The organism is Pseudorhizobium marinum (assembly GCF_000705355.1).
In the GTDB taxonomy this organism is placed as follows: Bacteria; Pseudomonadota; Alphaproteobacteria; order Rhizobiales; family Rhizobiaceae; genus Neorhizobium; species Neorhizobium pelagicum.
In genome coordinates this window covers 1-110,744 of the sequence record NZ_JMQK01000005.1, presented here as the reverse complement: position 1 = coordinate 110,744, position 110,744 = coordinate 1, and the positions used below count along the sequence as shown (strand labels likewise).

At 62.6% G+C, this 110,744-nt stretch carries 119 protein-coding genes, 3 tRNA genes, 1 pseudogene and 2 riboswitches (1 of these 125 running past the window's edge); of the genes and pseudogenes, 51 read left to right on the top strand and 72 right to left on the bottom strand.

The window, feature by feature from the left end; genetic code table 11:
- The 4 genes from EO99_RS0108070 to EO99_RS0108050 all read left to right on the top strand — a co-directional run.
- On the top strand, window positions 1-382 hold the 3' portion of the coding sequence (locus EO99_RS0108070; protein WP_029618135.1) for a PilZ domain-containing protein. Its footprint begins 224 nt before the window's first position; 382 of the gene's 606 nt are visible here — the last part of the coding sequence; its start codon lies off the left edge, out of view; the stop codon is at window positions 380-382.
- Between the two features lie 541 nt (window positions 383-923).
- Entirely contained in the window at window positions 924-1,529 is a 606-nt protein-coding gene (locus tag EO99_RS0108060) for a transglutaminase-like cysteine peptidase (protein ID WP_051679759.1), read from the top strand.
- 331 nt (window positions 1,530-1,860) lie between these two features.
- Complete coding sequence (locus EO99_RS0108055; RefSeq protein ID WP_081852006.1) at window positions 1,861-3,300, top strand: D-alanyl-D-alanine carboxypeptidase family protein; 1,440 nt, start codon at window positions 1,861-1,863, stop codon at window positions 3,298-3,300.
- A gap of 119 nt (window positions 3,301-3,419) precedes the next feature.
- Window positions 3,420-3,689 (top strand): hypothetical protein, encoded by a 270-nt coding sequence (locus tag EO99_RS0108050; protein ID WP_029618131.1) that lies wholly within the window; start codon window positions 3,420-3,422, stop codon window positions 3,687-3,689.
- A gap of 21 nt (window positions 3,690-3,710) precedes the next feature.
- Here EO99_RS0108050 and EO99_RS0108045 read toward each other — a convergent pair whose 3' ends face one another.
- On the bottom strand, window positions 3,711-4,148 hold the full coding sequence (locus EO99_RS0108045; RefSeq protein WP_029618130.1) for a DUF1489 family protein: 438 nt from the start codon (window positions 4,146-4,148) through the stop codon (window positions 3,711-3,713).
- Window positions 4,149-4,213: 65 nt separating this feature from the next.
- Window positions 4,214-5,614, bottom strand: coding sequence for an L-serine ammonia-lyase (locus tag EO99_RS0108040; protein ID WP_029618129.1), 1,401 nt, complete (start codon window positions 5,612-5,614; stop codon window positions 4,214-4,216).
- A gap of 555 nt (window positions 5,615-6,169) precedes the next feature.
- Between EO99_RS0108040 and EO99_RS0108030 the strand changes: the two genes are divergently transcribed.
- Both EO99_RS0108030 and EO99_RS0108025 read left to right on the top strand, forming a co-directional pair.
- Window positions 6,170-6,868, top strand: coding sequence for a DUF599 domain-containing protein (locus EO99_RS0108030; RefSeq protein WP_029618128.1), 699 nt, complete (start codon window positions 6,170-6,172; stop codon window positions 6,866-6,868).
- Window positions 6,869-6,910: 42 nt separating this feature from the next.
- Complete coding sequence (locus EO99_RS0108025) at window positions 6,911-7,900, top strand: heparan-alpha-glucosaminide N-acetyltransferase (RefSeq protein ID WP_029618127.1); 990 nt, start codon at window positions 6,911-6,913, stop codon at window positions 7,898-7,900.
- A 9-nt stretch (window positions 7,901-7,909) separates the two neighbouring features.
- Here the strand turns inward: EO99_RS0108025 and EO99_RS0108020 are convergent, their stop codons facing one another.
- Together EO99_RS0108020 and mgtE are read right to left on the bottom strand one after the other, a co-directional pair.
- Entirely contained in the window at window positions 7,910-8,302 is a 393-nt protein-coding gene (locus EO99_RS0108020) for a MerR family transcriptional regulator (RefSeq protein ID WP_029618126.1), read from the bottom strand.
- Between the two features lie 60 nt (window positions 8,303-8,362).
- Window positions 8,363-9,778 (bottom strand): magnesium transporter, encoded by a 1,416-nt coding sequence (mgtE, locus tag EO99_RS0108015; protein WP_029618125.1) that lies wholly within the window; start codon window positions 9,776-9,778, stop codon window positions 8,363-8,365.
- Window positions 9,779-9,978: 200 nt separating this feature from the next.
- Between mgtE and EO99_RS25600 the strand changes: the two are divergent.
- From EO99_RS25600 to EO99_RS0107995, 4 genes and pseudogenes are all read left to right on the top strand, one after another.
- A pseudogene (locus tag EO99_RS25600) lies at window positions 9,979-10,473 on the top strand (peptide deformylase).
- 62 nt (window positions 10,474-10,535) lie between these two features.
- Window positions 10,536-11,033, top strand: coding sequence for a BON domain-containing protein (locus EO99_RS0108005; RefSeq protein WP_029618124.1), 498 nt, complete (start codon window positions 10,536-10,538; stop codon window positions 11,031-11,033).
- Window positions 11,034-11,486: 453 nt separating this feature from the next.
- Window positions 11,487-12,887, top strand: coding sequence for a tetratricopeptide repeat protein (locus EO99_RS0108000; RefSeq protein ID WP_029618123.1), 1,401 nt, complete (start codon window positions 11,487-11,489; stop codon window positions 12,885-12,887).
- Window positions 12,888-12,934: 47 nt separating this feature from the next.
- A complete protein-coding gene (locus EO99_RS0107995) occupies window positions 12,935-14,290 on the top strand; it encodes an O-antigen polymerase (protein WP_029618122.1) in 1,356 nt (451 codons plus the stop codon).
- Between the two features lie 29 nt (window positions 14,291-14,319).
- Here the strand turns inward: EO99_RS0107995 and EO99_RS0107990 are convergent.
- A tRNA-Leu gene (locus EO99_RS0107990) sits at window positions 14,320-14,404 on the bottom strand.
- Between the two features lie 213 nt (window positions 14,405-14,617).
- Between EO99_RS0107990 and lipB the strand changes: the two genes are divergently transcribed.
- From lipB to sugE, 6 genes are all read left to right on the top strand, one after another.
- The gene (gene lipB / locus EO99_RS0107985) at window positions 14,618-15,340 is read left to right on the top strand and encodes a lipoyl(octanoyl) transferase LipB (RefSeq protein ID WP_029618121.1); all 723 of its coding nucleotides are present in this window, start codon (window positions 14,618-14,620) and stop codon (window positions 15,338-15,340) included.
- A gap of 223 nt (window positions 15,341-15,563) precedes the next feature.
- Window positions 15,564-16,691 carry an S-(hydroxymethyl)glutathione dehydrogenase/class III alcohol dehydrogenase gene (locus EO99_RS0107980; RefSeq protein WP_029618120.1) on the top strand — a complete coding sequence of 376 codons (1,128 nt, stop codon included), beginning with the start codon at window positions 15,564-15,566 and terminating at the stop codon, window positions 16,689-16,691.
- Entirely contained in the window at window positions 16,691-17,149 is a 459-nt protein-coding gene (locus EO99_RS0107975) for a GNAT family N-acetyltransferase (RefSeq protein WP_029618119.1), read from the top strand. Before EO99_RS0107980 ends, EO99_RS0107975 begins: the two co-directional genes overlap by 1 nt.
- Window positions 17,146-17,610: a YaiI/YqxD family protein gene (locus tag EO99_RS0107970; protein WP_029618118.1), complete on the top strand. Its 465-nt coding sequence runs from the start codon at window positions 17,146-17,148 to the stop codon at window positions 17,608-17,610. Before EO99_RS0107975 ends, EO99_RS0107970 begins: the two co-directional genes overlap by 4 nt.
- Window positions 17,607-18,440, top strand: a complete 834-nt coding sequence (gene fghA / locus EO99_RS0107965; RefSeq protein ID WP_029618117.1) for an S-formylglutathione hydrolase — start codon at window positions 17,607-17,609, stop codon at window positions 18,438-18,440. The genes EO99_RS0107970 and fghA overlap by 4 nt, the downstream gene beginning before the upstream one ends.
- Before the next feature lie 124 nt (window positions 18,441-18,564).
- Complete coding sequence (sugE, locus tag EO99_RS0107960; RefSeq protein WP_029618116.1) at window positions 18,565-18,882, top strand: quaternary ammonium compound efflux SMR transporter SugE; 318 nt, start codon at window positions 18,565-18,567, stop codon at window positions 18,880-18,882.
- Window positions 18,883-18,885: 3 nt separating this feature from the next.
- On the opposite strand, the gene EO99_RS0107955 is transcribed toward sugE, so the two are convergent.
- The 5 genes from EO99_RS0107955 to crcB all read right to left on the bottom strand — a co-directional run bounded on the left by EO99_RS0107955 (window position 18,886) and on the right by crcB (window position 22,282).
- Window positions 18,886-19,347 (bottom strand): hypothetical protein, encoded by a 462-nt coding sequence (locus EO99_RS0107955; protein WP_156034683.1) that lies wholly within the window; start codon window positions 19,345-19,347, stop codon window positions 18,886-18,888.
- An 84-nt stretch (window positions 19,348-19,431) separates the two neighbouring features.
- Entirely contained in the window at window positions 19,432-20,220 is a 789-nt protein-coding gene (locus tag EO99_RS0107950) for an ATP12 family chaperone protein (RefSeq protein WP_029618114.1), read from the bottom strand.
- 8 nt (window positions 20,221-20,228) lie between these two features.
- Window positions 20,229-20,882, bottom strand: coding sequence for an HAD-IA family hydrolase (locus EO99_RS0107945; protein ID WP_029618113.1), 654 nt, complete (start codon window positions 20,880-20,882; stop codon window positions 20,229-20,231).
- Entirely contained in the window at window positions 20,879-21,868 is a 990-nt protein-coding gene (locus EO99_RS0107940) for an RluA family pseudouridine synthase (protein WP_029618112.1), read from the bottom strand. Before EO99_RS0107940 ends, EO99_RS0107945 begins: the two co-directional genes overlap by 4 nt.
- Before the next feature lie 36 nt (window positions 21,869-21,904).
- Window positions 21,905-22,282, bottom strand: coding sequence for a fluoride efflux transporter CrcB (crcB, locus tag EO99_RS0107935; protein ID WP_029618111.1), 378 nt, complete (start codon window positions 22,280-22,282; stop codon window positions 21,905-21,907).
- Between the two features lie 114 nt (window positions 22,283-22,396).
- Here crcB and EO99_RS0107930 point away from each other — a divergent pair, with 114 nt between their 5' ends.
- The gene (locus EO99_RS0107930; protein WP_077067053.1) at window positions 22,397-22,672 is read left to right on the top strand and encodes a hypothetical protein; all 276 of its coding nucleotides are present in this window, start codon (window positions 22,397-22,399) and stop codon (window positions 22,670-22,672) included.
- Window positions 22,673-22,769: 97 nt separating this feature from the next.
- Here the strand turns inward: EO99_RS0107930 and EO99_RS0107925 are convergent, their stop codons facing one another.
- Both EO99_RS0107925 and EO99_RS25595 read right to left on the bottom strand, forming a co-directional pair.
- On the bottom strand, window positions 22,770-23,747 hold the full coding sequence (locus EO99_RS0107925; protein WP_029618109.1) for a copper chaperone PCu(A)C: 978 nt from the start codon (window positions 23,745-23,747) through the stop codon (window positions 22,770-22,772).
- A 69-nt stretch (window positions 23,748-23,816) separates the two neighbouring features.
- Window positions 23,817-24,191 carry a hypothetical protein gene (locus tag EO99_RS25595; protein WP_051679758.1) on the bottom strand — a complete coding sequence of 125 codons (375 nt, stop codon included), beginning with the start codon at window positions 24,189-24,191 and terminating at the stop codon, window positions 23,817-23,819.
- A 166-nt stretch (window positions 24,192-24,357) separates the two neighbouring features.
- A riboswitch (glycine riboswitch) is annotated at window positions 24,358-24,445 on the top strand.
- A riboswitch (glycine riboswitch) is annotated at window positions 24,446-24,532 on the top strand.
- A 68-nt stretch (window positions 24,533-24,600) separates the two neighbouring features.
- Here EO99_RS25595 and gcvT point away from each other — a divergent pair.
- The 8 genes from gcvT to EO99_RS0107880 all read left to right on the top strand — a co-directional run bounded on the left by gcvT (window position 24,601) and on the right by EO99_RS0107880 (window position 31,653).
- Window positions 24,601-25,737, top strand: coding sequence for a glycine cleavage system aminomethyltransferase GcvT (gcvT, locus tag EO99_RS0107915; RefSeq protein WP_029618107.1), 1,137 nt, complete (start codon window positions 24,601-24,603; stop codon window positions 25,735-25,737).
- 19 nt (window positions 25,738-25,756) lie between these two features.
- Entirely contained in the window at window positions 25,757-26,119 is a 363-nt protein-coding gene (gcvH, locus tag EO99_RS0107910; RefSeq protein WP_029618106.1) for a glycine cleavage system protein GcvH, read from the top strand.
- A complete protein-coding gene (gene gcvP / locus EO99_RS0107905) occupies window positions 26,116-28,980 on the top strand; it encodes an aminomethyl-transferring glycine dehydrogenase (protein WP_029618105.1) in 2,865 nt (954 codons plus the stop codon). Before gcvH ends, gcvP begins: the two co-directional genes overlap by 4 nt.
- 303 nt (window positions 28,981-29,283) lie before the next feature.
- Window positions 29,284-29,493: a cold-shock protein gene (locus EO99_RS0107900; RefSeq protein WP_029618104.1), complete on the top strand. Its 210-nt coding sequence runs from the start codon at window positions 29,284-29,286 to the stop codon at window positions 29,491-29,493.
- A gap of 412 nt (window positions 29,494-29,905) precedes the next feature.
- Entirely contained in the window at window positions 29,906-30,154 is a 249-nt protein-coding gene (rpsU, locus tag EO99_RS0107895) for a 30S ribosomal protein S21 (protein ID WP_029618103.1), read from the top strand.
- A 57-nt stretch (window positions 30,155-30,211) separates the two neighbouring features.
- Window positions 30,212-30,412 carry a hypothetical protein gene (locus EO99_RS0107890; protein WP_029618102.1) on the top strand — a complete coding sequence of 67 codons (201 nt, stop codon included), beginning with the start codon at window positions 30,212-30,214 and terminating at the stop codon, window positions 30,410-30,412.
- 155 nt (window positions 30,413-30,567) lie between these two features.
- Entirely contained in the window at window positions 30,568-30,702 is a 135-nt protein-coding gene (locus EO99_RS28420; protein WP_268871294.1) for a hypothetical protein, read from the top strand.
- A gap of 279 nt (window positions 30,703-30,981) precedes the next feature.
- Complete coding sequence (locus EO99_RS0107880; protein WP_081852004.1) at window positions 30,982-31,653, top strand: DUF922 domain-containing Zn-dependent protease; 672 nt, start codon at window positions 30,982-30,984, stop codon at window positions 31,651-31,653.
- A 96-nt stretch (window positions 31,654-31,749) separates the two neighbouring features.
- On the opposite strand, the gene EO99_RS26250 is transcribed toward EO99_RS0107880, so the two are convergent.
- Both EO99_RS26250 and dusA read right to left on the bottom strand, forming a co-directional pair.
- Window positions 31,750-32,523: a PRC-barrel domain-containing protein gene (locus EO99_RS26250; protein WP_051679756.1), complete on the bottom strand. Its 774-nt coding sequence runs from the start codon at window positions 32,521-32,523 to the stop codon at window positions 31,750-31,752.
- A 131-nt stretch (window positions 32,524-32,654) separates the two neighbouring features.
- Window positions 32,655-33,659 carry a tRNA dihydrouridine(20/20a) synthase DusA gene (gene dusA, locus EO99_RS0107870; protein WP_029618099.1) on the bottom strand — a complete coding sequence of 335 codons (1,005 nt, stop codon included), beginning with the start codon at window positions 33,657-33,659 and terminating at the stop codon, window positions 32,655-32,657.
- A 131-nt stretch (window positions 33,660-33,790) separates the two neighbouring features.
- On the opposite strand from dusA, the gene EO99_RS0107865 reads away from it, so the two are divergent.
- Entirely contained in the window at window positions 33,791-34,318 is a 528-nt protein-coding gene (locus EO99_RS0107865; RefSeq protein WP_029618098.1) for a gamma carbonic anhydrase family protein, read from the top strand.
- A 54-nt stretch (window positions 34,319-34,372) separates the two neighbouring features.
- On the opposite strand, the gene EO99_RS0107860 is transcribed toward EO99_RS0107865, so the two are convergent.
- The 11 genes from EO99_RS0107860 to EO99_RS0107810 all read right to left on the bottom strand — a co-directional run bounded on the left by EO99_RS0107860 (window position 34,373) and on the right by EO99_RS0107810 (window position 40,379).
- Complete coding sequence (locus tag EO99_RS0107860) at window positions 34,373-34,660, bottom strand: hypothetical protein (protein ID WP_029618097.1); 288 nt, start codon at window positions 34,658-34,660, stop codon at window positions 34,373-34,375.
- 70 nt (window positions 34,661-34,730) lie between these two features.
- Window positions 34,731-35,774: a fatty acid desaturase gene (locus EO99_RS0107855; RefSeq protein WP_029618096.1), complete on the bottom strand. Its 1,044-nt coding sequence runs from the start codon at window positions 35,772-35,774 to the stop codon at window positions 34,731-34,733.
- A gap of 87 nt (window positions 35,775-35,861) precedes the next feature.
- The gene (locus tag EO99_RS0107850; RefSeq protein WP_029618095.1) at window positions 35,862-36,242 is read right to left on the bottom strand and encodes a DUF6481 family protein; all 381 of its coding nucleotides are present in this window, start codon (window positions 36,240-36,242) and stop codon (window positions 35,862-35,864) included.
- Window positions 36,243-36,424: 182 nt separating this feature from the next.
- Window positions 36,425-36,634 (bottom strand): cold-shock protein, encoded by a 210-nt coding sequence (locus tag EO99_RS0107845; protein ID WP_029618094.1) that lies wholly within the window; start codon window positions 36,632-36,634, stop codon window positions 36,425-36,427.
- 276 nt (window positions 36,635-36,910) lie between these two features.
- Window positions 36,911-37,156: a hypothetical protein gene (locus EO99_RS0107840; RefSeq protein WP_029618093.1), complete on the bottom strand. Its 246-nt coding sequence runs from the start codon at window positions 37,154-37,156 to the stop codon at window positions 36,911-36,913.
- The gene (locus EO99_RS0107835; RefSeq protein ID WP_029618092.1) at window positions 37,143-37,358 is read right to left on the bottom strand and encodes a hypothetical protein; all 216 of its coding nucleotides are present in this window, start codon (window positions 37,356-37,358) and stop codon (window positions 37,143-37,145) included. The genes EO99_RS0107840 and EO99_RS0107835 overlap by 14 nt, the downstream gene beginning before the upstream one ends.
- A gap of 249 nt (window positions 37,359-37,607) precedes the next feature.
- Window positions 37,608-37,745, bottom strand: coding sequence for a hypothetical protein (locus EO99_RS27985; protein ID WP_173425140.1), 138 nt, complete (start codon window positions 37,743-37,745; stop codon window positions 37,608-37,610).
- Between the two features lie 114 nt (window positions 37,746-37,859).
- Window positions 37,860-38,087, bottom strand: a complete 228-nt coding sequence (locus EO99_RS0107825; protein WP_029618091.1) for a hypothetical protein — start codon at window positions 38,085-38,087, stop codon at window positions 37,860-37,862.
- Between the two features lie 162 nt (window positions 38,088-38,249).
- Entirely contained in the window at window positions 38,250-38,657 is a 408-nt protein-coding gene (locus EO99_RS0107820; protein ID WP_029618090.1) for a Fur family transcriptional regulator, read from the bottom strand.
- Window positions 38,654-39,481 (bottom strand): zinc ABC transporter permease subunit ZnuB, encoded by an 828-nt coding sequence (gene znuB / locus EO99_RS0107815; protein WP_029618089.1) that lies wholly within the window; start codon window positions 39,479-39,481, stop codon window positions 38,654-38,656. Before znuB ends, EO99_RS0107820 begins: the two co-directional genes overlap by 4 nt.
- Window positions 39,474-40,379, bottom strand: a complete 906-nt coding sequence (locus tag EO99_RS0107810; RefSeq protein WP_029618088.1) for an ATP-binding cassette domain-containing protein — start codon at window positions 40,377-40,379, stop codon at window positions 39,474-39,476. Before EO99_RS0107810 ends, znuB begins: the two co-directional genes overlap by 8 nt.
- Window positions 40,380-40,486: 107 nt before the next feature.
- Here EO99_RS0107810 and znuA point away from each other — a divergent pair, with 107 nt between their 5' ends.
- A complete protein-coding gene (gene znuA / locus EO99_RS0107805; protein ID WP_029618087.1) occupies window positions 40,487-41,476 on the top strand; it encodes a zinc ABC transporter substrate-binding protein ZnuA in 990 nt (329 codons plus the stop codon).
- Between the two features lie 60 nt (window positions 41,477-41,536).
- On the opposite strand, the gene EO99_RS0107800 is transcribed toward znuA, so the two are convergent.
- From EO99_RS0107800 to EO99_RS0107755, 10 genes are all read right to left on the bottom strand, one after another.
- Window positions 41,537-41,866, bottom strand: a complete 330-nt coding sequence (locus EO99_RS0107800; RefSeq protein ID WP_029618086.1) for an RcnB family protein — start codon at window positions 41,864-41,866, stop codon at window positions 41,537-41,539.
- A 122-nt stretch (window positions 41,867-41,988) separates the two neighbouring features.
- On the bottom strand, window positions 41,989-43,605 hold the full coding sequence (locus EO99_RS0107795) for a glycoside hydrolase family 43 protein (RefSeq protein ID WP_029618085.1): 1,617 nt from the start codon (window positions 43,603-43,605) through the stop codon (window positions 41,989-41,991).
- Window positions 43,606-43,794: 189 nt separating this feature from the next.
- On the bottom strand, window positions 43,795-44,838 hold the full coding sequence (mgrA, locus tag EO99_RS0107790) for an L-glyceraldehyde 3-phosphate reductase (protein WP_029618084.1): 1,044 nt from the start codon (window positions 44,836-44,838) through the stop codon (window positions 43,795-43,797).
- Between the two features lie 64 nt (window positions 44,839-44,902).
- Window positions 44,903-46,036 carry a Gfo/Idh/MocA family protein gene (locus EO99_RS0107785; RefSeq protein WP_029618083.1) on the bottom strand — a complete coding sequence of 378 codons (1,134 nt, stop codon included), beginning with the start codon at window positions 46,034-46,036 and terminating at the stop codon, window positions 44,903-44,905.
- Between the two features lie 21 nt (window positions 46,037-46,057).
- Window positions 46,058-46,822 (bottom strand): sugar phosphate isomerase/epimerase family protein, encoded by a 765-nt coding sequence (locus EO99_RS0107780; RefSeq protein WP_029618082.1) that lies wholly within the window; start codon window positions 46,820-46,822, stop codon window positions 46,058-46,060.
- A gap of 37 nt (window positions 46,823-46,859) precedes the next feature.
- On the bottom strand, window positions 46,860-49,298 hold the full coding sequence (locus tag EO99_RS0107775; RefSeq protein WP_029618081.1) for a beta-mannosidase: 2,439 nt from the start codon (window positions 49,296-49,298) through the stop codon (window positions 46,860-46,862).
- An 8-nt stretch (window positions 49,299-49,306) separates the two neighbouring features.
- Entirely contained in the window at window positions 49,307-50,395 is a 1,089-nt protein-coding gene (locus tag EO99_RS0107770; protein WP_029618080.1) for an ABC transporter ATP-binding protein, read from the bottom strand.
- 3 nt (window positions 50,396-50,398) lie between these two features.
- Window positions 50,399-51,340, bottom strand: a complete 942-nt coding sequence (locus EO99_RS0107765) for a carbohydrate ABC transporter permease (RefSeq protein WP_029618079.1) — start codon at window positions 51,338-51,340, stop codon at window positions 50,399-50,401.
- Window positions 51,333-52,235: a carbohydrate ABC transporter permease gene (locus EO99_RS0107760; protein ID WP_029618078.1), complete on the bottom strand. Its 903-nt coding sequence runs from the start codon at window positions 52,233-52,235 to the stop codon at window positions 51,333-51,335. Before EO99_RS0107760 ends, EO99_RS0107765 begins: the two co-directional genes overlap by 8 nt.
- A gap of 137 nt (window positions 52,236-52,372) precedes the next feature.
- On the bottom strand, window positions 52,373-53,608 hold the full coding sequence (locus EO99_RS0107755) for an ABC transporter substrate-binding protein (RefSeq protein ID WP_029618077.1): 1,236 nt from the start codon (window positions 53,606-53,608) through the stop codon (window positions 52,373-52,375).
- A gap of 409 nt (window positions 53,609-54,017) precedes the next feature.
- Here EO99_RS0107755 and EO99_RS0107750 point away from each other — a divergent pair, with 409 nt between their 5' ends.
- Entirely contained in the window at window positions 54,018-55,070 is a 1,053-nt protein-coding gene (locus tag EO99_RS0107750; RefSeq protein WP_029618076.1) for a LacI family transcriptional regulator, read from the top strand.
- 69 nt (window positions 55,071-55,139) lie between these two features.
- Here the strand turns inward: EO99_RS0107750 and gndA are convergent, their stop codons facing one another.
- The 5 genes from gndA to ccoG form a co-directional block, all read right to left on the bottom strand.
- Window positions 55,140-56,570, bottom strand: a complete 1,431-nt coding sequence (gene gndA, locus EO99_RS0107745; RefSeq protein ID WP_029618075.1) for an NADP-dependent phosphogluconate dehydrogenase — start codon at window positions 56,568-56,570, stop codon at window positions 55,140-55,142.
- 88 nt (window positions 56,571-56,658) lie between these two features.
- Complete coding sequence (gene ccoS / locus EO99_RS26605) at window positions 56,659-56,814, bottom strand: cbb3-type cytochrome oxidase assembly protein CcoS (RefSeq protein ID WP_077067052.1); 156 nt, start codon at window positions 56,812-56,814, stop codon at window positions 56,659-56,661.
- Window positions 56,811-59,105 (bottom strand): cation-translocating P-type ATPase, encoded by a 2,295-nt coding sequence (locus EO99_RS0107735; protein ID WP_029618074.1) that lies wholly within the window; start codon window positions 59,103-59,105, stop codon window positions 56,811-56,813. Before EO99_RS0107735 ends, ccoS begins: the two co-directional genes overlap by 4 nt.
- Complete coding sequence (locus EO99_RS0107730; protein ID WP_051679755.1) at window positions 59,102-59,596, bottom strand: FixH family protein; 495 nt, start codon at window positions 59,594-59,596, stop codon at window positions 59,102-59,104. The genes EO99_RS0107735 and EO99_RS0107730 overlap by 4 nt, the downstream gene beginning before the upstream one ends.
- Window positions 59,593-61,173: a cytochrome c oxidase accessory protein CcoG gene (ccoG, locus tag EO99_RS0107725; protein ID WP_029618072.1), complete on the bottom strand. Its 1,581-nt coding sequence runs from the start codon at window positions 61,171-61,173 to the stop codon at window positions 59,593-59,595. The genes EO99_RS0107730 and ccoG overlap by 4 nt, the downstream gene beginning before the upstream one ends.
- 215 nt (window positions 61,174-61,388) lie before the next feature.
- Here ccoG and EO99_RS0107720 point away from each other — a divergent pair, with 215 nt between their 5' ends.
- Window positions 61,389-62,807 carry an alanine/glycine:cation symporter family protein gene (locus EO99_RS0107720; RefSeq protein ID WP_029618071.1) on the top strand — a complete coding sequence of 473 codons (1,419 nt, stop codon included), beginning with the start codon at window positions 61,389-61,391 and terminating at the stop codon, window positions 62,805-62,807.
- Window positions 62,808-62,868: 61 nt separating this feature from the next.
- Here EO99_RS0107720 and ccoP read toward each other — a convergent pair whose 3' ends face one another.
- From ccoP to ccoN, 4 genes are read right to left on the bottom strand one after another with little or no spacing between them, the layout of a single operon-like run.
- Window positions 62,869-63,732 (bottom strand): cytochrome-c oxidase, cbb3-type subunit III, encoded by an 864-nt coding sequence (ccoP, locus tag EO99_RS0107715; protein WP_029618070.1) that lies wholly within the window; start codon window positions 63,730-63,732, stop codon window positions 62,869-62,871.
- A gap of 3 nt (window positions 63,733-63,735) precedes the next feature.
- Complete coding sequence (locus EO99_RS0107710; RefSeq protein WP_029618069.1) at window positions 63,736-63,888, bottom strand: CcoQ/FixQ family Cbb3-type cytochrome c oxidase assembly chaperone; 153 nt, start codon at window positions 63,886-63,888, stop codon at window positions 63,736-63,738.
- Window positions 63,889-63,898: 10 nt separating this feature from the next.
- A complete protein-coding gene (ccoO, locus tag EO99_RS0107705; RefSeq protein ID WP_029618068.1) occupies window positions 63,899-64,630 on the bottom strand; it encodes a cytochrome-c oxidase, cbb3-type subunit II in 732 nt (243 codons plus the stop codon).
- Between the two features lie 11 nt (window positions 64,631-64,641).
- Window positions 64,642-66,267, bottom strand: coding sequence for a cytochrome-c oxidase, cbb3-type subunit I (gene ccoN, locus EO99_RS0107700; RefSeq protein ID WP_029618067.1), 1,626 nt, complete (start codon window positions 66,265-66,267; stop codon window positions 64,642-64,644).
- Window positions 66,268-66,531: 264 nt separating this feature from the next.
- Between ccoN and EO99_RS0107695 the strand changes: the two genes are divergently transcribed.
- The gene (locus EO99_RS0107695; RefSeq protein ID WP_037111386.1) at window positions 66,532-66,960 is read left to right on the top strand and encodes a hemerythrin domain-containing protein; all 429 of its coding nucleotides are present in this window, start codon (window positions 66,532-66,534) and stop codon (window positions 66,958-66,960) included.
- A gap of 4 nt (window positions 66,961-66,964) precedes the next feature.
- Here EO99_RS0107695 and EO99_RS0107690 read toward each other — a convergent pair whose 3' ends face one another.
- The 8 genes from EO99_RS0107690 to hemN all read right to left on the bottom strand — a co-directional run bounded on the left by EO99_RS0107690 (window position 66,965) and on the right by hemN (window position 74,595).
- Window positions 66,965-67,678, bottom strand: a complete 714-nt coding sequence (locus EO99_RS0107690; RefSeq protein ID WP_029618065.1) for a PAS domain-containing protein — start codon at window positions 67,676-67,678, stop codon at window positions 66,965-66,967.
- Window positions 67,679-67,816: 138 nt separating this feature from the next.
- A complete protein-coding gene (locus EO99_RS0107685; RefSeq protein ID WP_029618064.1) occupies window positions 67,817-68,752 on the bottom strand; it encodes a lipid A biosynthesis lauroyl acyltransferase in 936 nt (311 codons plus the stop codon).
- Between the two features lie 4 nt (window positions 68,753-68,756).
- Window positions 68,757-69,785: a zinc-binding dehydrogenase gene (locus EO99_RS0107680; protein ID WP_029618063.1), complete on the bottom strand. Its 1,029-nt coding sequence runs from the start codon at window positions 69,783-69,785 to the stop codon at window positions 68,757-68,759.
- A 57-nt stretch (window positions 69,786-69,842) separates the two neighbouring features.
- Window positions 69,843-71,129, bottom strand: coding sequence for a beta-ketoacyl-ACP synthase (locus tag EO99_RS0107675; protein WP_029618062.1), 1,287 nt, complete (start codon window positions 71,127-71,129; stop codon window positions 69,843-69,845).
- Between the two features lie 10 nt (window positions 71,130-71,139).
- The gene (locus EO99_RS0107670) at window positions 71,140-72,345 is read right to left on the bottom strand and encodes a beta-ketoacyl-ACP synthase (protein WP_029618061.1); all 1,206 of its coding nucleotides are present in this window, start codon (window positions 72,343-72,345) and stop codon (window positions 71,140-71,142) included.
- 21 nt (window positions 72,346-72,366) lie between these two features.
- Complete coding sequence (locus EO99_RS0107665) at window positions 72,367-72,840, bottom strand: 3-hydroxyacyl-ACP dehydratase FabZ family protein (protein ID WP_029618060.1); 474 nt, start codon at window positions 72,838-72,840, stop codon at window positions 72,367-72,369.
- Between the two features lie 21 nt (window positions 72,841-72,861).
- Window positions 72,862-73,140: an acyl carrier protein gene (locus EO99_RS0107660; RefSeq protein ID WP_029618059.1), complete on the bottom strand. Its 279-nt coding sequence runs from the start codon at window positions 73,138-73,140 to the stop codon at window positions 72,862-72,864.
- 105 nt (window positions 73,141-73,245) lie between these two features.
- Window positions 73,246-74,595, bottom strand: coding sequence for an oxygen-independent coproporphyrinogen III oxidase (hemN, locus tag EO99_RS0107655; protein WP_029618058.1), 1,350 nt, complete (start codon window positions 74,593-74,595; stop codon window positions 73,246-73,248).
- A gap of 128 nt (window positions 74,596-74,723) precedes the next feature.
- On the opposite strand from hemN, the gene EO99_RS0107650 reads away from it, so the two are divergent.
- Window positions 74,724-75,449, top strand: coding sequence for a Crp/Fnr family transcriptional regulator (locus EO99_RS0107650; RefSeq protein WP_029618057.1), 726 nt, complete (start codon window positions 74,724-74,726; stop codon window positions 75,447-75,449).
- A gap of 12 nt (window positions 75,450-75,461) precedes the next feature.
- Here EO99_RS0107650 and EO99_RS0107645 read toward each other — a convergent pair whose 3' ends face one another.
- Window positions 75,462-76,421: a nucleoside hydrolase gene (locus EO99_RS0107645; RefSeq protein ID WP_029618056.1), complete on the bottom strand. Its 960-nt coding sequence runs from the start codon at window positions 76,419-76,421 to the stop codon at window positions 75,462-75,464.
- Between the two features lie 170 nt (window positions 76,422-76,591).
- Between EO99_RS0107645 and EO99_RS0107640 the strand changes: the two genes are divergently transcribed.
- Complete coding sequence (locus tag EO99_RS0107640) at window positions 76,592-77,377, top strand: TSUP family transporter (protein WP_029618055.1); 786 nt, start codon at window positions 76,592-76,594, stop codon at window positions 77,375-77,377.
- Window positions 77,378-77,400: 23 nt separating this feature from the next.
- On the opposite strand, the gene cobU is transcribed toward EO99_RS0107640, so the two are convergent.
- Window positions 77,401-77,922, bottom strand: coding sequence for a bifunctional adenosylcobinamide kinase/adenosylcobinamide-phosphate guanylyltransferase (cobU, locus tag EO99_RS0107635; protein WP_029618054.1), 522 nt, complete (start codon window positions 77,920-77,922; stop codon window positions 77,401-77,403).
- A gap of 509 nt (window positions 77,923-78,431) precedes the next feature.
- Here cobU and EO99_RS0107630 point away from each other — a divergent pair.
- The 4 genes from EO99_RS0107630 (at window position 78,432) to EO99_RS0107615 (ending at window position 82,051) form a co-directional block, all read left to right on the top strand.
- On the top strand, window positions 78,432-79,427 hold the full coding sequence (locus EO99_RS0107630) for a glycine betaine ABC transporter substrate-binding protein (protein WP_029618053.1): 996 nt from the start codon (window positions 78,432-78,434) through the stop codon (window positions 79,425-79,427).
- A 144-nt stretch (window positions 79,428-79,571) separates the two neighbouring features.
- Window positions 79,572-80,624 carry a quaternary amine ABC transporter ATP-binding protein gene (locus EO99_RS0107625; protein ID WP_029618052.1) on the top strand — a complete coding sequence of 351 codons (1,053 nt, stop codon included), beginning with the start codon at window positions 79,572-79,574 and terminating at the stop codon, window positions 80,622-80,624.
- Window positions 80,625-80,683: 59 nt separating this feature from the next.
- Window positions 80,684-81,697 carry a betaine--homocysteine S-methyltransferase gene (gene bmt / locus EO99_RS0107620; protein WP_029618051.1) on the top strand — a complete coding sequence of 338 codons (1,014 nt, stop codon included), beginning with the start codon at window positions 80,684-80,686 and terminating at the stop codon, window positions 81,695-81,697.
- A 3-nt stretch (window positions 81,698-81,700) separates the two neighbouring features.
- Entirely contained in the window at window positions 81,701-82,051 is a 351-nt protein-coding gene (locus EO99_RS0107615; protein WP_029618050.1) for a hypothetical protein, read from the top strand.
- Window positions 82,052-82,171: 120 nt separating this feature from the next.
- Here the strand turns inward: EO99_RS0107615 and EO99_RS0107610 are convergent, their stop codons facing one another.
- Window positions 82,172-83,743, bottom strand: coding sequence for a trimethylamine methyltransferase family protein (locus EO99_RS0107610; protein ID WP_029618049.1), 1,572 nt, complete (start codon window positions 83,741-83,743; stop codon window positions 82,172-82,174).
- Between the two features lie 248 nt (window positions 83,744-83,991).
- Between EO99_RS0107610 and EO99_RS0107605 the strand changes: the two genes are divergently transcribed.
- A complete protein-coding gene (locus tag EO99_RS0107605) occupies window positions 83,992-84,690 on the top strand; it encodes a corrinoid protein (RefSeq protein WP_029618048.1) in 699 nt (232 codons plus the stop codon).
- 38 nt (window positions 84,691-84,728) lie between these two features.
- On the opposite strand, the gene EO99_RS0107600 is transcribed toward EO99_RS0107605, so the two are convergent.
- Window positions 84,729-84,890: an entericidin domain-containing protein gene (locus EO99_RS0107600; protein ID WP_029618047.1), complete on the bottom strand. Its 162-nt coding sequence runs from the start codon at window positions 84,888-84,890 to the stop codon at window positions 84,729-84,731.
- 14 nt (window positions 84,891-84,904) lie between these two features.
- On the opposite strand from EO99_RS0107600, the gene EO99_RS0107595 reads away from it, so the two are divergent.
- From EO99_RS0107595 to EO99_RS0107565, 7 genes are all read left to right on the top strand, one after another.
- On the top strand, window positions 84,905-85,546 hold the full coding sequence (locus EO99_RS0107595) for a DUF1638 domain-containing protein (RefSeq protein ID WP_029618046.1): 642 nt from the start codon (window positions 84,905-84,907) through the stop codon (window positions 85,544-85,546).
- A gap of 115 nt (window positions 85,547-85,661) precedes the next feature.
- Window positions 85,662-85,964 (top strand): virulence factor, encoded by a 303-nt coding sequence (locus EO99_RS0107590; protein ID WP_029618045.1) that lies wholly within the window; start codon window positions 85,662-85,664, stop codon window positions 85,962-85,964.
- Window positions 85,957-86,586 carry a methylenetetrahydrofolate reductase C-terminal domain-containing protein gene (locus EO99_RS0107585; RefSeq protein ID WP_051679754.1) on the top strand — a complete coding sequence of 210 codons (630 nt, stop codon included), beginning with the start codon at window positions 85,957-85,959 and terminating at the stop codon, window positions 86,584-86,586. Before EO99_RS0107590 ends, EO99_RS0107585 begins: the two co-directional genes overlap by 8 nt.
- Window positions 86,583-87,674, top strand: a complete 1,092-nt coding sequence (locus tag EO99_RS0107580; protein WP_029618043.1) for a methylenetetrahydrofolate reductase — start codon at window positions 86,583-86,585, stop codon at window positions 87,672-87,674. Before EO99_RS0107585 ends, EO99_RS0107580 begins: the two co-directional genes overlap by 4 nt.
- A gap of 70 nt (window positions 87,675-87,744) precedes the next feature.
- The gene (locus tag EO99_RS0107575) at window positions 87,745-88,707 is read left to right on the top strand and encodes a methyltetrahydrofolate cobalamin methyltransferase (RefSeq protein ID WP_029618042.1); all 963 of its coding nucleotides are present in this window, start codon (window positions 87,745-87,747) and stop codon (window positions 88,705-88,707) included.
- A 2-nt stretch (window positions 88,708-88,709) separates the two neighbouring features.
- Window positions 88,710-89,348 (top strand): hypothetical protein, encoded by a 639-nt coding sequence (locus EO99_RS27340; protein ID WP_051679753.1) that lies wholly within the window; start codon window positions 88,710-88,712, stop codon window positions 89,346-89,348.
- Window positions 89,349-89,354: 6 nt separating this feature from the next.
- Window positions 89,355-91,391: an ASKHA domain-containing protein gene (locus tag EO99_RS0107565; RefSeq protein WP_029618040.1), complete on the top strand. Its 2,037-nt coding sequence runs from the start codon at window positions 89,355-89,357 to the stop codon at window positions 91,389-91,391.
- A gap of 12 nt (window positions 91,392-91,403) precedes the next feature.
- On the opposite strand, the gene EO99_RS0107560 is transcribed toward EO99_RS0107565, so the two are convergent.
- A complete protein-coding gene (locus EO99_RS0107560) occupies window positions 91,404-92,342 on the bottom strand; it encodes a LysR substrate-binding domain-containing protein (RefSeq protein ID WP_029618039.1) in 939 nt (312 codons plus the stop codon).
- 151 nt (window positions 92,343-92,493) lie between these two features.
- Here EO99_RS0107560 and EO99_RS0107555 point away from each other — a divergent pair, with 151 nt between their 5' ends.
- Complete coding sequence (locus EO99_RS0107555; protein ID WP_029618038.1) at window positions 92,494-92,817, top strand: DUF1127 domain-containing protein; 324 nt, start codon at window positions 92,494-92,496, stop codon at window positions 92,815-92,817.
- Between the two features lie 106 nt (window positions 92,818-92,923).
- On the top strand, window positions 92,924-93,943 hold the full coding sequence (locus EO99_RS0107550) for a GlxA family transcriptional regulator (RefSeq protein WP_029618037.1): 1,020 nt from the start codon (window positions 92,924-92,926) through the stop codon (window positions 93,941-93,943).
- Between the two features lie 43 nt (window positions 93,944-93,986).
- Here the strand turns inward: EO99_RS0107550 and EO99_RS0107545 are convergent, their stop codons facing one another.
- From EO99_RS0107545 to EO99_RS0107535, 3 genes are all read right to left on the bottom strand, one after another.
- Window positions 93,987-94,823 (bottom strand): response regulator, encoded by an 837-nt coding sequence (locus tag EO99_RS0107545; protein ID WP_029618036.1) that lies wholly within the window; start codon window positions 94,821-94,823, stop codon window positions 93,987-93,989.
- A 145-nt stretch (window positions 94,824-94,968) separates the two neighbouring features.
- Entirely contained in the window at window positions 94,969-97,482 is a 2,514-nt protein-coding gene (locus EO99_RS0107540; RefSeq protein ID WP_029618035.1) for a GcvT family protein, read from the bottom strand.
- 142 nt (window positions 97,483-97,624) lie between these two features.
- Entirely contained in the window at window positions 97,625-100,087 is a 2,463-nt protein-coding gene (locus tag EO99_RS0107535) for a mechanosensitive ion channel family protein (RefSeq protein WP_051679752.1), read from the bottom strand.
- A 149-nt stretch (window positions 100,088-100,236) separates the two neighbouring features.
- On the opposite strand from EO99_RS0107535, the gene EO99_RS0107530 reads away from it, so the two are divergent.
- Window positions 100,237-100,488 (top strand): GlsB/YeaQ/YmgE family stress response membrane protein, encoded by a 252-nt coding sequence (locus EO99_RS0107530; protein ID WP_029618033.1) that lies wholly within the window; start codon window positions 100,237-100,239, stop codon window positions 100,486-100,488.
- An 18-nt stretch (window positions 100,489-100,506) separates the two neighbouring features.
- Here the strand turns inward: EO99_RS0107530 and EO99_RS0107525 are convergent, their stop codons facing one another.
- The 3 genes from EO99_RS0107525 to EO99_RS0107515 form a co-directional block, all read right to left on the bottom strand.
- Window positions 100,507-101,055 (bottom strand): DUF924 family protein, encoded by a 549-nt coding sequence (locus EO99_RS0107525; protein ID WP_029618032.1) that lies wholly within the window; start codon window positions 101,053-101,055, stop codon window positions 100,507-100,509.
- A 12-nt stretch (window positions 101,056-101,067) separates the two neighbouring features.
- A complete protein-coding gene (locus EO99_RS0107520; RefSeq protein WP_029618031.1) occupies window positions 101,068-101,559 on the bottom strand; it encodes a heme-degrading domain-containing protein in 492 nt (163 codons plus the stop codon).
- Between the two features lie 83 nt (window positions 101,560-101,642).
- Window positions 101,643-102,011, bottom strand: coding sequence for a response regulator (locus tag EO99_RS0107515; protein ID WP_029618030.1), 369 nt, complete (start codon window positions 102,009-102,011; stop codon window positions 101,643-101,645).
- A gap of 369 nt (window positions 102,012-102,380) precedes the next feature.
- On the opposite strand from EO99_RS0107515, the gene EO99_RS0107510 reads away from it, so the two are divergent.
- Window positions 102,381-102,863: a cupin domain-containing protein gene (locus EO99_RS0107510; protein WP_029618029.1), complete on the top strand. Its 483-nt coding sequence runs from the start codon at window positions 102,381-102,383 to the stop codon at window positions 102,861-102,863.
- A gap of 46 nt (window positions 102,864-102,909) precedes the next feature.
- Here EO99_RS0107510 and EO99_RS0107505 read toward each other — a convergent pair whose 3' ends face one another.
- From EO99_RS0107505 to EO99_RS0107490, 4 genes are all read right to left on the bottom strand, one after another.
- Window positions 102,910-103,572 (bottom strand): HAD-IA family hydrolase, encoded by a 663-nt coding sequence (locus EO99_RS0107505; RefSeq protein ID WP_029618028.1) that lies wholly within the window; start codon window positions 103,570-103,572, stop codon window positions 102,910-102,912.
- Window positions 103,573-103,654: 82 nt separating this feature from the next.
- A complete protein-coding gene (locus tag EO99_RS0107500; RefSeq protein ID WP_210165074.1) occupies window positions 103,655-104,572 on the bottom strand; it encodes a methylenetetrahydrofolate reductase in 918 nt (305 codons plus the stop codon).
- Between the two features lie 96 nt (window positions 104,573-104,668).
- Window positions 104,669-106,081, bottom strand: coding sequence for a vanillate/3-O-methylgallate O-demethylase (gene ligM, locus EO99_RS0107495; protein WP_029618026.1), 1,413 nt, complete (start codon window positions 106,079-106,081; stop codon window positions 104,669-104,671).
- A gap of 136 nt (window positions 106,082-106,217) precedes the next feature.
- Complete coding sequence (locus EO99_RS0107490) at window positions 106,218-106,967, bottom strand: GntR family transcriptional regulator (protein ID WP_051679780.1); 750 nt, start codon at window positions 106,965-106,967, stop codon at window positions 106,218-106,220.
- Window positions 106,968-107,160: 193 nt separating this feature from the next.
- Here EO99_RS0107490 and EO99_RS0107480 point away from each other — a divergent pair, with 193 nt between their 5' ends.
- The gene (locus EO99_RS0107480; protein WP_156034677.1) at window positions 107,161-107,493 is read left to right on the top strand and encodes a hypothetical protein; all 333 of its coding nucleotides are present in this window, start codon (window positions 107,161-107,163) and stop codon (window positions 107,491-107,493) included.
- A 202-nt stretch (window positions 107,494-107,695) separates the two neighbouring features.
- Here the strand turns inward: EO99_RS0107480 and EO99_RS0107470 are convergent.
- From EO99_RS0107470 to EO99_RS0107450, 5 genes are all read right to left on the bottom strand, one after another.
- Window positions 107,696-107,772 (bottom strand) — tRNA-Arg (locus EO99_RS0107470).
- Window positions 107,773-107,797: 25 nt separating this feature from the next.
- The gene (locus EO99_RS0107465) at window positions 107,798-108,103 is read right to left on the bottom strand and encodes an ETC complex I subunit (protein ID WP_029618023.1); all 306 of its coding nucleotides are present in this window, start codon (window positions 108,101-108,103) and stop codon (window positions 107,798-107,800) included.
- Window positions 108,104-108,154: 51 nt separating this feature from the next.
- Window positions 108,155-108,231 (bottom strand) — tRNA-Pro (locus tag EO99_RS0107460).
- Window positions 108,232-108,313: 82 nt separating this feature from the next.
- Window positions 108,314-108,778, bottom strand: coding sequence for a DUF192 domain-containing protein (locus EO99_RS0107455; RefSeq protein ID WP_235776783.1), 465 nt, complete (start codon window positions 108,776-108,778; stop codon window positions 108,314-108,316).
- Between the two features lie 14 nt (window positions 108,779-108,792).
- Window positions 108,793-109,371 carry a cold-shock protein gene (locus tag EO99_RS0107450; protein WP_029618021.1) on the bottom strand — a complete coding sequence of 193 codons (579 nt, stop codon included), beginning with the start codon at window positions 109,369-109,371 and terminating at the stop codon, window positions 108,793-108,795.
- A gap of 186 nt (window positions 109,372-109,557) precedes the next feature.
- Between EO99_RS0107450 and EO99_RS0107445 the strand changes: the two genes are divergently transcribed.
- Together EO99_RS0107445 and EO99_RS0107440 are read left to right on the top strand one after the other, a co-directional pair.
- Window positions 109,558-109,998: a VOC family protein gene (locus EO99_RS0107445; protein ID WP_029618020.1), complete on the top strand. Its 441-nt coding sequence runs from the start codon at window positions 109,558-109,560 to the stop codon at window positions 109,996-109,998.
- An 86-nt stretch (window positions 109,999-110,084) separates the two neighbouring features.
- On the top strand, window positions 110,085-110,600 hold the full coding sequence (locus EO99_RS0107440) for a hypothetical protein (RefSeq protein ID WP_029618019.1): 516 nt from the start codon (window positions 110,085-110,087) through the stop codon (window positions 110,598-110,600).
- Window positions 110,601-110,744 lie beyond the last annotated feature (144 nt).

The window sequence follows — 110,744 nt, the reverse complement described above, 5'->3', positions numbered from 1 at the left end:
GGGCAAGGTCACAGCCGTTGGCAAGACCGGGTTCTCGATGGTCATCAACGCGTCCGAGCGCAAGCGAGAGAAACTCGCCGCGCAGCTGACCTGGTTTGCCAACAAGCACGAGCTCGGACTGCCGGAGGATCGCCGGCATGACCGCCTGACGCCGCGTCAGATCCAGACGGAGATCATCCTTGACGATGGTCGCCGCTACGCCTGCCGTCTGATGGACCTTTCGCTCTCCGGCGCCGCAGTCGATATCGACGTGCGCCCGCCACTGGGCACGCCGGTCAGGCTCGGCAATATGCATGGCAAGGTGGTGCGTCATTTCATGGAAGGCGTCGCCGTCGAATTCAACACGGTGCAATCGCGCGATACGCTGCGCGAGTTCCTGTAGCTTTCCTCTCAGTCTTGACGACAGAAGCGGCCGACGGCCGCTTTTTTTTGTGCGTTCGGCCCGGATCGAAGCGGTCCCCGCAGCCACGTCGGCGCATTTCGCGACAGTCGAACGAAAAAAAGATGTTCGATTTCGGGATTTTTTTCGGCCGCCATTACCTCCGTAATGGGTCTATCGGGGGCAAAAAGCCGCTCCTCAGGCTCACGAAATCGCTCAAATCATCCACCCTCGCCCACCTCAGTCGGTCGACCGCAATGGCGACGGCTACCTTCATCTGTGCCTGGGCGTTAACCGGACCGCACCGACACGCCCTGAAATCCCGGGATGACGTGCTGGCCTTGCGTCTGCTGTGTTACCGCGTTTGACCGTACTCAATTCAAACTAGATCGGCATTTGCCTCAAACTTTATCAGAATTCGACGCAAATTTGATTCGTATTCCAATCAAGTTTGATTCAATTAAGACATTGATTTTACGACGCATTTTCGCGCCCAATCAAACGCTTGATGTCATCTTGGCTTCCACAAAGGGGAGACAAGAAAATGACTCAGCGCCAGGCCCTCAGCGTCGCCATCGCATCCGCCTTCTTCATGCTGTTTGCTGCGTATTCATCTTCGGCCATGCCGGGCATGCAGGTGATAGGCAAAGCCAATCCGCCGATCGGCCACTACGAATTCTGCCGGATCTACACCAGCGAGTGCCAGCCGGCCTCCCATGATGCAGGCCCAATGACGCTGACCGAAGACCGCTGGCGCGCGCTGCTGGACGTCAACTACACGGTCAACACGTCGATCATGCCGCTGACGGACCAGGAGATCTACGGCGTGGAAGAGCGCTGGGCCTATCCCCGCACCGTCGGCGACTGCGAAGACTTCGTGCTCCTGAAGCGCAAGATGCTGATCTCCCAGGGCTTCGACGCCTCAGACCTGCTGATCACGGTGGTCCTGCAGCCGAACGGCGAAGGCCATGCGGTGCTCACCGTCCGCACCGACCACGGCGACTTCGTGCTCGACAACATGCGCAACAAGGTCCTTCCCTGGTCGGAAACGGAATATACCTTCCTCAAGCGCCAGGCGGCCGACAATCCCGGCCAGTGGGTCAAGCTCCAGGACGGGCGCGCCACCGCCGTCGGCAGCGTCGGCCAGTAAGCCAACCCACCAGATCCGTGTCGTCCTGAAACGCCGGCCAGCTCCCCCTGGCCGGCGCACTGCGTTTGGGACCCATGCCGGAGCCAGGTCGTCATCCTGTCCGATAGCGAGACAGATCGATCCTGCTTTTTAGAACCAGATCATATTGATGCCGCGATTATTTCCTTTGTGGCAATCGATTGGTGGACGCTACTTCGGCACCGAAATCCGCAGTCGTTCAAATGCGATTCATTTCGGAAGCTCGTCGTACATCATAAACCTCTTGGTAACGCTGTTGCCCTAACTTGAGGGGTAACGGCGTGGCGGGGGCGCGTCCGGAAGGTGTTCAGTTGTGCAAGCGATGAGTGCGGTAGTGTCGAAAGCAAATCTCTCTATCTTCCTCCCCAAGCCGGATGACAGGCGTACGGGCCTTCTCCTGGGATTTTTCCTGACATGCTTGGCGGTGTTGAGTCTGGCTGCGTCGCCCGCTCATGCGGCGCCGAAATATGCGGGGATTGTCGTCGACGCCAACACGGGCAAGGTGCTGTATGGAGATGATCCAGACGGCCTGCGTTATCCGGCGTCGCTGACCAAGATGATGACCCTGTACATGACGTTCGAGGCTCTTGAGTCCGGTCGGATTCGCCTGGACTCCAAGGTTCCCATCTCCGCCAATGCAGCCAAGGAGCCGCCATCGAAGCTCGGCGTACGTGCCGGCGGTTCGGTCACGGTCGATCAGGCCATCAAGGCGCTGGTCACCCGCTCGGCCAACGATATTGCAACTGCGCTTGGCGAGTTCGTGGGCGGTTCGGAATCCCGTTTCGCTCAGCTGATGACCAACAAGGCCCGGGCGCTCGGCATGACGCGCACCACCTACCGCAACGCCCACGGCCTGCCGAACACCGCGCAGATGACCACGGCACGCGACCAGGCTCGCCTCGGCATGGCACTGCGTCAGCATTTTCCGCAGTACTACGGCTATTTCTCCACACGCAGCTTCAAGTTCGGCAAGCAGACCATCGGCAACCACAACCGCCTGCTGGGCTCCGTGGATGGCGTGGACGGCATCAAGACCGGCTATATTCGTGCGGCAGGCTTCAATCTTGTCACCTCGATGCAAAAGGACGGCCGTTCCATCGTCGGCGTAGTCATCGGCGGGCGCAGCGGCGCAAGCCGCGATGCACAGATGCGCAAGCTGGTAGCGGAATACTTCCCCAAGGCCTCCCGCGGCGGCAAGGGGGCACTGATTGCCCAGGCGCCGTCCGCTCCGGTGGGCGACGCACTGGCTGCAGCTGGCCGGTTGGCTGCCCTGGACCTTCCCACGAGCGGCCCCCTGCCGCAGGTCCGCTATGAGGAACAGCAGGTCGCCGCAGCCTATGCCCCGTCGCAGAAGCGGTCAGGCGAAGCGTTGAAGGCACTCGCCGACGTCGCTGTTCCGATCCCTGCTCCTGAGTACGTGCCTGCCGAACAGGGCGATGCAGGCAGCGATGAGGTGGACGCCGTCACCACGGCCTCCACGACCGCAAATATCCCGGCGGCAACCGTCTCGGGCTGGGTCATCCAGGTTGGCGTATCGCCGAACCAGGCACTGGCAAGCGAACTCCTGCAGAAGGCGCAGGACAAGGGCGGAAAGGTACTTCGTACCGCCAAGCCTTTCACGGTCGCAGTCAACGCCAACGGCGAGCAGCTCTACCGCGCCCGGTTCGGCGGCTTCGAAAGCCAGAAGACGGCGGTCAACACCTGCAACGCTCTCAAGAAGCAGGGCGTCAACTGCTGGGCGTCCCAGCAGTAGGAATTCACCCAGGCCGTATGCCTGGACAGCAAATGGTGTGGCGTCCTCGTAGGGCGCCGCATCGGGGGACGAGTAAGGTCCCGTATCACCTCGATTGTACTGCGTTTACGAGGCCAAAAATGACTGTTTATGAAAACATCGCGAACACGCCGTTCGCGTCCGGTGTCAGACGTCCAGCAAAAGGCGTTGCACTGCATCCCATCCACGAAGCTGCCATGCGGCTGGCCGGAGCCGGGATCTCCAAGTCCCGCGGCCGCACCCGCGACCTGGTGGCGCTGTTGCTCAGCCACGGTGCCCGCGCCTGGCGGCAGTCGCAGCCCAGCGCCCAGATCCACATTCATGTCAGATCCCAGGCAGGCCATCTGCCGGTGCGGCTGAAGATCAGCTGAGAACAGCAATGTCTGGGGCGCCTATAGCAGCCCCAGGTCCGCGAGCTCTCGGCGCAAATCCTCGGGCATCGCGGCGACACTTTCGCCCATGCCGATGAGGTCACGAGGCACTTCTTCCGCCTTGTAGTACCGCCACCCCTGGAAGGGCCGCTTCGGTTGCGGAGCGGTCTCGATGATTTCAGGCCCGAGCACGAGCTCGCACCGGGAAATACCGTCGCCCCCCGTCACCGAACGGACGTCGAGCAGCATCTGCCGGGCAAGCACCTGCCCCTTGATCACCCAATAGAGCGATCCGCCGTCGAGAAGCTCCTCGATCCGCTTCGGCATCATCCGGGTCGTATGCACCGAGTGTGGCTCCAGGCCGGCGGCAATCGCCGTCAGCGCGCGCTCGCCGACCCAGTCCCGGAGATCCTCCAGCGAATCCGCGCCGACGCAGAGTTTGATCATGTGAAGAGCCATGCCGCGTTTGAGCGCTAACCGCCATTCAGGTCAAGAGGTCTGATGCCGCACCGGTCCCGTCGAGCTCAGCATTCCACCACATTCACCGCAAGACCGCCGGTTGAGGTCTCCTTGTACTTCTCGCTCATGTCGTTGCCGGTCTGGCGCATGGTCTCGATGCAGGCGTCGAGCGGCACGAAATGCGTTCCGTCGCCCTTCAAGGCGAGAGAGGCAGCGGTAACGGCCTTCACGGCCCCCAGTGCGTTCCGTTCTATGCAGGGCACCTGGACGAGCCCGCCCACGGGGTCGCAGGTCATCCCGAGATGATGCTCGAGAGCGATCTCGGCGGCATTCTCGATCTGCTCGGGGGAGCCGCCCATGACGGCCGCAAGCCCGGCGGCGGCCATCGCTGCGGCAGACCCCACCTCCCCCTGACAGCCGACCTCCGCCCCGGAGATCGAGGCATTGTGCTTGATGATGCCGCCGATGGCGGCCGCGGTCAGCAGGAAGGTGCGCACATCTTCGGGCGTCGCATCCTCGTGAAAATGCAGAAAGTAGCGTACGGTCGCCGGAATGACGCCAGCCGCGCCATTGGTCGGCGCTGTCACCACCCGTCCGCCGGCAGCGTTCTCCTCGTTGACGGCCATGGCGTAGACGCTCAGCCAGTCATTGGCGAGCAGCGGATTGAGACGGTTGCTCCGCCATTCCTCGTTCAGCTTCTCGTGGATCGCCTTCGCCCGTCGGCGCACATTGAGGCCGCCCGGCATGATCCCGTCGACGCGCAGGCCGCGCTCGATGCAGCCGTTCATCGCGTCCCAGATGCCGTCGAGTGCGGCATCCAAATCCGCGGGCGACATTTGCGTCTCTTCGTTTGCACGCTTCATCTGTGCGATTGTAAGGCCGGAACTGTGCGCCATGTCGAGCATCTGACGTGCCGTTGCGAACGGATAGGGGATGCGTGGTCCGCTCGCTTTGTTCGCCGATGTGCGCATCTCCGCAAGCTCGGTATCGGTGACGACAAAGCCGCCACCGATCGAATAGAAAATCCGCTTGAGAAGCAGCCGCCCATTTGCGTCAAAGGCGGAGAACATCATGCCGTTGGCATGCCCGGGCAGCGGCTGGCGCTTGTCGTAGACAAGATCATCCTTCGGCTGAAACAGATAGGGCGGGTGTCCGGCAGCGGCGACCTGCCCGCTCCTTTCCACCTCGGCGATGATGGCCTCCATCCGGTCGGGATCGGTGGTGTGGGGCTCCTCGCCCGTCAGGCCCAGGATCACCGCCCTGCCGGTACCGTGACCGATGCCGGTATAGGCCAGCGATCCGTGCAGGCTCACCTTCAGGGCTGCAACGCGTGCGCCTGCCGGCCTCGGCCACTCGTCGGACAGGATCAGGTCCAGGAAGCGCTTCGCCGCCGACATGGGTCCCATGGTATGGGAACTCGACGGGCCGACGCCGATCTTGAACACGTCAAGGACGGAAAGAAACATGGAGCGAGCCTCCTGGAAGCGACCGTTCGAGGCTATGCCGGAGCCTCGCGCCGGCATGGCGGCAGTCCGACATCGAGTGTGGTCGGGGCGACATCGGGGTCTTCAAACAGAAACAGCGCGGTTCAATTCCGCGCTGTTTCTCAAAATCGATCTAGTTGCGTGAAAGAATCAGATGGTGCCGAAGAGATAGGCCAGTGCCAAAATCCCGGCAAATCCTGCAAGCGCCTTGAAGGTCACAGCCCAGCAGGACTTCTGAATGGTTTCTTCCATGATGACTCCGAATGAATTGGATCGTGCGGTCCCATTAAAGGCGACCATGGTGAATGATATATTAAATTCGGTTGGATCTCGCAATTGCAAAACGTGGCCGAAGCAAGGCGATACCACAGGACAGCCATTCACTCCGTGCATGGCATCCCCAGGAGGCGGTGCGTATAGGCCTATTCCTTCCGGAGGACCAGCCCCCATTCCGCCATAGCTGTTAATTTCCACCCTCTTGCTGCTTCACGGGTTGAGGCGCATATCCCTAATCCCAAACGAACACCGGGGAATCGAATGACGGCAGCGGACTACATTGCTCTTGGTCTCTTTGTCCTCCTCTGGGCGGGCTACTCCTGGATCTCAGCCGGGGGCGGAGCCCGGTTCTTCCCGCGCGCCAGCCTCAACAGGTCCATGGCCGAGCGGCGGAAGCAGTGGATCTACAACTCGCTCGAACGCGACCTGAAGATGATCGACACGCAGATCATGGCGGGGCTGCAGAACGGCACCGCCTTCTTCGCCTCGACCTCCATTTTCGCGATCGGCGGCTGTTTCGCCCTTTTGGGTGCGACGGATCAGGTGGACGCGATGTTTCGGGATCTGCCCTTCGTCGCCTACGGCGGCCGCACCGTCTTCGAGCTGAAGGTCATGGGCCTGACGATGCTGTTCGGCTATTCCTTCTTCAAGTTCGGCTGGTCCTACCGGCTTTTCAACTACTGCACGATTCTGTTCGGCGGCTTGCCGATGGTAGATCGCGCTCGGTCGGACATGGTTGCTGCACGCCGGTCGGCCGATCAGGTGGTGAAGATGAACACGATCGCCGCCAAACACTTCAACGACGGCCTGCGGACGATTTTTTTATCGATCGGCTATCTCGGTTGGTTTGTCGGGCCCTATATGTTCATGCTGGCGACGGTGGTCGTGATCTTTGTCCTGACGCGGCGTCAGTTCTTTTCCGAAGCCCGCAAGGCAATCATGGACACCGGCGCGCCCTGACTGCCGTAGCACCATGCCGACACCGCATTTGAAAGGTCTCTCTTGACCCTCGCCGAAAGCCAGAAGCCCTCGCCTGCCGTCCCGCGCATCCTGATGATCGACACCCTGCGCGGTGTGGCCCTGCTGGCGATGGCGTCCTACCACTTCACCTGGGATCTCGAATTCTTCGGCTACCTCGATCCGGGGACAGCCACGCAGGGCCTGTGGAAGGTCTATGCGCGATTGATCGCCAGTTCCTTCCTCTTCCTGGCCGGCATCAGTCTCGTGCTGGCGCATTACCCGAACATCCGCTGGCGCTCGTTCTGGAAGCGGTTTGCCATCGTGGCCGGGGCCGCGGCGGCAATCAGCATCGCGACGCTGATCGCGCTGCCCAACGAGTGGATCTTCTTCGGCATCCTGCACGGCATTGCCGTCGCAAGCCTCGTCGGCCTCGCCTTCGTGCGCCTTCCACCGCTCGTCTCCGGCGGCGCTGCGGCATTGATCGTCGCTCTGATGGTGATCGATGGGTATGTCGCGCCCGGAAGCCTGCGCTCGGCAGTCTTCGATCCGAAATATCTGGCATGGCTCGGGTTTGCCCAGACGCCACCGCGGTCCAACGACTTCGTGCCGCTCTTTCCTTGGCTGGCCGCCCTCCTGGCCGGCGTCTTCGTCGCCCGCCTTGCGATCCGGCGCCAGTGGCTGGCGGCCCTAAGCCGGGTCCAGGCACGGCCAAACCTGCTGACGCGCGCCGGACGGCACAGCCTGTTGATCTATATCCTCCACCAGCCGGCGCTTATCGCGATCGTCTACCTCCTGTCGATCACGGTCCCGCCGCCACAGGCAGACCCGCGCGAGAGCTACATGCGCGCCTGCGAGAGCGGCTGCGTCGGGAGCGGCAACGGTGAGGCGCTCTGCCGGAGCTTCTGCAGCTGCACCGCAGACGGACTCCAGGCACAGTCGCTGATCACGCCGATGCAGGAGGGGAGCATCAATCCGCAAACGGATGAAAGGGTTATAGCCCTGGCGCAGGAATGCTCGATGCTGAACCAGTAGCGACGCCGGTCAGGTGCTGACGCCGATCTCCGCCAGCCGCGTCAGGCAGGCCTCTTCGGCATTGTCGAGTTCCTCGAGGGTCTCTTCAATGTCCTTGCGCTTCTGGCGCAGCTCGTTGCGCTTCTCGTCGATGCGGTTCATCATCAGCTTCAGCTGCCCGAGTTCACCCGGGGGTTCCTTGTAAACCTTGATGATTTCGCGAATTTCGGCGATCGTGAAGCCGATGCGCCGGCCACGCAGGATCTCCTGCAGGAGACGGCGGTCGGCAGAGCGGAACAGCCGGGTGCGACCGCGTCGCTCGGGCTGGATAAGGCCCTCGTCCTCATAGAAACGCAGCGTGCGGGTCGAGACACCGAATTCCCGCGTCAGCTCCGTTATCGTATAATATTTGTTCACGGCCATTCCCTGTACTGGCCGGTCAGAATAATTGACTTTTACGTAACAGTCAATTTTGACGCACCCTCACCGCAGGAGCCACCAGGTCGCCAGACCCAGGAAGCTGAAGAAACCCGCGATATCGGTGATGGCGGTGACGAAGACCGCGGAAGACACGGCCGGGTCCGCACCCGTCCGGTCCAGCACCATGGGAATGGCGATCCCTGCCACGGCGGCGGCAAACATGTTGATGATCATGGCGGCGGAGATGACGAAGCCGAGATTTGCGTCCTCGAACCAGAAGCCGGAAACCACGCCCACCACGATGCCGAAGAACAAACCGTTGATCAGGCCGACGCCCGCCTCGCGCCGGATGACGCGCCAGGCGTTGTGGATATCGAGGTTGCGGGTGGCAAGCGCGCGCACCGTCACCGTCATCGTCTGGGATCCGGCATTGCCGCCCATGCCGGCGACGATCGGCATCAGCACGGCAAGCGCCACGATCTCCTGGATGGTTCCTTCGAAAAGGCCGATCACCGAGGCGGCCATGAAGGCGGTGACGAGGTTCACCATCAGCCAGGGCACGCGCGAACGAGAGGTGTCTATGAGCGAATCGGACAGTTCCTCGTCACCGACGCCGACGAGGCGCATGAAATCCTCTTCCGCCTCTTCCTGGATCACGTCGACCACGTCGTCGATCGTCAGCACGCCGACGAGGCGGCCGTTGTCGTCGACAACGGCGGCAGACAGAAGGTCGTACTGCTCGAAGATCTGCGCGGCGTCTTCCTGGTCCATTTCAGCCGGGATCGGATAGTTCGTCTCGCGCATGATGCTCTCGATCCGGACCAGGCGCTTGGTGCGCAGGATACGGTCCAGATCGACGATGCCGAGCAGCTTGAAGGTGGGATCGATGACGAAGATCTGGGTGAAGCTCTCGGGAAGCTCCTCCTCCTCGCGCATGTAGTCGATCGTCTGCCCGATCGTCCAGAACGGCGGCACCGCGACAAACTCCGTCTGCATGCGCCGACCGGCCGACTGCTCCGGGTAGTCGAGCGCCCGACGAAGCCGCACCCGCTCCGTGAAGGGCAGCTGCGCCAGGATTTCCTCCTGGTCTTCCTTGTTGAGGTCCTCAAGGATGTAGACCGCATCGTCGGAATCAAGCTCGCCGATCGCCGCAGCAATCTGCGCATTCGGCATCTGCTCGACGATCTCGAGGCGGATCGCCTCGTCGACCTCGGTGAGCGCCGTCAGGTCGAAGTCGGCGCCAAGCAGCCTGATCAGCGCCATGCGCTGGTCGGGCTGGATGGCTTCCAGAAGATGGCCGAGTTCCGATTCGTGCAGGCGCACGACATGCTGGCGCAGGAAAAGCACGTCCCTGTCGGCGATCGCCGCGCCGACGAGCGCCAGGAAATCGGCCCGCACCGATCCGTTTTCGGCATAGATGTCGTGGGTGGCGTCGTCGTTGCGGTTGCGAGCGCGGTCTTCGTTGTCGATGTCACTCATCTGCCGCCCCCGCCTGATCCGCACAGGCCTGAGAATGGCCGCCGGAACCGTAATGTCAACAACCGGATAGAGGTGCGCCAGCTGCCCGCACCGGCTCCTGCTAGACGAAATGCCGGTGCCGGTCCAGCACCTGTGCCGCAGATGGTTGAGGGCCGAGCGATGCCGGCGTATGAAACCCGCAAAGTGCAGCAGAGGCAGCCATGGCCATACGTCTCATCCTCCGATATCCCGATGCTCGCCTGTCTCAGCCGGCAGAGCCGGTAACGTCCTTCGACCCCGCCCTCCGGCAACTCGCAGACGACCTGCTGCAGGCGATGCGGGCCGCGCCGGGCGTCGGCATCACCGCTCCGCATATCGGCGTGCCGCAAAGGCTCGTGGTGCTGGAGCTGCCGGAAGAAAAGCCGCGGACCTATGTAAACCCGCAGATCCTGTCCGCGTCGCAGCAGACCGCCCGCCACACGGAAGGGAGCGTCTCTATGCCGGGGGCAACGGAAGAGGTGGAGCGACCCGCAACCATCCGCCTCCGCTACCAGGATATCGACGGCGCCGTCCACGAATAGGATGTCGGCGGCTTCCATGCCGTCTGCATGCAGCACGAGATCGACCAGCTGGACGGCATCTTCTGGCTGAAGCGCCTGTCGCGGCTGAAACGAGAGAGGCTGATCCGCCGCTGGCAGAAGCAGTCAGCCGGCTGATCGTCTCGAACCATTCCTCCCGCCGGACGTTAGGAAACCGAAACGTCCGAAAGGAGACCCCGATGACGACCAAGAAAATCCCCGGCGACACGACCCGCGAGGAAGACTACCGCGACTACGACACCCGCAATATCGATGACGGCTGGCCTTACGCCGACGCGGCCGGTGCCGCCGCCAAGCCCGTGGGCAATGCCGCCTATGGCGATCCGAACGCCAATTTCGACCGCGAGCGCAACCGCGGCTATCACGTCGACAATGTCGACAAGGAAGGCTTCGAGGAGCGCACGCCCGACAGCGTCCTGCCCGGCACGGACGGATTTGTCGCATCGGACGACATCGAGGAACGCGTGACGGAAGCGCTGGACAATCTGGGCGACGTGCCGATGGACAGCATCGACGTCCATGTGCAGGACGGAACGGTGACGATCGAGGGCATCGTCGACGACGCCGACCTTTCGCACCGCATCACCGCAACCGCCCGCCAGACCAAGGGCGTCCGCCAGGTGATCAACAACCTCCGGCTCGCTGGTGTCGATACCCATATTCCGACGGACGATTGAGGCAACGCGCTCCGCTGCGAGCGGCAGCTACTCACAGCGGAGCAGTGAACATAAGCCGCATTCCTGGGGACTCTACCTTTATCAAAGAAGTCGCCAGACGCGATTCTGCCTGCAAGCATCTGCGTGTTCCTCATAGTCTCCTGCAACATGCCATTGAGCAGGAACGCCCTCCGATAACGGCACCTCTTGGTTCAAAGCGCGCGCCTTGTCTGATCGAGCACCGATGCTCGCCAAGCCAGGAGCGCTTTTTCTTGGCGCTGCACTTTTCAAAAGGAATAACGAAATTGGGGAGATAATCTCTTGAAAACTGGGTGACGATATTACAGGATGGACTCCTAATACTTTAGGGACGGCTTATTGCCTCGAAAAAAATCGAGCAAATTGAGGGATACAAGCCGATTGTAGAGCTAATCTACAGCGATGTACGCATTAGATGCCATTAGGAGGCCAATAATGAAACTGACATTCCTTGTAGCGTCACTCATTCTCGCCACCCCCCTATCAGCTGTCGCTCAGAGCGCTGCCGGTCAACAAGTCCCATCCATGCCGATGGCTGAAATCAAGGCGATCATAGCTGAACAACAGACAGCGAGATCGTCCGAGGCTATATCCTCTCTGGAAGCCCTTGCAGAACAAGGAAACGCCGAGGCGCTTATGCTTCTCGGCGATATTTTCGCCAATGGCACGCTAGCTCAAGTAGATGGCGCCAAAGCAGTGGATTTTTATCAGCGGAGCATTGACGCCGGGGCCAAATTCGCACGGTACAAGCTCGCGGAAATCTATCGGCTGGGGGACATAATTCCGGAAGACGAGTCCAAGGCGGCAGAGCTTTATCAGGTATCTGCCGACGAGGGACTTGCTCCAGCTAAGGTCAGGCTTGGCCTAGCCTACATCCATGGAGAGGGTGTCGATGCGGATGTCGACCGGGGTGTCGCCATGTTGCAGGAAGCCGCCGAAGCTGGTGACCAGATGGCGATGAACACGCTCGGAAACCTTTATTCTTCGGCTGAAGGCCCTGTTCAGGCCGACAACCCACAAGCTCTGCAATATTTCGAACGCAGTGCCGATGCAGGAAATGCATTTGCGATGCTGAAGCTTGGCAGTGTTTATCTGTCAGGGACGTTAGACGATTCCGATCCCGAGAAGGCAATGATATATCTGCAACGTGCATCTGAAGCTGGCGTTCAGCAGGCGGATGTCATGATTGCAAACGGGCATATAGAAGGCCGCTTTGGTTCGGCCTCGAATCCTTCCGAGGGAATTGGCAAACTGGAGGAACTGGCTGAGCAAGGCAGTTCGGAAGCACGAGCGTCCCTCGCGGACGTCTACTACTTCGGCAGGAGCACGATCAAAGACCCTACGAAAGCGGTCGATATCCTCCAGGTTGCAGCAAATGAGGGCGATGTTCTCGCTGCTCAACGACTAATCTACTTCTACAGGGACGCTCCGGCAAAAGGAGTGGCCAAGGACGTAGGCAAAGCCAAAGAAATCTTTGAGCGAGTAGCCGCGGAGATGCCTCCTTCCGTTGCTGCGCGCGAACGGGTCCTTTTGGCAGCAGCATCTGCATCGGGAAGGCAGTCGCTGTCTGCAGTCACTGATCTACTCAATGAAGTTCCAGAAAGCGATCAGAGTGTGGTAATTGCTGCCCTTCGGTTTACAAACCCGAACGCGTTTGTCTATGTCGCTCAGAGTCGGCTACAGGAGCGTGGGGCTTACTCTGGACCACTGAACGGTCTCCTTACATCGTCCACCATTCGCGCAATCAACACAATTTGCGTAAGTGATTGCCGCTTGGGGCCGCTTAATCCCGAATCTGTTCGAAACATCTCCAGGGCACTAGCGGAGCGGCCATAGCAGTGCCACCGTCGGCTCTAACCGTCCACTCTTGATAGGCGTTGTCGATGGAGAGCATCTGGCTGCTGTTTGCAGTGAACCTTGTAATATGCGCATGGGGAATCCGGGTCTCCTCATCTTTGTCGATGGGTGTGCTTGCCAAGAGCGCCTTGAATCCGGTGCTTATCCTATGGATTTTCCACCTATGCTGTAATGTCCTTTATGCGGCCTACGGAAATGAGCATTACGTCTACCATCCGCGCGCGACATTTTATGCCCCAGCCGGGGATCGGCTCTATTCTTATGTGATTTTCACTCTTTTTTCTTTTGCACTTGCGCTCGGGAACACAGTTGCCGCAAGAGCCTCTAGCCCGCTCGGTCCAAGCCCGTACCCTCAAGACCGGGGGCTGCCGGCCCTGCCTCTTTTCTTGGCCAGCTTATCGATCTCGGGCTTCGTGGTTTTGTACCTCATAGTTGTCTTCAACGTCAGGAGCACCTCTGACTTGCAAGCGCTGACTGCGGATCGGTTCGTCGCCTACAGGGAGTCATCGCTAGTCATCTACTTGTTTATGCTCCCGTTTCTGGTGTTTTCGGCCTATTGCTCAAAGTCCAAATTTAGGCTGGGCTTTTTTCTTTGTTTCGCGCTTACATTCCTCGCGGCAATGGCGTCTGGAAATCGCATCAACATACTTTCGTTGTTTTTTGCACTTGGAGCAGCGTTGACACTTCGAGGATGGCGCTTTCCTCGGCGCATCTGGCTCGCTTTCCCGATGCTCGGTCTCGCCTCAGCCTACTCACTCTACTATCTGCGTGGGTTCAAAGCCTATTCCTCCGTAGATGAACAGGTGCAGCGAAGCGGTGGCTGGGTTGATCTCCTCGTAAATCCATTTGAATTTCACTATCATCTTTCCCTGACTTCCATTGTCACAATGGGCTTGGATGATAAGATCGACCGTATTCCGGGCGAAGCCTTTTGGGCAGCATTGTTTCTGCCTGTACCAAGGTCGATCATGCCTTTTAAGGGGCTATCTCCGAGCGCACCATATTCCGAAATCATCAACCCCGACGTTTGGTTCAGATTCGCAAGTCAGACCACGCTCGGCGTCTTTGGCGATGTTTACCTGGAATTTGGCCTCGTTGCAGGCAGCTTGGTAGTCTTCTTGCTTGGTTGGTTGTGGTACCGGATGTCTACCCCAGACCCTCGTCGAGCGATCGAAGTTCAGGCGATGGTTACAACGGCCATGCTCGCTCTAACGATTCTCTTCGTCAGGGCCGGCATTACTCAAATGGCACAAATTTTCTGGTCGTGGCTCGCCCTGAGGCTGATGTTCGCGCTGATCGGCGGGCTTTATTCGAAGCCCCCTGCGGCAATGAGGCCGAATAATTTGTCATCGGCCACAAGGCTCCGAAGCAGACAATCCTGAACAAAAAAACCCGCCGAAGCGGGTTTCTTTGGTGCGGTCGAGAAGACTCGAACTTCCACGGGTTGCCCCACAGCGACCTCAACGCTGCGCGTCTACCAATTCCGCCACGACCGCATCGTGGTAGAGCCGGACGGGTCCGGCGGGGCAGCATTTAGCAAAAGGAATTGGCCGGCACAAGAGCGCCGTGACAGATTTTTGAAGGATAACAATCCGCTCGCGGACATCCCATATGAAAGCCTTGTTCCGGCTGCCATCCCGCCCAGAGGATCGCTTCCTGTATTGCCCGCAACCGGGGGATTTGCCAAAAGGCCGGAGAAGGAGTTTTCCATGCTGGCGCGCACCGATCTCGACCATCTCATGCACCCCCTGCCCGGCTCGCCGCCGGTACGCTGGAGAATCACCGAAGGTCTCGTGCCCTACGAGGCGGCGGTCGCGGCCATGGAGGCAGAGGTGGCGGCCATCGCCGATGGTCGCGCCGACGAACTCGTGTGGTTGCTGGAGCATCCGCCACTCTATACCGCCGGCACCAGCGCCGATGCCGGCGACCTGATCGAGCCGGATCGCTTTCCCGTCTTTGCGACCGGCCGCGGCGGCGAATACACCTATCACGGCCCCGGCCAGCGGGTTGCCTATGTGATGCTCGACCTGAAGCGCCGCCGCCAGGACGTGCGCGCCTATGTCGCCGCGCTCGAGGAACTCATCATCCAGACGCTCGCCTCCATGAATGTCCGCGGCGAACGTCGGGAGGACCGCGTCGGTGTCTGGGTCCGCCGTCCGGACAAGCCGGCCCTCCCGGACGGAACCCCTGCGGAGGACAAGATTGCAGCCCTCGGCATCCGCCTGCGCCGCTGGGTGAGCTTCCATGGCCTGTCGCTGAACGTCGATCCCGACCTCACCCATTTCTCCGGGATCGTCCCCTGTGGAATCAGTGCCTACGGAGTCACGAGCCTCGTCGATCTCGGCCTGCCGGTGATGATGTCGGATGTCGACATGCGCCTGCGCGATGCCTTCGAAGCGGTTTTCGGACCGACCGTGGCAGACGCGCACTGAAGGCCCAGCTTTCTTCCCACAGTGATACTGTCGCGCTGATTGATCGCATTTGGTCAGCACCCGCTGTCGCCTTCAGACCTTATCAACAAGTCAAAAGCCGCGGGGCCTGATCGCCACGCTGCAACCGATCGTGATCCCCGGCGCCAACATGGCAGCGCTTGTCGCTTGAGCCTTGTTTGCCGGCGTGCGAAGGTCGCGCGGATTCGCATTGAGGAGAGATATCATGGATGTCCGCGCCGCCGTTGCCGTTCAGGCTGGCAAGCCGCTTGAAGTTATGACCGTGCAGCTGGAAGGCCCGCGCGCAGGTGAAGTTCTGATTGAAGTCAAGGCGACAGGTATCTGTCATACCGACGATTTCACCCTGTCAGGCGCCGACCCGGAAGGCCTGTTCCCCGCCATTCTCGGCCATGAGGGCGCGGGCATCGTGGTCGATGTCGGCCCGGGCGTGACCTCGGTGAAGAAGGGCGATCACGTGATCCCGCTCTACACGCCGGAATGCCGCGAATGCTATTCCTGCCTCAGCCGCAAGACCAATCTCTGCACCGCGATCCGCTCGACCCAGGGCCAGGGCCTTATGCCGGACGGCACCTCGCGCTTCTCGATCGGCAAGGACAAGATCCACCACTACATGGGCTGCTCGACCTTCGCCAACTTCACGGTCCTGCCCGAGATCGCCGTGGCCAAGGTCAACCCGGACGCGCCCTTCGACAAGATCTGCTACATCGGCTGCGGCGTGACCACCGGCATCGGCGCGGTCATCAACACCGCCCAGGTCGAAATCGGCTCGACCGCGATCGTCTTCGGCCTCGGCGGCATCGGCCTCAACGTCCTGCAGGGTCTGCGTCTCGCCGGCGCCGACATGATCATCGGCGTCGACATCAACAATGACCGCAAGGAGTGGGGCGAGAAATTCGGCATGACGCATTTCGTCAATCCGAAGGAGGTCGGCGACGACATCGTGCCCTATCTCGTCAACATGACGAAGCGCAACGGCGACCTGATCGGCGGCGCCGACTACACCTTCGACTGCACCGGCAACACCAAGGTGATGCGCCAGGCGCTCGAAGCCTCCCATCGGGGCTGGGGCAAGTCGGTCATCATCGGGGTGGCGGGTGCCGGCCAGGAGATCTCCACGCGTCCCTTCCAGCTGGTGACCGGCCGCAACTGGATGGGCACCGCCTTCGGCGGCGCGCGCGGCCGCACCGATGTGCCGAAGATCGTCGACTGGTACATGGAGGGCAAGATCCAGATCGATCCAATGATCACCCACACCATGCCGCTTGAGGACATCAACAAGGGCTTCGACCTGATGCACAAGGGCGAAAGCATCCGCGGCGTCGTGGTCTACTGATGCCTGCCAAACCCTACGAGGTCGATCTGCGGAGGATGGAGGCATTCTCCGCAGTCGACCTCTACGCGATGCTGAAACTGCGCGTCGACGTCTTCGTGGTGGAGCAGGAATGCCCCTATCCGGAGCTCGACGGCAATGACGCCGACTGCCTGCATCTGCGGCTGATCGCGGATGGCGAACTGATCGCCTGCGCCCGCCTCTGGCGGCCGACGCCGGAGCACCATCCGCGCATCGGTCGCGTGGCGGTATCGCCCGGCCACCGCGGCAAGCGGCTGGGCGAGGCCCTGATGCGCGAGGCGATCGAGGCATGTGAGAAGCTTTATCCGGGCGAACCGATCGCGATTTCTGCGCAGAGCCATCTGCAGGCATTCTACGGCACGCTCGGCTTTTCCGTAACCTCCGCCGAATACGTCGAAGACGGCATCCCGCATGTGGACATGGAGAGACCGGCCTCGTGATCTATGTCGATGCAGACGCCTGCCCGGTCAAGCCGGAGGTCCTGAAGGTCGCGGAGCGACATGGGGTGGAGGTGACGCTTGTCGCCAATTCCGGCCTGCGCCCCTCGCGCGATCCGATGGTCCACAACGTCATCGTGTCGGGCGCCTTCGATGCGGCCGACGACTGGATCGCCGAGCGCGCCGGACCCGGTGACATCGTCATCACCGCCGATGTGCCGCTGGCCGGTCGCTGCGTCCGCGCAGGCGCCCTCGTCACCGGCCCGACCGGCCGCGTCTTCGACGAAGCCAACATCGGCATGGCGACCGCCATGCGCGATCTCGGCCAGCACCTGCGTGAAACCGGCGAAAGCAAGGGTTATAACGCTGCCTTCAGCCCGCGCGACCGATCCAAATTTCTTGAGGTGCTCGATCGCCTCTGCCGCCGCGCCAAAAGCATGACACCACCCGGAGACACGCCATGAAAGTCCTTTCCCAGAACACCGCCTTCGGCGGCATGCAGGGGGTCTTCTCCCACGACTCCGATGCCTGCCAGGGCGAGATGACCTTTGCGGTCTACGTGCCGCCGAAGGCGACGCAGGAGCCCTGCCCGGTCCTCTGGTATCTCTCGGGCCTCACCTGCACCCATGCCAACGTCATGGAGAAGGGCGAGTACCGGCGCATGGCCGCCGAACTCGGACTGATCATCGTCTGCCCGGACACAAGCCCGCGCGGCAACGATGTTCCCGATGAGCTCACCAACTGGAAGATGGGCAAGGGCGCCAGCTTCTACCTTGATGCGACGGAAAAGCCCTGGGCCGAGCACTACCAGATGTACACCTACATCACGGAGGAGCTGCCGAATTTCATCGCCCAGCATTTCCGCGTCGACATGGATCGCCAGGGCATCTTCGGCCACTCCATGGGCGGCCATGGCGCCATGACCATCGCGCTGAAGAACCCGGAGCGATTCCGGAGCTGCTCGGCCTTTGCCCCGATCGTGCAGCCGTCGACGGCCGACTGGTCGGCTCCGGCGCTGGAGAAATATCTCGGCGCAGATCGTTCTTCCTGGCGCCCCTACGATGCCTGCGCCCTCGTGGAAGACGGTGCCCGCTTTCCCGAGTTCCTGATCGACCAGGGCAAGGCCGACAGCTTCCTCGAGGACGGCCTGCGCCCATGGCTCTTCGAAGAGGCCATCAAGGGCACCGGCATCGGCCTGACGCTCCGGATGCACGAGCGCTACGACCACTCCTATTATTTCATCTCGACCTTCATGGACGACCACCTGAAATGGCATGCGGAGCGGCTGGCATAGGCAGATTCGGCAAACCTTGCCTTCCCGCCGACCGGCACCATATCGACCTTGGCAGACGGCTGCCGCCGGGTTTCCCGGTCACGATCGCGGGGACGGCCTCGCTCCCTTCACACGGAGTAAGACATTGGCCTGGATCCTTCTGACCCTCGCGGGACTGTTCGAAATCGGCTGGGCGATCGGATTGAAATATACCGAGGGCTTCACCCGTCCGATGCCCACCGTCCTCACCCTTGTTGCCATGCTGATATCCGTGGTGCTTCTGGGGCTTGCGATCCGCACGCTGCCGGTCGGCACCGCCTATGCCGTCTGGACCGGCATTGGCACCGTCGGCACCGTCATCCTCGGCATGGTCCTGTTTGCGGAACCGGCAACGGCGCTCCGTCTCGGCTGCATTGCCATGATCGTCGCCGGCATCATCGGGTTGAAGGTCGCGGCCGGCTGATCTCTAGCGGCCGGAAGACAGCGCCGTCGCCAGTGTCGATCTGCGCTCGCCCGAAAGCTGGAATTCCGACGCAACCCGTTCGGCGATGCGCTCCGCCAGCAGGAGATCGATACCACCGGCGTTCAGCGAATAGACGGTCACGCTGAAGCTACCCTCGGCGATCACCTCGCCATCGGCCACGGAAACCGCCTTCACCGAGACGGCAGCCTCGCGCTTTCTGCCCAGAATCACCGGAAACTTCATGAGGCGATGGATCCGGACGGTAAGGATCGTCCGCGGCAGGACCCGCTGGCGGACGGTGGAGATGATCGCCTCGTTCACCAGCCGGTCTGTTTCGGCGACAAGCAGCGGCGGGATGTCCGACTTTGCCGCAACGAATGCACCGCGCACATCATACAGCAGCGACTCCGGGTCGCGCGCCGCCGTCTCCAGCCGGAACGCCATCAGAAGCGGCAGAACTGCCATCAGCAAACAGAGGGAAAAGAGGCGACGCATCGGGGTGTCAGGAAGGATTTCCCGGATGATGCGGCCTACAGAGTTAGCGAAGACTTAAACTGCCGGCCGAAGGCTGAGGAACGCTGCCGCCGACGCCTGAAGCTCATCCTGCCGCTTTGCCCGGCGCTGTTGCGCTTCGGTATCGACGCCCCAGTGCTCGTCCGTCCAGTCCTCGTCGAGATGGGCAAGCGACCAGGCTTCGTCGGCCGAGAGGCGGTCTTCTGCGAAAGCCAGCGCCAGGATCGCGGAACCGGTCAGCGTCGTCACCGTGTGGAGACAGGCAAGCTCGATCGGCGTATCGTATTTGCGCAGTGTCACGGCGAAGGCGGCGATCGCCTCGCGCGGCTGGTCCTGCGGCATGATGCCTTCAATGAGAATGAAACGGGCGCCAAGGTCATTGGCCGCCCAGTCGATCAGCGGGTCCCAGCGCTCCGACTGGCGTGCCACGAGCTCTTCCGGGCCATCGGCCCGGTAACAGAGGAGATCGCTCGACGAAAAACGCAGGATGTCCTCGAAGACCGCCTGCGGATCGATCGCCACCCCGTCAATAGCGGTATTGACGAGCTTCGTCACCGGCATGGTCCCCGGATCGATATGCTCCACCTGGCCATCCCATTCGGCGCGCATCAGCTCCGCCAGGGCAGCAGTGGGCGCCACCAGCGGGCTCTTCGCCGGCGTCCGCACCGGGCGCCCGTCGAGGTGAATGGCGTAGCCGTCGTCCCCCTGGTCGACCGAGACATTCGTATAGAACCGCTTCGGCAGCGGGCGCTTCATCTGGATCTGGGCCCGGCGGGTGGGATCGGGGTGGCTCAAGCCTTCCGGAAGTTCGAACAGTTCACGCATGGAATACCTCAGCCGATGTGGACAAGCAGTTCGCTCGGATGGTCAACGATGGCGTCGGCTCCCGCGTTCCAAAGGTCATCTACCGAGGCATAGCCCCAGGAGACGCCGATGGCTGTCGCGCCGGCCGCCTTTGCCATCTGCATATCGTAGATGGCATCACCGATCACAAGGGTGACGCCTGCAACGAGACCCGTCTCGTCACAGCACTCTGTCACCATGGCTGGGTGTGGCTTGGAGGGGCACTCGTCCGCCGTCCTGGACACGACGAAGTGCTTGTCGAAGCCGTGGATCTCCATCAGGTGGTTCAGCCCCCGCCTCGACTTGCCGGTGACGGCACCGATCCGCAGGTCGTCGCGAGGTCCGATCGTGTCGATCAGCTGGCGGATGCCATCGAACAGCGGCTCATGGAAATCGAGATCCTTGCGCACGACCGAAAACAGCGACTTGTAGTAGGCCATCATCTCGACCTCTTCGTCACCGGCATGCGGCCGTCCGAGCATCCGCGCGATGGCGATGTCGAGCGTCAGCCCGATGATCGCCTTGGTCTGCACAAGCGTCGGCTCCGGCTTCTCGAAGTGCAGGAAGGTTCGCCGCATGGTCTCGTGGATGAGGCTGGCACTGTCGACAAGCGTGCCGTCGCAGTCGAAGAGGACGAGCTTCATTCGTCGTCTCTCCGCCCGTTCTCCATGTCGAGACCCAGCAGGTTCCAGCTCTGCACCATGTGCGGTGGCAAAGGCGCCGTCACCCGCAACCGCCCGCCGCCAGGATGCGGAACGTCGATGTGGCGGGCGTGCAGGTGCAGTCGCTTCTGGATGCCGCCCGGGAACGGCCAGTTGATGTCGTCGTCTTCATACTTCGGATCGCCGATGATCGGGTGGCCTATGTGCAGCGCATGCACGCGCAGCTGGTGCGTGCGGCCGGTATAGGGTTCCATCTCCAGCCAGGCCATTGTCTGGGCCGCGGTCTCGAGAACCCGATAGAAGGTCACGGCATGATCGGCGCCGTCTTCGCCGTGTTTGGCGATCCGCATCCGGTCACCGTCCGGTGTCGCTTCCTTCACCAGCCAGGTCGAAATCTTGTCCTCGTGCTTGCGCGGCACGCCCTTGACCAGCGCCCAGTAGGTTTTCTTGGTGTCGCGCTCGCGGAACGCCGCGGTCAGCTTCTGGGCGGCCCCTCGGGTGCGGGCAATCACCAGCACGCCGGAGGTGTCGCGGTCGAGCCGGTGCACGAGCCGAGGCTTCTCGCCCTTCGGGCTTATCCAGGCATCGAGCATCTGGTCGATGTGGCGTGTAACGCCCGAACCGCCCTGCACGGCAAGGCCGGATGGCTTGTTGAGCACAATCACCTTGTCGTCCTCATGCAGCACCATGCGCTGCAGAAGCTCGTAGTCGCTGGAATGCTTGAGATCCTTGCCGGCAATCGGGCCGGCCTTCTTGGCATCGACGTCGAGCGGCGGTATGCGCACCGTCTGTCCCGGCTGAACGCGGGCATCCGATTTCACCCGGCCGCCATCGACACGCACCTGGCCGGACCGCAGCAGCTTCTGGAGCGACCCGAATGCGAGGCCGGGATAATGAACCTTGAACCAGCGGTCGAGGCGCATGCCCGCTTCGTCCGCCTCAACGCGGATGTGCTCGATGCCTGCCATGATGTTCTTTCTTCTTCTATCGCTTTTTCAGGCTGTTTAGAACATCGCCCGGCCAAGCGCCAGCCCGCCCATCACCGCTACGAGCGACACGGCGACGCTTGCGACCACATAGGCGACCGCCGTGGTCACAGCTCCTCGTTCAAAGAGGAACAAAGCATCCAGCGAAAAGGCTGAGAAGGTGGTGAAGCCGCCGAGAAAGCCGGTGACCAGCAGGAGCCGCATTTCCGCCGGTGCATTCAGCCGGCGCGCGATGAACTCGGCGAGGAAGCCGATCGCGAACGAGCCGACGATATTGACGATCAGCGTCCCCCAGGGGAAGGCCGGACCGAATTGCCGGAGGCTCCAGTGGCCGACGAGATAGCGGAGAACTGAACCGGAGGCGCCGCCGAGCGCGACGAGGAACAAGTTGGACATGAAGACGACCCAGACCACAGAAAAATGACAGGTGGTTAAAATGCTGACGACTTCCTTAACAGGGAACCAAGCTGCCCTGCACTAGGTTTTAAGCTGGAGTAGTGGATTTAAACGATGACCTTGGTTCTTTCAGTTTCAGCCAACACGGCTGCCTACGCGTCGGACGCAATGAAGCCGGCCCGGCGACTGTCATTGAAGGATCAGGTGGAAGACATCCGCCTTTCCGCCGACCGGAATGCTTTGCGTGCAGAGACAGGCGATCCAACCATCGAACAATTGATTCCAGCCGCCGCTGTCGGTCTCGACCTTCTGTCGCCGGAGCAGCAGCCTCAGCAACAGCACACGACGCTGGCGCAGGCGCAGGCTGCCTACCGCGATCTCGACGACTGATCTCTCCGCCGTTTCAGCAAACCTGCGCCTCATCGACAGCGGATGGAGACAGCCCGCAGCAAAGGCTGCGAGCGTCTTGGTCGAATGCACAATGGCTTTAGTTGTGCGAATGGCCGCCAGGCGCTGCCGATGTCACCGGCAGGGTGAGTTCGATGTCGCCAGCCTTTTCGAACGTCAGGGTCACCGGCACCGCATCGCCTTCCGCAAAGGGGGTTTTGACCTGCATGAACATCATGTGCAGTCCCCCGGCCCTCAGCTCCACCGTTTCGCCGGCTGGCACCGGAATGCCGTCGTCGATCTTGCGCATCTTCATCACCTCGCCCTGCATTGCCATCTCGTGGAGCTCCACCGCCCCGGCGGCCGGTGAAGAGGCGGACACCAAGCGGTCATCCTCGTCGCCAGTGTTCTTGATGGTGACGAAGCCGCCGCCGACAGGCTGGCCCGGCAGCATGGCCCGGGCATAGGCTCCCTCCAGCTCGAGGTCGCCGGCCCCGGAAGGTCCAGCAACCGCAGCTTGATCATGGCCGCCGTGCATGGCTTCATGACCGGTAGCCTCCTGCGCAACGACCGTGACGGTCGGTGCCGGGCTTTCCAGCTTATGCGGATCGGTGCCAGGCGCGGCAACCTCGGTCCAGGCAACACGCGCATCGCTGCCGCACAGCTGCGTTGAGGGGAAGGCAAGGACCGTGCCGCCGTCAATACCGGAAATTTTGCCGCGCACGACGAAGGTGTCGTAGTATTCGTCCGCCAGATCGCCGCCCTTCCAGCGGATTTCCACCGGTCCGCTGGTCACAGTGGTCCCGTGGTTGTCGTAGGAGTTCTGGTACTCGCCCTGAATGATCTCAAGGTCCCAGCCTGGCTTTGGCTGCGGCTTGGCGAAGACGAAGCCTTCCGGCAGTTCGATGCGAACCTCGTTGGTCGCCTTGCCGTCGCAGCCATGCGGCACCTGCAGCGATATGACGGCATAGCTCTCGGCGTTGACGCTGGATTCGGTGAAGGTGGCATGGGCCTGCGCGCTGCCTGCAGCCGCGGCACCAAGAGCGGCGGACATGAGAAGTGTCTTGATCGTGGTCATGATGATGGTCCCCATCCGGCTGCGGCCTCTGCCTGCACCGGGAGCAATTACTGAACGAGTGACGGTCGATCAGATTGCGGAGGGTGGCCCCCGGGAGGTCGCGCGCGACAGTGCGGTGAAGTCGAAATTCAGCGAGGCAATGCGAAGCGGGTTGTCCAGGAATGCCGGATCGAGCGGAAGATCTATGCCACCGGCCGGTGCCGGCAGGACCATCGAGGAGGCCAGCCGGCAGACCTCGCAGGCGGGAAGCTTGCCATGGTCCTGTTCGTCATGTTCGGCGGCGCAGATATCCGCAAAGCTGCCGTCCGGCAGCCGGTATTCTTCACCGTAGGCCTCCAACGGCGCTGCGGCCTGAACGGGCGTGTGACCGAACCCGAGGGACAGGAACAGCACGGCGCAGAAGACGCGCAGGATGTTCGTCAATGTCCAGTTGCTCGTGATCATGTCGGGTTCCGAAACTCTCCGCTTGCGATACCTCACGGGGTGGCAAAGCGCAATTCGCGCCGGCTGCTTCCTTGCGCCGCAGCAGGCCGCAAGATCAAGCGACAAGAATCTTGCTGGCAGCGACATTTGACGCTTGCCAAGCAGCCGGCCTCACGGATAATGGGCGCCACGTACGTTGGGAGAAGCCGCTTTGGTGCGGTGCCGAAGGAGCAACCGCCCCGGAAACTCTCAGGCAAAAGGACCAGCGCACGGCCTAACAGGACTCTGGAGAGAGGCCCCGTCGTGAGACAGGGCACGCCGAAGGGATAACAATCTCAGGCGACAAGGACAGAGGGGGCTCATGAACCGGGCGCATTCGCGCCTATGATTGAGCGACCGCGCCATGCGCATACCCTGGAGGCCATTGTTCTTGGATACCACCCCTGCCCTGAAAAAGACCCCGTTGCACGCCCTGCACCTGTCACTCGGTGCGAAGATGGTCCCCTTCGCCGGCTATGACATGCCGGTGCAATATCCGGCAGGCGTGATGAAGGAGCACCTGCAGACGCGCACCGCTGCCGGTCTCTTCGACGTCTCCCACATGGGTCAGGTCATCGTGAAGGCCGTTTCCGGCACCTATGCCGACGCTGCCATGGCGCTGGAACGGCTGGTGCCCGTCGACATCCTGGGGCTCAAGGAGGGCCGCCAGCGCTACGGCTTCTTTACCGACGACAATGGCAACATCCTCGACGACCTGATGATCGCCAATCGCGGCGACCATCTGCTCGTCGTCGTCAATGCCGCGTGCAAGGAGGCGGATGTCGCACATATGCAGGCGCATCTTGCCGGCTGCTCGGTCACGCTCCTGACCGACCGGGCGCTGCTCGCGCTGCAGGGCCCCAAGGCCGAGACGGTACTCGCGTCGCTTGCTCCAGATGTCTCGAGCATGAAGTTCATGGATATCCGCGAGGTCAGCCTCGTCGGTTCCCCCTGCATCGTCTCCCGCTCCGGCTATTCCGGCGAGGACGGGTTCGAGATCTCCGTTCCCGCTGACAAGGCAGAGGAACTGGCCCAGGCTCTTCTCTCCCAACCCGACTGCGAGGCGATAGGCCTTGGCGCGCGCGATTCGCTGCGTCTCGAAGCGGGCCTCTGCCTCTATGGCAATGACATCGACACGACCACCTCGCCGATCGAGGCATCTCTCGAATGGGCGATCCAGAAGGTCCGCCGTTCGGGCGGCGAACGCGAGGGCGGCTTCCCCGGCGCAGAGCGCGTCCTTGCGGAGCTGACGGGTGGGACCTCGCGCCGTCGCGTCGGCCTGCGACCGGAGGGCAAGGCGCCCGTGCGCGCCCATGCCAAGCTCTATGCGGATGCCGAAGGACGCGACGAGATCGGCGAAGTGACGTCCGGAACATTCGGCCCGACAGCAGAGGGGCCGGTCGCGATGGGCTACCTTCCCACGGCGCAGTCGGAACCCGGCACCCAGGTCTTTGCGGAGGTTCGTGGCAAGTATCTGCCGGTCGCCGTCACCGCCCTGCCCTTCATCACCCCTACCTACAAACGCTAAAAATCCTCCGGAGAGAACCATGTTGAAATTCACCGCCGAACACGAATGGCTGAAGCTTGAAGGTGATGTCGCCACCGTCGGCATCACGACGCATGCCGCAGAGCAGCTTGGCGATCTCGTCTTCGTCGAACTGCCGGACGTCGGCACCGAGCTCACCAAGGACGGCAATGCCGCCACGGTGGAGTCCGTCAAGGCCGCCTCCGACGTCTATGCGCCGCTCGACGGAGAAGTCACCGAGATCAACCAGGCCATCGTCGACGATCCATCCGTCGTCAACTCGGACCCGCAGGGCGCCGGCTGGTTCTTCAAGCTGAAGCTGAAGAACACCTCCGATCTCGACGCACTGATGGATGAAGCCGCCTACAAGGATCTCATCGGATGAGCGACAGCACCGACTTCCATTTCACCGATTACCAGCCCTACGACTTCGCCAACCGCCGCCATATCGGCCCGTCGCCTGCCGAGATGACCGAGATGCTGAAGGTCATCGGCTATCCGACGCTCGACGCGCTGATCGACGCCACCGTGCCGTCCTCGATCCGCCAGACGGAACCGCTTGCCTGGGGCGCCGCCCTGTCCGAGCGCGAGGCGCTCGACAAGCTGCGCGAGACGGCCAACAGGAATCAGGTGCTGACCACGCTGATCGGCCAGGGCTATTACGGCACCATCACGCCGCCGGTGATCCAGCGCAACATTCTCGAAAACCCCGCCTGGTACACGGCCTATACGCCCTACCAGCCGGAAATCTCCCAAGGTCGCCTGGAAGCCCTGCTCAACTTCCAGACGATGATCTGTGATCTGACCGGCCTTGATGTCGCCAACGCCTCGCTGCTCGACGAGGCGACCGCGGCTGCCGAAGCCATGGCGCTCTGCCAGCGCCAGGCGAAGTCCAAGGCGACCGCCTTCTTCGTCGACGCCGCCTGCCACCCGCAGACGATCGCGCTGATCGAGACCCGTGCAGCGCCGCTCGGCTGGACCGTGATCATCGGCGACCCCTTCACCGATCTCGATCCTGTGGATGTCTTCGGCGCCATCTTCCAGTACCCGGGCACCCACGGCCACGTCCGTGACTTCACCGGTCTCATCGCCCGCCTGCACCAGACCGGCGCGGTCGCTGCCGTTGCAGCCGACCCGCTGGCGCTGACGCTCCTGAAGTCGCCGGGCGAAATGGGCGCCGATATTGCCATCGGTTCCTCGCAGCGTTTCGGCGTCCCGGTCGGCTACGGCGGCCCGCACGCCGCCTATATGGCCGTCAAGGATGCGCACAAGCGCGCCATGCCCGGCCGTCTCGTCGGCGTCTCCGTGGATGCCCGCGGCAACCGCGCCTATCGGCTGTCACTGCAGACCCGCGAACAGCATATTCGCCGCGAGAAGGCGACCTCCAACATCTGCACCGCCCAGGTGCTGCTGGCGGTCATGGCCTCCATGTACGGCGTCTTCCACGGGCCGGAAGGCTTGAAGGCAATCGCCCAGCAGGTCCACAAGAAGGCGGTGCTGATGGCCAAGGGGCTGGAGAAGCTCGGCTACGCCGTCGAGCCCGAGGCCTTCTTCGACACCTTCACCGTCGAGGTCGGCCACATGCAGGCCCTGATCCTGAGGGCAGCCGTGGCGGAGGGCGTCAACCTGCGCAAGGTGGGCGAGACGAAGATCGGCATGTCACTCGACGAGCGGACGCGGCCGGCGACGCTGGAAGCGGTCTGGCGCGCCTTCGGCGGCAACTTCAAGGCCGGCGATTTTTCCGCCGACTACCGCCTGCCGGGCGAACTCCTGCGCAAGTCGGAGTACATGACCCACCCGATCTTCCACATGAACCGCGCCGAAAGCGAGATGACCCGCTACATCCGCCGTCTCTCGGACCGCGATCTGGCGCTCGACCGGGCGATGATCCCGCTCGGCTCCTGCACGATGAAGCTCAATGCGACAGCGGAAATGCTGCCGATTACCTGGCCGGAGTTTTCCGACATCCATCCCTTCGTGCCCGCCGACCAGGCCCTCGGCTACAAGGAGATGATCGACGATCTGTCGGCAAAGCTCTGCCAGATCACCGGTTACGACGCTTTCTCCATGCAGCCGAATTCAGGAGCCCAGGGTGAATACGCCGGGCTCCTGACCATCCGCAACTACCACATCGCCCGCGGCGACACCCACCGCGACGTCTGCCTGATCCCCACCTCCGCGCATGGCACCAATCCTGCCTCCGCGCAGATGGTCGGCATGAAGGTGGTACCGGTCAAGGCAAAGGAAAACGGCGACGTCGACCTCGACGATTTCCGGGCCAAGGCCGAACAGCATGCCGACAGTCTGGCGGCCTGCATGATTACCTACCCGTCGACGCACGGCGTCTTCGAGGAGACCGTCAGCGAGATCTGCGCGATCACCCACAAGCATGGCGGTCAGGTCTATCTCGACGGGGCCAACATGAACGCCATGGTCGGCCTGTCCCGGCCCGGTGACATCGGCTCCGACGTCAGCCATCTCAACCTGCACAAGACCTTCTGCATTCCGCATGGTGGCGGTGGGCCTGGCATGGGTCCGATCGGCGTGAAGGCGCATCTGGCGCCGCATCTTCCGGGTCACCCGCAGTGGGATGGCCGGGAGGGTGCCGTTTCGGCAGCCCCGTTCGGCTCTCCGTCCATCCTGCCGATCTCCTGGTCCTACTGCCTGATGATGGGTGGCGAGGGACTGACGCAGGCGACGAAGGTCGCTATCCTCAACGCCAACTACATCGCGGCCCGTCTGAAGGGTGCATTCGACGTGCTCTACAAGTCGGAAGCGGGACGCGTGGCGCATGAGTGCATCATCGACACCCGCCCGCTCAACGCATCGGCCGGCGTTACCGTCGACGATGTCGCCAAGCGGTTGATCGACTGCGGCTTCCATGCGCCGACCATGAGCTGGCCGGTGGCCGGCACGCTGATGATCGAGCCGACCGAATCGGAGACCAAGGCGGAGATCGACCGTTTCTGCGATGCCATGCTGACCATCCGCGAGGAGGCCCGCGCCATCGAGGACGGACGCATGGACCGGGACAACAACCCGCTCAAGAACGCGCCGCACACGGTGGAGGATCTCGTTGGCGACTGGGATCGGCCCTATTCGCGCGAACAGGCCTGCTTCCCGCCCGGCTCCTTCCGGGTCGACAAGTACTGGTCGCCGGTCAACCGTATCGACAACGTCTACGGCGACCGCAACCTCGTCTGCACCTGCCCGCCGATGGAGGACTATGCCGAAGCGGCGGAGTGAGTTCGACAGATGACCGGGGGTGCCGCCTGCCAGGGCGGCGTCTCCGGTGTCCATCGTTCAACGCCGCAGAAAGTCAGGCTTGCGCGATCCGGGGTGGAGATGATAGGGCAAGAGCCTGCGCATAAGGGCGTTTTTATTTCCTGACGGCACTTGTCTTGTAGAGTTTTGGCGCTATGTTAACGCTATCGAACTTTGCTAGCGACTTTTGTAGCCCCTAAACGGCCGTTTCAGATTTCCTCGTCATCGTCGATTTTCAGATCGGTCTCTAAGACCGGGCCCATCCGCGATAGTAAGGATATCGTTATGAACACAGGTACCGTTAAGTGGTTCAACAGCACCAAGGGCTTTGGTTTTATCCAGCCCGACAATGGCAGCCAGGACGTTTTCGTCCATGTTTCGGCCGTTGAGCGCGCCGGCATGCGTGGCCTGACCGAAGGTCAGAAGATCAGCTACGACATCGTCCAGGACAAGCGCTCGGGCAAGAGCTCTGCAGACAACCTGCAGGCCGCTTAAGGTTTTCATTGCCACGCGCAACCACGGATGTACTGGCGCGTCGAGGTAATGATAATGGAGGTCGGGAGCAGTCCCGACCTTTTGTTTTTGCGCACGGGGAAGACCGGCATGCCATCGCCGTTGATCCTTCGGCGACAATGGTTTGAAAAGCGGCACCGCCCATAAGGCGGAGCATCCGCATCTTTCCATTGACTCGGTCTTGCCGGAAGCGCAGAGCCTAGCACAATACACGCGTCCGCTTCGAAGACGGAAGTCTCGGGTGGCGCATCATCGAAGCCGAGATTGATTGTCGGTTTCATCCGAGCTGAAGGGGCAAGGAAGACCCGCTTCCCCTTCAGCGACATTCTCCTGGGTCGATCCAAAGGCGATTTGGATCAAGAAGTGACGGCCGATGGCCGGAAAGGAGCTATTTTTGCAGGTACTCGTCAGAGACAATAATGTTGATCAGGCACTGCGCGTCTTGAAGAAGAAGATGCAGCGTGAAGGTCTGTTCCGCGAAATTCGGGCACGCACTGCCTATGAAAAGCCTTCTGAGAAGCGGGCTCGCGAAAAGGCGGAAGGCATCCGCCGGCAGCGCAAGCTGGCGCGCAAGCAGATGCAGCGCGAAGGCCTGCTGCCCATGCCAAAGAAGAAGATCGTTGCCGGTCGTCCCGCCCGCTGACGCTATCACGACGCGGCCCTAGCGGCCGCGTTCACCGTTCATGCAGAGGAGCATGCCATGACCGCGACCAAGGACGAATTCTTCAAACCGGCAAAGATGTCCGCCCAGGCGAAGGCTGAGCAGACCAACTCTGTCGTCCGGGACATTCTCGATGCCGAGACAACCGAGCGCGAGAAGAAGACGGAAAAGCTGAAGGCGCTGCGTCTTGCCCAACCGGCTCCGTCCGAGACTCCAAAAAAGCGCGGCCGCAAAAGCTGAGGTCGCACGACCACACCAAGGGTGACTGAAGACCCTTTCGGTGCATTTATTTACCCTGAATTGTCCGTCTTCCTTCCCCGGCCCGTCATCTTTCCATTGACAGCGCAGTCCGAGGAGCTATTCGCAAAGACTGCATCGACGACAGGAGAGCGACCATGGAACATCAAGATCAGAACGCGTTCTGGGACAAATTCTTCGATACGGACTCGCAGTCTGGCACCGGCCGGTTCGTTGCGATCGTCGCCGTGTTCGTTGTGCTTGGTGGCGGCATATCCTGGCTGCTATCCTGACGCCTGCAGCCGCGCCGCAAGGCTGACTGCGCTGCCCAGCATCGCAAGAAGCGCCGAACTCCGTCTTTGCCAGCGTTGCAAGCCAGATCCGTTTCCGATCTTCCGGGACACCATGTCCTCGCCGTTCGCGTCTGTGGTGAACTGGCAAATGATCGAGATCCGACACCTGTCGCTCGAAATCGCTTTCGAGGTCATCGCATCGTTATGGCTCTGTCTGAAATGGGTACGTCGGCTCTGGCGACCCCTTCCCCTGCGAGCCGCTCCATCCTAGGGTTTGCCATGGATCACACCCTCCCCAACCTGCAGCCCCGTCGTCAAGCCTCAGTTCTGCTCGCAGCACCCTTGCTGGCAGCCCTTGTCGCGGCGCCTGCTTCCGCAACGGAGAGCAGCTTTCCACCTGCGCCCTTGCCGCCCGCATCCGTCTGGCAGCCGGTCGAGGAAGTCCGGGCCTATGCCGTCAGCGGCAGCACCGGAATAGACCTCTACCGCTCGATCGGCGAACGCGGCCCGGCCGCCGGGGTCGGTCAGGCCGTGGCCGTCACGACCTTCAAGCTCACCTGGACCCGAGATTATCGCCCGCAACCGGACGGTGCCTGTGTTCTCGCCGTCGCCAAGCCAAAGCTCATCATCACGTATACCTTGCCCAGGGCGCCGAAGAACCTGACCAGCGCAATCGCTGAAAGCTGGCAGCGGTTCATCGATGGGGTGGAGAAGCACGAGCGGGTTCATGGAACACAGATCATCGACATGGTCCGGGGCATCGAGACCTTCAGTCGGGGATTGAGAGAAGAGAACGATCCCAAGTGCACGAAGGTCCGCCAGACGCTGCAGGCACGCCTGAAGCAGTTCTCCGACGAGCGCGTGGCGCAGAGCCGGGCCTTTGACCAGGTTGAACTGACGGAGGGCGGCGGCGTCCACCGGTTGATCCTGGCACTGGTGAACGGCCCCTGAATTCCAGAAGTTCATCGCAGGACACTGGACGCAAAAAGGCCCCCGCAGAAAACTGCGGGGGCCGAAGTCGAGACATTACCGATGCGGAAGTCTTTATTATTCCTGCATCTCGCCGCGAACCCCTTCAAACGCAGGGGCGTCTTCGAGCTGCTGGCGAGTAACATTCAGAACGATACGGTCCGGAAGACCATCATCGCCGATCTGGATGGTTTCACCACCGGTGTTGGCGGCCATCTGGGCGTCATCGCCGGTTGCCGGCATGCCGGTACCCGTGGTCGTGTTGCCAGTGGCGGCGGTGTCGTTGGTCATGGCTGTACCGGTGCCGGTGGCAGCCGTACCAGCGACTGGTGGGGTCGCGGTGGTATCCGTCGAAGCGGTCGTTTCGGCCGATACGTCATCGTTCATCGTCGAGGCGGCCTGGTCTGCTTCCGCCTGGGTTGCACCCGGGCCGAGCTCGAGGGCCGTCATGTCGACCGCGACATCCTTTTCGCCGATGCCGAGGAAGCCGCCGACGCCGATGATCACGGCATTGACAGAACCGTCCTGGCTGACGAGCACGTCGTTGATCTCACCGATGCTTTCACCGTCGGTGCCGTAGACTGCCTTGCCTTCGAAATCGCTGACGCGCCATGCGCCGCTTTCCGGAACGGTCACGAACGGACCTTCGGTCATGCTGGACGCGTCTGCAGTCTGACCCATCGGCGCAGCATTCATGCCGCCGGTGGCATCGTTCTGGTTCGTCATCGAACCTTCCTGCGCGGCACCAGGTGCGGCGGGAGCAATGGTCGTAGCGCCGTCGTTCGTCTGTGCATAGGCACCCAGCGGGAAGGCCGCGGAGAGAAGAAGGATGGAAAGCATACGCTTGGTCATGTTAGGCTCCTTTGCCGTGAATAGGACAATGGAAGAACAATTTCCGCGGCGGATGGTTCCCTAATCGATCCGGTCGAATTCGACCTGCAGTTTCTTCTCCGCCCTCAGCCGGCCTGACGCTGCTCTGCCGCCTAGTGCTTCGGCCCGGCTGCAATGTCGACCGCCGCGAAGGCTGCGTCGATGACCTCGACCCCTGCGCCTGGCTTTGTCGACTCCGTCGACAGGATCTGCCGATACCGCCGTGCGCCGGCAAATCCCTGGAATAGGCCGACCATGTGGCGGGTGATATGGTTCAGCCGTCCACCCGATGCCATGACACCCTCTGCATAGGATTTCATCGCGTCACGGATCGCCAGCCAGTCTGTCTCCCGGTGGGGAGCGCCAAAAAGCCTCTCGTCGACTTCAGCCAGAAGTCCGGCATTCTGATAGGCGGCACGACCGACCATCACGCCATCCATCCGCGCCAGATGTTCGGCAGCCTGCTCCAGGTCTGCGATGCCACCGTTGATACCCAGGAACACGTCGGCGTTTTCCTGCTTCATCCGGTGAACGAGCGCATAGTCGAGCGGCGGGATGTCGCGGTTCTCCTTCGGCGAGAGCCCCTGCAGCCAGGCCTTGCGGGCATGGATCCAGATGGCGTCCGCCCCGGCCCCGACCACCCGCGCCAGGAAATCCGGCAGCACCGCCTCAGGCTCCTGATCGTCGACACCGATGCGGCACTTGACCGTCACCGGCACGGAGGCCGCCGCCTTCATCGCCGCCACGCAATCGGCGACAAGCTCCGGCGTGCGCATCAGGCACGCGCCGAATGTACCCGACTGGACCCGGTCTGACGGGCAGCCGACATTGAGGTTGATCTCGTCATATCCGTAATCGCTCGCGATCCTTACCGCCTCGGCAAGCTTGGCGGGATCGGATCCCCCCACCTGCAGTGCCACGGGATGTTCCGCCGGCGAGAACGACAGCAGCCTGTCCCTCGGACCATGAATGATCGCATCGGCAACCACCATCTCGGTGTACAGCAGCGCATGACCGCTCATCTGCCGATGGAAATAGCGGCAGTGCCTGTCCGTCCAATCGATCATCGGGGCAACAGCAAAGATCTTGCGGCCGTTCTTCAGCGCATCAGCGTACATCGGCTACCTTTCGTTCGCGCCGCTCATACAACAAGTGCGGCATCATCGCCAGTTTTGCCAACGCTGGCGGAGGCGCTAGTATCGGAGATCGCGTCGGCAACATGCCCGATCGCGCCACGGAAGGAGAAAACATGCCGCTGTACGCTCTCGGCAAGATTGTGCCGAAGACCCCTGCCCCCGGCAGTTACTGGATCGCTCCGAATGCGACCGTGATCGGCGACGTCGATATCGGTGAGGATGTCGGGATCTGGTTCGGTGCAGTCCTGCGCGGCGACAACGAGCCCATCCTGCTCGGGGCCGGCACCAATATCCAGGAAGGCGTGATGATCCACAACGATATCGGTTTTCCGGTCAGCATCGGTCCCGGCTGCACCATCGGCCATCACGCCATCATTCATGGCTGCACGATCGGCGAGAACTCGCTGGTGGGCATGGGCGCCACCATTCTCAATGGCGCACGCATCGGCAACAACTGCCTCGTGGGCGCCAATGCGCTCGTTACCGAAGGAAAGGTGTTTCCCGACAATTCACTGATTGTCGGCTCGCCCGCAAAAGCGGTCCGTCTCCTGGATGAAGCGGCCGTGGCAGCACTGCAGAGATCTGCCGCCCACTACGTGGAGCGATGGAAGGTGTTTGCGCAGGATTTGCGCGCGATCTAGAAAGGCGGGTACCGTTGTCGCAAGCGACAACGGTACCCGTCATTTCCGTCGATGCTACTTGATCTTGAGAAGCAGGATCTTGCCGGCCATGGTGATGCCATGTGCCGACTCCTCGGGAGCGATGTCCGGATCGACCGGCTTCAGGAGCCCGTGCTCGCGAAGTTCCGTCAGCGTCGTGGTGGTCAGGAACTTGATCTTCTGCGGTCGCTCCTTGAAGCGGTCGGTCCTGGCATAGGTGATCTCGGCGTTGAGGTGCGTCCACTTCTTTCCGACCTGCGGATAGACATCGCCGTCCTTGGCAAGTTTGAGGCCGCGAATCTGGGTCGGCGTTAGTTCAATCATGTTCTCGTCTTTCGTCAGTCGGATCGGTTATGGCCGTCCGGCGATCGTATTGACCGGCCGAAGCAGTCGGTTAGGCGCGCGCCGCAGACGTCAGGGCTGCATCGCGGAAGGAAACAAGCTTCTGGCGCTGGTCGTCCCAGAGGACGAGCTTCACGCAGCGAAGGCTGTCGCGGATGGTAATGCGGCCGATATCCGCCAATTGCGGGTGGTCACGCAGCACCTCCGGCAGCCGGTAGTACGGAATGCGGCTGGCAAGGTGGTGAATATGGTGGATGCCGATATTGCCGGTGACCCAGCGCAGCACCGGAGGCAGGTCGTAATGCGAAGCCCCATGCAAGGCGGCGTTCGGGAACTTCCAGTCCTCGCCAGCAGACCAATGCGTCTCTTCGAACTGATGCTGCACGTAGAAGAGCCAGATGCCCGCAGCGCCGGCCAGGAGAACGATCGGCAGGTGAATGACCAGGAACGGCACGACGCCGATCGCCCAGATCATCAGGCCAGCCAGAACCGCGACCGCAAGGTTCGTCGACATCGTCGAAACCCAAGGCTGTGCACCGGACTTCATCATCCCGAACGGCAAGCGTTGCTTGAAGAGAAACAGCCAGGCCGGGCCGATGCCGAACATCACCAGCGGGTGGCGGTAGAGACGGTATCCGAGGCGCCCGAAGGGTGAGAGTGCCTGGTATTCGGCGATCGTCAGCGTGGTGATGTCGCCGATGCCGCGCTCGTCGAGATTGCCTGCCGTCGCGTGATGGGCAGCATGCGCCCGGCGCCAGTAGTCATAAGGCGTGAGTGTCAGCACCCCAAGGACGCGTCCGGTCCAGTCGTCGAGCTTGCGGCGGCCGAAGAAGGAGCCATGACCGCAGTCGTGCTGGATCATGAACAGCCTCAGAAGTGCTGCACCGGCCGGGATGATGGCCAGGAGCCCGACCCAGAAGCCGTAGGCGAAGGAGAAATAGGCGACCGCCCAGAAGATCGCAAAAGGCACGACCGTGACAAGGAGCTCGAATGCACTACGCCCGATATCAGGCTGCCGATAAGGCGCAAGAATCTTCAACCATGCCCCGGCATTGTCGTCGGAGGGTGGAGCAGATGTCTGGACGCGGGCGTTCATTTGCATAATTTTCCGGTATTTGATGGGTCGGCAGCTGCCTGCCGGAATGGTTGATTGCGCCCGACATGCGGGCGCAACAGCAATGGATCAGGATTTGCGGGCCTTGCGGGCAGCATAGCGGCGGTCACGTTCCGCCTTGCGGGCTGCTTCGTCTGCCACGACGCGCGAAACGCGGTCGGCAACCTCGGCCTGACGGGCTTCCGCAACTGCCTTTTCCTCGGCCTCGGCCGCAGCCGCCTCGGCGCCGGCCTCGGCCAGCAATCGCTCGTTCTCCGCTGCCTTCTGCGCTTCGCGTTCGGCACGCCGTGCTTCGCGGGCGAGGCTCACTGCTTCGCGGGCAGCCAGCTTTTCCTGCATTTCAGGATCGGTGGGCTTTGGAGCCGATGCAAACTTTGCCAGAAGCTGTCGCTTCGCTTCTGCAGCCGTGGTGCGGCGTTCAGCAAAGCCGTTATCGTTAGGGTGTTTCAACAGATATTCCTTTGGATCTCGTTTAGGTTGGCTCTTCTGGCTCCCACCGCTTCCGGGTGGAGCCGACGCAGATCACCGTCCGGCAGGGACTGGTGAACGCAAAAAGGCCAGACTTGCGCCTGGCCTTTCGAAACTTATTGCCGCCACGCCAGTACATTCGTGGTCATCGGCGGCCAAAAGCCTTAGGCAGCGCGGAGCTGGCCTGCGGACATCTTGCCCGACTTGTTGTCGCGCTCAAGTTCGAACGCGAGCTTCTGACCTTCAACGATCGAACCCATGCCTGCACGCTCTACGGCAGAGATGTGAACGAAGACGTCGGCACTGCCGTCGTCAGGCTGAATGAAGCCGAAGCCCTTGGTGGCGTTGAACCATTTAACTGTGCCAGTGGCCATAACGAACCCTTTCTTAGCAACATTGATCACCGCTGGGCGACGCCCAACGGAGTTTTTCGACTTTTGAGAGAAGGAAGTTCGTTACGGAGCGCAAAGCGCATCAAAAACAAATATCGCAAACAAAGTATCGATGTCTCTCTATACGCCCCCAGGTCTCTCACGTCAATGTTTTGTTTTGGGAGAAAGGGGGGCGCATCCGGAAACGGCGTTTCTCAGAACGCCGAAGATGGCGTCCCGGCGGCGGTCGTTACAGGACCGACCGCCCGCATCTTGTTCCTATAGGCTGCGGCGAGGAAGCGGATAGGCTTCCGATTCATAGAGCCTCTGCATCTGCTGGCCGTCGTAGCGTGCTTCTTCCACTTCGAGCACCGATCCGCGCAACAGCCCGGACGGCATGTCTTCCATTGCGAAGCGAAGTGCTTCCGCGACAGAATCGAACCTGCGGTAGCGGAGCCGGCTTGTTCGTTTTACCGTCTTGCAGGGGTAAAGTCCGGCGCTGGCGTTATAGTCAAACATCCGCATGGGTCGGTTCCTTCTTGCTGAACACGCCGTCGCCAGCGCTCTGCGTCCGCCTTTGCAGACGTTCCTGCCGCTCCGCTGGCTTGCGCTCGCGGCTCCTGAGCGTCTGCCGAGCACGAACTTCTTCGAGCTTGGCCGCATTGGAGCCTTCGGCAACCGGGCGCCGGAACAGGCTTTCCGCCGAATGGCGGGTAAAGTCGGTCATAAGTGTATCCTAAAATCCAGGTGAGGCCTGCGCTTGGCGAGGCCTGTCGTGCACTCCGCATCTCGCGGAGCCGTGAGTTTCGCAGACAACAGAACCAAGATGATGGTTCATTCAGACTTGGCAGCGCCAGCCTGAAGAGCGAAGCATGAGTTTATAAGTGGTGGTGGTCGGCGCCGCGTGCAAGGCGGCGCTGAGCGAAACCGGCAACCATCAGATACAGGCTGCAAAGGTTATCGGCATCAGCCGAGGCTACTTCTTCTTGCCGAAGTCGCCCGTGCTGTTGGCAAATTTAACCTGCGAACCCGGAGCGGCAACGGCAGCTGCAGCTGTCTTGTCCTTCTTCGGTTTTCGCACTTCCTTGTTGCTTTTTGCCTGACCTTTGGCCATTTGGCTCTCCTGATGATGTCGTGTTGAACGGTCGTTTGCGGACTGCTCCTCCCCAACGCGGCAAGATACCGACCATTGAGCGCTCCGCCACCCGCGGAGACAGAAGCGTCTTGTTCAGATGGAAGGCACCGGGCTCGCACCCAGCTTTCCGAGAACAATCGTATCGGACAGCGGAAGCGTGATTCGAGGCCCCGCGGCGGAAACATCGACGCGCTGGTTTGCCCAGGTCGACGACTGCACCGAGTGGCGGTCCTGTCGATCCTGAATGTTTTCGCGGTAACCGAAGCCGCTGATACCAGCGAGGTTACGGGACAGGCTGTAAAGATGAAGGTCGGAAGACATCTGTCCTCCTTTCGTTGGGGCCAAGGCTGTGAACCCCGGAGCAGCAGCGCCCTTGATCCGGCTGCTGACAATTAACCTTGCGCCAATTCGGTGGAAAACGCAAGGTTTATCAGGTGTCGAACGGCAGACCATTGGCGTCTGTCACCGCAGCAAGGCAGGCGCCTAAGCGGCGCAGGTCTCGCAAAGGCCGCGGATCTCGATCGTCGTCTTCGCCGGCTTGAAATTGCGCTGCTTGGCCCAGTCGTCGAGCCGGTGATCCACCGCGTGGTCATGGAATTCGACGACATGTCCGCAGCTCTCGCAGATCGCAAAGGCAACCGTGCCATGGCCATGTGCCCCGCAGCAGGCCTTCTCCTGGTGGGCACACGCAACGAAGGCGTTCAGGCTTTCCAGCCTATGGATCATGCCCCGCTCGAGCAGCTTGTCGAGCGCACGGTACACCTGCAGCGGCGCGCGAAACCCGTGGTCACGGAGCTTGTCGAGAATCGTATAGGCACTGAGCGGCCCATCCGAGTGCGACAGCACGTCGAAGACCAGCGTCTGGTTCTTGGTCAAAGCGGGCGCAATCATGGGCGCACTCCTCTGTTGGCGGCCGCCTCGGCCCGGTTCGCCCGACTGCCCGGCAGAAGGCTGAGGATGAACAGCAGCAGCGCGGCGACGACGATGGAGGGGCCGGACGGCGTATCATAATGTAGGGATCCGAACAGTCCTCCGACAACCGCCAGCGCTCCGATCAGCGACGCAAAGACCGCCATCCGCTCCGGACTGGCCGAAAACCGTCGAGCCGTGGCTGCGGGAATGATGAGGAGGGCTGTGATCAGCAGGATGCCGACGATCTTCATGGAGATCGCAATCACGAGCGCCATCAGCAGCATGAACAGAAGCCGCGCACGCTCCGGCTTCAGCCCCTCCGCCTCGGCGATGTCCTCGCTGACGGTGGAGGCGACGAGCGGGCGCCAGAGCCAGACCACGGCGGCGAGGACGACGATGCCACCACCCCAGATCAGCGCTATGTCTTCGCGCGTCACCGCCAGGATATCGCCGAACAGGAAGGCCATGAGGTCGATCCGCACCCAGCTCATGAAGGCGACGAGAACAAGCCCGATCGCCAGCGTCGAATGCGACAGAATGCCGAGAAGCGCATCCGCAGAGAGCGCCTGGCGCCGCTGCAGGAACAGGAGAAGCAGCGAGACCGCCACCGCCACCGCAAACACGCTGAGCAGCAGGTTGAGATCGAAGAGCAGCGAGATGGCAACGCCAAGCAGCGCCGAATGCGCCATCGTATCGCCAAAATAGGCCATCCGCCGCCAGACGACGAAACACCCGAGGGGGCCAGTCGTCAGTGCAACGCCGATGCCGGCGACCATGGCGCGGACGAAGAAGTCGTCAAGCATGGCGGTTCCCCTCCCCGGCTGGCGTGGCATGGTCGTGGCCATGGTGGTCGTGACCGTGATGGTCGTGTTCCTGATGATGATCGTGGGCGTGATGCCCGTCGCCGGGATGGCAATGATCTGTGATCGATCCGTCGCCGTGCAACACCCGCCCGTCATCGAGATGGGTATGGTCGTGGCGGTGGCTGTAGACCGCAAGCCCCCGGGCATTGCCGCCGAACAGGCGCTGGTAGTCCTCGCTGCGGCTGACGGCCTCGGGCGTACCGCGGCAGCAGACATGGCCGTTCAGGCAGATGACGGTATCCGTGCCGGCCATGACCATGTGCAGATCGTGCGAGATCAGCAGGATGCCGCATCCCGTGGTCTTGCGGATGTCGCGGATGAGATCGTAGAGCGCCGTCTCGCCGGCGAAATCCACGCCCTGCACCGGCTCGTCGAGCACCAGCAGATCGGGCTTGCGGGCGATCGCCCGGGCAAGAAGCGCCCGCTGGAATTCGCCACCGGAGAGATGGCGCACCTCCGCCTCGACGAGATGGGCAATGCCGGTCGCCGAAAGCGCATCCGTCAGATCATCGTCGGCAAGACGGCCGGTCAGGCGCATCAACCGGCGCACCGTCAGCGGCATGGTCCAGTCGATGGAGAGCTTCTGGGGAACATAGCCGATGCGCAGATCCTCGGCGCGCTGGACCGTGCCCTCGTCGGCACGCAGGACGCCGGTGACGAGCTTGGCCGTCGTCGACTTGCCGGCGCCGTTCGGGCCGATCAGCGTCAGGATCTCGCCGCGGCCGATGGAGAGATCGACGCCACGCACGAGCCAGCGCCCGCTGCGGCGGATCCCGGCCTGCCGGAGTTCAACGAGTTGATTTCGGCCCTGCGGACCGGCCCTGGTATCCATCAGCATCTTTTTCTGCAGCCCTGTTGCCTGAGGCTATGACACACGTTATAGCATTACGCAATTGATGTAATAACATTACAGTCTCAGGCAAGCCTCACAGCAAGGACGCAGCGATGAAAACCCCGGCCCTCCTCCTGGCATCTTCCATCCTTTTCGGCCCAACGGCCGCATCGGCCGCCCCTGACGTGGTCGTCTCGATCAAGCCGATCCATTCGCTGGTCGCCGCCGTCATGCAGGGCGTCGGCGAGCCGACATTGATCGTCGAGGGGGCGGCCTCGCCGCACACCTTCACCATGAAGCCGTCCAATGCCCGCGCCGTCGAGGGCGCAGATCTGGTCTTCTGGATGGGCCCCGGCATGGAAGCCTTCCTGGAGAAGCCGCTGCAGGCCCTCGCATCGGACGCCACGGTCGTCGAGCTTGACGATGTAGACGGCCTGACCAAGCTGCCCTTCCGCGAGGGCGGCGCCTTCGACGCCCATGACCATGGCGATGAGGGGCATGAGCACGAAGAGCATGCCGAGGGCGACGACCATGCGCATGACGAGACGGCGGAGGCCGGCGAAGACCATCACCACGATCACGACGCGTTCGACACGCACCTGTGGCTGGACCCGACGAACGCCAAGGCGATGGCGTCCGCGATCGAGAAGGCGCTGGTCGACGCCGATCCGGACAATGCCGCGACCTATGCGTCCAACCTTGAAACCTTGAACACAAGGATCGACGCGCTCGACAAGGAGATCGCCGAGACGGTGGCGCCGGTCAAGGACAAGCCCTTCGTCGTCTTCCACGACGCCTATCAGTATTTCGAGGCACATTATGGCGTGCGTGTCGCTGGCTCGGTGACCGTCAGCCCGGAAGCCATTCCGGGCGCCGAACGGGTGCAGGAAATCCATGAGAAGGTAAAGGAACTAGGCGCGGCCTGCGTGTTCGCCGAGCCGCAGTTCGAGCCGAAACTGATACAGGTGGTCACCGAAGGCACGAACGCCCGCTCCGGCACGCTCGACCCGGAAGGGGCGACGCTGACCGAGGGCCCGGACCTCTATTTCGACCTGATGCGCTCGATCGCGGCGAGCCTCAGGGACTGCCTGTCAGGCGCTTGAGGCAAGTGGCAGACTGACTGATCGAAAGGGCGGCGCGTGCCGCCCTTCTTTTTATCCACGTCATCGCGCGGCGATGATGCGCGAAATGATCCCCGAGGTAATGCCGATCAGCAGGAAATCATTGTCGACCTTGACCCAGCGGTACCCACGCGGCGGTTCGGACAGCCGGTAACGGTGATAGTCCCTGACATAGAGCAGGTGGCGGCGTTCGGCGGCGGACAGCCTGTGCCCCCTGTTCCACCGGTGCTTCTTGACCACGACCTTCTTCTCGACCTTGACCTGCCGCTCGACGTGGCGGCTGCGATCGGAATATCGGTGACCGTCCCGCGCCTGAGCCATCGGAGCGGCCAGAACCGTGGCCGCGAGCATGAGTGCAACAAGCTTCTTCATGGTCATTCCTCGTGTTGTCGACGAGGATGAGGCTAGGCTCCGCCGACGAATGCCAGCTGAAATTCTAGATCACACTTATATAGTGACCACAGCGTTTTATGCAGCAGCGCTAATGTAGAACATCAGGATTCAATGTGCTCATAGACGAAGCGGCTGAAGTCGGCCGGATGGGCGCGTCCAGACGTGTCGAAGGCAAGCATGCCGGCAAAGGCACCGGTGAACGAGCCGTGCTCGCCCCGCCCACCCTCATCCGAGATGACGCCCGCATCGAGCACCGGACCGAGCCGCTGCCAGCCGCCACCAGATGCAGGGCGCCATAAGAACTGCAGATCATTCTCCCTGATCTCCATCGCCAGGTCGACCGCTCCGTCTGGCACCGCGACGCCGCTGTCGACCGGAAAGACCATCCGGCCATGGGGGAAATCACCGGCGCAGGAGAAGATCGTGACGACGCGGCCGAGCTTTTCGTGAAGCGTCACCACCAGGGCATGAAACTTGTGCCGGTTGTAGTAATGGGTAAGGCCCGCCACCTGCTGGTAAGTGTCGGGAGAAAAGTCGATCGTCGTTTCGGCGCGGAAGGAATGATGCTCCTGCCGCCGCGCGACAAGCGCCTGCTCGAACCATGAGCCGATACTTTCGCGGCCGTAGAGACGCAGGTGGCCCGGCCGCTCCGAGAGGCTGAAGATCCGCTCCGGCTTTGGCGTGCGCAGCCACTGGAACTCGGTCGGCAGCAGACCCGGTTCGAAGCGGGTCTCGATGCGCGCGGGTTGTTCGAGCACGTCGACATCGGTCGGTGCCGGAACCTCGACGTCCGGCACGACGCCGCCCTGGGCGAGATAGAGCCAGCCGTCGTCCTTCCAGACGCATTTCTGCAGCGCCGTTTCCCGACCGAGCGTACAGCGGCGCTTCGGCGGCATCGGACGGCCGCAGAGGTGCGTATGATAGGCTTGGCCGTCAGGCGTCTCGACATACTGCCCATGCCCTGCCCTCTGCAGCATCGCCTCGGGTGCGTCCTTGGACGTGATGAGATGCATGTTCGGATGCATCTCATAGGGACCGTCTGTCGCGCGCGAGCGGGCCATGGTGACGGCGTGGTCGTAGCCGGTACCGCCCTCGGCCGTCGTCAGGTAGTACCAGCCGTTCCGCTTGAAGAGATGCGGCCCCTCGACCAGTCCGAGCGGGCTGCCGGCGAAGATGTTCTTGATCGGACCCTTCAGCGACTTCGTCTCCGGATCCCATTCCTGCAGCAGGATACCGTCGAAGGCCGGGCTCTTCGGCGCGCCGCCATAGCTCTCGGTGCGGTGGTTCCACTGCATGTTGACGAACCACTTGCGGCCGTCTTCGTCGTGGAAGAGCGATGGGTCGAAACCGGAGGAGTTCACGTAGATGGGATCGGACCAGTCGCCCTCGATGGTGGGCGACGTGACGATGTAGTTGTGGGCGTCCTTGAAGTTGCCGTCGTAGCGCTTGACGTCCGTATAAACGAGCCAGAACAGGCCGTCGGCATAGGACAGGCATGGCGCCCAGATGCCGCAGCTGTCGGGGTTGCCGCGCATGTCGAGCTGGCTTTGCCGCTCCAGCGGCCGGCGCACCAGCGTCCAGTTGACCAGATCCTTGGAGTGATGGATCTGCACCCCCGGGTACCATTCGAAGGTGGAGGTGGCGATATAGTAGTCGTCGCCCACACGGCAGATCGACGGATCGGGATTAAACCCCGGCAGGATCGGGTTGCGGATCATGGTGTCACTCCTCCAAAGTCGAATATCTGCAAATGTCCCTCATCCGCCTGCCGGCACCGTCTCCCCATCAAAAATGGGGAGAAGGACAACCGCGGTACCGTCTCCATCCGATCGACGCTCCGGCAGGGCACGTACCCTCGCCCCGCCTGCGGGAAGCGGGTTGGGGTGAGGGGCAGCTCTCGCTGTCAATCAGCGGGACGGCCCCTCGCGCTCGGCCGACGCCGCCCAGAGATTGATGTCGGCGTCCCTGGCGAAGCTGTCGATTTCCGCCAGTTCCTCCGCCGTGAAATCGGGCTTCTCCAGTGCCTTGACGCAATCCTCGACCTGCTCCGGCCGGCTGGCGCCGATCAGGGCGGTGGTCACCCGGCCGCCGCGTAGCGCCCAGGCAATCGCCATCTGCGCCAGCGTCTGCCCGCGCCGTTCGGCGATGGCGTTGAGCGAGCGCAGGTTCTCGATGTTGCGGTCGTTGAGGAAGGCCGGGCGCAGCGACTTGCCCTGGGCGGCCCGGCTGTCGTCCGGAATTCCCCCCAGATATTTGGAGGTCAGCATGCCTTGGGCGAGCGGCGAGAAGACGATCGAGCCGATGCCGAGATCCTCCAGCGTGTCGAGGAGCCCGTCCTCCTCCACCCAGCGGTTGATCATCGAATAGCTCGGCTGGTGGATCAGGATCGGCGTGCCGAGGTCCTTCAGGATCGCCATGGCCTCGCGGGTGCGCTTCGAATTGTAGGACGAGATTCCGACGTAAAGCGCCTTGCCTGACCGCACGATCTGGTCGAGCGCGCCACAGGTCTCCTCAAGCGGCGTGTCGGGGTCGAAGCGATGCGAATAGAAGATGTCGACATAGTCGAGACCCATGCGCTTCAGGCTCTGGTCGCAGGACGAAACCAGATACTTGCGGCTGCCCCATTCGCCATACGGGCCCGGCCACATGTTGTAGCCGGCCTTGGATGAAATGATCAGCTCGTCGCGATATCCGGCAAAATCGGTGCGCAGGATCTCGCCGAAGGCGGTTTCCGCGCTGCCGGCCGGCGGACCATAGTTGTTGGCGAGGTCGAAATGGGTGATCCCGAGGTCAAAGGCCTTGCGGCAGATCGCCTGCTTGCGCTCATGCGGCGTGTCATGGCCGAAATTGTGCCACAGCCCCAGCGAGATTGCCGGGAGCTTCAGGCCGGAATGGCCGCAGCGGTTGTATTTCATGGTGGAATAACGGTCGTCTGCCGGTTGCCAGGCCATGATATCCTCCTGTCTTTGGAAATGCGACGCGGGCGCGAGCGGCCCGCATCGCATACATAGCCGATCAGCGCAGCAAGGCCAGCGCCTCGTCGATCCCGAGCGGGTCCGGCTGGGTGCAGGTCGTCGTCATGTCGATGAAACGCCCCTCCTCCCCGGACTTCAGGATCGAGGTCAGCACGTCGATGCCGTGCAGCGAGCGGTCGAGCGAGCAGCGCGGATCGCGCTTCTCGATCAGCGCCATGGCCATGTCGGCAAGACCGGCCGCCCGGTAGTTGGCGCGCGGACCGTTCGGGTGTTCCTGGTTCGCCTTCGAGAACGGATGATCCCATTCGGGCAGCGGCTTGATGTCCTTGTCCCGCCCCGACGCTTCCACGAGACCGCCAAAGAAGTTCGGATCCGGCACATAGAGAGACCCTTCCGTGCCGTAGAGCTCCATGTTGGCATGGCGGTGCGACCAGACATCCCAGCTCGCCGACATGGTGATCGTGGCACCGTTTGCGAATTCCAGGAGGGCGTGGATGTTGGTCGGTGTCTCCACCGGGATCGTCTGGCCGGCGAGCGGCTCGCTGGTGATGGTCCGGGTGGCGCTGGCCATAGAGGTCAACGCCCCGACGCGCTTCACCGGGCCGATCAGGTTGATCAGGTTGGCGACATAATAGGGCCCGAGATCGAGGATCGGGCCGCCGCCCTTGAGGAAGAAGAAGCCCGGATTGGGGTGCCACATCTCCATCCCCGCACTCATCACGTGGCAGGTACCGGAGGTAATGCGTCCGACGCCGCCCTCATCGACATATTTGCGCGCCAGCTGGTGGGCGCCGCCGAGGAAGGTGTCGGGAGCGCAGCCGATCGCCAGGTTCTTCGCCTTCGCGATCCGCCGCAACTCCTCGCCCTCCTCGAGCGACAGCACCAGCGGCTTTTCCGAATAGACGTGCTTGCCGGCTTCCAGGATGGCCTTGGAGACCAGGAAATGCGCGTCGGGGATGGTCAGGTTGACGATGACGTCGAGTTTGTCATTGGCAAGCAGTTCCTCGATCGACTGCGCCTTCACGCCGTATTCCTTCGCGCGCAGTTCGGCTGCACTGCGGTTCAGGTCGGCGCAGGCCAAAATCCTGAAGCCGTTGAACAGCGGCCCCAGCGCCAGATAGGTGATTGAAATATTGCCGCATCCGATGATGCCGACACCGAGTTCCTTGGCCATGCGAGGCTCCGATCAGAGTTTTCAGTAGGTCTTGAAGGCCGCGATCGAACGCGCGATCAACCGTTCGAGATCGTTGGGATTGTCGTGTTCAACGACGTAGTGCTTCGTCTGCGTCTTGCTGCGCAGCGCCGCCATCAGCCGCTTCCAGTCGACGGTGCCGTGACCGACGTCGGCCCATCCGTCCTCGTCGGCGTTTTCACCGGCTGGGGCGATGTCCTTGACGTGGACGGCGGTGATGCGGTCGCCGTAGCGGTCGATCCAGGCCATCGGATCGGCACCGCCGCGGATGACCCAGGCGATGTCGGCCTCCCAGGCGAGATCAGGCCCGCCTTCGAGGATCTGCTCCTGCGCGGTCGTGCCGTCTTCCAGCGTCTTGAACTCGAAGTCGTGGTTGTGCCAGCCGAAGGTGTAGCCGGCATCCTGGTAGCGCTTGCCGGCTTCGGAAAGGCGCTTGCCGAAAGCGCGCCAGCCGGCGGCGTCCGTCGGCCGCAGATCGGCCACCAGATGCGGGCAGTAGATCGCCTCAAGCCCAAGCGTCTTTGCGATCAACAGAGCCTGTTCCGGCTCCTTTTCCAGAAGGTCGAGGCCGAAATGGCCGGTCGGCATGGTCAGCCCGTTGGCGTCGAGATCGGCCTTCATCGCCTTCAGCTGGCTCTCGTCGAATGTCGCATAAAGGGCGCCATAGCCCTCCACCTCCGCATAGCCCGCCTTGCCGAGTGCGGCGAGTGTATCGGCGAGCGGCGGGAAATTGCGGGCGCTATAGAGCTGGAAACCGAGTTTTGTCATGTCATCCTCCTGGGCTGGCGGCCCGTCTGCTGAAAGGTCAATCTGCCGACTGGCAGGAATAGAGGTCGTAGATGCGGAATACGGGGCCTGCGGCACTCGGCGCCGAGGGCGTGAAGGTGATCCGGCGGCTTTCGCCGGCGGTAAGGTCGAAGGCGTTGTCGGAATAGCGGCCGGGCGTATCGCTCTCGACCATCACGAAGAGGGCGAGGCCTGACGCCTGCACCAAGAGGTCGATCGCGCCATCACCGGCCGGTGACACGGAGACCTCCAGGCCCGACGGCGTGAGATCGAGCGCCTTGTAGGTGCCATGCACATAGTGCCCCTCGCCGCCCATCCCGTTCGTCGCCGTGAAGCTCCAGAACAGAATCGCATCCGGCGGAAGGTCGGCCGCAGACAGGGTGACCGCCGTCACGGCCGCATCCGGGGAAGAGAAGGCATCGACGCTCTTCAGCGGCGTGCGGATACCGTCAAGCGAGGCCGTCGAGAGGTTGATCGTCACGTTGACGGCATCCCTTGTGTCGTTGACGAGCGAAATACGGATTTCCGCACCGTCCTCCGACGGAATGGCGGCCACCGCCACCGGCTGGAAGAAGCGCCGGGCGACATAGTGCAACACCTTCCAGCCGCCGCCATAGTCGAGGCTCGACCACGAAGCGACCGGCCAGGTGTCGTTGAGCTGCCAGTAGAGCGTGCCCATGCAGTGGGGCTTCAGGGACCGCCAGTAGTCCACCGCCGTACGGATCGCCAATGCCTGCTGAACCTGGCTGAGATAGACGAAGTTGGCAAAATCCTTCGGGAACCGGAAATACCGGAACATGGTCGCAGCGATCCGCTCGTTGCCGCCGGCGTTCTTCTGGTGGTGCTCCATCACCGGCGAGGCGATGTTCAAGTCCTTCGGATCGGCATAGGTCTGGATGACCGGCAGCGAGGTATAGGACTGAAAGCCGAACTCCGAGCAGAAGCGGGGGCGGACGGAGCGGTAGTTGTCGAAGCTCCTGTTCTCGTGCCAGACGGACCAGTAGTGCATGTCGCCGGAGCCGTCGGCATGCCAGGCGTCGCCATAGTCGAGATAGCCGGAGGCCGGGCTGGACGGCCACCAGATCGCGTCCGGCGCCGCCTTTCGGAGCGCCTGCTCGATCGTGCGGTTGAGACGGTCGTAGGAGACCAGATAGCGGTCGCGGTTCCCGATCGATTCCTTGAACCAGGTCAGCGCACCGACCAACTCGTTATCGCCGCACCAGAGCACGATCGACGGATGCGTGATCAGCCGGCGAACCTGGTAGTCCACCTCCTCTGCCACATCGTCCAGGAAATCCGGCGTCGACGGATAAAGGTTGCAGGCGAACTGGAAGTCCTGCCAGACCATCAGCCCGAGCCGGTCGCAGAGGTCGTAGAACCAGTCGGCTTCGTAGAAGCCGCCGCCCCAGACGCGGATCATGTTCATGTTGGCATCGACGGCCGACTGCAGCAGGTCCTGCGTCTTCTCCGGGCTGGTGAGCGAGAAGAGAGCATCCGCCGGTATCCAGTTGGCACCGCGGCAGAAGATCTCCCGGCCGTTGATGCGGAAGGCGAAACGGCTGCCCGCCTCGTCCGGATCGGTGAGCAGTTCGACCGTGCGCAGGCCGATCTGGCGCGCCACCGTTTCGCCCGGGATGTCGACAGTCAGCCGATAGAGGTGCTGGTCGCCGCTGCCCGCCGGCCACCAGAGCCGTGGCTCGTCGATCTCGAAGACATGATGGACCTTTGTCTCGCCGGCCGCGACGCCGCAGTCGAGCCTGATCCGATCACCATCCAGATCGAAGTGCACAGGCACGATCGTCGGTTCTTCGGCGTAAAGGGTCAGCGCCACATGCAGCTCGACCCTGCCGTCGACATGTCTCTGGCTGGTGACCACATGCTCGATGCGCGCCGGGTCGAGGCGCTTCAGCGCAATCTCGCCGTAGAGGCCGAGGGGAGCGATCGCGATGTTCCAGTCCCAGCCGAAATGGCATTGCGGCTTGCGCAGCATGTTGCCGTTCGGGATCGGCGAGTTGCCGGGGTGATAGGGAACATAGAAGGGCTGCCGCGCCTGGCGCTCGGCGCCGGCGGCAATGCTTGAATGAAAATGGATGCGAATCGTATTTTCGCCCGTCTGCAATGCCGCCGAGACATCCGGTCTGAAGCGCCGGAAGCAGTTGTCGGCCGAAAGCACCGGAACATCGTTGATGAAGACGATGGCGACGGTGTCGAGATAAGTGATGTCCAGATACCACCTGCCATCTGGATCATCGACGACGAACTGCCGCTCGACGACCCAGTCGCGCTCGGCGACCCACTGCACCTGTTCCTCGTTACGGCCCTCATAGGGATCCGGGATCAGTCCGGCGACCTTCAGGGCCGTGTGCACATCGCCCGGAAGCGGCATGTCGGCCCGATGCACCGCGTCCGCGGACGCGAGGCTCCAGACACCGGAAAGGTCGAGGTTGGAGGATGGCATGGCTGAACTCAGATCCGCTCTTCCGTCTCGGCGTCGAACAGGGACGCCACCGTCATGTCGAAGGACAGCTGCAGCTTGGCGCCGGGCGCGTAGCGTTTCGCCCCGCCGATTCGAACCGACATCGTATGCCCGGCGTGCTTCAGCCAGAGCAGGTTGTCGGCGCCCATCGGCTCCTCGATGTCGACGACCGCATCATGCATCTCGGAACCGACCTGGTGATTGTCGACATGGATGTGTTCGGGGCGCAGCCCCAGCACCACCTTGCGGCCCGGCGTGAGCGGCGAGTCTGCATCGTATCCGTCCAGAGAGAAGGAAACGCCGTGGGTCTGAAACACGGTGCGACCGCCCTCCTCCGCCAGTTCGCCGCGCAGGAAGTTCATCGACGGCGAGCCGATGAAGCCCGCCACGAAGAGGTTCACCGGCCGGTTGTAGATCGTCATCGGCTCGTCGAGCTGCTGGATCTCGCCGCTCTTCATGATGGCGATCCGGTCGGCCAGCGTCAGCGCCTCGATCTGGTCGTGGGTTACGTAGATCATGGTGTTCTTCAGCGCGTGGTGCAGCCGCTTGATTTCGACGCGCAGCTCCGAGCGCAGCTTGGCGTCGAGGTTGGAGAGCGGCTCGTCGAACAGGAAGACGTCGACGTCGCGCACCAGCGCCCGGCCGATCGCCACGCGCTGCCGCTGGCCGCCGGAAAGTTCCGCCGGCTTGCGCTTCAGCAGCGGCTCGATCTGCAGGATCTCGGAGGCGCGCGCGATGCGCCGGTCGATGTCCTCCTTCGGCACCTTGGCGACGCGCAGCCCGAACGAGAGGTTCTTCTCGACCGTCATCTGCGGGTAGAGGGCGTAGGACTGGAATACCATGCCGATGCCGCGGTCCTTCGGCTCCTCCCAGGTGACATTCTTGCCCTTGATGAAGATCTGCCCGTCGGTTGGCTCCAGCAGGCCGGCGATGCAGTTGAGAAGCGTGGACTTGCCGCAGCCCGAGGAGCCGAGCAGCACGAGGAATTCGCCGTCATGCACTTCGAGATCGAGGTTCTGAAGCACCTTGACCGCGCCGAAGGAGAGGGAGAGGTCACGGATGGAAACGCTGTTGGACATGGATTACCCCTTCACTGCGCCTGCGGCGATGCCGCGGACGAAAAGACGGCCGGAAACGAAATAGACGATCAGGGGAACGGCGCCCGTCAGAAGCGTCGCGGCCATGTTGACATTGTACTCCTTCACGCCCTGGACGGAGTTGACGATGTTGTTGAGCTGCACCGTCATCGGATAGCTGTCGGGCCGTGTGAAGATGACGCCGAACAGGAAGTCGTTCCAGATACCGGTCACCTGCAGGATCATGGCCACCACGAAGATCGGCAGCGCCATGGGCAGCATGATGCGGAAGTAGATCTGCCAGAATCCGGCACCGTCGATGCGCGCCGCCTTGAACAGCTCCACCGGCAGCGAGGCGAAGTAGTTGCGGAAGAGCAGCGTCAGGATCGGCATGCCGAAGATCGTGTGAACGATCACGAGCCCCGTCAGCGTACCGTAGACACCGAGTTCGCGCAGCGCGATGACGACCGGATAGATCATCACCTGGTAGGGAATGAAGGCGCCGATGATCAGGATCGAGAAGAACAGTTCCGAGCCCTTGAAGCGCCAGTTGGCCAGCGAATACCCGCTGACGGAGGCCACGAAGATCGACACGACGACGGAGGGCACGAGGATTCGCACGGAATTCCAGAACCCGCGCGACAGCCCGTCGCAGTTGAGCCCGGTGCAGGCCTCTCCCCAGGCTTTGACCCAGGGTTCGAAGGTGATCTCCATCGGCGGCGAAAAGATATTGCCCATGCGGATTTCAGGCATGCCCTTGAGCGACGTGACGACCATCACGTAGAGCGGCACCAGGTAGTAGAGTGCGGCGACGAACAGCGTGCCGTAAAGGATGATGTTGCGGCGCGACAGCGCCCGCTTCGGCCGGCGACCGCGGGGGCCGGAGACATCGGCGGCAACGGCGTCGAAGCCCGCGGCGGTGGTGTTGAGTGTCGAGATGTTAGCCACGCTTCTTGCCTCCGAACTCTAGATAGGCCCAGGGAATGATGATGATCGCCACGGTCAGCAGCATCATCGTCGAGGCGGCAAACCCCTGCCCGAGGTTCTGGGCCTGGAACATGTAGTCGTAGACGTATTTGGCAGGCACTTCCGAAGCATTGCCGGGACCGCCGCTGGTCTGGGCAACAACCAGGTCGTAGACCTTGACGATGCCGCTCGCGATGATCACCAGCGTCGTGATGAAGACCGGCCGCATCATCGGGATGACGATGAAGAGATAGGTGCGCCACATCGGGATGCCGTCGACGCGCGACGCCTTCCAGATGTCCTCGTCGATGCCGCGCAGGCCGGCGAGCATCAGACACATCACGAGCCCCGTACCTTGCCACAGGCCGGCTATGAGGATGCCGTAGATGACGATGTCGGGATTGTAGAGCGGATCGAAGGTGAAGCTCTCCCAGCCGAGCGAACGGACGATGCCCTGGACGCCGAACTCGGGATTGAGGATCCACTGCCAGACGAGGCCGGTGACGATGAAGGATAGCGCAAACGGGTAGAGGAAGATCGTCCGGAACGCACTCTCGAAACGGATTTTCTGGTCCATCAGCGCCGCCAGCATGAACCCGATCAACAGGCTGAAGATCAGCGACAGGATCCCGTAGATCGCCAGGTTCTGGATCGAGATGATCCAGCGCGACGTGCTCCAGAGCCGCTCGTACTGGTCGAGTCCCACGAAGGACATCCGCGGCAGAAGCTTGGAATTCGTGAACGAGTAGATGATCGTCCAGATCGAGCCTCCGAAGAAGATTCCGACGGCGATCAGGATCATCGGAATGGAGGCAATCTTGGAATTCAGATTGCGGAAAAGCTGGTTAGGGCGTTTGGCAGGCGCGTGACCTGTCATTGTCGTGTCCTCCTCGAGCGCGACATCGCTGGACCGCAGGCAGGCGGACCGGATGCCTGCCGGCGGGATTTTAACGTGAAAGAGCGGTGGGCCGGCCGACACCGCGAACAGTGCCGGCCGGATGCGGCCGCTTGGGATCAGTCAGCTGAGGAGATGATGTCGGCAAGCCGCTCCTGGGCAGCTTCCGGGCTCATCGACGTGCTGGCGAAGAATTCCGTGAGGAGATCCTCCTTCTGCTTCTGGCTGTCGGCCGAGAGCAGCTGATCGGTGCTGGTCAGGGCATTGCCCTGCGCCACGATCTCCAGACCCTTCTTCATGCAGTCGTTGGCGGCAGCCAGATCGACGTCACCCCGGACGGGCAGCGAGCCCTTCTTGAGGTTGAATGCGACCTGCGTTGCAGGATCGAGCATGCTCTGCGCCAGGACATCCTGCGCCTTGGACTTTTCCTCGTCGTCGAGAACGGGGAAGTAGAAGGCATCGCCGCCGGTGGTGATATAGGGGCTGACGCCGAGACCCGGCAGGCAGCTGTAATCCTCGCCGGCAACCTGGCCGGCGATCTGGAATTCGCCCTGCGCCCAGTCACCCATGACCTGACCGCCGGCCTTGCCGGTGATCACCATGTTGGTGGCCTGGTTCCAGTCCTGGACATTGCTGCCGGCCGCCATGTCGCGCGCCTGGGCCGCAGCCTCGAAGACCTTTGCCATTTCCGGTCCGGCCGCCACGTCGGCGTCCTTGTCGACGTAGACGGACTGATAGACCTCCTTGCCGCCGAGAGACAGGACGAGCGTGTCGAACAGGCCGCCGGCCTGCCAGGCCTGGCCGCCGAGCGCGAGCGGCTGGATCCCTGCCTCCTTCAGCTTGGGAGCAGCCGCGACGAACTCGTTCCAGTCCTTCGGCACGGGGACGCCCGCCTGTTCGAAGGCAGCATTCGAGAGCCAGAGCCACTGCCAGGAGTGGATGTTGACCGGGACGCAATAGATCTTGCCGTCGAGGGTGCAACTGTCGAGCAGGCTCGCAGGCTTGATCACCTCTTTCCAGTTGCCCTCTTCGGCAACTGCCGTCAGATCGCGCATCAGGCCGGCTTCCACCAGTTCCTGCGCCTGACGGCCGTGGTTGAACTGGGTGGCGGCCATCGGATCACCACCGGTGATGCGGCTGATCATGATCGGGCGGGCTGTGCTGCCGGCGCCGGCGATAGCACCGTCGATCCATTTGTTGCCGGTTGCGTCGAACGCCTTGGCGAGTTCGGCGACCGCAGCAGCCTCCCCGCCGGACGTCCACCAATGCGTCACCTCCAGATCCGTTGCCTGTGCGGCACCGATTGGCAGCACGACGGTAGCCGCCAAAGCGGCTGCAAATGCACGAGTAAACATGAGTCTCCTCCCTCACTGAAACGTTTCCGTAAAAAGCTAGGCCAAAGCTTTCCCTCACGCAACAGCAGTGGGTGTAAAAATTTCGGGAGACAGGAAAATACAATCTGAAGTCGCTAAAGAAGAAGACCACTAAGGACGGTCAAGATCTGCTCATACCCCTTAATGGCAGTCTATTCAGCAATTTTATGGGTATCGACATCTCGCAAGCGCAAAAAAAGATGCTGCGTCTGCGTTGTGCAACTCCAGGGAAATGCTGGCACCGGGAAGTCGGAGAATTCGCTCGACATTTCCACTGCATCGTTTCAGTTTACAGCCTTGCGGCGCTGATCGACGGGTGAATGCACAGTGTATTCAAGTGCTGGAAAAATCTCTATAGATCCACGCCTTACTCGGATGGTGGTGGCAGGCAATGGACGATAGCACGACGAAGAGGACCGCAACTGCGCCGAGAGCGGCGCAGGAGCGACCGACTCTCAAGACGATCGCCTATATGACCGGGCTGGGGATCACCACCGTGTCACGGGCGCTGAAGGACGCGCCGGACATCGGCGCTGACACCAAGGAGCGTGTCCGCCTTATCGCCAATCAGCTTGGCTACCAGCCGAACCGCGCCGGCGTGCGCCTCAGAACCGGCAAGACCAATGTCATCGCCCTCGTCCTCAGCATCGAAGAAGAACTGATGGGCTTCACCAGCCAGCTGGTGTTCGGGATCTCGGAAGTGCTGGCCGGCACGCAGTATCATCTCGTGCTGACGCCGCACTCACACCAGAAGGACCCGATGGTGCCGGTGAAGTATATCCTCGATACTGGCTCCGCCGACGGCGTCATCATCTCCCGCATCGCGCCCGATGATCCGCGCATCCGCCTGATGACCGAACGAAACATGCCGTTCGCCGCACATGGTCGCAGCGACATGGGCATCGCCCACCCCTATCATGACTATGACAATGAGGCCTTCGCCTATCAGGCCGTGGAGAAGCTTGCCGGCAAGGGCCGCAAACGCATCGCGCTCCTGCCGCCGCCAAATGCCCTGTCATTCTATCTGCATAGCCGTAACGGCTTCGAGCGCGCCTTGAACGATTATGGATTGACGGAGGTCGCCATGGGACGGGTGACGACCGAGACGTCCCTTGGGGACATCCGCGCTCACGCAGAAGCGATGATGCGCTCCGCCAGTGCACCGGACGGGATCATCTCTCTGAGCGGCAGTTCGACGATTGCCCTGGTGGCCGGCATCGAGGCCGCCGGCAAGGTGCTTGGGCGCGACGCCGATCTCGTCTCAAAGCAATCGGCGGAGTTCCTGAACTGGATCCGCCCGGAGATCTACACCGTCAACGAGGACGTGCGGCATGCCGGGCGGGAACTCGCCAAGGCAGTGATTGCCCGGATCGACGGCGTCGCGCCGGACCTCCTGCAAAGCATCAGCAAGCCGGCCTGGTCGCCGATGGGCCCGCACGGCTGACACGCCTCCCTTGTTTTAGCAGGACATGAAAAACCCGCCACAAGGGCGGGTTTTTATTATCGTTCCGGCTCAGCCCTGATTGAGGCCGCTGCCCCAGGGGCCGTGCGGCCGGTCAAGGCCATCGACGCGCTCAAAACCATGCGCACCGAAGAAATCGCGCTGCGCCTGGATAAGGTTGGCGGTGCCGCGGCCACGACGATAGGCGTCGAAATAGGCCAGTGCCGAGGACAGTGCCGGTGCCGGCAGACCAGAAAGCGCGGCATAGGACACGACCCGACGAAGCGCACCATCTGTCTCCTTGACCATCTGCGAGAAGGCCGGCGTCACGATCAGGTTGGCGACGTCCGGATCCTTCGTGAAGGCCGAGGTGATTTCATCGAGGAAGGCCGAGCGGATGATGCAGCCGGCGCGCCAGATGCGGGCGATCGTTGGCATCGGCAGGTTCCAGCCGAACTCGGTGGAGGCTGCGGACATCACAGCGAAGCCCTGCGCATAGGCGCCGATCTTGGCGGCAAGCAGAGCATTTTCTAGATCGGCAAGGAATGCCGCCCTGTCCTTCGGCGCTTCGGCCAGTGTCGGAAGACCGAGGATGGCTTCGGCCTCTTCACGTTCCTTCTTCTGCGACGACAGGATGCGTCCGGCCACAGCCGCCTCGATGGCCGTTGCCGCCACGCCCATGTTCTGGGCTTCGATGACCGACCACTTGCCGGTGCCCTTCTGGCCGGCGCGATCGACGATCATGTCCACCATCGGGGTGCCGGAGACCGGATCGGTTGCCTTCAGCACCGTCTCCGAAATCTCGATCAGATAGGAGTTGAGACGGCCGGTGTTCCACTTGCCGAAGACTTCGCCGATCTCGGTTGCGCTCATGCCGAGGCCGTCGCGCAGGATGCCATAGATCTCGGCGATCATCTGCATGTCGGCATATTCGATGCCGTTGTGGATGGTCTTGACGAAGTGGCCGGCACCGTTTTCGCCAAGCCAGGCAACGCAAGGCTCATCGCTGAACTTGGCGGAGATCGAGGTCAGCACCTTGTCGACGCGCTTCCAGCTCTCTTCCTTGCCGCCGACCATGATTGAGGGGCCGTGACGGGCACCCTCTTCACCGCCGGAAACACCCATGCCGATGAAGGTGAGCCCGCTGTCCTTCAGGGTATCGAAGCGGCGCATCGTATCGCGAAAATTGGCGTTGCCGGCGTCGATCATGATGTCGCCAGCCGACAGATAGGGCTTCAGCGCCTCCATCTGCTGATCGACCGGGTCGCCAGCCTTGATCATGATGATGATCGGCCGCGGCGGACGGATCGACGCCACGAATTCCTCCAGCGTCTCGCACGGGATGATCTGGCCCTGCAGATCGCCGGCTTCGGCATAGAATTTGCGCGTTGCCTCCGGGCTGCGGTTGAAGACCGCGATCCGGTTGCCTTTTTCGGCAATGTTGAGCGAGAGGTTCGAGCCCATGACGCCGAGCCCGATGAGGCCGATTTCTGCCTGTTCCACGCTTCTGTCTCCATTTGAATTCCGGCCGCTGTTTTGGCACTGCGGACGTCAAACGGCAAGGCTGAAACGGGGAAAAAGCAGCTGGTTGTCAGACAGCTGGATGATCGTCATCCTCCTCGATCGCCCGCCATGCGGCGCCGTCGAGGTCGTCGTACTGGCCGCTCTTCAGCGACCAGAGAAAGGCGAAGAGGCCGAGTGCGCCGAGAGAAAGCGCGATGGGGATCAGATAGACGAGCATGTTCATGCCAGACGTGCCTCCGCCGGAACAGGGCCGGAGTCCGCGACATTCGAAGCAGACACATCCGGCCGCGAAGCGCGGTTGAGGCGCAGGGCATTGGCGACGACGATGATTGACGACGTCGACATGGCGACCGCGGCGATCAGGGGCGTTGCATAGCCCGCAAGCGCGATCGGCACGGCGATGACGTTGTAGCCGATGGCGAGCGCGAAATTCTGGCGGATCAGCCGCCCCGCCTGCCGCGATACGTCGATCGCAAGCGGCACCGCCGAGAGGCTCTCGTGCATGAAGACGAAGTCCGCAGCCTGCCGGCCGACGTCCGCAGCCGTCGCCGGTGCAATCGAGACATGGGCTGCCGCAAGCGCAGGTGCGTCGTTGATCCCGTCACCGACCATCAGCACACGTGCGCCCTGCGCGCTGAAGTCTGCGACGGCATCCACCTTGTCGCGCGGCGCAAGATCCGCCTTCCAGGAAGAGATCCCGAGGCGGCCCGCAAGCGCGCCGACGACCGGTGCGCGGTCACCGGAAAGAATGCCGGTGCGAATCCCTGCACGGTCGAGCGCCCTGATCGCAGCAGATGCGTCCGGCCGCACCGTGTCTTCAAATCGAAAGCAGGCGAGTTCGGCACCGTCGAGTGACAGCACCACTTCCGACGTGGTCCCCGCGCCGGCCGAGGCACCGCAGGCAAAGCGACGGTTGCCGAGCCGATAGAGCCCCTCCTCCGTGTGTGCCTGAAGCCCCTGCCCCGGCAGCTCCTGGATATCGTCGAACCGCGGCAGAGCGTTTCCTGCACTTCGGTAGAGCGCCTGAGACAGCGGATGGCGCGAATGCATGGCGAGACCACCGGCTAGCGACAGATGCCCGGCGCCGATCTCGCGGCCGTTGACCAGCCGGGGGCGGCCGAGCGTCAGCGTCCCGGTCTTGTCGAAGAGCGCCGTGTCGATCTCGGCCAGCCGTTCCATGGCCGAACCGTCCTTGACCATGATGCCATCCTTGAACAGCCGTCCGGCCGCCACGACCTGCACCACCGGCACTGCGAGCCCGAGCGCACAGGGGCAGGTGATGATCAGGACGGCGATCGCGATCAGCATCGCCTGCTTCCAGTCGCCGCCGAACACGCCCCATCCGAGGAAGGCAAACAGTGCCAGAAGATGGACGGCCGGCGAATAGAGCTGCGCCGCACGGTCGGCGATCCGTCGGTAGCGCGCCCGTCCACCCTCGGCCGCTTCCATCAGCGAGATCACCTCAGCCAGGAAGGAATCCTTTGCGCCTGCCGTCGCCTGCACGACCAGCGGGCCGGTGAGGTTCAGCGTACCGCCCTGAACGGGATCGCCGACACCGATGCCGACGGGTGCGCTCTCGCCGTTGACGATGGACAGGTCGAGATCACTCCTGCCGCTTTCCACCATGCCATCGACGGGGACGCGCTCGCCGGCTGCGATGATCAATCGGTCGCCGGGTCGGATCTCCTCCACCGGACGGTAGTCACGCCCACCATCTGCCGTCATCACCATGGCCCCACGCGGCGACAGGCGGGCAAGCCCGCTGATCGCGGCTCGCGCCCGATCGCGCATGACGTGGTCGAGCGTGCGCCCGATCAGGAGGAAGAACAGCAGCGAGACCGTGGCATCGAACCAGACGTGCTCACCGTGGTGCATCGTTTCCCAGAGAGAAACGGCATAGGAGAGCGTGATGGCAAGAGCGATCGGTACATCCATGTTGGTTCGGCCGTGGCGGATGGCGGTCCAGGCGGAGCGATAGAAGAAGCGCCCGGCGTAGACCAGTGCCGGCGCCGCAATCATTGCCGAGATCCAGTGGAAGAGATCGCGGGTCGAGGCCTCGGCCCCGGACCAGACGGAGACGGAGAGCAGCATGATGTTGGCGGCGGCGAATCCGGAGACGGCGACGGCGCGGATCAGGTCGCGCTGCTGCCGGTCTCCGGCCTCCTCGGCGTTCGTGAAGAGATGGGCATCGTAGCCGGTGGCGTCGACGATCGTCTGAACGAGACGGACCGGGTCGGTGACATGGCCGTCGCAACTCTCCTTCCAGACGATGGAAACACGCTTGGTGGACAGGTTCACCCGCGCCCGCTCGACCTCCGGCAGTGCCGTCAGCGCCTTCTCGATCGTCGTGATGCAGGCGCCGCAATGGACGCCGGGAACGCTGAGATCCGTCTGGCGCAGCCCCGGCTCGATCGTTCGGCTGGAGAGTAACAGTTCCTCCGGCGACGGCAGGGCATGGCTCAGCCGCTCAAGCTCCATGGCACCTTCGGTGCCGGGCGCGCAGCAGGTTGTCATCGTGCTGCTCCGCGAACCAGGACCCTTTCGGTATGGTGCAGGATCCGCTCGCCGGCTTGGCTGGCGTCTGCCTCGATGATCCAGGTGCCGGGGAGCACGTCGTGAGCTATCGCGAACAGTCCGCCCCCCAGGGGCGCCAGCGTGACGTCGAAATCCTGATGCTCTCCGACCGGTCGCCGGAAGTGCAGCGTCAGCGTGTCGACCGCGACCGGGTTGCCGAGCGTATGGCTGATCCGGTAGCGGATTTCGCCGCCCTCGATCTCCACCTTGCCCGTCAGCCCCGTCGCCGCAAGCGCCTTCGCCTCGGCCACCTTGCCGTTGAATTCCTGGCTGGCAATATAGGTATTCGGGACGACCAGACCGCTCCAACTGTGGGTCGCCTGCCAGGCCATGTAGAAGTTGACGGAAATGATGGTCCCGAAGAACATCGTCATCACCACCACCATGTGCCAGCCGGTGAAGACAAAGGATTTTGTTCGCATGGATCTCATTTCCTTGCCTCCGGGGCATTGAACGTGGCGCTGTAGGAATCGCGCTCGTGGCTGGAGCGGTCCTGGGCGATGAAGCTGAAGCTTTCGTGCGACTGGTCGATCGCAGCAGCCGGCACGGTCACGAACACCTTCAGTGCCGTCGCCTTGTCCGGATCGACCGACACGGCGAAGGTCCGGTCGTCGTCGCTGACAAGTCCGTTGATCTTCATCGACGCCTGCGGCAGCCCCTCGAGTGACAGCAGGATCGTGCGCGGCTCAGGGATCATGTTCAGAAGCCGGATCGTATAGCCGTTGCGGATCGAGCCATCCGATTCCAGCACATATTGCGGATTGCGGTCATGGATGACGTTGACCTCCAGCCGGTCGCGGCTGAGCAGTGCCACGAGGAGCCCGATACCGACGGCGCTCCAGACCGCCATATACAGCAGGGTGCGGGGCCGCAGGATGATGCGCCAGTTGAAGTGACGGACCTTGTCGGTGAAGGAGCCATCCGCATTGCGCACCCTGTCCGGATTGATCGACGTTGTGCCGTTGTCGGTCGCAAGCGCCATGTTGGCATCATATTCGTTGAGCGTCGCATAATCGATCAGGCCCCGCGGCTTGCCGATCTTGTCCATCACAGCATCGCAGGCATCGATGCACAGGGCGCAGGTGATGCAGGCGAGCTGCTGTCCGTCGCGGATATCGATGCCCATGGGACAGACGGCGACACAGGCATTGCAGTCGACGCAATCGCCCACCGGCTGTCCGGCGGCAGCCGCCTTCTTGGCATGTTTCGACCTCGGCTCGCCGCGCCAGTCGTTGTAGGTGACGACGAGCGAGTTATCGTCCAGCATGGCTGCCTGGATGCGCGGCCATGGGCACATGTAGATGCAGACCTGCTCGCGCATCAGGCCGCCGAAGACATAGGTCGTGGCCGTGAGCACCGCGACGGTGGAATAGGCGACGAAGGCGGCATTGCCGGTCGCAAAATCATAGGCGAGCGTCGGGGCATCGGCAAAGTAGAAGATCCACGCGCCGCCGGTCGCGACCGCGATCAGCAGCCAGATGCCGTGCTTGACGACCCGCTTCCTGATCTTCGCCAAAGTCCAGGGCCCGGCATCGAGTTTCATGCGCGCATTGCGGTCGCCTTCCATCCAGCGTTCAACGACCAGGAACAGGTCGACCCACACCGTCTGGGGACAGGCATAGCCGCACCAGGCACGCCCGACAGCCGACGTCACCAGGAAGAGACCGAAGCCCGCCATCACCAGAAGCCCTGCCACGTAGAAGAATTCCTGTGGCCAGATCTCGATGAAGAAGAAGTAGAAGCGGCGGTTGGCGAGATCGATAAGCACGGCCTGGTCCGGCGCATACGGGCCGCGATCCCACCGTATCCAGGGCGTCAGATAGTAAATGCCGAGGGTAATCAGCATCACCAGCCACTTGAAGCGGCGGAACCGACCTTCAGCCCGCTTCGGGAAGATTTTCTTGCGAGCCTCGTAGAGGCGTTCCGGCGCGGCCTCAGGCTCGCCCGGTCCAGACTTGCGAGCGTCGTTGCTGGCGTTTTCCATGCCGTTTGCGGTGTAGAGATTCATGGGCGCAGATCCACTTCTGTGTCTGCTTTCTCCCATGTGTCGCCGCAAGTCTCCTTGACATAAATCAAGACAGACGGAGGTCCGGCGGCGCTCATTGTCGCATCTCCGAGGCACGCCATGGCAGCAGCAGCCGCTGTCGGCAATGTGCCTCCACCTTCCCAATTGTCAGAGCCGCCCTACCATGAGGGTATCAATGCCGCATGCGGGAGGGCGAAATGTCTGCGATCATCGATTTTCTGAACCTGATCCTTTGGGAATATGTCCTCGTCTACGGGTTGCTCGCCGTCGGCATCTATTTCACGGTCCGGCTGCGGCTCATCCAGTTCCTCCAGTTCGGCGAGATGTTCAGGGTCCTGAAAGGCGGCACCTCCGAGGATGCCGCAGGGATCAGCCCCATCCAGGCCCTGACCGTCAGCCTTGCCTCCCGCGTCGGTACCGGCAATATCGCCGGCGTTGCCGTCGCACTCTACCTCGGCGGTCCGGGAGCCATCTTCTGGATGTGGATGGTGGCGCTGGTCGGCATGGCAACGGCCTATTCCGAAAGTGCCCTGGCGCAACTCTACAAGGTCAAGAATGCGGAGGGCCGGTATCGCGGTGGCCCCGCCTTCTACATCGCCAGAGGCCTGCGCGCGCCCTGGGCGGGAGCCGCCTTCTCGGTTTGCCTGATTCTGTCCTTCGGACTGGTCTTCAACGCGGTGCAGGCAAACTCCATTGCCGATGCCATGGAAGGCGCCTTCGGCCTTCCCAAGTTCGGTGTCGGCATCTTCGTCGCCATCCTCGCCGCCGTTGTGATCTTCGGCGGCATTCGCCAGATCGCGCGGGTGGCGGAACTGGTGGTTCCGCTCATGGCCGGCGCTTATCTGCTGACGACCCTCTACGTGCTGGTCATCAACTGGTCGGAGATCCCGGCCGTCTTCGGCAGCATCTTTGCCGGCGCATTCGGACTGCAGGAGGCAGCCGGAGGTGTGACCGGCGGCGTCATGGCGGCGATGATGAACGGCGTGAAGCGTGGCTTGTTCTCCAACGAAGCCGGCATGGGCTCCGCGCCCAATATCGCCGCCGTTGCCACGCCGGAGCCGCACCACCCATCATCCCAAGGCTTCGTGCAGGCGCTCGGTGTCTTCATCGACACGATTGTCGTCTGCACGGCAACGGCGCTCATGATCCTTCTCTCCAGCGCGCTCGTTCCGGGAAGCGGCCTCACCGGGGCGCAACTGACGCAGGCGGCCCTTCAGGAACACCTCGGAAGCTTCGGATCCTATTTCATTGCAACGGCCATCTTCTTCTTCGCCTTCACCTCGATCATCGGCAACTACTCCTATGCCGAAAACGCGATGACCTTCCTCGGCGCCGGATCGGGTATCGGACTGTTCATCCTGCGCAGCGCGGTCCTGCTGATGGTGGTCTGGGGTGCCTATGAAACGGTGGCCACCGTCTTCAATGCAGCTGATGCCTCGATGGGCCTGATGGCGACCATCAACCTGATCGCAATCGTGTTGCTGTCGGGCACGGTGGCAAAATTGACGTCTGATTATTTCAGACAGCGCCGATCCGGCAAAGAGCCCGTTTTCCAAGCCGCCGATTATCCGGAACTTGCCGGGAAGATCGACAAGGCGATCTGGACACGCGACTGAAATGCATCTGCACCAGGCCGCACCGAATGCGCGGCCTGGTGCTGTTCGAATTCAGGAAAGCCTATTCCCCACCGCCCAGCGAGTGCACATAGACGGCCAGCTGCTTCACCGTCTCGTTGCTCAACCGGGCGCTCCAGGCCGGCATCATGCCATGGCGCGGTTGTTGAACCTGACGGGCGATCTCTGCTTCGCCGTTGACCTTCAGCCAGATCGCATCCGCAAGATTGGGCGCGCCGAACTCCCGGTTGCCCTCCGCGTTTTCTCCATGGCAGGCAGCGCAATTGTCGGCAAAGATCTGCATGCCGGGTTCCACCATGGCCGGATCCCGCGGTGTCCCGCTGAGGCTGACGACATAGGCGGCCACCTGCCGAACCTCCTCCGGCTGCAGAATGTCGGCATAGGCCGGCATTTCGGAGAAGCGGGTATCCCCGTCGACCCGATCACGGACGCCGTGCGCGATCGTGTGGTAGATCGCATTGATGTCGCCGCCCCAGAGCCAGTCGTCATCGTTGAGGTTGGGATAGCCCTGACCGCCCGCAGCTCCAGTGCCATGGCACTGGACGCAGTTGACCCGGAAGGCGGATGCGCCGCCGGCGGTGGCGTATTGCGCAAGCTGCGGATCGGCCAGGATCTCCTCGAGCGATACCTTGGAGACCTTTTCGAGGATCTCGCCCTGCGCGAGCCGCGCGCCGTCCAGTTCGCCGGCGAGCTCGGCACGGCTGGAATAGTTCAGCACGCCCTTCGTTGCCTGCGTTACCATCGGCCAGGCCGGGTAGAGGATCGTGTAGCCGATCGCCCAGACGATCGTGGCATAGAAGGTCCAGACCCACCACCGCGGCATCGGGTTGTTCAGTTCGCGGATGCCGTCCCACTCGTGACCGGTGGTCTCGACGCCGCTGATTTCATCAATATGTTTGTCCGCCATCTCTCAATCCTCCTTCAGAGGGATCTGGGCAGCCTCATTGGCATGAGACTTCGAGCCAGGGCGCAGGGTGAACAGGACGACGCCGAGGAAGAACAGGGTCATGCCAAGCAAGGCCCAGCTGTCGGCGAAATGGCGAAGTGCAGTATAGGCTTCCATTGCGTTCTCCTCAGCGGTAGCCGGCGGCGTCGTCATAGGTCGAGAAATCGACCAGCGTACCGAGCATCTGCAGGTAGGCGACGAGCGCATCCATTTCCGTCAGAGCGGCCGGATTGCCGTCGAAATCGCCGATCTTCGCCTTCGGATATCGACCCTCCACGCCGGAAGTGTCGGCATTCGGGTCCGCCTGCGCCGCGATATCCGCGGCAGCGAATTCCACCATTTCGTCGCTATAGGGAACGCCAACCCTGCGGTTTGCGACAAGCTCCATGCCGACGTTGCGGACCTGCAGCGGCGTCTCCTTCAGGAAGGAGTAGCTGGGCATCACCGATTCCGGCACGACCGAGCGCGGCTCGGTCAGATGCTGCACGTGCCAATCGTTGGAGTAACGGTCGCCGACGCGGGCAAGGTCCGGACCGGTCCGCTTCGACCCCCACTGGAAGGGGTGGTCGTACATGGATTCGGCCGCCAGGCTGTAGTGACCGTAGCGCTCGACCTCGTCGCGGAACGGCCGGATCATCTGGCTGTGGCAGACATAGCAACCCTCGCGGATGTAGATGTTGCGGCCTGCGAGTTCGAGCGGCGAATAGGGCCGCATTCCCTCGACCTTCTCGATCGTGTTCTCCAGGTAGAAGAGCGGCACGATCTCGACGATCCCGCCGACCGCCACCACCAGCAGAGACCCCACCAGCAGCAGCGTGGCATTGCGTTCGATGAACTTGTGTTTGTCCAGAAGAGCCATCTTTCTGCTCCCTATTCTGCCGGCTGCAGCGCCGCCGCGGGTGTGGCACCCGGGACGTTCTCGCGCCGCTCATAGCCGAGGATTGTCATTGTCACGTTGTAGGCCATGATCAGCGCCCCCAGGAGGAACATCCCGCCGCCCACGGCGCGCAGCACGTAGTAGGGGAACATCGCCGCGACCGATTCCGCGAAGGAATAGACGAGGAAGCCCTGATCGTCGTACTCGCGCCACATCAGGCCCTGCTGCACGCCGGCCACCCACATCACGGCCGCGTAGACGACGATGCCGAGCGTTGCGAGCCAGAAGTGCCAGTTGACGAGTTGCAGGCTGTAGAGACGGTTGCGGTTCCAGAGCTTCGGGACGAGGAAGTAGATGGCACCGAAGGTGATCATGCCGTTCCAGCCGAGTGCGCCGGAGTGCACATGGCCGATCGTCCAGTCCGTATAGTGGCTGAGCGAATTGACCGCCTTCACCGACATCATCGGGCCTTCGAAGGTCGCCATGCCGTAGAAGGCGACGGCAATGACCATCATGCGGACGATGGGATCGGTACGGATCTTGTCCCAGGCACCCGACAGCGTCATCAGGCCGTTGATCATGCCGCCCCAGGAGGGCATCCAGAGCATGATCGAGAAGACCATGCCGAGCGTCTGCGCCCAGTCCGGCAGCGCCGTGTAGTGCAGGTGGTGAGGACCGGCCCAGATGTACATGAAGATCAGGGCCCAGAAGTGGATGATCGACAGCCGGTAGGAATAGACCGGGCGGTTCACCTGCTTCGGAATGAAGTAGTACATCATGCCGAGGAAGCCGGCGGTCAGGAAGAAGCCCACCGCGTTGTGGCCGTACCACCACTGGGTCAGCGCATCCTGGACACCCGAGAAGGCCGAATAGCTCTTGACCCCCAGGAAGGAGACCGGAATGGCGAGGTTGTTGACCACGTGCAGCATGGCGATGGTCACGATGAAGGCGAGATAGAACCAGTTGGCCACATAGATGTGCGGCTCCTTGCGCCTCAGGATCGTGCCGAGGAAGACGACGAGATAGGCGACCCACACCAGGGTCAGCCAGATGTCGACATACCATTCAGGCTCCGCATATTCCCGGCTCTGGGTGATCCCCAGGAGATAGCCGGTGGCTGCCATCAGGATGAACAGCTGATAGCCCCAGAACACGAACCAGCCGAGGTTGCCGCCGAAGAGCCGTGCCCGCGAGGTCCGCTGCACCACGTAGAATGACGTGGCGATCAGCGCATTGCCGCCGAACGCGAAGATGACCGCCGAAGTGTGCAGCGGGCGCGTGCGGCCGAAGTTGAGGTAGGGCTCGATGTTGAGATCGGGGAACGCCAGCTGCAGAGCGACGACGACCCCCACGAGGAACCCCACCACCCCCCAGAAGACGGTGGCGATGACGCCGTATTTGACGACCTCATCGAAGTATTCCGATTGCCGGAGCGCTTTTTGAGCGGGACTGGCAGGAGCGAAGTTCGCCCGCCGCACCAGCAGGACGGCACCGGCAAAGAGCGCGAAGAACAGCACCCACATATGGGCGGCAAACTGGCTGTCCTGCGCGAACGCGACGCCAAGCAGCGCAAGGAAGGCGCCCACCGCCAGCGCCACAGTTTCGATGGTATAGTTCATGTTGGACATCCCCCAACGGCCTGATTGCAATTCACGTCCGCTCGGAAACGAGGCGAATCCCTCGTGGGAGCATCCCGCGATGGGGGGAGGATTGGCACCCTGGCGGCTACCCGGCCTTGATTTGGATCAAGGCGAGCGTCCATCTCATCGCCGATTCTGCAGGCAAGGGACGAGGTGGGGCAATGCTTTGGGAGATGCCGCATGAAACAGGCACGCAACGGTCATCGATCGGAGATATGCGAAGGAGCGATAGCAGACGCAGAGATGCTTGCCTGGCTGCAGGACGCTCAGGTCGAACAGCTGGCACTCTGCGATGAATTGGAGGAGATCGCCGATTCGCTGCCGGCAAACGTCAACCGGCAAAAGTGCATCTATGCCGCCAAGGCACTCGCGCCGATGATCCGGAGCCTTCACCACTACGAGGAGACCATCCTCTTCCCGAGGATCAAGCAACGGCCCAGCGGATCCGCCGACGATGAAACGCTGTCGCGGCTGAGGTACGAGCATCTGGAGGACGAAGGTTATGCCGAGGAACTCACGGAGGCTCTTTTGAAGCTCGGCTCCGGCGAAACTGTCAACATGGAGGCCGTCGGCTACATGCTGCGCGGCTTCTTCGAAGGCATGCGCCGGCATATCGCCTTCGAGCGGCTGCACCTGCTGACGTATTTTCCGGGCCGAACTGCAGAGGCCTGACGGATCAGTTCGACGGGCGTGGACGACGGCGGTCCGGCATCTCCTGGATCACCACCAGAGCGCCGACCTGGGTCGATGTATTGGAGAAGCAGGGCGACATTCTGCAGCGAACGACCACCGTCCCCTCCTCCCGCTGTTCCGCATAGGTGAGCGAAAGGCTTTCGCCGAGCAGGCAGCGGTCGATCGGCTCCCGCAAATCCCGCTGGAAGTGGTAAACCCCCACGAGATCCGCGAAATGGCGCCCGAGAAGCTTTTCCTTGGTCTGCCCGAACCTGAGCGCATTGGTTTCGTTGGAATAGAAAATCCGGTATCCTGGAGCCACCACCATGATGCGCTCCGGAATACGGTCAAAGAGCACCGTATCGAGAACTGCGTTGGGGTTGCTTTCGAAGACGGCAATGCTGCCGGTCTCGCCGGCCGCCCTCACTGTTGCCGCACGACCCAGCTGCGGGGCGAGGTATCGTTCAACCAGAGTCTGCAGAAGGTGTCCGTTGCGATGCACGCATCCGCTATCATCTGCTTCCTCCTTCAGGAGGTCCAGAGCAAACTGGAACTGTGCCTGGATGCTCGCTTGATCAGCACCCTCATGCTGGAAGATCGCCTCGAGAAGTGGATCGAGTTGTCGGTCCAACAAAAGCACTTTGGCGGGGTCGTCTTTGTCCACGGCGGACTGCAGGTCGCGGTACTTTGACCAGAAGAGATCGATCAGTGCTTCCATTCGACTTCCCAAGGCCCGCAGAGAACCTCTTCCCTCGCAGTCTCGTGCCCTTCATCTTGTGAGTTCAATCAATAGCGACAATGTGTCAGATTAACCTTGCGCGAGCGTTGTTCAAGATGCGGCTCGAAGTAAACATGGCTAAATGTTCAACTGTTTCTTGATCTCCCAACGGTCGTGATACCAGAGCCACTGTTCAGGGTTTTGACGGACCCAGCTCTCGACCTTGTCGTTCAACATCTGCGCGGTAGCCTGAACATCAACGTGTCCCTTGGCATCACGCGGAACGTCGATCATCGGCTCAATCTCGAGACGATAGCGATTGTCGGGAAGCCGCACGCAGCGGGCGGGATACACGTCCGCATCGAACTGTCGCACGAGCTTGGCGAGCAAGGGATTGGTGCGGACGGGGCGACCGAAGAAGGTGGTCGTAAGACCCTTCTTGAACTTCTGGTCGACGAGCACCCCGACGCCGCCGCCGGCTTCGAGCCGGCGCGCCAGAGCGAACGACGATCCCGCATGCGACGGCACGAGCTTGCCCATGCGCGTGCTCCGGAAATCGAAGACTTTCTCGGCGATATAGGGATTGTTGGGCGGTCGGAACAGAACCATCACGTCGAGGCCGAAGCTCTTGCCCGCAACGGGCAGAAGCTCGAAGTTTCCGGAATGAGCCGTGAAGACGATGAAGGGCCGCGGATTGTCGCGCAGGGCGAGGAAAATTTCGGTACCCGAGACCTCCACGCGCCCCGGCTCCGCCTGCTCGGGATCAAAGTCGAACAGCCGGTCGAGGAAGACGTATTCGGCGGCGAGCCGGCCCATGTGGCCCCAGCTCCTGACCGCAATATCTTCGATCTCGGCATCGGTCTTGTCGGGATAGGCATTGCGCAGGTTGGTCAGCATCAGCCGGTGGCGGCCAAGCTTCGGCCCGAGCCAGCGGCCAGCCCGGTCTGCGAAATTCATCGCAGGATCGGCCGGAAACAGCTTGAGGAGGTTGAGAACGCCGAAAGCCGCCTGCGCCACCAGCCACTGCTGGAAGCGCCGGAGAGCCAGCACGATCCTCGTCAGGAACATCTTCAAGGCGTCAATCCATGCGCAGGACGATCTTGCCGAACACCTGCCGCGTTTCCATCCGCTCCAGGGCCCGGTCGATATCGTCGAACGTCACTTCCGTGTCGATGACGGGATGGACCACACCGCGGGCCATCTTCTGCATCGCATCGGCCATGTTCTCCATACGGCAGCCGAAGGAGCCGAAAAGCTTCAGCTGCTGCTGGAAGAGCATCATCAGGTTCATGCTGGTGGAGACGCCGGAGGTCGAGCCGCAGGTGACGAGACGCCCTCCCCGCTTCATGCAGAGCATCGACCCCGCCCAGGTATCGGCACCGACATGCTCGAAGACCACGTCGACGCCCTTCTTCTTCGTCAGCTTGCGCACGACACCTTCGAAGCGATCGCTGCGGTAGTTGATGACGTGATCTGCACCGAGAGCCTTGGCGCGTTCGATCTTGTCGTCGGAGCCGACCGTGGTGATCACGGTGCAGCCGGTCTTCTTGGCAAGCTGGATGGCAGCCGAGCCGATGCCCGAGCCGCCCGCGTGCACGAGGATCGTCTCACCCGGTTCGAGCTTGGCATTGTCGAACAGCATGTGCTCGACCGTTCCGAAGGTGACCGGCGCGAGTGCTGCCGCGACAGCATCGACACCCGGAGGAGCCGGGACCAGCAGGCGGGCGGGCAGATTGACCTTCTCCTGCGCGAAGCCGTCCAGGTGGAAGCCATGTACGCCGGAGACGTTTTCGCAGAGGTTGTCGCGCTTTTCGCGGCAGGGCTTGCAGAGACCGCAGGTGCGCGCACCGTAGATCGCCACCAGCTGACCCGGAAGAACGCTTGAGACACCGGGGCCGATCGCCTCGACGACGCCGGAGGCTTCCGCGCCGATCGTCAGCGGCATCTTGCGCTTGGCAAAGGCCATGCCGCGCCAGCCCCAGACGTCGATGTGGTTGAGCGCCACGGCCTTGACCCTCAGCGTCACCTCTCCGGGACCGGGAGCATCCGGTTCGGGAATGTCGACCGTTTCAAGCTTGCGGTCGTCGATCAGCTGGAGAGCGCGCATATGGATTTCCTTCGCCCGGAGGACGTTCAATCGGCCAAAATTCTGTGTTGGCTGTCTCTAGGCTGGTTCCAGCGCCATGACAAGGCTGGCATTCTGCCCGCCGAAGCCGAAGGAGTTGGACAGCACCGCCTGGACCTGCTGGTCCCGCTTCTCGTACGGAACCACGTCGAGGACGATCGTCGGGTCCGGATTGACGTAGTTGATGGTCGGCGGCACCGTGCCCGTCAGCATCGTCTGGATCGAGAAGACCGCTTCGACCGCACCGGCGGCCGTCAGCGTATGGCCGATCATCGACTTGTTCGACGAGACGGGAATGTCCTTCAGACGGTCACCGAAGACGGCGAGCATCGCGCCATATTCCATCTTGTCGTTTTCCGGCGTCGAGGTGCCATGCGCGTTGATATAGCCGATGCCGGTTTCGGCCATGCCGGCATCTTCGAGCGCCGCCCGAATCGTGGCGATGGCAGGACCGCCATCCGGCGAGGAGCGCGTGCGGTGGAAGTGATCGGCCTTCTCGCCGCAGCCCTTCACGATCCCCAGGACCTTCGCCCCGCGGGCAATGGCCGCTTCCAGCGATTCCAGCACCAGGGTTGCGGCACCCTCGGCGATGACGAAACCGTCGCGATCCTTGCTGAAAGGCTTGGACGCCTTTTCCGGCGGATCATTCTGGGTCGAGAGCGCCGAAAGAAGCGAGAAACGGATCAGCGCCTCGGCGCTGACCGAGCCATCTGTCGCGACCACGAGGGAGCGGTCGGTGCGGCCCTGGCGGATGGCCTCGACGCCGAGCTGGATGGCCGTCGCGCCGGAGGCACAGGCCGTCGACAGCGTCACGGGCAACCCGCGCGTACCGAATTTGTCCGACAGCCGCTCCGAAATCGAACCGAACTGGACAGCCTCGAGGAAGGCCGGATCTGGACGGTCGCGCATTGCGGCGAGGAAGCGGTCGTAGGCATCGCCTTCGACCTGCGACGGTGGTGCGCGGTCAGCAAGCGCAAAGCGGGCCGACCATTCCGGCTCCACCGGCGGCGCCGCAAGAAAAAGCGGGCCCGCGAAGTCGCCGGAGAGACCGGCCTGGGCCAGTGCTTCGGCCGTGGTCTCGCGGGCAAAGGCATAGGAACGCTCGACCGCATTGTCGGCGGGAACGTCGATGAAGTCGACCGTCCCGCTGATGCGGGTCGACAAGCCTTCCGTCGGGAAACGGCTGATCCTGTGGATGCCGGACGTGCCCGACGTCAGAGCTGCCCAATTGTCTTGGAGACCCTGCCCGAGAGACGTGATCACCCCCATGCCGGTGACGGCGATGATCGGCCGCCCGAGATGATCCTTGAAACGGTTGTCGCTCATGTGTGTCTCCTCACGCGCCGGCCGAGAGGACCGCCAGGCCCTCGCCGCGCGTATAGCCGACCGTCGTCACCACAGCCTGTCGGGCGGGCGCCGGCATCGGCTGCTCCATGCTGGAATCGAAGGACGGCACCCGCAAATTGCCGTCGAGGGCGAGCGCGGCAAGCGCCAGCCCGAGCGGGAACTGTGCCTCCATGCCATGGCCGGTCATGCCGCCATAGCCGCGAAGCGTCGCGCCGGCAAAGCGTTCCGCCAGCACCTGGCGCTCGCGTAGCGAGGTCTCGACCATGCCGCTTGCCCCTGAAAATAGAAGGGTTTCCGACGGGTCTGCGTCCATGGCCAGCCCCGAGAGCCGGGAAAGGCGCTGCTCGAGCCTATTGTCGTCGCGGTTGCCGCGATCGCCTTCGACCGCATCGATCGTCGCATAGATGTGGGCGCCCCGTGCCACGGCATGAGCCCGCGACTCCAGAACCAGGAAGGCACCGACCGACCCCATGATCATGCCGCCGCCGTTATCGGAGGACCGCTGCCAGAGCGGGTGCCAGTCGCCCGTGGCATGGGCACCGATCCCTTCGACAAGCAGAAGAATGTCGGCGCGCTCCGCCACGAAGGCGCCGCCGACCAGAGAATGGCTGGACTGACCCGACTTGATGCGGTGGAACGCGGTTTCAACCGCCGAGATGCCGGCGGCCTCCTCGCCCATGAAGGTTCGCGATGAGCCGGTCACCTTGTGGACGATCGAGATATTGCCGGCAAGCAGGTTGGACAGCTGCGCCAGAAACAGCGTCGGACGCAGCTCCGTCGTCAGCTTCTCGTTGAGCAGCGTCTCGCGGTCATTGCGCTTCAGCGCCTCGTCGACGATCAGCGAATCGACCTTGATGTCGCGCTCGCCGCCGCCGGCGGCCACGATCATGTCCATCGAGGCACAGGCCTCGGCATCCGTCTTCAGTCCGGCATCATCGAGCGCGAGACCGGCGGCGAACACGCCGAGGCGCTGCCAGTTCTCCATCTGGCGCTGATCGCCACGCTTTGGGATCTGCTGCGACCAGTCGATCTCCGGCATCGGATGGACCGGATAGGGCTTGAAACGTTCGGTCTCCACCCGAGGAGGCTCGGCCTCGGCGGACGACAACAGCGCCACGTGCGGCTCCTTGCCGACGCCGTAGCAGGTGACGATCCCGACCCCGGTGATCACGACATCATTGTCAGACTTGCTCATTCTGTCCTCATTGCCTGGCGTTCACGCGCCAGCTTGAAGCGCGTCCATGAGCCCGACTTCTTCTGCACGCTTGCGCACGATATCGGCAAGCGGCACTTCACTGAACGGCATGGTGCGAAGCTTCAACTGGGCGTCGCAGACCTTCTTGCCGTCGGCGGTGATCTTCGCCTTGGTGACGGCATAGCCGGACCCCTCATGCTCCAGAAATGCCTCGATGTCGAGTACGGCATCAGGGCCGACGAAGCTGCGCATCTTGGCGCCGTCGACGGACATCAGGAACGGCATGGCGGCGAAATTCGTCGCCGCCAGCACCAGGAAGCCCGAAGCCTGCGCCATGGTCTCGATCAGCAGGACGCCCGGAACGAGCGGCATGCCGGGAAAATGGCCCTCGAACACGGGGCTCTTCGCCGGGACGACCGACCGTGCCCGCAACACCTTGCCGGGGACGTCCACGCCCTCCACCCGGTCGATCATCTGGAAGTATTCAAGCAGCATTCATGCGTGGGGAACGGCGTCTCAGCCCTTCGCCGCCCTCAGCTCGTCGATCTTGGCGCAGAGGTTCTTGAGGACGAAATACTCCTCCGTCGAGACCTTGCCGTCGTTGACTTCCTGCGTCCACTGCTCGAGCGGAATCTTGATGCCGAATTCCTTGTCGATCGCGAAGACGATGTCGAGGAAGTCGAGGCTGTCGATGCCGAGGTCGTCGATCGTGTGGCTCTCCGGCGTGATCGTCTCGCGGTCGATCTCGCTGGTTTCCGCGATAATGTCGGCAACTTTGTCGAATGTAGCAGTCACGCCAATGTCCTCTGAAATAATCAATTCAGCGTCCCACATAGGGAATACGTCGGCAAATGCCAATCCCCGTGTTCCCGCGCCGACCAATTGCGCGCCAACTGTTGCTCAAACAGCAATCGAATGCCGCCCGACGCCGGTATCGAGGTAGCGGTCGAAGACGGCAGCGACGCTGCGGGCAAACGGCTTGCCGGCCTCCGTCAGATGGAAGCCGTCGCCATCCGCAAGACATATGCCGTCGAGGTTGTGGCGGGCATAATGCCCCGCTTCGGCAACGACTGCCTCCGCGATGTCGCCAAACCGCTCCCGCAGCGACCGGAAGTCGAAGCCGAAGTCGCACATGATGCGCTCGATGACATAGGCCCTGAGTCGATCGTCGTCGGACAGCTCTATGCCGCGGACTGCCGCAAGGCCTCCGGCCTCCACCGCCCGCTGGTATTCGCCGGTCGCCGGCATGTTCTGGACATATCCCTGCGGCAGCTGGCCGATCGAGGAGGCCCCCATGCCGATCAGCGCATCGGCGGCATCATCCGTATAGCCCTGGAAATTGCGGCGCAGCGTGCCGGTCCGGGCGGCGACGGCAAGCGCATCGGCCGGCTTGGCGAAATGGTCGATACCGATGGCTTCATATCCTTCCGCGATCAGCATCTCCGAGGCCCGCGCCATCTGCGCAAAGCGCTGCCGCACATCCGGCAGAGCCGCATCCGGGATCATCGTCTGGTGCTTCTTCATCCACGGTACATGGGCATAGCCGAACAGCGCGATGCGGTCCGGGTCCAGCGAGATGATGTCCGAGACGGTCCGCTCCAGGGAGGCGAGCGTCTGATGCGGAAGCCCGTACAGCACGTCGCAATTGACCGATTGCACGCCGCGCGCCCGCACCGCCTCGACCACCGAGCGGGTCTGCTCGAAGGTCTGGATGCGGTTGATCGCCTTCTGCACCGTCGGGTCGAAATCCTGAACCCCGAGACTCGCCCGGGAAAGACCGATCGCGGCAAGCGCGTCGTAGCGTGCCTCGTCGAGATCGTTGGGATCCATCTCGACGCTGATCTCGGCGTCCGACGCGATCGTGAAGGCCTGGCGCAGACAGTCCATCAGCCCGATCATGTCCTCGGGCTTCAACATCGTCGGCGAACCGCCGCCCCAATGGATGGCGGTCACCCGTGCCGCCTTCGGCACCCGGGCGGCCACCGCGGCGATTTCCGCCTTCAGCGCCACAAGATAGGTGGTGATCGGGTCGTAGCGCAGCGTCTGCTTGGTATGGCAGGCGCAGAACCAGCAGAGGCGGTCGCAGTAGGGAATATGGAGATAGAGCGAGATCGTCGCATCGTCCCGCAACTCGCCGAGCCACCGCGCATAGATGTCGCAGTTTACCTGAGGGCCAAAATGCGGTGCAGTCGGGTAACTGGTGTAACGCGGTGCAGCGCCGGTGTATTTCAGGAGCAATTTCTCGTTCATCACAGACCTCTTTTGTCCGCCGATGGCTAGCAGGACAGATTTCCGCAACCTTGATGCAGATCAATTCGCATCCGGGCGAATTGACGATGATCAACATCATCTCGCAGCCGCGCATACGGAATGACACTATGGACACCCTGAGCAGTCGAATACAAAATGGAGATGTTCCGGCCGTCTGCCGCTCCTGTGAAGCCCGCCATGGCGGGGTCTGCTCGGCACTCACACCGGCCCAATTGGTGGAACTCAGCAAACACTCGTCGCGCCGCACGATCGACGCCGGCACCGAGTTCATCGGCCAGGGCGAGAGTATTTCGTCCTACAGCAACATCCTCAAGGGCGTCGTCAAGCTTTCCAAGGTGATGGCAGACGGGCGCCAGCAGATCGTCGGATTGCAGTTTGCGCCGGATTTCATGGGGCGGCCCTTTCTCGGCGAAAGCCGGATGGCGGCAGAAGCTGCAATCGACACCGAAATCTGCGTCTTTCCCCGCCGTGCCATCGAACGGCTGATCGCGGAAACGCCCGGGCTGGAGCATCTGCTGCACAGCCAGGCCCTCAAGGAGCTCGACGAGGCGCGCGACTGGATGCTGACGCTCGGCCGCAAGACGGCACAGGAGAAGGTCGCGAGCTTCCTGGCGCTGATCGCCAGCCACAGCGACCCGGAGGCCGAGGAAAAGAGCATGTTCGAGCTCCCCTTGTCGCGCGCAGACATCGCCGACTTTCTGGGGCTGACGATCGAGACCGTCAGCCGTCAGATGACCAAGCTGCGCAAGGAAGGCATCATCCAGATCGAGAACAACCGCCATGTGACGGTGCCGGATCTCGGCCGGCTGGTCGCCGCGGCCGGCAACGATTGACGGCGCGGCTCCTCAGCCCGCCCTGCCCTCGACGATTGCTGCACGAATGATGTCCAGCACACGCTCCGATTCCACATCGATGCAGACCATCTGGCTCGGATGCCCGTCCCAATGTCCGGCCGGGAACACGCGGCCATCCGGCTTCTGGATCGTCTGTCCGTCGGCAATCCCGCCGCAGACAACGCGGATCGGACCGCTGCGGGTGGTGAACAGATCCGGCGCCACCAGGTAGACGCAGGCGCAAGCGTCATGGACAACCATGCCGTCACCGACCCGATGCCGGTAGAAATCGATGTAGAACTGCGAGAGGTCGGAGAGGAGCTGCACCGATGCACCGCCAGCAGCAGCCATTTCGGCCAGGAAGCCGCTGGTCATCACCGTCTTCAGCGTCACGTCGAGCCCGACGACGGTGACCCGCCACGGCGCGGTGAACACCAGGTCGGCAGCCTCCGGGTCGCCGTGAATATTGGCCTCGGCCGCCGGGCTGACATTGCCGTTCAGATCGAAGGCGCCGCCCATAACGACGACTTCCTTCACAAGTGCTGCAAAATCCGGATCCGCCTTCAGCGCCAGCGCCAGATTGGTCATGCGACCGACGGCCACCAGCGTTACCTCGCCCGGCTGCGCCCGCACGGTGTCGATGATGAATTGCCAGGCCGGGCGGTCGTCGACAGTCCTGCCGATGACGGGGGGAATGTCGACATCGCCAAGACCATTCTCGCCATGAATGAAGGTCGGCCAATGCCCCTCGGGACGCGAGGGGTCGAAGGTCACCCCGGCTCCCTGTGCCACGGGAGCCGAAATTCCCCATGCCTGCGCCAGGAAGAGCGCGTTGCGGGTGGTCAGGTCGATCGGCGCATTGCCGAAGACGGTGGTGATCCCGATGAGATCGATCTGCGGATGCCGGTGCAGGAAGAGAAGTGCCATGGCATCATCGATGCCGGGATCTGTGTCGAAGATGACCTTGTGCATGCTCACGCTCTGGTGTTTTGAACTGCCGTGTTTGGTGCCGGCACCTTATCGCCGATTTGCGGCCGGGCAAGTCCGCAGCCAAGGGTAATTCGCCGGTTGCAAGCGTCGCCGTTCGGTGGCAGAGAGCGGCTCTCGTCCTGCCCCCGCATCCCCATCGCCCGGTTCCTCCCTTGCACGATCTTGCCTTCCACCTTCTGGTGCTGCTCTTTGCAGCCGCCTGTATTGCCGGTTTCGTCGATTCCATTGCGGGCGGCGGTGGCCTGATCACCATCCCGGTGATGCTGATTGTCGGCATTCCGCCGCTTGAAGCGATTGCCACCAACAAGCTGCAGGGCCAGTTCGGCGTCGCGTCCGCCACTCTTGCCTATGCAAGAAAGGGCCATGTCGACCTCAGGAAGCAGTTGCCGATGGCGCTGATGGCAACCTTGGGCGGCATCCTCGGCGCGTTTCTCGCCTCCGTCGTTCCGGCGGCAGCGCTTGCCGCGGCCATCCCCTTCCTCCTGATCGGCATCGCACTGTTCTTCGCGCTGAAGCCGAACCTCAGCGATCTCGACAGTCACCAGCGCGTGACACCCTTCGTCTTCGGACTCACGATCGTGCCGCTCGTCGGTCTCTACGACGGCGTCTTCGGCCCTGGCGCCGGCTCCTTCTACATGCTGGCCTTCGTGCTTCTCGGCGGCTTCGGACTGTTGAAGGCGACCGCCCACACGAAGCTTCTCAATCTCGGCTCCAATTTCGGATCCTTCCTCGTCTTCGCCGTCACCGGATCGATTCTCTGGAAGGTCGGACTGGTTATGGGGGCGGGTCAGGTGCTGGGTGCACAGCTGGGTTCGCGCGTGGCCATGCGCGGCGGCGCCAGGATCATCAAGCCGCTGCTGGTGGTGTCCTGCCTCGCGCTGGCCCTGAAGCTGATGTCGGACCCGGCGCATCCGGTCCGGATCTGGCTGGGATTCTAGTCGTCTCTCAAGGGGAGCGGACGCTACCCCTTCATCTTCAACGGCAGCCCGGCGGCGACGAAATAGACCTCATCGGCAACGGCGGCGATCCGCTGGTGCAGCCGCCCGGCATGGTCGCGGAATTCGCGCGCCATCCTGTTGTCGGGGACAATCCCGAGGCCGACCTCGTTGGAGACCAGAACGATCTGCCCCGGCCAGCCGGACAAACGCTCGACGAGGAGACCGCCGGCAGCATCGACATCGGCCTCGGCCATCATCAGGTTCGTCACCCAAAGCGTCAGGCAATCGACGAGCACCACCCGTTCGGCCGCCGCCAGAGCCTGGAGATGGGTGGTCAGGTCGACGGGAATTTCATGGGTGCTCCATCCATCGCCGCGGTCGGCGCGGTGGCGGGCGATCCGCTCCTTCATCTCCGAATCATAAGCCTGCCCGGTCGCCACATAATGCCGCTGAAGGCCGCTTTCGCGCGCCAGCCGTTCGGCAAAGGCGGATTTTCCTGATCGGGCACCGCCAAGGACAAGCGTGACGCGACGGGCGGAACTCACAGCGCACCTGCGCGGTGGATCGGGGACTGGGTGGGAAAAGAGGAAAACGCGACAGCGCAAATCCTGAAAGCACGGACGATTCGTAGATGCATGAGGCGTCCGCCTTGGTTCATCAGTTCGCGCTGCCGCTGCACAAAAGTGGGGGCACTGGCGGGGCGAGTCAAGCCGGGACCGGCTCGATCGCCGGATTCCCTGCCGCCTTGCGAAAAAACAAGCGGCGGGTACGCAATACCTGGCCCGACGCTGCAGGCCGGAGCAACCGTCTGCAAAGCGATGATTAGCGGCACATTGTTACTGGAAAGTTGATGGCGCTCCCCCTCATCTCGCATTTCCGCCTTCTCTTGCGCGAAGATATCGCAAGCGCGTGAAGGTACGGGCAGGACGGTTGATTTCGCAACGCATTACCCTACTCTCCTGAAGACACCGAAATCGCCGACGGTCGATCAATTTACGACGTTCGGAGGAGCAGCCGGGAGATCCCTGTGCTGGTCCGTTTATGGATGTTTGTCATGCGCTATCCCCTTGCCGCAGCCGCGCTGGTTCTCGGCTTCTGCCTTCGCCCCGGGGCAGCCGAGGCCGCCTGCGGCGCAGTTTCCATCGCCAAGATGAACTGGGGATCGGCGGCCGTCGCGGCGCAGATCGACAAGATTATCCTGGAACGGGGCTTCGGCTGCACCGTGACGCTGGTTCCGGGCGATACCCTGCCCACCTTCACCTCCATGGACACCGCCGGCACTCCCGACATGGCGCCGGAATTCTGGATCAACGCGGTCCGCGGTGAACTCTCGCGGGCGACGACGGAGAACCGCCTGGTGCTCGGCGCGGAGATCCTCGCCGATGGCGCCGTCGAGGGGTGGTGGGTGCCGAAATTCATCCTCGACGCCAATCCGCAGATCCGCACGGTCGATGACGCCCTGGCTCGTCCCGATCTGTTTCCCGCCCCCGCCCAGCCCAGCCGGGGTGCCGTCCATGGATGTCCGCACGACTGGAGCTGCCAGGCCACGACCGCCAATCTCTTTCGCGCCTTCGGTGCGGGCGACAAGGGGTTCGAGCTGGTCGAGCCGGCAACCGCCGAGGAACTCGAGGCATCGATTGCAGCCGCCTTCGAAACGCAGACCGGTTGGCTCGGCTATTACTGGGCGCCCACCGCGATCCTTGGCAAATACGAGATGGCGAAGCTCTCATTCGGCGTGACGCACAGCAAGACGGAGTGGGACGCCTGCACCACCGTTGCCGGTTGCGCCAACCCGGAGCGCAACGCCTACCCGACGTCCCAGGCCTTCACGCTCGTCACGCAGGCCTTCACAGAAAAGGCCGCCGAGGCCATCGACTATGTCAACCGCCGGCAGTGGTCCAATGCCACGATCAGCAGCGTCCTCGCCTGGCAGATGGAGAACCGGGCCTCCGATCAGGAGGCCGCCGAGTTTTTCCTCGACAGCCATTCGGATATCTGGTCGCAATGGGTGGCGCCGAGCGTGGCGCAGAAGATCACGCGTCAGGGCTGACGGCTCCGCTTGTCCCTTCGGCGTCGCAAATCGCGCATCGGAGCTTCCGCCGATGCTGTAGTGGCAGAACATGCCTTCCTCGCTCATCCGGCGGAGGGTTCGGCCAGACCGGCATGCAAGGGGGACGCATGAGACAGGAAGCGCATGGCTAGCCACGGCATAGAGATCAGGGGGCTCTACAAGATCTTCGGTCCGCGGGGGCAGGATCATGTCGCACAGGTTCGCGGCGGCATGTCGAAGACAGAGCTGAACGAGAGGCACGGCCATGTGCTGGGGCTGCGCGACATCAACATCGCCATGCCCGCCGGACAGATAACGGTGGTGATGGGGCTCTCCGGATCGGGCAAGTCGACGCTGATCCGGCACATCAACCGGCTGATCGAACCGACCGCCGGCGAGGTGATCTACGACGGTGCCGACATCTGCCGCATGAGCGTTCGCGACCTGCGCGAGTTTCGCCGGCACAAGACGGCCATGGTGTTCCAGAAATTCGCGCTCTTGCCGCACCGGACGGTGATGGAAAACACGCTCTATGGTCTCGACGTCCAGGGCGTGCCGCGCAGCCAGAGCAGGAAGAGCGCGCAGCACTGGATCGAACGTGTCGGCCTTGCGGGGTTCGAGAACCACTATCCCAACCAGCTCTCGGGCGGCATGCAGCAGCGCGTCGGACTGGCGAGAGCGCTGGCCAATGACGCCGACATCCTGCTGATGGACGAGGCCTATTCGGCGCTCGACCCGCTGATCCGGGTGGACATGCAGACCGTGCTCCTAGACATCCAGAGCGAGCTGAAAAAGACGGTGGTCTTCATCACCCATGATCTCGACGAAGCCCTGCGGCTCGGCGACAAGATCGTCATCCTGCGCGACGGCCAGGTCATCCAGCAGGGCACCGGCCAGGAAATTGTGCTTTCGCCAGCAGATGATTACATCGCTTCCTTCGTCAAGGAGGTGAACCGCAGCCGCGTGATCCAGGCCCGAACTGTGATGAAACCGGCGGTGGGAACGCTGGAGGGTGTCAAGGTTGCCGCCGACGAAACGCTGGAGTCGGTGGCCCAGCGGCTGACGCGGGCGGAGCGTTCGAGCGCTATCGTCGTCGATGAGGACGGCATCGAGATCGGCATCCTGGACCTCAACACAATCCTGGCGGCCATGGTCAATCCGGTCGGGCATCATGCCACACCCGCCGGCCCTCGGTAGGCAGGCAGATTGTATTTCCCGCACCGAGCGCCTATAGCCAGAAAATTCAAGGAGGCCCCATGACCGCCGCAAATCCACTCCGTGACCTGCTTGCCGAAAAGGGCGTCCTGCTCGCTGACGGCGCCACCGGAACCAATCTCTTCGCCATGGGCCTGGAGGCCGGCGAAGCACCGGAACTCTGGAACGAAACGCATCCGGAGCGGATCGACAAGCTGCATCAGGACTTCGTCGATGCGGGCGCCGATATCATCCTCAGCAACTCCTTTGGCGGCACGCGCCACCGGCTGAAACTGCATCATGCGCAGGACCGCGTCTTCGACCTGAACAAGCGCGCAGCCGAGATCGCCCGCGCCGTGGCCGACCGCGCACCGCGAAAGGTGATCGTCGCCGGCTCCGTCGGCCCGACCGGCGAGCTTCTGGTGCCGCTCGGCGCCATGACCTACGAAGATGCGGTCGCAGCCTTCGTCGAGCAGATGGAAGGCCTGAAGGCCGGCGGAGCGGATGTCGCCTGGATCGAGACCATGTCATCCGCCGACGAGATCCGTGCCGCCGCGGAGGCGGCAAGCACGGTCGGCCTGCCCTATACTTATACCGGCTCCTTCGACACGGCCGGCAGGACGATGATGGGCGTTGATCCGAAGGACATTCACGGCATCGCGAAGGATATGGGCGATGGCCCGGTGGCCGTCGGTGCCAACTGCGGCGTCGGTGCCTCCGACATCCTGTCCAGCCTTCTCGACATGACGGCTGCCGATCCCGAAGCGATCACCATCGTCAAGGGCAATTGCGGCATTCCCGAATTCCGCGGCGCCGAGATCTACTATTCCGGCACCCCACCGCTGATGGCAGAATATGCCCGCCTGGCCCGCGACGCCGGCGCCCGGATCATCGGCGGCTGCTGCGGCACCTCTTGCGAACATCTCGCAGCCATGCGCCATGCGCTCGATGACTATACCCCGCGGCCAAGGCCGACGATCGAGGAGATCGTCGAGCGGATTGGGCCACTCCGCAACAAGATGGCAAGCGAATCGGGCGGCGACGGCACGCGCGACCGGCGCCGGCGCAGGACCTGAACCATGAGCAACATTGCAACGATCGCCAACCGCGACACCGTCGCCGACAGCCTGTCTGGCCTCACCGACGAGAACCAGTCCTGGCTCGGACTGCTGATGCAGAACCCCTCCGCCGACGAGACGCTGTTCGATGGACTGCATCTCTTCCTCGACCGCCAGGCGGAAGCGCAGTTTCTGAATGCCCTGAAGCTGCAGAGGTGCGGTGAGTGGCTGGGCAACAGCGCGCCGCCCCGGCTTCAGGTGCGGCTCATGGAAGCTGCCAAATCCAGCCAGCACGCGGCCTACACAGCCTTCCGCGAGGGATTGGTGAGTTCCGGTGGGCTTGAGCGCGCCTACCCCAAGGCGCGCATCTAGCGTATCTGCAACCGCCTAACGCGGCTCATTCGGCTTGTAGTGCGGTCGCCAGACTTCTGCCTGGATGAAATCGGCAACGGCGGCCGCGCCGCCTTGCTCCCTGGCGGCCTCGGGACCCTTTCAAGTGAAGGCGTCGGGCATCGACTCCTTGCGGTGCGCGATGAAGGCAAGCAGTGCCTCGTCGATCGCCGGATCGAGAGCCGGCGCCTCGTAACCGTCGAGCCACGAACGGCAGAGCGCATTTGCACGCTCCTCGATCCGCTTCTGGCCCTCTACCTCCCACTGTTCGTAGGAATTGTTGTCGGCCAGCGCCGAACGGTAGAAGGCTGTCTGGAAATGTGCCTGGGTATGGGCGCAGCCGAGATAATGACTGCCCGGGCCCACTTCACGGATGGCATCCAGCGCCTGACCGGCCTCGGAAAGGTCGACGCCATCGGCAAGCTTCTGCATCATGCCGAGCTGATCCTGGTCGATCATGAACTTCTCGTAGGACGAGACGAGCCCGCCTTCCAGCCAGCCGGCCGCGTGCAGCACGAAGTTGGTGCCGGCCAGCAGCGTCGTGTTCAGCGTGTTGGACGATTCATGGGCCGCCTGGGCGTCGGGAACCTTGGAGGCGCAGAGCGAGCCGCCGGTGCGGAACGGCAGGCCGAGGCGCCGGGCCAGTTGTGCCGCGCCATAGGAGACCAGCGACGGCTCCGGCGTGCCGAAGGTCGGCGCACCCGATTGCATGGAAATCGACGCGGCGAACGTGCCGAACAGCACCGGCGCGCCCGGACGGATGAGCTGCGTGAAGGAGGCCCCGGCCAGCACTTCCGCCAGAATCTGAGTCAGCGTTCCGGCGACCGTGACCGGGCTCATGGCACCCGACAGGATGAAGGGTGACACGACGCTCGCCTGGTTGTGCCGCGCGTAGACCTTGAGCGCGCCCAGCATCGTCTCGTCGAAGACCATCGGCGAGTTGGCGTTGATGAGGTTGAGCGTCACGCAGTTGTTCTCGACGAAGTCATCGCCGAAGACGAGCTTGGCCATGGCGATCGTATCTTCCGCCCGCTCCGGTGCCGTCACGGACCCCATGAACGGCTTGTCTGAGTATTTGACATGGCTGTAGATCATGTCGAGGTGGCGCTTGTTGACCGGCACGTCGACCGGCTCGCAGACCGTGCCGCCGGACGAATGCATCGACGGTGCCATATAGGCGAGCTTCACGAAGTTGCGGAAGTCCTCGATCGTCGCATAGCGGCGCTGGCCGTCGAGATCGCGCACGAAGGGCGGTCCATAGACGGGGGCGAAGACGGTGGCCTTGCCGCCGATATGCACGCTGCGCTCGGGATTGCGCGCGTGCCAGGTGAATTCCTTCGGCGCCGTCTTCAAGAGCTCGCGGCACAGGCCCTTCGGAAAGTGGACGCGCTGCCCGCGGACATCCGCACCGGCCTTCGCCCACAGCTCCAGCGCCTCGGCGTCGTCCCGGAACTCGATGCCGATCTCTTCCAGGATGGTGTCGGCATTGCGCTCGATGAGTTGCAGCCCCTCCTCGTCAAGGACCTCATACACGCCGATCTTCCGGGTGATATAGGGCAGCGACGCGTTCGGACCGCCGCCGGCCCGCGAGGCGCGCCGACCTGCCGCCCCACGCTCGCCGCGCGAACGGCGTCCGCCTGCTGCCGCTTCCGTTGGTTGATTGACCTCGTCCATGCTCTTCCTCGCCATTGCACCTGCCGGTGCCTGCCATCATCTGGGTCCCATGCTAGGACGCCAGGCAGGGCGAACCCTGCCTCTCTGCGCCACGCATTTGCGCAGAACAGACATCGGGCCGCCCTTGCGGACACGCCGTCGCTTTTTCAACAATCCGAAGTCGTTTTCAAGGAAGTCGAAAAACCATTTGCGTTTCATCATGTTCGCGGAGCACGCTGGGTTTCGTGCCGCAATCGATGGGAAGCATTATGTCCGAAGACGACATCATCCTGGCCGAACTGTCCGACGAGGAACTGGTGCAGCAGATGCACGACGATCTCTATGACGGACTGAAGGACGAGGTCGAGGAGGCCACCCGGATCCTGCTCGATCGCGGCTGGGTCCCCTACGACGTCCTGACGCAGGCGCTGGTCGAGGGCATGCGCATCGTCGGCATCGACTTCCGCGACGGCATCCTGTTCGTCCCCGAAGTGCTCCTGTCGGCCAACGCCATGAAGGCCGGCATGAACATCCTGCGCCCACTGCTGGCGGCCACCGGCGCGCCCAAGCAGGGCAAAATGGTCATCGGCACCGTCAAGGGCGACATCCACGACATAGGCAAGAACCTCGTCGGCATGATGATGGAGGGGGCGGGCTTCGATGTGATCGACCTCGGGATCAACAATCCGGTCGAAAACTATCTGGAGGCGCTGGAGCGGGAAAAGCCGGATATTCTCGGAATGTCGGCACTGCTGACAACGACGATGCCCTACATGAAGGTCGTGATCGACACGATGAAGGAAAAGGGCATCCGCGACGACTACGTCATTCTCGTCGGAGGCGCACCGCTCAACGAAGAGTTCGGCAAGGCAGTCGGAGCCGATGCCTATTGCCGCGATGCGGCGGTCGCCGTCGAGACGGCCAAGGAATACATCCGCCGCAAGCACAATTCGCTGTCAGCCGGATAAGAAAAAGCCGGCTGTCAGCCGGCTTTTTCTCGCTGTCGTTAGCGCGAAGCGGCGCGGTCTACGTTGCGGCCGGCAGCCTGCGTCGCATCTACAGTGTTGGCTGCGTCTGCGCCGACGCCGCGGATGGTGTTGCCGCAGGAGCTGAGGGCAGCAGCCGTGACAAAGAGAACGGCGATAACCGTGACTGTCTTGGACGTCATGAGAAAGTACTCCGATGGGTTCCGATCAAAAAAAGGCAGAAAATTACCTTCCGACACAGGAACGCCCCAATCGCGAAAAAGTTCACGTAATTGCGTGCGGCGCCATCGCGAGGGAAATATTAGCGGTTTGTGCGCAGCAAGGCCTGCACCATGTGGAGATACAATGCCTGCCCGCAATCTGGCATGCCTACCCGCAGAAGATCGTGCCGGGTCTTGAAAAAGCGCTGGCAGACGCACGCAATCAGGGCATCGAGAAGATCTTCTTCGCCTATGCGGATTGCGGCACCGGCGGCGATATCGACCGCCTCTGCGCCCGCGAAGGCATCGGCCGCATCGCCGGACCGCATTGCTACTCCTTCTTCTCCGGTAACGACACTTTTCAATCGCAGGCGGACGACGATCTCCTCAGTTTCTTCCTGACCGATTTCCTGGCCCGCCAGTTCGACGCCTTCGTCATTGAGCCGCTCGGCCTCGACCGCTATCCGCAGCTGAAGGAGACCTACTTCGGCAACTACCGCAAGCTCGTCTACCTGAGCCAGGAGCAGGATGAGGCTTTGCAAGAGAAGGCCAGGGGCGCAGCCGCCTATCTCGGCCTCGACTACGAGTATCGTTTCACCGGCTACGGCGACCTCTCCTCTTCGCTGCGCGACCTCTAGCACCCGTCCAGTCCCGCGCTTATCGTCGGCGTCGCTTTTCGCGCTGTGCGACGTCGTGGCAAGCGCAGTCCCGCCCCGTCGGCGCGTGCATGCTGCTGGAAAACAGGAGAGTGCATTGGCCGATCGCATCGTCGTCTACTGGCGGGATATTCCGGCGCAGGTGATCATCAAGAAGGGGCGCCAGACCGCCAAGCGGGAGCTTTCGCTGCGCTTCACGGAGGCCATCGACATGTGCGCCATGCGCACCGGCGCGGCCGAGACCGACGACTATCTGGCAGACTGGCGCAAGGCCGATCCGGTGCCGGTCAGCGACGAGCTGGAGGCGGAGGCGGACAAGGCAGCGGCCGAACTCGAGGCCGCCTATGATCGGGAGCGGCTGGTGGCCCTGGTGAAAGCCGGAGGCCGCGAGAATGGCTGAGATTGACCGGGCCGCCAGCAGCAACACCGGAGCCGCAGCAGGCACCGGCTCGAAGCCCGCCATCGGCAACGCCGGCGCGGCGCGCAAGGCGGCCACCGGCGCCTACGTTCCGAGCGACGTGTCGCCCAATCGCCGGGTCCAGCGCCGCTATTCGATCCGGCTCTGGTCGATCCGCCATGCACGTACGCTCGAATGGTTCTACGCCCGCTTCGCCAGCGCCTTCCTGCTGCTGCATCCCCTGTGGAAGGCGATCGGCTACAGCCGCGCCGAGGCGCCGGTCACTTTCGTCGAGAAGCGGGTCAAGGGCCTGCTCTTCGACTGCCGCATGTGCGGGCAATGCATCCTTTCGTCCACCGGCATGTCTTGCCCGATGAACTGTCCCAAGCAGCTGCGCAACGGACCCTGCGGCGGCGTGCGGGCCAACGGCAACTGCGAGGTGGAGCCCGACATGCCCTGCGTCTGGGTCAAGGCTTGGGAAGGGTCGCGCCAGATGGTGAAGGGTGACGCGATCCTCAACGTCCAGAAGCCGGTCAACCAGTCGCTGCGGGAAACCTCGTCGTGGCTGCGCGTCACTGCCGAGGCTGCAGCACGCAACGAGATTGCCCAGGACACCGCGGCATGAGCATCGACATCAATCCCAAAGATCTCGGAGGGCCACTCGATCCCCTGCCCGGCCATTCGTCTCGGGGCCGGCTGGAGCGCATTCTCCGTCGCGGCGAGTTTGCCGTCACCGCCGAGCTCAACCCACCCGACAGTGCCGATCCGCAGGACGTCTACGACCGTGCCGCGATCTTCGAGGGCTGGGTTGATGGCATCAACGCCGTCGACGCCTCCGGCGCCAACTGCCACATGTCCTCGGTCGGCATATGCGCGCTCCTGACCCGGATGGGCTACGCGCCGATCATGCAGATCGCCTGCCGCGACAGGAACCGCATCGCCATCCAGGGCGACGTGCTCGGCGCGTCCGCCATGGGGGTACAGAACATCATGTGCCTTACCGGCGACGGCGTGCAGGCCGGCGACCAACCGGGTGCCAAGCCGGTGTTCGACCTCGACTGCATGTCGTTGCTGGAAACGGTCCGCACCATGCGCGACGAGGCGAAATTCCTGTCCGGTCGCAAGCTCACGTCGCCGCCGCAGGTCTTTCTCGGCGCCGCCATCAATCCCTTCGCCCCACCCTATGATTTTCGCCCCTACCGGCTTGCCAAGAAGATCGAAGCTGGCGCCCAGTTCGTGCAGAGCCAGTACTGCTTCGACGTGCCGATGTTTCGCGACTACATGGCAAAGGTCCGCGATCTCGGCCTTCACGAGAAATGCTTCATTCTCGTCGGGGTCGGCCCGCTTGCCTCCGCCAAGACCGCCCGCTGGATCCGCTCCAACGTGCCGGGGATCCACATCCCCGACAGCGTCATCGCCCGCCTTGAGGGCGCCAAGGATCAGAAGAAGGAGGGCAAGCAGCTCTGCATCGACATCATCAACGAGGTGAAGGAGATCGAGGGCGTCGCCGGCATCCACGTGATGGCCTATCGGCAGGAGGAATATGTCGCCGAGATCGTCCATGAGTCCGGCGTGCTGAAGGGCCGCCGGCCATGGAAGCACGAGGCCAATCCGACCGATACGGTTGTCGCCGAGCGCCTGGAGGAAATCCGCCAGGGCAAGGAAGAAAACCAGCAGCAGCTTGCAGACATCGCGGCTCACAAGCCGCACTGAACAACCGGCCTCGGCAGATGCCGGGGCTCGACCAGTAGAGACCCACGGCCTTCAGGCACCGGAGAACCGCATGACCCGCACCATCGTCGCATCCGCCACCCGCGAAGTGATCATCGGCTTCGACCAGCCCTTCTGCGTCATCGGCGAGCGGATCAACCCGACCGGCCGCAAGAAGCTTGCCGCCGAGATGATCGAGGGCAATTTCGACACCGTTATCCGGGATGCGCTGGAACAGGTCGCCGCCGGCGCCACCATGCTCGACGTCAATGCCGGCGTCACTTCCGTCAACCCGAACGAGACGGAGCCGGGCCTGCTGGTGAAGACCATGGAAATCGTCCAGGGCCTGGTCGACGTGCCGCTGTCGATCGATTCCTCCGTCACCGCTGCCATCGAGGCCGCCCTCAAGGTCGCCAAGGGCCGCCCGCTGGTCAATTCCGTCACCGGCGAGGAGGAAAAGCTCGAAGCCATCCTGCCGCTCTGCGCCAAATACGACGTGCCGGTTGTGGCAATCTCCAACGACGAGACCGGCATCTCGATGGATCCGGACGTCCGCTTTGCCGTCGCCAGGAAGATCGTCGAACGCGCCATGGACCACGGCATCAAGCCGCATGACATCGTCGTAGACCCGCTGGTCATGCCCATCGGTGCCCTGGGCGATGCCGGTCGCCAGGTCTTCCAGCTCCTCTATCGCCTGCGCAACGAACTGAAGGTCAACACCACCTGTGGCCTCTCCAACATCTCCTTCGGCCTGCCACACCGCCACGGCATCAACGCCGGTTTCATTCCCATGGTCATCGGCGCCGGCATGACGTCCGCCATAATGAACCCCTGCCGTCCGCAGGAGATGGAGGCCGTGCGTGCCGCCAACGTGCTGAACGGCACCGACCCCAACTGCGGCACCTGGATCATGACCTATCGCGACCACAAGCCGGCAGAAGCCGGTGCCGCCCCCTCCACCACGCCGCCCGGCGCCTCGTCGGGCCGTCGCGGCGGTCGTGCGGCGCGCGCCGGCGCGGGGGCGGCGACGGAGTGACAATGTTCAACATTAATCAGCACCACCTCAACTCGTCGCTTCGCGAAAATATCGTTGAGCATCTGTTTGTCGGCGACGCGTTGCGTCTGCTGTGGCGGAAGGGCGTCGTGGATGTTGAAATACTTCGGTCAGAGTTTGACGCCTTCGGCTACGACTTGGTGATATCGGCTGGGTCGCTGGTACGTCATGTGCAACTGAAGTCCGGGACAAAGCTCAAGCCGGTTTCTACAGCGCGACTCCTGGCGGAGAAACCGAGTGGCTGCATTGTTTTTATTGAAATCAATGATGGCCTAGATCTGCTCCGGTTCCATAGCTTCTCCTCCAAGGCGGGTATGCCGCTACCCGACATTTCGGCGTTTAAAACGGCTAAACGCACGACACCAAAAAGCGACGGGACGAAGCCAGAACCAATGAAGCACGTTGTCGTGCCTATCTCCAAATTTGAGATGCATGCAACCTTGGATGACCTCCTATCATCAATCCTCGACGTACCCTTTCTCGCTCAACGCTCACATTTGAAGAAGATGCCCTTACTGCTTTCCGATACCGAAGCAGAGTCCTTCACGGCAAGTGCTGACCTGTCAGAGTGCGACCTGACAGGCTTCAAGTCTGCCGACTTCAGCTTTCTTGAAAAGAAATAATCAATCATGCCCTCGAGCTTAGAACCCGATCCCCTCGTCCTCTTCATGCCGTCCGGCAAGCGCGGACGCTTTCCGGTGGGCACCACCGTGCTGGAGGCCGCCCGCTCGCTCGGCGTCTATGTCGAGAGCGTCTGCGGCGGCCGCGCCACCTGCGGACGCTGCCAGATCCAGGTTCAGGAGGGGCACTTCGCCAAGCACAAGATATCCTCCTCGCTCGACCACATCTCGCCGGTTGGCGCCAGAGAACGACGCTATGCGGAGGTGCGGACAATTCCCGAGGGCCGACGGCTGTCGTGCTCGGTGCAGATCCTCGGCGACCTCGTCGTCGACGTGCCGCAGGATACGGTGGTCAACGCCCAGGTGATCCGCAAGGCCGCCACCGACCGGCTCTTCGACCGCAATCCGGCAATTCAGCTCTGCTATGTGGAGGTCGACGAGCCGGACATGCACAAGCCGCTCGGCGATCTCGACCGGCTGAACGTGATGCTGGAGAAGGACTGGGGCTGGAAGGACATCCTGGTCGCCCAGCATCTGCTGCCCGACGTCCAGAAGATTCTGCGCAAGGGCAACTGGGGCGTCACCGCCGCCATCCACCGCGATCTGGAAGGTGCCCGTCCGAACCTCATCGCCCTCTGGCCGGGCCTCCACAACGAAGCCTACGGCATTGCCTGCGACATCGGCTCGACGACGATCGCAATGCATCTCGTCTCCCTGCTCTCAGGCCGGGTGATAGCATCCTCCGGAACGTCCAACCCCCAGATCCGCTTCGGCGAGGATCTGATGAGCCGGGTCTCCTATGTGATGATGAACCCGGACGGGCGGGACGCCATGACCAAGGCGGTGCGACAGGCCGTCAACGAGCTGACGGTTCAGGTCTGCCACGAAAGTGGCGTCGACCCGAACGACATCCTCGACGCGGTCTTCGTCGCCAATCCGATCATGCATCACCTCTTCTTGGGCATCGATCCCACCGAGCTCGGCCAGGCGCCCTTCGCGCTTGCCGTTTCCGGCGCCGTCCACACCTGGTCGCGCGAAATCGACCTCGCCATCAATCACGGCGCCCGCGTCTATCTGCTGCCGTGCATCGCCGGCCATGTCGGGGCTGACGCCGCCGGTGCGACGCTGTCTGAAGGTCCGCACCGCCAGGACAAGATGATGCTGCTGGTGGATGTCGGCACCAATGCGGAAATCGTCCTTGGCAACCGCGACCGCGTGGTCGCCGCCTCCTCCCCGACAGGCCCAGCCTTCGAAGGCGCGGAAATCTCCTGCGGCCAGCGGGCAGCACCCGGCGCCATCGAGCGGGTGCGCATCGACCCGCAGACGCTGGAGCCGAAATTCCGCGTGATCGGCGTGGATCATTGGTCCGACGAGGAAGGCTTTGCCGAAGAGGCGGAAAAGACCGGGATCACCGGCATCTGCGGCTCCGCGATCATCGAGGTGGTCGCCGAGATGTTTCTCTCCGGCATCATCTCGGAGGATGGCGTCGTGGATGGGACCATGGCGGCGAAAAGCCCGCGCATCCTCGCCAGCGGCCGCACCTTCTCCTATCTGCTGCATGACGGCGAGCAGCGGATCACGGTGACCCAGAACGACGTGCGCGCCATCCAGCTCGCCAAGGCCGCGCTCTACGCCGGTATCAAGCTGCTGATGGAAAAGCAGGGCGTGGACACCGTCGACACCATCCGCTTCGCCGGCGCCTTCGGCTCCTTCATCGACCCGAAGTACGCCATGGTCCTCGGCCTCATCCCCGACTGCGACCTGTCGGAAGTGAAGGCGGTCGGCAATGCGGCCGGAACCGGCGCATTGATGGCCCTGCTCAACCGCGATTACCGCCGCGAGATCGAAGAGACCGTCAGGCGGATCGAGAAGATCGAGACGGCTCTGGAACCGAAGTTTCAAGAGCACTTCGTCTATGCCATGGCCTTGCCGAACAAGGTCGACAGCTTCCCTCAGCTCGCAACCGTCGTCACCCTCCCAGCGCGCAAGGTGCCGGCGGACGGCGGAGAGCCCGGCGGGAGGAGAAGGCGGCGCGGGCGGGATTAAGTCGGCCCAGGATCAGGCGGCGGCGCGCGTCAGCTGGCCGTAGAAGGCGCGGATGCTTTCAGCAACCGCCTTCGAGGGGATTGCCAGCTGCGGCGTCGTCAGAAGGCGCACGTCGAAGCTGAAAAGCTCGGGCAGTCCCTCCTGCGGTCCCAGCACCACCATTTCCTCGGTCAGATAGGACCGTGGAAACGGCGCGATGGCAAGATCGGCCAGCACCGCCGCGCGCTGCGCCATCGAATGGGCGCTGGCATAGGCGACACGATAGTGCCGCTTGTGCCTCTCGAGCTGTGTGATCGCGTCCTGTCGCCAGACGCATCCCTCCTCCCAGACGGAAATCGGCAGCGGATCGCGCAGATGGGCATTGCCGCATTTGGCGCCGGCCCAGACCAGCTTTTCGGTGTGGATGACCTCGCCGAAATTCGGGAACGAGCGCGGGTGGCAGTTGAACAACGCCAGATCAAGCCGCCCTTCCTCGACACGCTTGCGCAGCGACGAGCTCATGTCGACCGTCACATCGACCATGATGCTCGGGAAGGTCTCGGCAAAGTCCTTGAGTATCCTGGGCAGCAGGCGCTCGGCGATGTCGTCCGGGGCGCCCAGCCGCACGACACCGGCCAGATCCGGCATCACGAAGCGGGCGACTGCTTCATTGGAGAGCGCCAGCATCCGGCGGGCATAGGAGAGAAGCACCTCGCCGTGCTGCGTCAGCGTCACGGATCGCGCGTCGCGCAGGAAGAGGGTCGTCTTCAGCTGCTCCTCCAGCTTCTTGATCTGCATCGAAACGGCCGACGGCGTGCGCAGCACCGCTTCGGCTGCCGTCGAGAAATTTCCCGTCTCGGCAATGGCGACAAAGGTGCGCAGCACATCGTTGTCCAGAACCGGCAGCGGCGGGCGGAAGGGAGAAGCCATGTCATCCTCGATCAATAACATTGAACTTAAGCACCATATCATTTCGTTTGATTGATCGTCAACGGGCGCCCAAGATGCCGGACATGGAAGGTGACGCAAAGCAATTGCATCACAGAATATCATCAGATGGATCTCCGAGATCACGTTGATTGATGACGAACCTGTGTCACCCTGACCCGCAAAGGAGAAGCACATGACCTTCACATCGACCCGTTCCGCTGGCTCCGGCTGGCGGCTCCCGAACCTGACCGCCTCGATCTTCCAGCTCGTCGCGCAAGTGCAGGCACACCGGCGGCACCGGCAGACCGAAAAGATGCTGGAGTCGCTGCCGGCAGAGCTCCGCAAGGACATCGGCTGGCCTGCAAGCGACGCCACCGACGCCGCAGCCCGCAGCCCGCAGCCCGCGCTGAACTCTTCGGCGCCCCCGTGTCTCGACCTGCAAATCATGCGGGCCGAGACATCGGAAACGGAGCTTGCGAGGGCGCCGAAAGCCCATCAATCTCATGTCGCAAAATAGTTATGGCGTCCCCCGTAGCCCCCCTTCTCGCCTTCAATATTTCATGGCAGTGTCGCAATTGAAGTATCGGAACCGGCAGGACTTGAGGAGCGGAGGCATGAATGTGATCAGCAGGCAGCCGACAGTAAAGCGGACCCTCGTCTTCTTTCTCGTGCCGGACTTTACCATGCTGCCGTTCGCGGCGGCGGTGGAGACACTGCGTATTGCCAACCGCATGCTCGGGTACACCGCCTACAACTGGCGGCTCTGTTCCGCCGACGGCGAGAGGGTCTGCTCCTCGGCGGGCATAGCGGTCGAGGTCAACAGCTCGGTGGCCGACGAGCGCAAGAACCTCGGCGGCGAGAGCCGGCCCAACATGGTGCTGGTCTGCTCCGGGATCGACGTCGAGCAATACGGCAACAAGACGGTCAACGCCTGGCTGCGCGAGACCTATAACCGCGGCATCGCAGTCGGCAGCCTCTGCACCGGCGCCCATGTTCTGGCCCAGGCCGGGCTGCTGAACGGAAAGCGCTGCGCCATCCACTGGGAGAACCTGCCCGGGTTTTCGGAAGCCTTCCCGCAGGCGGAGGTCTATGCGGACCTCTATGAAGTGGACGGCAATATCTACACCTGCGCCGGCGGCACGGCGTCACTGGACATGATGCTCAATCTGATCGGCCAGGATTTTGGGGAGAACCTCGTCAACCGCATCTGCGAGCAGCAGCTCACCGATCGCGTCCGCAACCCGCATGATCGCCAGCGTCTGCCGCTGCGCGCCCGTCTGGGCGTCCAGAACACCAAGGTGCTGTCGATCATCGAGTTGATGGAGAACAATCTCTCCGAGCCTCTGTCGCTCGTGGAAATCGCCGACGATGCCGATCTTTCACGCCGGCAGATCGAACGGCTGTTCCGCCAGGAAATGGGCCGCTCCCCTGCCCGCTATTATCTGGAAATCCGCCTCGACCGGGCACGGCATCTGCTCGTGCAGTCGTCGATGCCGGTGGTGGAAGTGGCCGTGGCCTGCGGCTTCGTCTCCGCCTCGCATTTTTCCAAATGCTATCGCGAGGTCTACAACCGGTCGCCGCAGCAGGAACGCGCCGAGCGCAAGCTGACGATCGCCAGCTCGCGCACCAGCGTCGCCGCCTGAGATGCGCCTTCGGACCGGTTGCGAAAACCGGTCCGAGCTTGGATTAAGCTGCTGCAGTCTTGCGATCCGAGCGCATGGAGCGGATCTGGATTAGGGTGTCCAGGTTCTGGTTGACGCGGCAGTAGAACTCCTCGTCGATGAACGGCCGCAGCATGAAGTCGTTGCCGCCGGCCTTCAGGAACCGGGCCGACAGCAGCCGGTTGGACGAGGACGACACGCCGATGATGCGCAGCTCGTGCGAGCCGCGAACGGAGCGGATGCGCCGCGTCAGTTCGAACCCGTCGATGTCCGGCATGTTGTAGTCGGTGACGACCAGACCGACGTCCGGATTGTTCTTCAGGATTTCCAGCGCCTTGGCGCCGCAATCGGCCGCACTGACCCGGAAGTTGAACCGCTTCAGACGGCTCGTCAGGAGCGCGCGCGCCGTCGCACTGTCGTCGACGATCAGCACGTGGTGGCGATGATTGGTGAGGAACCGGGCAACCGACTCCGCCAGCATGTCTACCGCAAAGATGTTGTCTTTGAGAATGTAGTCGACGATGTCCTTGGACAGCAGCTGATCGCGCATCCCCTCGTGGAAGGTGCCGGTAAAGACGATCGTCGGGATGCTGAGATCGATCAGATACTCCAGCGCCTCGCCATTCTCCGCGCCCGGCAGGTTGATGTTGGAAATCGCCAACGTCACCGGCTCCGGAGAGCGGTCATAGGCAAGCTGCAGCTCTTCGAAGTTGCGACAGACCTCGACCTCGATCCCGAACAGCTCCTTGAGGCGCGTTCCGATCATGGAGGTAAAGACGTTCGAATCTTCCGCAAGCAGAATGCGTGCATCTGCCAGAGATTGGCCGGAATACTGCATCCCGGATATGCCAAGGAAAGTCATGATACCCCTCAGTCGGTTACTGTCCCCTGCTGGTACAGTTACTCTCATGGCTTTGCAGAACCGTTAATGCAGCTGCTATCTCCTTGCGAAAACAAGAAAAGGCGGCCCAGAAGCCGCCTTTGAGGTAAATGGGGCGTTACTGCGATCAGGCCCTGAGCACGGCGTTATCCGGATCGAAGGGACTCTCCGGAACGACAGTTGCCGAATAGAGCTTGCCGAGGATCTTGATCTTCAGCCGGGTGCCGGCAGCAGAATATCCGGGCTGCACCATGGCAAGCGCGACGGACTTGCCGATCCGCCAGCCGAAGCCTCCGCTGGTGGCACGACCGATGAGCGCACCGCCCTCGTCGTAGATCGCCTCCGAACCCCGCGCGTCGACGTCCTCGTTGCCTTCCAGGATCAGCGTCACGAAGTTCCAGCGCAGCCCCTTCTCCTTGTAGGCCAGCATCGCTTCGCGCCCGAGGAACGGCTTCTCCGGGCGGATGAAGCGATCGAGCGCCGACTCGTAGGCATTGTATTCGATCGACAGTTCGCGCCCCATGTTGCGATAGGATTTCTCCACCGCCATGGCGCTCATTGCGCGGATCCCGAAGGGCTTGATACCGAACTCGGCACCCGCTTCCATCAGCCTGTCGAAGATATAGGCCTGCATCTCGATCGGATGATGCAGTTCCCAACCGAGCTCGCCGACGAAGTTGACCCGCAGCGCATGCGCCGTCGCGACGCCGACGGAGATCTTCTTTGCCGTCAGCCAGGGGAAATCCTTGCTGTCGAGGCTGGTGCGAGTGAGCTTGCGCAGCACATCGCGGGACTTCGGGCCGGCCAGCACCAGCACGCCGTATTTCTGCGTGATCGGCTGCAGTTGCACCGAACCGTCCGTCGGTGCCAGCCGGGCGAGCAGATCGTGATCATGAGCCTCGAGCCCGCCTGCCGAGACGAGGTAGAAGCGGTCGGGCGCCCATTCGTAGACGGTGAACTCGGCCTTCACACCGCCGGCGGGTGTCGGCAGGTGGCAGAGCGCGATGCGACCGCGCTTCTTCGGGATAGCATTGGCGAGGATCGAGTTCAGCCAATTGCGCGCGCCCGGTCCGCTCACCTCCATCTTCGCGAACGGCGACATGTCGAGCACGCCGACATTCTCGTGAACGTTCTTCACCTCGTTGCCGACATGCTCGAAGTAGTTGGAGCGCCGGAACGACCATTTCTCGACGATCCGGCCGTCGTCCAGCGGCGGGGCATGATTGTGATTGGTAATCACATCTGCGCCGACACCGAGCTGGTCCTCCGGAACCTCGTAACCCTGAGGGGCGTACCAGTTGGCTCTCTCCCAGCCATAGACCGAACCAAACACGCCGCCGAGCTTCTTGAGGCGATCGTAGATCGGCGTCGTCTTCAGCGGCCGGGCAGCCGAGCGCTCCTCGTCCGGGTAGTGCATGGTGAAGACGTTGGAATAGGCCTCCTCGTTCTTCGCAATTAGGTAGCCTTCCGTGGCGTAAGGACCGAAGCGGCGCGGATCGACACCCATCATGTCCACCGTGGGCTCGCCCGCGACGATCCATTCCGCAAGCTGCCAGCCGGCGCCGCCGGCGGCGGTGATGCCGAAGGAATGGCCTTCGTTGAGCCAGAAGTTCTTCAGCCCCGGCGCCGGTCCGACGATCGGGTTACCGTCGGGAGTATAGGCGATGGCGCCGTTGTAGACCTTCTTGATACCCACTTCGCCGAAGGCGGGAACCCGGACAATGGCAGCTTCGATGTGCGGCATCAGGCGATCGAGATCCTCCTGGAAGAGCTCGTATTCGCTTTCGTCCGAGGGGCCATCGACATAGCAGACGGGCGCGCCGACTTCGTAGGGGCCGAGAATCAGGCCGCCGGCCTCCTCACGCATGTACCAGGCACTGTCGGACTCGCGCAGGACGCCCATCTCGGGCAGCCCCTGGCGGCGGCGCTCCTGGATCGCCGGATGCGGTTCGGTCACGATGTACTGGTGCTCGACCGGGATGACAGGCACGTCGAGCCCCACCATCTCGCCCGTCTTGCGGGCGAAATTGCCGGTGCAGGAGATCACGTGTTCGGCGGTGATCTCGCCCTTGTCGGTGGTGATCTTCCAGAGACCGTCCGGCTGCTGTTCGATCGCGGTGACGGTGGTGTTGCGATAGATCGTGGCGCCGCGGTCGCGCGCGCCCTTTGCCAGTGCCTGCGTGAGATCAGCCGGCTGGATGTAACCATCGTCGGGATGCTGGATCGCGCCGAGCAGGCCATCGGTCTCGCAGAGCGGCCAGATCTCCTTCACCTGTTCCGGCGTCAGGACATTGACCGTCACGCCGATCGTCTCGGCGATCCCGGCGTAATACATGTATTCGTCCCAACGGTCCTTGGTGCGCGCCAGCCGGATGTTGGAGACCTTGGAGAAGCCGACGTTCATGCCGGTTTCTTCCTGCAGCTCCTCGTAGAATCGGACGGAATACTTGTGCAGCTGCCCGACCGAATAGGAGAGATTGAAGAGCGGCAGCAGCCCGGCCGCATGCCAGGTGGAGCCTGACGTCAGTTCCTTGCGCTCGATGAGAACACTGTCGGCCCAGCCCCTCTTGGCCAGATGGTAGAGCGTCGAAACGCCCACCACACCGCCTCCGACCACCACGGCACGCGCATGTGTCTTCATCGAAACGAACCCCTCGGAACAGCCGCCCTGTCGCAAGCGCGGCGCATGATCTGTTGCTTGCGGGACTATGCAATCCCGGACCGCCGACCAAACGCCTGATTACGACATGCGAAAAGCTTGCCGCGACGGCTCCCCTGGCGTCTCAGACACCGGCGCCATCCTGGATGAGATCGTCGCTCGCGCCGGGAGCCGGCTGACCGCTGCGACCTGGTCGCGGCAGGATCATGATATCCTGGCGCGCATAGGGGATCTCGATGCCCTCCAGTTCGAAGCGCTTCAGGATCGCGATCCGGACCTCGGCACGAATTCGGATCCCGTCGGAATAGTCCGCCAGGCAGAACCGAAGCTCGAAATCGAGAGACGATGCACCGAATGCCAGGAAATCCACATGCGGCTCCGGATTCTGGAGGGCATCCGGCACGGCCGTCGCAATCTCCAGCAGGATGGCAATCACCTTTTCCGGATCGGTGCCGTAGGCGACCGAAACCGGAATTTCCGACCGCTGAACCCTGTTCCGGTGCGTCCAGTTTCCGACAGGCGAATTGATGAGATCCGAGTTCGGGACGACGATCGATTGCTTGCGGAACGTCTCGATCTCGGTTGCGCGCACGGAAATGCGCTTGACGATCCCTTCAGTTGTTCCGGTCACGATATGATCGCCCACCTTGAAGGGCCGTTCGACGAGCAGGATCAGGCCCGAGACGAAGTTCGACACGATGTTCTGCAGCCCGAAACCAATACCGACCGACAGGGCAGAGGCGACGAGCGCGAGGCTGGACAGGTCGATGCCGGCGGCCGACACACCGACGATCACCGCAAGCCCGACGCCCAGATAGCCGATGCCGGTCTTGACGGAGTTGCGCACGCCCGCATCCACCTGGCTGCGGGCCATGACGTTGCCGTCGATCCACCTCTGCACCCAGCGGGTGACGATATAGCCGACCGCAAAGAGCAGTATCCCGCCGATGATCCCGACGAGCGAGATGGTGATGTTGCCGATCGTGATCGCGGTGAAGAACCGGTAGAACCAGGACTCGATGTCCGCGATCTGGAAACCCCAGGTGAGCAGGATCAGCGGCACGCCGATCATCAGGGCAAAGGCATAGATGGCTAGACCGGCGACGAGGCCAACCTGATCGAGCGTCACCTCACCCCATTTGAACCGCTCCGCCAGCCGCTCGCCGAGGGCCGTGCGTCCAAAGACCTCCTGCTTGGACACGGCCTTGCCGGTCAGCAGGCCGATATAGACCGTGACCAGCACGGCGCCCGTCAGGACGATCTGCGTCGAGATGAACCGTGCAAAGCCGATGTATCCCGCAATCACCGCAAACAGGAGCAGACCACCCATGAAACGCAGCAGAAGCGGCAGGAACCGTGGCCATGGCTTGCCCGTCGCCGCAGGGTCGCCGTCGGTGCTCATCACCGGACGCATGAAGGACAGCGCAATCAGCACGATCCCAATGATGGACGAGGCGATGACGCTCTTGGTGATGGTCAGAACCAGCGGCGAGTTGAGCGTCTCGCTGATCGTACCGAGGAGGTAGTCGAGGCCGTTGACCACGGCCATCAGGATGACGGCCCAGCCAATCAGCCGCGCTCCCTTGTCCGTCAGCCGCACCAGGCGCCAGTCCGGCTCGTCCGGAGCCAGAACCGCATGCGTCAGGCGTGACACGAAGTAGACGAACCAGATGAATCCGAAGAGCCCCGAGATGATCGGGGCCACATCGGGCCGCAGCACGCTGAAGCCTTCGAGGAGAAGATAGGATGCGGCAAGGAAGGCGGCCAGCGACATGGTGCGGATGACGGTCGACCAGAAGGCGACCGTCAGCCGCTTGAGATAGGAAGGTCGGCCCTCGCCGTTTTCCCGCCAGATGAAGCTTCCAAACAGCCGGTACCCTCCCGACAGGATGACCAGACCGACGACAAGCGACAGTCCGATGGCTCCAAACAGCGAGGGTGCCTTGAAGCGCCAGGCAAAGCTCAGCCAGCCGCCGATGGTGTTTCCGAGCCTGTCGACCTCAACGACGAGCGCCTCGCCGGCCTCGCTGAAAAGCGCCAGTGAAAGCTCCGTGTGCCGGAACAGCGTCTGGGTGAAGAGATTGCGGCGGATGGTGGTGATGCTATTGGCGAGGCGATCCGCCCCGCTGGAAAGGTTCTCCGCATCCTCGACGATCGCATTGATCTCGGCGCGCTCGTTGAGCAGGCGATTGCGTTCTTCCGTCACCAGCGGCGGTTCGGGCGGCTGACCGGCTGCCGGTGGCTCGCCGATGACATCGAGGCGACCCTGTATCTGCTGCACCCGGGTGGCGAGCGTATCGGAGGCCGCACGCATCTCGGCAAGGATCTCCTCGGCCTGGGCGCGCAGTTCCGCCAGACGCGCATCGTCGCTTGCATCCTGCTGCACGGCTGCACTGAAGGTGTCGAGCTGCTGCCGGATGGTGCCCAATTTCTCGCGCACCTCCGTATTGATCGAATCTACCGTAACGTCCACCGCAAGATCCTGTGCGGCCGCTGGAGCAGCAAGCATGGAGCTGCCGCCGAGCACCGAAAGGATTACCGCAGCGCGCGTTAGGATCGAAAGGAGGGTGGAGGTGAAATCGGCCATTCGGGTCTCGGACAGAGGAGAATCACACAGCGAAAGCTAGTTCCGCTTCACGACGAAAGGAAGGAAGACGGCCGCAGGAACAGAATATGGATGGAACCCTGGAACATTCTGCTGCGTTACCATGCGCAACCAACACAGAGGGTAAGGTTATGGAAGACGCAGGAATCGGCTGGATTGCAGCCATCATTATTGGCGGTGTCGCAGGCTGGCTCGCTGAACAGTTCATGAAGAGCAACATGGGCATCTTCATGAACATCTTGCTCGGCATCGTTGGTGCGATCATCGCCAATGCGTTGCTCGGCCTCATCGGCGTCAGCCTCGGCGGCTGGATCGGCTATCTGATCGCAGGCTTCATCGGTGCGTGCATCCTGATCGCCATTGGACGAATGTTCCGGCGTTAAAGACTGCCAACACCTAATTTAAAAACCGGCGCCGGGCTTGGATAGATATTCTAGCTCGGCGTCCGTCGTTTTGCGTCCCACGTAGGCGTTGCGATGCGGGAAGCGGCCGAACTCCCGGATCACGGCCAGGTGCCGTTCCGCATAGTCCAGATATTCGGCGTCCCCCAGAGCCTGAAACAACGCCACCGACCTTTGCTGATCTTCCAGCGCTTCCGAATGCTCGAACGGCAAGTAGACGAAGGCCCGGCGCTCGACGGCAATGGCCGCGTCGGCACCCGCGTCGACCGCAAGTCTCGCCTCTCGCAACGCCATCCAGTCGGTGGCAAAGGCGAGCGGTGTCGCCCGGTAGATGTTGCGCGGAAACTGATCCAGCACGATGATGGCCGCGAGCCGGTGCTCCGGCGTATCCCGCCACTGTTCCACCTCGCCGCGCGCCAGCGCCAGATGCGTGTCCCGGAAGCGCCGGTCGATCTCCCGATCGACGGTGTCGGAGGACTGGAACCACTGCTGCCGCGTCAGCCGTCCAAACCAGAAATCCAGTATTTCCTGTGGCGTCTCAAGTGTCATCGGAATTTCTCCTCAAGCGAGCCGCAGGGCCGCATAGTCCTTCCCGAGCGTACGGCAGAGAGCTTCGACCACGATGTTGTGATCCTCCCGCTGCGGCAGACCGGAAACCGTCACGGCTCCGATGCAGCCTGTCCCCTCGACGAAGATAGGAAAGCTGCCGCCGTGCGTCGCATAGTCCGCAGCCGTCAGCCCATATTTTTCTTCGATCGTCGTCTGCTGGTGCGAGAGTTTCAGCCCGATACCGTAGCTCGAGGTGAAGAAGCGGAGCGCCACCGCCCGCTTGCGCCGCACCCAGGAGGCATTGTCGGCGGTCGTTCCCGGCAGGGCGCAATAAAAGGCCGGCATGGCATGAAGATGAACGTCGATGGCAACCGCCAGTCCGCGTTCGATGGCCATGTTGCGCAGAAGCGAACCCAGCTCCCAGGCGGTGGCTGCATCGAAGCGGCTGAAGCGCAGGGCCTGCTCCTGCTCGGATATACGGGTAAGGTCCTGTTCGATCGTCAAGGGCGTCTCCTCTCAGTGCGGCTGCATTGATGACCAGTCTGAACAGGATGTAAAGGTCGCCGACCGGCCTCGCAGGCTTGCCGCTAGTTCTGCAGCAGCGAGTGAACGGCCGTCAGGACCGTATCGTGCTGGTAGGGCTTGGGCAGGAAAAAGGTTCGCGTCGGCAGCAGCATCGGATCCAGGCGGACGACGCCGGACGTGATGATGATCCCGATATGCGGTCGCAGGGCCCGCACCCGCTGCGCCAGCTGAATCCCGTCCATCGAGCCGGCCATGTTGACGTCGGTGAAGACGATATCGACGTCGGTCCGGTTGCGCAGCAGCACCATCGCCTCGTCTGCATTGGCGGCCTCGAGCACCACGTGACCGACTTCCTCCAGAGCATCGAGCATCGTGAAACGGATAAGCGGCTCATCCTCGACGATAAGCACGACGGCCTTTTGTGTGGACATGTTCAACTCCAGAGTCTCGATCACGGACGGGCAGCGCTGCAACCAGAACCAGGCCTGTGATGCTTTGCCGTCTACACGCTGGCGCGCCATATAGGCAAACCCGTCGGACTTAGCCACCCTCATTCACGGGATCAGCGGCAGTGAAGGCTGGAATAGCCGGAAATGTCGCGGATCCCGACGTCCTCGCCGCGCCGATTTGAGACAGTCCGCAGAAGTCTGCTCACCATCCCTTGCTTTTGGTCGAAGCGGATGTTGAACTTCGAACTCAGGACACGTTACCTCGCCTCAGCCGACCGCAGTCGGTCAGGGGCTCGCGGACCCCCCGCTCGCAAGAGCTGGTGAGCCCCGCCAACAACAACGAGGCGGCCCATGACGGACCACGACCACGACCATTCATCCTCGGTTCACGACTGGCGGGAGCATGGGGTCAAGGTCATTCCCGGAACGTCGCTCGACCCGAACACCGCCCAGACGCCCGGGATGAACCGCGCCACCGCCATCAACAACGCGCGGGCCGGCGCAGAGAAGATCTGGGCGGGCACCGTCACCATCCACGCGAATGCCAAGACCGGCGCCCACCACCACGGCGACCTCGAGAGCATCATCTACGTGGTGAAGGGCAAGGCCCGCATGCGTTGGGGGGACAAACTGGAGTATGTCGCCGAAGCAGGTCCCGGCGATTTCATCTACGTACCACCCTACGTGCCGCACCAGGAAATCAACGCCAGCCGTGACGAGACGCTGGAATGCGTCCTGGTGCGCTCCGGCCAGGAGCCGGTGGTGGTCAATCTCGACATCGAGCCGGTCGAAAAGCCCGAGGACGTTCTCTGGCAGGACCCGATCCACCGCTGACGCCTGTCACACGGTGCAGCCGCAGTGATCCGGACGTGGCGGAAAACTAACGGGCGACGATCGTCAGCCGGCCGTCCGCAGTCGTCTTCACCGCAATCTGCCGATAATCGAGAAGTGTCGGGTGCTGCGTGGCCAGCACATGCTGATGGGTGGCGGTGATCACCATGACGTCGGCGCCGGCCGCCTCGCCCGCCGTGACACCCGCCTGGACATCCTCGAACACGAGCATCTCCGAGGCGCTGGCGCCGATCCGCTCCGCACCGAGCAGGTAACCCTGCGGATCGGGCTTGCCGACCGAAACATCTTCCGCCGTCACCATGATCGTCGGCTGCGGAATGCCCGCTGCCGCAAGCCGTGCGCGGGCAAGGTCGATGGGTGCGGAGGTCACGATGGCCCACCGGTTCGGCGGCAGCGACGCCAGAAAATCCGCTGCGCCATCGATGGCGATCACGCCCTCGACATCCTCGATCTCGCCGCGCAGGATCTCCTCTGCCTCTGCGACCGGGTCGATGCCGGGCAGGTTGAGCCCCGAGATCGTGTCGATCCCGCGCTTTCCGTGCATCGTCGGCAGGAAGGCTTCGAGGTCGAGCCCTTGGCGCAGAGCCCAGCGGCCCCACACCCGCTCGGCGGCGGCAATCGAGTTCAGGATCGTGCCGTCCATGTCGAAGAGGAAGCCGGCGTAGCTTTTGATGAAATCAGGATGGGACAAGACGGTTCCGATCGGTCGCGCGGGTCTGAAGGTCGAGCCCCGGCTTACCGCCTGATCCGTCCGCCGACAAGCTTCCGTGTCGTCAGGACGCTGCCGCCGAAGCCTCGGCGTCCCGTCGCATCCGCGCCATCCACTCCGTTCCCGCCTGGATGCCGCCCAGCGGAAAGACATGAATCTGCTCGATCAGGCTCTGCGGGTGCTTCGTCTTGTAGGCGGCAAGATCCCCGAGCAGATCGGTTGGCTCGTAAGGGACCAGCAGCTTGCGCAGGTCAAGCGCCCGCTTCTGCAGCACCCCGAGCGACGGGCCGACGCCGCAGGCCATTGCGAATTTGATGAGGGTCTGGAGCTTGGTCGGGCCTGCAACACCGACATGGATCGGCAACGTGATGCCGGCCTCCGCCAGCCGCTCCGCCCATGCGATCACAGGCCTCGCCTCGAAGGCGAACTGGGTGACGATGGCCATCTCGGCATCGGTGCGCTCGGCATAGGCCTGCTTCCACCGCAGCGCCGCATCCACAAGCCGGCTGCCGCCATCCCTGTCGATGTCCTTGTTGCCCTCCGGATGGCCCGCGACATGCAGTCTTTGATATCCGAGGCGATCGAAGATCTCCGTCTCCAGCATGGCCATCGAACTGTCCAGTTCACCGGCCGGTTCGGAAACGCCGCCGCCCAGCAGCAGCGCCTGCGTGACACCCGCCTCCTCGCGATAGCGCCGCGCCCACGTCTCAAGCGTTGCCCGGTCCGGAATGATCCGCGCCGGAACATGCGGCATCGGCTGGAAACCCGCATCCGTCAACCGCCGCGCGGTCGCCACCATGTCGTCGATCGGCGTGTCATGGATGTGGGCGATATAGACCCGCGTCCCGGCGGGAAGCAGAGATCCGAAATCGTCGATCTTTGCCGCCGTCCGCGGCATCACCTCGATGGAGCATCCCCGCAGGAGATGCCACGGGTCGGTAGGCGCGGCAGAGGCCTCGTCCTTGCGCAAAAAACCAGTCATTCCCATGGCCTGTCCCTCGGCGTCCGCCATCACGGAAGCCTTGAATGAAGAGAGCGAAAGAATGGGCGGACGCCTGGAGGCGTCCGCCGCCGGTCTTCAGCCGGCGCGCTTGGTACGCCAGCTCTCGGCGTAGTTCTGACGCGCTTCGGCCGCATAAGGCGTCGGAGAGACACGAACCCGGATTTCCGCCTGCTTGTGGCGTTCCGTCGAGGTCTTCTGGCTGCCGCCGTTCGGCTCGCCCCATATCATCGTCAGGACGTCGCCTTCCTGGATGTCGGCATCGACGACACCGAGCGAGAGCATGCAGCGCTCGTTGTAGCTGTAGCCGTTGAACATCGACATGCCGACCATCTTGCCGTCGTGCATGACCATGTCGGCGCTCGTCGAGGCGTAGTTCGGCTGCGGGAAGTCGATCCACTTATAGTGGTCCTGGCCTGGCTGGAAGGCCGAGGCGATGACCTTGACGACGTCTTCGGCATTCCACTCGAAGGTGACCTTCTTGCGGTTCTTGGCATCCTTCAGCTTCTCGAGCGCCGGCTTGCCGATGAAGTCGGACTTCCAGCCGATGTAGAAGCCGTAGCCGAGTTCGAACGGATTGACGTAGTAGTCCTCGATGTTGCTGGACACGAAGCTGCCGCCGATCGCACCGGTTGCCTCATAGCTGTCGGCACCGAGCCAGTCGCGGTATTCCTTCATCATCCCGTCGCCGGTGTAGATGCCGGGCAGTGGCGACGGGATCCATCCCGATTCCAGCGTATTGGTCGAATAGGCGCGGCTTCCGACCTGGTGCAGATCGACGCCTGCCTCGCGTGCCGACTCCAGGATGACGCTGCGCACATATTCGAGGTCGGCGTGCGGACCCCAGATCTCGAGGCCCGGCGCACCGGCCATGCCGTGGCGGAGGGCCTGCACGCGCTTCGAACCCACATTGATCCAGTCGACGTGAAAGAACTTGATGTCCGATACCGGGCCGCCGTTCATCTTCTCGAAGATCTTCGGTGCATCCGGCCCCTGGATCTGGAAGCGGTAATGGGTGCGGTAGACGGCCTTGCCGTCCGGGCGCGACGGGGAACGCGGGTCACGGTGAAGACGAACGTTCCACTTGCCGATCGCCTGCTGGAACAGCACCCAGTTGGCGGTGGGCGCGCGCCCGACCAGGATGAACTTGTCCTGCCGCTCGCGGAAGATGATCATGTCGCCGATGACATGGCCGGCTGGCGTCACCGGAACGAAGTGCTTCGCCCGGTTGAGATCGAAATTGGCAAAGCTGTTGATGCCGACGTACTCGAGGAATTCCGCTGCCTGCGGGCCTTCCACGATCACCTCGTCCATGTGGTGCGACTGGTCGAACAGGACCGCGGATTCGCGCCAGGCGCGCTGCTCGTCGCGCCAGTTGGTGAACTCGGGTGCGACCACCGGGTATACATACATGCCCACGCGTGAGTTGCGCAGCATCTCCACGACGTTGCCGTTTGCATCAATAACGTCGGATAGACTGGATTTGATCACGTTCTCTCCTCCCTGAGATATGGTGTTGATGTATACATCAACCTATTTGTCAGCAAAACTCAAGGGGAAAGTGACCGGCGTTCGCCGGAAGGCGCGACTGCCGGCGGCTCCACGATCAGAGCTGGAGGAAGCGAGGTCAGCTGTTGAGAAGACCGAGACCGGGCACCCGCATGATCAGGTCCGGGTTTTCGAGAATGACATATTCCAGATTGCGGCGCGCGATGCGCGCGTGCTCGCGCGCAACGAACTCCGCACGCGTCCCCTCCCGCGACGAGATGGCCGAGACGAGCGCCCGATGCTGCTCCTGCGCCACATGCAGCGACTGCCGGAAGATGTCGATGTTGGTCTTGTCGGAGAGGAAGGCCGAGGGAGAAGCAAACGGCAGCCGCGTCGCCCGGTCGATCTCCCGCTGCAGGACGACGCTCCCGGCGAGGTTCACGAGGATGGCGTGGAACTGGGCATTGAGGTCGGAGTAGGCTTCGAAATCCACGTCGTCCGAGGATGCGCCAAAGCAGGAATCGAGGCGGGCGAGCACCCCCTGCATCTGCGCCAGGCCCTCAGGCGTCACGCCGCGTTCCGCCGCAAGCCGGGCTGCGGTGCCTTCCAGCACACCGCGCAGCTCGATTGCATCCAGAACATCAGCGAAGGTGAAGCTGCGCACGACGAAGCCGCCATTGGTCAGTCGGTCGAGCAGCCCCTCCTCTGCCAGCCGCGACATCGCCTCGCGGATCGGCGTGCGCGAGATCTGCAGGGTCTCGGCGAGTGGGACTTCGAAAAGCCGCGTGCCTCCCGGAAAGTCGCCGTTGAGAATGCGCTTGCGCAACTCCATCAGCGCCACTGCCGTGTGCGTTGTCCTCCCCGTGTCCTCCACTGCCAAGCCTATCATCTCCCACAAAACATGCCGCAATCTTATCGCGCCCATGTCCAGCCCCGCAAGCGAAACCGGAAATCTGTATACAGCCTCAACCATTTGACCTTCGCAGTCGCCGTTACCGCTCTCACACGCTCCGCTTCAAGGCCGGCCGCTTGCCATCCGCCGATGCAGCCCCATCTGGTTCAGGATCAAGGAGAAGTGCAGCATGAAAACATCAGCAATCACCCTTTCCGTCATCGGCCTGATCTGCCTCACCGCGGCGGGCTGTGTCAGTGAGGGCGGCCCCCGCACCGTCTATGATGCCGGCCCCCGCTATGACCGCATCGACAGGAGCGACCGAAACGACCGACGTCCCGACTATGAGCGTCGAGACCGCCGCGATTATCGCGACGACGACCGGCGCGGCGGAGACGGCCGATGGGATGGGCGCCGCGGGGATGATGACCGCAGAGAACGTACCGACCGCGACGATGGTGATCGTGACGGTCGCTGGATCATCCGCGACGGACGGCGGATCTGGGTACCGGAGCGCCGCTAGCAGCCACGCCGGATCACGACGCGCGCAAATAGACATGAATGAATGAACGAAAATAAAAACTGTGCGGCGGCGCTTGGCGACGCCGCACACCTCCTCCGCGTACTGATTGCGACAGGCGCATCAGAACGCCTGCTGGACAGCAGAGGTCGCAGCCAGGCCCTGCTTGGTGGCAGCTTCAACAACGTCAACAGGTAAGGAGATTTGGCGACCCCGGCAGGATTCGAACCTGCGACCGTTCGCTTAGAAGGCGAATGCTCTATCCAGCTGAGCTACGGGGTCAACCGGCGCCGGAGCACCAGCAGTGTCAGTGCGTCCAGGGCTGGATGCGGTTGTAACGGAAATTGTCGGTGTAGGAGAGCATCTGCCGCGCCACTTCCTTCGGCGCAATCACGCGGTATTCGATACCTTCGCGCTTGGCATAGGCTTCCGCCTGCTCCTGGCTCTCGAACGTCAGGCGAACCTGCTGGCGCATGTCGGACGAGGAGGTGTAACCGAGGACGGGATCGATGCTGCGCGGCGCTTCCTGATCGAATTCCAGAACCCAGAGATGGGTCTTGGCCTTGCCGGACTGCATGGCGTTCTTGGCAGGACGATAGATCTTGGCGGACATTCGCGACGGCGCTCCCTGAATGGACCGGAATTGTGGCCGCATCCGGCAACGTGGTCGGAGTGGAGAGATTCGAACTCCCGACCCTCTGGTCCCAAACCAGATGCGCTACCAGGCTGCGCTACACTCCGTATTCACGTTGACCAGCGAGATACACGCTTACCCCCTGGCCTGCAACAGCAAAATCGAACCGCAGGACGAAAGGTTCCGCCGTTACCGTCCTGCCTCGATGCGCGGGCTGATGACCCGGTCGCCCGAGGTGATGCCCAGAGCGTCGGCGCGCCCGCCGTTCAGCTCCAGCACGTAGCTCACAGGACCGCGGGAATCGATGATGGCTTGCGAGAAAGGCACTGCCATCTCGTGAATATGCGAGATCGTTCCGTCCTTCTGGATGAACAGCATGTCGAGCGGCAACGGCGTGTTCTGCATCCACATGGAGACGGGGCGCGTGTCGTCGAAATCAAACAGCATGCCGTGGTCGGGCGGCATGCTCTCGCGATGCATCAGGCCCTGCGACCGCTGCTCCGGCGTCAGCGCCAGCTCGACATCGAAGGCATGCCGCTTGCCGTCCTGGGTCTCGATGACCAGCTCCTCCCGGTCGAACTGCAACTGCGCCGAGGCAACACTCGCCAGAAGCACAAAAAGCGCCGCAAGGGCGCCTTTTCGGAAGAAGGACATGGCTGTTCTCATCATCAGTGAGCCCGGCTGACCGGATTCGGGTTGTCGGGGTGAATCTCCGCCGCCATCAGCCCCTTGTCCCCCGGGCCGAAGCGCACCAGCACCACCTGACCCGGTCTCAGCTCGGTCAGGCCGAAGCGGCGCAGCGTTTCCATGTGGATGAAGATGTCTTCCGTTCCCTCGCCGCGCGTCAGGAAGCCGAAGCCCTTGGTGCGGTTGAACCACTTGACCAATACCCGCTCCAGACCGCTGGTCGGAGTCACCTGGACATGGGTCCGGATCGGCGGCATCTGCGAGGGATGAACGGCTGTCGACTGATCCATCGACAGGATCCGGAACGCCTGATAGCCCCGCTCCCGCCGCTGGATAAGCGCGACGATGCGCGTGCCCTCCAGGATGGTCTGGTATCCGTCACGCCTCAGGCAGGTGACGTGCAGCAGCACGTCCTGCATGCCGTTGTCGGGAATGATGAAGCCGAACCCCTTGGCCACGTCGAACCATTTTACGACACCGGTAATCTCAATCAGATCGACAGGCTCGCCAGCGAGATCCTCGATCTCGTCAACACCTTTCGATGACAGTCTGTCAGCCATGTCTGTCGGCCCCTTGATTACGCGCTACTGAGTCGGTTAACTGATTCTGAAGAGTAGATTAACATCCTGCTAACCGTCCAGCGCAAGCCCCCGCTCTGGATTTATCCGGGCCATTTCTATGTTCCATGCCTTGCCCGTGGCTGGTGCTTGAACACATATACGAGCCGGAACAGGAGATCTCCACTGATGCGCTATCTACACACCATGGTCCGCGTGAAGGACCTCGACGCCTCGATGCGATTCTACACCGATCTGATGGGACTGCAGGAAGTCCGCAGGATCGAAAACGACAAGGGGCGGTTCACGCTCATCTTCCTGGCTGCGCCGGAAGACGCCGAGGCGGCAAAGTCACTGAAGGCCCCATGCGTTGAACTGACCTACAACTGGGACCCGGAAGACTATACCGGTGGCCGCAACTTCGGGCACCTCGCCTACGAGGTCGACGACATCTACGCCTTCTGCCGCAATCTGATGGACAATGGCGTCACCATCAACCGCCCGCCGCGCGACGGCAACATGGCCTTCGTCCGGTCGCCGGATGGCATCTCCATCGAGATCCTGCAGAAGGGCGCGGCCCTTGCACCGACGGAACCCTGGTCGTCGATGGAAAATACCGGCAGCTGGTAAGCCCTGTCGCCCGACCGGCTTGCTCTCGCAGGCCGGTCGGGGCACCCTTGTCCGGCGATTCGCAAGCGAGCCGGATGGGAAGAAGAATGCCGAACAGATGGCAGAATAAGCGGCGCTTCGGTGCGCTCCTTGCCTTGAGTTTGGCGATCGTCAGCCTTTCCGGCTGCGCCACCAGCGGCAAGTCCGACGGCGACACGGTGGCAGCGGACGGCGCGGAGCCCGAACCCTCCGCGAAAGACCTCCTTGCCAAAGGTGGCACCACTGCCTCCAACCGTTATGTCGACCCCGCCCTCGTCTCCTCGGCCTCGGTCGCAGAGGACGCCTCGACGCCTGACGCCTATGGCGTGCCGGCGCAGGAAGCACCGGATCTGGCAGGCGCGGTGTCTCAGCCGACGGGCATCCGTGCCGGCAGCGTCAGCATCTTCTCCGCGCCGGCCCCGGTGATGGGCGATGCGACGATGTCCGGAACAGTTCCCGCCCATGCTGCGCCCGGTCGCGTCAACGCTACCGCCGGCAGCGTCTTCAGTGCTCCGCCCGCCGCAGCCGCCTATGACGGCGCCGGCTGCGGGACGGCTGCCGACGGAACTCCATTAAGCTGCTGATTCCTATTCGCTAATCTCGATTATCCACACCGAGATGATGCTGTCATTTTTTTGCAGAAATTGCCACATTCACGCTTGCGGGTTGGAAATCACCCCTCTATAAGAGCGCTCACCGCACGCGCCCTTCGTCTATCGGTTAGGACG

Coding starts and splice junctions, on each gene's coding strand:
- EO99_RS0108060 (WP_051679759.1), top strand. CDS start 924: ATGACTCAGCGCCAGGCCCTCAGCGTCGCCATCGCATCCGCCTTCTTC.
- EO99_RS0108050 (WP_029618131.1), top strand. CDS start 3,420: ATGACTGTTTATGAAAACATCGCGAACACGCCGTTCGCGTCCGGTGTC.
- EO99_RS0108045 (WP_029618130.1), bottom strand. CDS start 4,148: ATGGCTCTTCACATGATCAAACTCTGCGTCGGCGCGGATTCGCTGGAG.
- EO99_RS0108040 (WP_029618129.1), bottom strand. CDS start 5,614: ATGTTTCTTTCCGTCCTTGACGTGTTCAAGATCGGCGTCGGCCCGTCG.
- EO99_RS0108030 (WP_029618128.1), top strand. CDS start 6,170: ATGACGGCAGCGGACTACATTGCTCTTGGTCTCTTTGTCCTCCTCTGG.
- EO99_RS0108020 (WP_029618126.1), bottom strand. CDS start 8,302: ATGGCCGTGAACAAATATTATACGATAACGGAGCTGACGCGGGAATTC.
- mgtE (WP_029618125.1), bottom strand. CDS start 9,778: ATGAGTGACATCGACAACGAAGACCGCGCTCGCAACCGCAACGACGAC.
- EO99_RS0108005 (WP_029618124.1), top strand. CDS start 10,536: ATGACGACCAAGAAAATCCCCGGCGACACGACCCGCGAGGAAGACTAC.
- EO99_RS0108000 (WP_029618123.1), top strand. CDS start 11,487: ATGAAACTGACATTCCTTGTAGCGTCACTCATTCTCGCCACCCCCCTA.
- EO99_RS0107995 (WP_029618122.1), top strand. CDS start 12,935: ATGGAGAGCATCTGGCTGCTGTTTGCAGTGAACCTTGTAATATGCGCA.
- lipB (WP_029618121.1), top strand. CDS start 14,618: ATGCTGGCGCGCACCGATCTCGACCATCTCATGCACCCCCTGCCCGGC.
- EO99_RS0107980 (WP_029618120.1), top strand. CDS start 15,564: ATGGATGTCCGCGCCGCCGTTGCCGTTCAGGCTGGCAAGCCGCTTGAA.
- EO99_RS0107975 (WP_029618119.1), top strand. CDS start 16,691: ATGCCTGCCAAACCCTACGAGGTCGATCTGCGGAGGATGGAGGCATTC.
- fghA (WP_029618117.1), top strand. CDS start 17,607: ATGAAAGTCCTTTCCCAGAACACCGCCTTCGGCGGCATGCAGGGGGTC.
- EO99_RS0107955 (WP_156034683.1), bottom strand. CDS start 19,347: ATGGCAGTTCTGCCGCTTCTGATGGCGTTCCGGCTGGAGACGGCGGCG.
- EO99_RS0107950 (WP_029618114.1), bottom strand. CDS start 20,220: ATGCGTGAACTGTTCGAACTTCCGGAAGGCTTGAGCCACCCCGATCCC.
- EO99_RS0107945 (WP_029618113.1), bottom strand. CDS start 20,882: ATGAAGCTCGTCCTCTTCGACTGCGACGGCACGCTTGTCGACAGTGCC.
- EO99_RS0107940 (WP_029618112.1), bottom strand. CDS start 21,868: ATGGCAGGCATCGAGCACATCCGCGTTGAGGCGGACGAAGCGGGCATG.
- crcB (WP_029618111.1), bottom strand. CDS start 22,282: ATGTCCAACTTGTTCCTCGTCGCGCTCGGCGGCGCCTCCGGTTCAGTT.
- EO99_RS0107930 (WP_077067053.1), top strand. CDS start 22,397: ATGACCTTGGTTCTTTCAGTTTCAGCCAACACGGCTGCCTACGCGTCG.
- EO99_RS0107925 (WP_029618109.1), bottom strand. CDS start 23,747: ATGACCACGATCAAGACACTTCTCATGTCCGCCGCTCTTGGTGCCGCG.
- EO99_RS25595 (WP_051679758.1), bottom strand. CDS start 24,191: ATGATCACGAGCAACTGGACATTGACGAACATCCTGCGCGTCTTCTGC.
- gcvH (WP_029618106.1), top strand. CDS start 25,757: ATGTTGAAATTCACCGCCGAACACGAATGGCTGAAGCTTGAAGGTGAT.
- gcvP (WP_029618105.1), top strand. CDS start 26,116: ATGAGCGACAGCACCGACTTCCATTTCACCGATTACCAGCCCTACGAC.
- EO99_RS0107900 (WP_029618104.1), top strand. CDS start 29,284: ATGAACACAGGTACCGTTAAGTGGTTCAACAGCACCAAGGGCTTTGGT.
- EO99_RS0107890 (WP_029618102.1), top strand. CDS start 30,212: ATGACCGCGACCAAGGACGAATTCTTCAAACCGGCAAAGATGTCCGCC.
- EO99_RS28420 (WP_268871294.1), top strand. CDS start 30,568: ATGGAACATCAAGATCAGAACGCGTTCTGGGACAAATTCTTCGATACG.
- EO99_RS0107880 (WP_081852004.1), top strand. CDS start 30,982: ATGGATCACACCCTCCCCAACCTGCAGCCCCGTCGTCAAGCCTCAGTT.
- EO99_RS26250 (WP_051679756.1), bottom strand. CDS start 32,523: ATGACCAAGCGTATGCTTTCCATCCTTCTTCTCTCCGCGGCCTTCCCG.
- dusA (WP_029618099.1), bottom strand. CDS start 33,659: ATGTACGCTGATGCGCTGAAGAACGGCCGCAAGATCTTTGCTGTTGCC.
- EO99_RS0107865 (WP_029618098.1), top strand. CDS start 33,791: ATGCCGCTGTACGCTCTCGGCAAGATTGTGCCGAAGACCCCTGCCCCC.
- EO99_RS0107860 (WP_029618097.1), bottom strand. CDS start 34,660: ATGATTGAACTAACGCCGACCCAGATTCGCGGCCTCAAACTTGCCAAG.
- EO99_RS0107855 (WP_029618096.1), bottom strand. CDS start 35,774: ATGAACGCCCGCGTCCAGACATCTGCTCCACCCTCCGACGACAATGCC.
- EO99_RS0107845 (WP_029618094.1), bottom strand. CDS start 36,634: ATGGCCACTGGCACAGTTAAATGGTTCAACGCCACCAAGGGCTTCGGC.
- EO99_RS0107840 (WP_029618093.1), bottom strand. CDS start 37,156: ATGCGGATGTTTGACTATAACGCCAGCGCCGGACTTTACCCCTGCAAG.
- EO99_RS0107835 (WP_029618092.1), bottom strand. CDS start 37,358: ATGACCGACTTTACCCGCCATTCGGCGGAAAGCCTGTTCCGGCGCCCG.
- EO99_RS27985 (WP_173425140.1), bottom strand. CDS start 37,745: ATGGCCAAAGGTCAGGCAAAAAGCAACAAGGAAGTGCGAAAACCGAAG.
- EO99_RS0107825 (WP_029618091.1), bottom strand. CDS start 38,087: ATGTCTTCCGACCTTCATCTTTACAGCCTGTCCCGTAACCTCGCTGGT.
- EO99_RS0107820 (WP_029618090.1), bottom strand. CDS start 38,657: ATGATTGCGCCCGCTTTGACCAAGAACCAGACGCTGGTCTTCGACGTG.
- znuB (WP_029618089.1), bottom strand. CDS start 39,481: ATGCTTGACGACTTCTTCGTCCGCGCCATGGTCGCCGGCATCGGCGTT.
- EO99_RS0107810 (WP_029618088.1), bottom strand. CDS start 40,379: ATGCTGATGGATACCAGGGCCGGTCCGCAGGGCCGAAATCAACTCGTT.
- znuA (WP_029618087.1), top strand. CDS start 40,487: ATGAAAACCCCGGCCCTCCTCCTGGCATCTTCCATCCTTTTCGGCCCA.
- EO99_RS0107800 (WP_029618086.1), bottom strand. CDS start 41,866: ATGAAGAAGCTTGTTGCACTCATGCTCGCGGCCACGGTTCTGGCCGCT.
- EO99_RS0107795 (WP_029618085.1), bottom strand. CDS start 43,605: ATGATCCGCAACCCGATCCTGCCGGGGTTTAATCCCGATCCGTCGATC.
- mgrA (WP_029618084.1), bottom strand. CDS start 44,838: ATGGCCTGGCAACCGGCAGACGACCGTTATTCCACCATGAAATACAAC.
- EO99_RS0107785 (WP_029618083.1), bottom strand. CDS start 46,036: ATGGCCAAGGAACTCGGTGTCGGCATCATCGGATGCGGCAATATTTCA.
- EO99_RS0107780 (WP_029618082.1), bottom strand. CDS start 46,822: ATGACAAAACTCGGTTTCCAGCTCTATAGCGCCCGCAATTTCCCGCCG.
- EO99_RS0107775 (WP_029618081.1), bottom strand. CDS start 49,298: ATGCCATCCTCCAACCTCGACCTTTCCGGTGTCTGGAGCCTCGCGTCC.
- EO99_RS0107770 (WP_029618080.1), bottom strand. CDS start 50,395: ATGTCCAACAGCGTTTCCATCCGTGACCTCTCCCTCTCCTTCGGCGCG.
- EO99_RS0107760 (WP_029618078.1), bottom strand. CDS start 52,235: ATGACAGGTCACGCGCCTGCCAAACGCCCTAACCAGCTTTTCCGCAAT.
- EO99_RS0107755 (WP_029618077.1), bottom strand. CDS start 53,608: ATGTTTACTCGTGCATTTGCAGCCGCTTTGGCGGCTACCGTCGTGCTG.
- EO99_RS0107750 (WP_029618076.1), top strand. CDS start 54,018: ATGGACGATAGCACGACGAAGAGGACCGCAACTGCGCCGAGAGCGGCG.
- ccoS (WP_077067052.1), bottom strand. CDS start 56,814: ATGAACATGCTCGTCTATCTGATCCCCATCGCGCTTTCTCTCGGCGCA.
- EO99_RS0107735 (WP_029618074.1), bottom strand. CDS start 59,105: ATGACAACCTGCTGCGCGCCCGGCACCGAAGGTGCCATGGAGCTTGAG.
- EO99_RS0107730 (WP_051679755.1), bottom strand. CDS start 59,596: ATGAGATCCATGCGAACAAAATCCTTTGTCTTCACCGGCTGGCACATG.
- ccoG (WP_029618072.1), bottom strand. CDS start 61,173: ATGAATCTCTACACCGCAAACGGCATGGAAAACGCCAGCAACGACGCT.
- EO99_RS0107720 (WP_029618071.1), top strand. CDS start 61,389: ATGTCTGCGATCATCGATTTTCTGAACCTGATCCTTTGGGAATATGTC.
- ccoP (WP_029618070.1), bottom strand. CDS start 63,732: ATGGCGGACAAACATATTGATGAAATCAGCGGCGTCGAGACCACCGGT.
- EO99_RS0107710 (WP_029618069.1), bottom strand. CDS start 63,888: ATGGAAGCCTATACTGCACTTCGCCATTTCGCCGACAGCTGGGCCTTG.
- ccoO (WP_029618068.1), bottom strand. CDS start 64,630: ATGGCTCTTCTGGACAAACACAAGTTCATCGAACGCAATGCCACGCTG.
- ccoN (WP_029618067.1), bottom strand. CDS start 66,267: ATGAACTATACCATCGAAACTGTGGCGCTGGCGGTGGGCGCCTTCCTT.
- EO99_RS0107695 (WP_037111386.1), top strand. CDS start 66,532: ATGCTTGCCTGGCTGCAGGACGCTCAGGTCGAACAGCTGGCACTCTGC.
- EO99_RS0107690 (WP_029618065.1), bottom strand. CDS start 67,678: ATGGAAGCACTGATCGATCTCTTCTGGTCAAAGTACCGCGACCTGCAG.
- EO99_RS0107680 (WP_029618063.1), bottom strand. CDS start 69,785: ATGCGCGCTCTCCAGCTGATCGACGACCGCAAGCTTGAAACGGTCGAC.
- EO99_RS0107675 (WP_029618062.1), bottom strand. CDS start 71,129: ATGAGCGACAACCGTTTCAAGGATCATCTCGGGCGGCCGATCATCGCC.
- EO99_RS0107670 (WP_029618061.1), bottom strand. CDS start 72,345: ATGAGCAAGTCTGACAATGATGTCGTGATCACCGGGGTCGGGATCGTC.
- EO99_RS0107665 (WP_029618060.1), bottom strand. CDS start 72,840: ATGCTGCTTGAATACTTCCAGATGATCGACCGGGTGGAGGGCGTGGAC.
- hemN (WP_029618058.1), bottom strand. CDS start 74,595: ATGAACGAGAAATTGCTCCTGAAATACACCGGCGCTGCACCGCGTTAC.
- EO99_RS0107650 (WP_029618057.1), top strand. CDS start 74,724: ATGGACACCCTGAGCAGTCGAATACAAAATGGAGATGTTCCGGCCGTC.
- EO99_RS0107645 (WP_029618056.1), bottom strand. CDS start 76,421: ATGCACAAGGTCATCTTCGACACAGATCCCGGCATCGATGATGCCATG.
- EO99_RS0107630 (WP_029618053.1), top strand. CDS start 78,432: ATGCGCTATCCCCTTGCCGCAGCCGCGCTGGTTCTCGGCTTCTGCCTT.
- EO99_RS0107625 (WP_029618052.1), top strand. CDS start 79,572: ATGGCTAGCCACGGCATAGAGATCAGGGGGCTCTACAAGATCTTCGGT.
- bmt (WP_029618051.1), top strand. CDS start 80,684: ATGACCGCCGCAAATCCACTCCGTGACCTGCTTGCCGAAAAGGGCGTC.
- EO99_RS0107615 (WP_029618050.1), top strand. CDS start 81,701: ATGAGCAACATTGCAACGATCGCCAACCGCGACACCGTCGCCGACAGC.
- EO99_RS0107610 (WP_029618049.1), bottom strand. CDS start 83,743: ATGGACGAGGTCAATCAACCAACGGAAGCGGCAGCAGGCGGACGCCGT.
- EO99_RS0107605 (WP_029618048.1), top strand. CDS start 83,992: ATGTCCGAAGACGACATCATCCTGGCCGAACTGTCCGACGAGGAACTG.
- EO99_RS0107600 (WP_029618047.1), bottom strand. CDS start 84,890: ATGACGTCCAAGACAGTCACGGTTATCGCCGTTCTCTTTGTCACGGCT.
- EO99_RS0107595 (WP_029618046.1), top strand. CDS start 84,905: ATGGGTTCCGATCAAAAAAAGGCAGAAAATTACCTTCCGACACAGGAA.
- EO99_RS0107585 (WP_051679754.1), top strand. CDS start 85,957: ATGGCTGAGATTGACCGGGCCGCCAGCAGCAACACCGGAGCCGCAGCA.
- EO99_RS0107580 (WP_029618043.1), top strand. CDS start 86,583: ATGAGCATCGACATCAATCCCAAAGATCTCGGAGGGCCACTCGATCCC.
- EO99_RS0107575 (WP_029618042.1), top strand. CDS start 87,745: ATGACCCGCACCATCGTCGCATCCGCCACCCGCGAAGTGATCATCGGC.
- EO99_RS27340 (WP_051679753.1), top strand. CDS start 88,710: ATGTTCAACATTAATCAGCACCACCTCAACTCGTCGCTTCGCGAAAAT.
- EO99_RS0107565 (WP_029618040.1), top strand. CDS start 89,355: ATGCCCTCGAGCTTAGAACCCGATCCCCTCGTCCTCTTCATGCCGTCC.
- EO99_RS0107560 (WP_029618039.1), bottom strand. CDS start 92,342: ATGATATGGTGCTTAAGTTCAATGTTATTGATCGAGGATGACATGGCT.
- EO99_RS0107555 (WP_029618038.1), top strand. CDS start 92,494: ATGACCTTCACATCGACCCGTTCCGCTGGCTCCGGCTGGCGGCTCCCG.
- EO99_RS0107545 (WP_029618036.1), bottom strand. CDS start 94,823: ATGACTTTCCTTGGCATATCCGGGATGCAGTATTCCGGCCAATCTCTG.
- EO99_RS0107540 (WP_029618035.1), bottom strand. CDS start 97,482: ATGAAGACACATGCGCGTGCCGTGGTGGTCGGAGGCGGTGTGGTGGGC.
- EO99_RS0107535 (WP_051679752.1), bottom strand. CDS start 100,087: ATGGCCGATTTCACCTCCACCCTCCTTTCGATCCTAACGCGCGCTGCG.
- EO99_RS0107530 (WP_029618033.1), top strand. CDS start 100,237: ATGGAAGACGCAGGAATCGGCTGGATTGCAGCCATCATTATTGGCGGT.
- EO99_RS0107525 (WP_029618032.1), bottom strand. CDS start 101,055: ATGACACTTGAGACGCCACAGGAAATACTGGATTTCTGGTTTGGACGG.
- EO99_RS0107515 (WP_029618030.1), bottom strand. CDS start 102,011: ATGTCCACACAAAAGGCCGTCGTGCTTATCGTCGAGGATGAGCCGCTT.
- EO99_RS0107510 (WP_029618029.1), top strand. CDS start 102,381: ATGACGGACCACGACCACGACCATTCATCCTCGGTTCACGACTGGCGG.
- EO99_RS0107500 (WP_210165074.1), bottom strand. CDS start 104,572: ATGACTGGTTTTTTGCGCAAGGACGAGGCCTCTGCCGCGCCTACCGAC.
- EO99_RS0107490 (WP_051679780.1), bottom strand. CDS start 106,967: ATGATAGGCTTGGCAGTGGAGGACACGGGGAGGACAACGCACACGGCA.
- EO99_RS0107480 (WP_156034677.1), top strand. CDS start 107,161: ATGAAAACATCAGCAATCACCCTTTCCGTCATCGGCCTGATCTGCCTC.
- EO99_RS0107465 (WP_029618023.1), bottom strand. CDS start 108,103: ATGTCCGCCAAGATCTATCGTCCTGCCAAGAACGCCATGCAGTCCGGC.
- EO99_RS0107455 (WP_235776783.1), bottom strand. CDS start 108,778: ATGTCCTTCTTCCGAAAAGGCGCCCTTGCGGCGCTTTTTGTGCTTCTG.
- EO99_RS0107450 (WP_029618021.1), bottom strand. CDS start 109,371: ATGGCTGACAGACTGTCATCGAAAGGTGTTGACGAGATCGAGGATCTC.
- EO99_RS0107445 (WP_029618020.1), top strand. CDS start 109,558: ATGCGCTATCTACACACCATGGTCCGCGTGAAGGACCTCGACGCCTCG.
- EO99_RS0107440 (WP_029618019.1), top strand. CDS start 110,085: ATGCCGAACAGATGGCAGAATAAGCGGCGCTTCGGTGCGCTCCTTGCC.